The 91,199-nt window shown below is 45.0% G+C and carries 70 protein-coding genes, 2 tRNA genes and 2 pseudogenes; 25 read left to right on the plus strand and 49 right to left on the minus strand.

The annotated features are described in order from the left end of the window. Positions 1-174: 174 nt before the first annotated feature. Positions 175-645 carry an Lrp/AsnC family transcriptional regulator gene (locus HLM86_RS12385; RefSeq protein ID WP_076590358.1) on the minus strand — a complete coding sequence of 157 codons (471 nt, stop codon included), beginning with the start codon at positions 643-645 and terminating at the stop codon, positions 175-177. Between the two features lie 148 nt (positions 646-793). Between HLM86_RS12385 and HLM86_RS12390 the strand changes: the two genes are divergently transcribed. Next, positions 794-1,768, plus strand: coding sequence for a hypothetical protein (locus HLM86_RS12390; RefSeq protein ID WP_076590365.1), 975 nt, complete (start codon positions 794-796; stop codon positions 1,766-1,768). A 14-nt stretch (positions 1,769-1,782) separates the two neighbouring features. On the opposite strand, the gene HLM86_RS12395 is transcribed toward HLM86_RS12390, so the two are convergent. Next, positions 1,783-3,345, minus strand: a complete 1,563-nt coding sequence (locus HLM86_RS12395; RefSeq protein WP_170883007.1) for a methyl-accepting chemotaxis protein — start codon at positions 3,343-3,345, stop codon at positions 1,783-1,785. 181 nt (positions 3,346-3,526) lie between these two features. Between HLM86_RS12395 and HLM86_RS12400 the strand changes: the two genes are divergently transcribed. From HLM86_RS12400 to HLM86_RS12410, 3 genes are all read left to right on the plus strand, one after another. After that, positions 3,527-5,116, plus strand: a complete 1,590-nt coding sequence (locus HLM86_RS12400) for a sensor domain-containing diguanylate cyclase (protein WP_217702178.1) — start codon at positions 3,527-3,529, stop codon at positions 5,114-5,116. A gap of 321 nt (positions 5,117-5,437) precedes the next feature. Continuing rightward, positions 5,438-5,620, plus strand: coding sequence for a hypothetical protein (locus tag HLM86_RS12405; RefSeq protein ID WP_076590356.1), 183 nt, complete (start codon positions 5,438-5,440; stop codon positions 5,618-5,620). Next, positions 5,611-6,798 carry a YcaO-like family protein gene (locus HLM86_RS12410; protein WP_170883009.1) on the plus strand — a complete coding sequence of 396 codons (1,188 nt, stop codon included), beginning with the start codon at positions 5,611-5,613 and terminating at the stop codon, positions 6,796-6,798. The genes HLM86_RS12405 and HLM86_RS12410 overlap by 10 nt, the downstream gene beginning before the upstream one ends. Positions 6,799-6,827: 29 nt before the next feature. Here the strand turns inward: HLM86_RS12410 and HLM86_RS12415 are convergent, their stop codons facing one another. Both HLM86_RS12415 and HLM86_RS12420 read right to left on the minus strand, forming a co-directional pair. Beyond that, positions 6,828-7,142, minus strand: a complete 315-nt coding sequence (locus HLM86_RS12415; protein WP_076590354.1) for a YkgJ family cysteine cluster protein — start codon at positions 7,140-7,142, stop codon at positions 6,828-6,830. Positions 7,143-7,178: 36 nt separating this feature from the next. After that, on the minus strand, positions 7,179-7,586 hold the full coding sequence (locus HLM86_RS12420) for a GNAT family N-acetyltransferase (RefSeq protein ID WP_170883011.1): 408 nt from the start codon (positions 7,584-7,586) through the stop codon (positions 7,179-7,181). Between the two features lie 684 nt (positions 7,587-8,270). Between HLM86_RS12420 and ylqF the strand changes: the two genes are divergently transcribed. The 3 genes from ylqF to HLM86_RS12435 all read left to right on the plus strand — a co-directional run bounded on the left by ylqF (position 8,271) and on the right by HLM86_RS12435 (position 11,754). Then, on the plus strand, positions 8,271-9,215 hold the full coding sequence (ylqF, locus tag HLM86_RS12425; RefSeq protein WP_076590352.1) for a ribosome biogenesis GTPase YlqF: 945 nt from the start codon (positions 8,271-8,273) through the stop codon (positions 9,213-9,215). 115 nt (positions 9,216-9,330) lie between these two features. Continuing rightward, positions 9,331-10,302 (plus strand): CobW family GTP-binding protein, encoded by a 972-nt coding sequence (locus tag HLM86_RS12430; RefSeq protein ID WP_076590351.1) that lies wholly within the window; start codon positions 9,331-9,333, stop codon positions 10,300-10,302. A gap of 477 nt (positions 10,303-10,779) precedes the next feature. Continuing rightward, positions 10,780-11,754 (plus strand): TDT family transporter, encoded by a 975-nt coding sequence (locus HLM86_RS12435; RefSeq protein WP_407077023.1) that lies wholly within the window; start codon positions 10,780-10,782, stop codon positions 11,752-11,754. A gap of 81 nt (positions 11,755-11,835) precedes the next feature. Here HLM86_RS12435 and HLM86_RS12440 read toward each other — a convergent pair whose 3' ends face one another. The 3 genes from HLM86_RS12440 to HLM86_RS12450 all read right to left on the minus strand — a co-directional run bounded on the left by HLM86_RS12440 (position 11,836) and on the right by HLM86_RS12450 (position 17,235). After that, positions 11,836-14,877, minus strand: coding sequence for an AAA family ATPase (locus tag HLM86_RS12440; RefSeq protein WP_170883013.1), 3,042 nt, complete (start codon positions 14,875-14,877; stop codon positions 11,836-11,838). Positions 14,878-14,891: 14 nt separating this feature from the next. Then, entirely contained in the window at positions 14,892-16,028 is a 1,137-nt protein-coding gene (locus tag HLM86_RS12445) for an exonuclease SbcCD subunit D (RefSeq protein ID WP_170883014.1), read from the minus strand. Positions 16,029-16,143: 115 nt separating this feature from the next. Further along, a complete protein-coding gene (locus tag HLM86_RS12450) occupies positions 16,144-17,235 on the minus strand; it encodes a ketoacyl-ACP synthase III (RefSeq protein ID WP_076590363.1) in 1,092 nt (363 codons plus the stop codon). Between the two features lie 171 nt (positions 17,236-17,406). On the opposite strand from HLM86_RS12450, the pseudogene trxC reads away from it, so the two are divergent. The 4 genes and pseudogenes from trxC (at position 17,407) to HLM86_RS12470 (ending at position 22,793) form a co-directional block, all read left to right on the plus strand. Continuing rightward, positions 17,407-17,839 (plus strand): annotated as a pseudogene (trxC, locus tag HLM86_RS12455) (thioredoxin TrxC). 159 nt (positions 17,840-17,998) lie between these two features. Next, positions 17,999-18,436, plus strand: coding sequence for a DUF4174 domain-containing protein (locus HLM86_RS12460; RefSeq protein WP_076590346.1), 438 nt, complete (start codon positions 17,999-18,001; stop codon positions 18,434-18,436). A gap of 600 nt (positions 18,437-19,036) precedes the next feature. After that, positions 19,037-20,266, plus strand: coding sequence for an alpha-xenorhabdolysin family binary toxin subunit A (locus HLM86_RS12465; RefSeq protein ID WP_076590345.1), 1,230 nt, complete (start codon positions 19,037-19,039; stop codon positions 20,264-20,266). A gap of 124 nt (positions 20,267-20,390) precedes the next feature. Further along, positions 20,391-22,793 carry a hypothetical protein gene (locus HLM86_RS12470; RefSeq protein ID WP_076590362.1) on the plus strand — a complete coding sequence of 801 codons (2,403 nt, stop codon included), beginning with the start codon at positions 20,391-20,393 and terminating at the stop codon, positions 22,791-22,793. Positions 22,794-22,853: 60 nt separating this feature from the next. Here the strand turns inward: HLM86_RS12470 and HLM86_RS12475 are convergent. The 5 genes from HLM86_RS12475 to HLM86_RS12495 all read right to left on the minus strand — a co-directional run bounded on the left by HLM86_RS12475 (position 22,854) and on the right by HLM86_RS12495 (position 26,457). Further along, positions 22,854-22,927: transfer RNA gene (locus HLM86_RS12475), tRNA-Cys, on the minus strand. 20 nt (positions 22,928-22,947) lie between these two features. Continuing rightward, a tRNA-Leu gene (locus HLM86_RS12480) sits at positions 22,948-23,034 on the minus strand. 217 nt (positions 23,035-23,251) lie between these two features. After that, positions 23,252-23,626, minus strand: coding sequence for an MmcQ/YjbR family DNA-binding protein (locus HLM86_RS12485; RefSeq protein WP_076590344.1), 375 nt, complete (start codon positions 23,624-23,626; stop codon positions 23,252-23,254). Between the two features lie 38 nt (positions 23,627-23,664). Beyond that, positions 23,665-24,024, minus strand: coding sequence for a HopJ type III effector protein (locus HLM86_RS12490; RefSeq protein ID WP_170883081.1), 360 nt, complete (start codon positions 24,022-24,024; stop codon positions 23,665-23,667). Positions 24,025-24,144: 120 nt separating this feature from the next. Then, the gene (locus tag HLM86_RS12495) at positions 24,145-26,457 is read right to left on the minus strand and encodes a methyl-accepting chemotaxis protein (RefSeq protein WP_170883016.1); all 2,313 of its coding nucleotides are present in this window, start codon (positions 26,455-26,457) and stop codon (positions 24,145-24,147) included. 725 nt (positions 26,458-27,182) lie between these two features. Here HLM86_RS12495 and pdhA point away from each other — a divergent pair. From pdhA to HLM86_RS12510, 3 genes are read left to right on the plus strand one after another with little or no spacing between them, the layout of a single operon-like run. Further along, positions 27,183-28,277: a pyruvate dehydrogenase (acetyl-transferring) E1 component subunit alpha gene (gene pdhA / locus HLM86_RS12500; protein ID WP_076590342.1), complete on the plus strand. Its 1,095-nt coding sequence runs from the start codon at positions 27,183-27,185 to the stop codon at positions 28,275-28,277. Continuing rightward, complete coding sequence (locus tag HLM86_RS12505) at positions 28,270-29,253, plus strand: alpha-ketoacid dehydrogenase subunit beta (protein WP_076590341.1); 984 nt, start codon at positions 28,270-28,272, stop codon at positions 29,251-29,253. Before pdhA ends, HLM86_RS12505 begins: the two co-directional genes overlap by 8 nt. Beyond that, the gene (locus HLM86_RS12510; RefSeq protein ID WP_076590340.1) at positions 29,250-30,389 is read left to right on the plus strand and encodes a dihydrolipoamide acetyltransferase family protein; all 1,140 of its coding nucleotides are present in this window, start codon (positions 29,250-29,252) and stop codon (positions 30,387-30,389) included. The genes HLM86_RS12505 and HLM86_RS12510 overlap by 4 nt, the downstream gene beginning before the upstream one ends. Here HLM86_RS12510 and HLM86_RS12515 read toward each other — a convergent pair. From HLM86_RS12515 to HLM86_RS12525, 3 genes are all read right to left on the minus strand, one after another. After that, positions 30,386-31,573, minus strand: a complete 1,188-nt coding sequence (locus HLM86_RS12515) for a GGDEF domain-containing protein (RefSeq protein WP_076590339.1) — start codon at positions 31,571-31,573, stop codon at positions 30,386-30,388. The genes HLM86_RS12510 and HLM86_RS12515 overlap by 4 nt on opposite strands. 90 nt (positions 31,574-31,663) lie before the next feature. Beyond that, a complete protein-coding gene (locus HLM86_RS12520) occupies positions 31,664-32,602 on the minus strand; it encodes an electron transfer flavoprotein subunit alpha/FixB family protein (protein ID WP_076590338.1) in 939 nt (312 codons plus the stop codon). Between the two features lie 11 nt (positions 32,603-32,613). After that, positions 32,614-33,363, minus strand: coding sequence for an electron transfer flavoprotein subunit beta/FixA family protein (locus tag HLM86_RS12525; RefSeq protein ID WP_076590337.1), 750 nt, complete (start codon positions 33,361-33,363; stop codon positions 32,614-32,616). 192 nt (positions 33,364-33,555) lie between these two features. On the opposite strand from HLM86_RS12525, the gene HLM86_RS12530 reads away from it, so the two are divergent. Next, entirely contained in the window at positions 33,556-35,244 is a 1,689-nt protein-coding gene (locus tag HLM86_RS12530) for an electron transfer flavoprotein-ubiquinone oxidoreductase (protein WP_342745410.1), read from the plus strand. A gap of 123 nt (positions 35,245-35,367) precedes the next feature. Further along, the gene (gene azu / locus HLM86_RS12535) at positions 35,368-35,802 is read left to right on the plus strand and encodes an azurin (protein WP_170883083.1); all 435 of its coding nucleotides are present in this window, start codon (positions 35,368-35,370) and stop codon (positions 35,800-35,802) included. 45 nt (positions 35,803-35,847) lie between these two features. Here the strand turns inward: azu and HLM86_RS12540 are convergent, their stop codons facing one another. The 5 genes and pseudogenes from HLM86_RS12540 to nrdD all read right to left on the minus strand — a co-directional run. Further along, on the minus strand, positions 35,848-36,258 hold the full coding sequence (locus tag HLM86_RS12540; protein WP_076590334.1) for an NUDIX hydrolase: 411 nt from the start codon (positions 36,256-36,258) through the stop codon (positions 35,848-35,850). A 176-nt stretch (positions 36,259-36,434) separates the two neighbouring features. Continuing rightward, complete coding sequence (locus tag HLM86_RS12545) at positions 36,435-37,055, minus strand: ATP-dependent zinc protease family protein (RefSeq protein WP_076590333.1); 621 nt, start codon at positions 37,053-37,055, stop codon at positions 36,435-36,437. Between the two features lie 73 nt (positions 37,056-37,128). Then, positions 37,129-38,310, minus strand: a complete 1,182-nt coding sequence (locus tag HLM86_RS12550; protein ID WP_170883018.1) for an amino acid aminotransferase — start codon at positions 38,308-38,310, stop codon at positions 37,129-37,131. A 115-nt stretch (positions 38,311-38,425) separates the two neighbouring features. Further along, positions 38,426-38,935, minus strand: coding sequence for an anaerobic ribonucleoside-triphosphate reductase-activating protein (nrdG, locus tag HLM86_RS12555; RefSeq protein ID WP_076590332.1), 510 nt, complete (start codon positions 38,933-38,935; stop codon positions 38,426-38,428). A 6-nt stretch (positions 38,936-38,941) separates the two neighbouring features. Beyond that, a pseudogene (nrdD, locus tag HLM86_RS12560) lies at positions 38,942-40,810 on the minus strand (anaerobic ribonucleoside-triphosphate reductase); the annotation flags it as partial. Positions 40,811-41,571: 761 nt separating this feature from the next. Here nrdD and HLM86_RS12565 point away from each other — a divergent pair. The 3 genes from HLM86_RS12565 (at position 41,572) to HLM86_RS12575 (ending at position 46,278) form a co-directional block, all read left to right on the plus strand. After that, positions 41,572-41,823 (plus strand): hypothetical protein, encoded by a 252-nt coding sequence (locus HLM86_RS12565; protein ID WP_076590331.1) that lies wholly within the window; start codon positions 41,572-41,574, stop codon positions 41,821-41,823. 113 nt (positions 41,824-41,936) lie between these two features. After that, positions 41,937-44,693: an immune inhibitor A domain-containing protein gene (locus HLM86_RS12570; protein ID WP_170883022.1), complete on the plus strand. Its 2,757-nt coding sequence runs from the start codon at positions 41,937-41,939 to the stop codon at positions 44,691-44,693. Between the two features lie 376 nt (positions 44,694-45,069). Then, entirely contained in the window at positions 45,070-46,278 is a 1,209-nt protein-coding gene (locus tag HLM86_RS12575; RefSeq protein ID WP_390226015.1) for an SGNH/GDSL hydrolase family protein, read from the plus strand. An 81-nt stretch (positions 46,279-46,359) separates the two neighbouring features. Here the strand turns inward: HLM86_RS12575 and HLM86_RS12580 are convergent, their stop codons facing one another. From HLM86_RS12580 to HLM86_RS12615, 8 genes are all read right to left on the minus strand, one after another. Next, on the minus strand, positions 46,360-47,058 hold the full coding sequence (locus HLM86_RS12580) for an aspartate/glutamate racemase family protein (protein WP_170883026.1): 699 nt from the start codon (positions 47,056-47,058) through the stop codon (positions 46,360-46,362). 143 nt (positions 47,059-47,201) lie between these two features. Beyond that, on the minus strand, positions 47,202-48,986 hold the full coding sequence (gene phaC / locus HLM86_RS12585) for a class I poly(R)-hydroxyalkanoic acid synthase (RefSeq protein ID WP_170883028.1): 1,785 nt from the start codon (positions 48,984-48,986) through the stop codon (positions 47,202-47,204). A gap of 53 nt (positions 48,987-49,039) precedes the next feature. Further along, on the minus strand, positions 49,040-49,387 hold the full coding sequence (locus HLM86_RS12590; protein WP_076590327.1) for a phasin family protein: 348 nt from the start codon (positions 49,385-49,387) through the stop codon (positions 49,040-49,042). 58 nt (positions 49,388-49,445) lie between these two features. Continuing rightward, a complete protein-coding gene (locus HLM86_RS12595; RefSeq protein WP_076590326.1) occupies positions 49,446-50,654 on the minus strand; it encodes an acetyl-CoA C-acetyltransferase in 1,209 nt (402 codons plus the stop codon). Positions 50,655-50,668: 14 nt separating this feature from the next. Continuing rightward, positions 50,669-51,409 carry an SDR family oxidoreductase gene (locus HLM86_RS12600; protein ID WP_076590325.1) on the minus strand — a complete coding sequence of 247 codons (741 nt, stop codon included), beginning with the start codon at positions 51,407-51,409 and terminating at the stop codon, positions 50,669-50,671. Positions 51,410-52,038: 629 nt separating this feature from the next. Further along, the gene (locus HLM86_RS12605; protein WP_076590324.1) at positions 52,039-55,095 is read right to left on the minus strand and encodes an efflux RND transporter permease subunit; all 3,057 of its coding nucleotides are present in this window, start codon (positions 55,093-55,095) and stop codon (positions 52,039-52,041) included. Next, positions 55,092-56,147, minus strand: a complete 1,056-nt coding sequence (locus HLM86_RS12610) for an efflux RND transporter periplasmic adaptor subunit (RefSeq protein WP_170883029.1) — start codon at positions 56,145-56,147, stop codon at positions 55,092-55,094. Before HLM86_RS12610 ends, HLM86_RS12605 begins: the two co-directional genes overlap by 4 nt. 1 nt (position 56,148) lies before the next feature. After that, positions 56,149-57,192 (minus strand): efflux RND transporter periplasmic adaptor subunit, encoded by a 1,044-nt coding sequence (locus tag HLM86_RS12615; protein WP_303047988.1) that lies wholly within the window; start codon positions 57,190-57,192, stop codon positions 56,149-56,151. A 220-nt stretch (positions 57,193-57,412) separates the two neighbouring features. On the opposite strand from HLM86_RS12615, the gene HLM86_RS12620 reads away from it, so the two are divergent. Further along, positions 57,413-58,120, plus strand: a complete 708-nt coding sequence (locus HLM86_RS12620; RefSeq protein WP_076590321.1) for a TetR/AcrR family transcriptional regulator — start codon at positions 57,413-57,415, stop codon at positions 58,118-58,120. A gap of 25 nt (positions 58,121-58,145) precedes the next feature. Here the strand turns inward: HLM86_RS12620 and icmH are convergent, their stop codons facing one another. From icmH to HLM86_RS12645, 5 genes are read right to left on the minus strand one after another with little or no spacing between them, the layout of a single operon-like run. Further along, positions 58,146-58,937, minus strand: coding sequence for a type IVB secretion system protein IcmH/DotU (gene icmH, locus HLM86_RS12625; RefSeq protein WP_076590320.1), 792 nt, complete (start codon positions 58,935-58,937; stop codon positions 58,146-58,148). Beyond that, positions 58,934-60,259: a type VI secretion system baseplate subunit TssK gene (tssK, locus tag HLM86_RS12630; protein WP_076590319.1), complete on the minus strand. Its 1,326-nt coding sequence runs from the start codon at positions 60,257-60,259 to the stop codon at positions 58,934-58,936. Before tssK ends, icmH begins: the two co-directional genes overlap by 4 nt. Positions 60,260-60,270: 11 nt before the next feature. Further along, complete coding sequence (gene tssJ, locus HLM86_RS12635) at positions 60,271-60,771, minus strand: type VI secretion system lipoprotein TssJ (protein WP_170883034.1); 501 nt, start codon at positions 60,769-60,771, stop codon at positions 60,271-60,273. Then, on the minus strand, positions 60,764-62,176 hold the full coding sequence (locus HLM86_RS12640; RefSeq protein WP_170883035.1) for a type VI secretion system-associated FHA domain protein: 1,413 nt from the start codon (positions 62,174-62,176) through the stop codon (positions 60,764-60,766). Before HLM86_RS12640 ends, tssJ begins: the two co-directional genes overlap by 8 nt. A gap of 11 nt (positions 62,177-62,187) precedes the next feature. Beyond that, positions 62,188-62,790, minus strand: coding sequence for a hypothetical protein (locus HLM86_RS12645; protein ID WP_076590316.1), 603 nt, complete (start codon positions 62,788-62,790; stop codon positions 62,188-62,190). A gap of 468 nt (positions 62,791-63,258) precedes the next feature. On the opposite strand from HLM86_RS12645, the gene HLM86_RS12650 reads away from it, so the two are divergent. Genes HLM86_RS12650 through HLM86_RS12660 form a run of 3 tightly spaced genes read left to right on the plus strand, consistent with a single transcriptional unit; the run spans position 63,259 to position 68,480 of the window. Further along, positions 63,259-64,593, plus strand: coding sequence for a type VI secretion system ImpA family N-terminal domain-containing protein (locus tag HLM86_RS12650; protein WP_170883037.1), 1,335 nt, complete (start codon positions 63,259-63,261; stop codon positions 64,591-64,593). Positions 64,594-64,595: 2 nt separating this feature from the next. Then, positions 64,596-67,991 (plus strand): type VI secretion system membrane subunit TssM, encoded by a 3,396-nt coding sequence (gene tssM, locus HLM86_RS12655; RefSeq protein ID WP_170883040.1) that lies wholly within the window; start codon positions 64,596-64,598, stop codon positions 67,989-67,991. 39 nt (positions 67,992-68,030) lie between these two features. Then, positions 68,031-68,480 (plus strand): Lrp/AsnC family transcriptional regulator, encoded by a 450-nt coding sequence (locus HLM86_RS12660; RefSeq protein ID WP_076590313.1) that lies wholly within the window; start codon positions 68,031-68,033, stop codon positions 68,478-68,480. A gap of 141 nt (positions 68,481-68,621) precedes the next feature. Here HLM86_RS12660 and HLM86_RS12665 read toward each other — a convergent pair whose 3' ends face one another. From HLM86_RS12665 to HLM86_RS12735, 15 genes are all read right to left on the minus strand, one after another. Continuing rightward, complete coding sequence (locus HLM86_RS12665; protein WP_076590312.1) at positions 68,622-68,936, minus strand: cupin domain-containing protein; 315 nt, start codon at positions 68,934-68,936, stop codon at positions 68,622-68,624. Between the two features lie 442 nt (positions 68,937-69,378). After that, positions 69,379-69,888, minus strand: a complete 510-nt coding sequence (locus tag HLM86_RS12670) for a PAS domain-containing protein (RefSeq protein WP_143678291.1) — start codon at positions 69,886-69,888, stop codon at positions 69,379-69,381. Between the two features lie 175 nt (positions 69,889-70,063). Beyond that, positions 70,064-71,062, minus strand: coding sequence for a type VI secretion system baseplate subunit TssG (gene tssG, locus HLM86_RS12675; RefSeq protein ID WP_076590310.1), 999 nt, complete (start codon positions 71,060-71,062; stop codon positions 70,064-70,066). After that, positions 71,059-72,807 (minus strand): type VI secretion system baseplate subunit TssF, encoded by a 1,749-nt coding sequence (tssF, locus tag HLM86_RS12680; protein WP_076590309.1) that lies wholly within the window; start codon positions 72,805-72,807, stop codon positions 71,059-71,061. The genes tssG and tssF overlap by 4 nt, the downstream gene beginning before the upstream one ends. Before the next feature lie 18 nt (positions 72,808-72,825). Further along, positions 72,826-73,236 carry a type VI secretion system baseplate subunit TssE gene (gene tssE, locus HLM86_RS12685; protein WP_076590308.1) on the minus strand — a complete coding sequence of 137 codons (411 nt, stop codon included), beginning with the start codon at positions 73,234-73,236 and terminating at the stop codon, positions 72,826-72,828. A gap of 62 nt (positions 73,237-73,298) precedes the next feature. After that, a complete protein-coding gene (tssC, locus tag HLM86_RS12690; protein WP_076590307.1) occupies positions 73,299-74,774 on the minus strand; it encodes a type VI secretion system contractile sheath large subunit in 1,476 nt (491 codons plus the stop codon). A gap of 9 nt (positions 74,775-74,783) precedes the next feature. Further along, entirely contained in the window at positions 74,784-75,293 is a 510-nt protein-coding gene (tssB, locus tag HLM86_RS12695) for a type VI secretion system contractile sheath small subunit (RefSeq protein ID WP_076590306.1), read from the minus strand. 26 nt (positions 75,294-75,319) lie between these two features. Next, positions 75,320-76,852 carry a type VI secretion system protein TssA gene (gene tssA, locus HLM86_RS12700; RefSeq protein ID WP_076590305.1) on the minus strand — a complete coding sequence of 511 codons (1,533 nt, stop codon included), beginning with the start codon at positions 76,850-76,852 and terminating at the stop codon, positions 75,320-75,322. Beyond that, positions 76,849-78,849, minus strand: coding sequence for a serine/threonine protein kinase (locus HLM86_RS12705; RefSeq protein WP_076590304.1), 2,001 nt, complete (start codon positions 78,847-78,849; stop codon positions 76,849-76,851). The genes tssA and HLM86_RS12705 overlap by 4 nt, the downstream gene beginning before the upstream one ends. A gap of 199 nt (positions 78,850-79,048) precedes the next feature. Continuing rightward, positions 79,049-80,014, minus strand: a complete 966-nt coding sequence (locus HLM86_RS12710; RefSeq protein ID WP_170883042.1) for a hypothetical protein — start codon at positions 80,012-80,014, stop codon at positions 79,049-79,051. After that, positions 80,011-80,994: a DUF2169 family type VI secretion system accessory protein gene (locus HLM86_RS12715; RefSeq protein ID WP_076590302.1), complete on the minus strand. Its 984-nt coding sequence runs from the start codon at positions 80,992-80,994 to the stop codon at positions 80,011-80,013. The genes HLM86_RS12710 and HLM86_RS12715 overlap by 4 nt, the downstream gene beginning before the upstream one ends. Beyond that, positions 80,975-82,294: a hypothetical protein gene (locus HLM86_RS12720; RefSeq protein ID WP_170883044.1), complete on the minus strand. Its 1,320-nt coding sequence runs from the start codon at positions 82,292-82,294 to the stop codon at positions 80,975-80,977. Before HLM86_RS12720 ends, HLM86_RS12715 begins: the two co-directional genes overlap by 20 nt. Positions 82,295-82,314: 20 nt before the next feature. Beyond that, positions 82,315-82,797, minus strand: a complete 483-nt coding sequence (locus HLM86_RS12725; RefSeq protein ID WP_076590300.1) for a DUF6484 domain-containing protein — start codon at positions 82,795-82,797, stop codon at positions 82,315-82,317. Positions 82,798-82,810: 13 nt separating this feature from the next. Further along, positions 82,811-84,886 (minus strand): type VI secretion system Vgr family protein, encoded by a 2,076-nt coding sequence (locus HLM86_RS12730; protein WP_076590299.1) that lies wholly within the window; start codon positions 84,884-84,886, stop codon positions 82,811-82,813. Positions 84,887-84,956: 70 nt separating this feature from the next. Beyond that, positions 84,957-85,475, minus strand: coding sequence for an Hcp family type VI secretion system effector (locus tag HLM86_RS12735; protein WP_076590298.1), 519 nt, complete (start codon positions 85,473-85,475; stop codon positions 84,957-84,959). A 457-nt stretch (positions 85,476-85,932) separates the two neighbouring features. On the opposite strand from HLM86_RS12735, the gene tssH reads away from it, so the two are divergent. Beyond that, a complete protein-coding gene (gene tssH / locus HLM86_RS12740; RefSeq protein ID WP_170883046.1) occupies positions 85,933-88,593 on the plus strand; it encodes a type VI secretion system ATPase TssH in 2,661 nt (886 codons plus the stop codon). Continuing rightward, positions 88,580-90,205 (plus strand): sigma-54-dependent Fis family transcriptional regulator, encoded by a 1,626-nt coding sequence (locus HLM86_RS12745; protein WP_170883048.1) that lies wholly within the window; start codon positions 88,580-88,582, stop codon positions 90,203-90,205. Before tssH ends, HLM86_RS12745 begins: the two co-directional genes overlap by 14 nt. A gap of 571 nt (positions 90,206-90,776) precedes the next feature. Here HLM86_RS12745 and HLM86_RS12750 read toward each other — a convergent pair. Continuing rightward, a partial coding sequence (locus HLM86_RS12750) for a hypothetical protein (RefSeq protein WP_170883050.1) occupies positions 90,777-91,199 on the minus strand: 423 nt, incomplete at its 5' end.

Raw genomic sequence — 91,199 nt, forward strand, 5'->3', positions numbered from 1 at the left:
TGGCTTCGGTGGCAAGATCATTGGGATGACGACCTTTGGTGAGTCTGCACCTGCGGGTGAGCTGTTTGAGATGTTTGGTTTCACTACCGAGAACGTCGTCAAGACAGCCAAAACGTTATTGGCTTAACTCCCTCACAGTGACAATATCAACGCCCCGCCCTGCGCGGGGCTTTTTTATGGGAGCTCTTCGACATTCACTTGAGTACTGAACTTAACGGTTTTTGTCGAGACTGAGGTCTGAAATTTTCGAATATTCTTGTCTTGATGCAGCACGCGTTCAATAAACTTTTCGTACGAACGAATATCCGCGACACTGATCACCAACATAAAATCATAGCCCCCTGTGATTTGATAACACTGGGTCACTTCAGGGGCCTGCATTATCGATTGACGGAATACGCTATAAATATCCCCTCTATCTCGTTCCATTTCTACCGAAACAATCAAAGTAATTTTATTACCCACCAACTCAGAGTTAATAATCGATACATCACCGACGATGATGTTGGCCTCTCTCAACCTCTTAACCCGTTTAAAACAAGCAGGCGCCGATAAGCCGACTTCTGCCGCCAGATCGACATTCGCAATCCGATTATTTTCCTGTAGAAGCGTTAAAATTCGCCTGTCTAATCGGTCAATATCCATAATTTCTTAACAACCTTAAATTTAGAAATTTATTAAAAATAAACCATAAAAAAGAAATAATTCATATTATATAAACCATATTATCAATCCATATTTCTTTCAATTGCAATAGTATTCTTTGTATCATTTGACTCATTCAATGCTAAATATGAAACAACTAGCCTCTATCCTTCGCCCACTGGTTAAACAGATCTTTGAGGTGACTTGGACCCTTTACAAAATTATGATCCCTGTGCTTATCGTTATGAAATTCATTGACGAGGTTGGCGGCATTACACTACTTAGCCAGTGGATAAGCCCTGTGATGAATGTGATTGGCCTACCCGACGAAATGGGCTTGGTATGGGCAACCACACTTCTCACCAATATGTATGCGGGATTACTGATCTTTATGAGCACCAGCAGTGAACTCAGCGTCGCCCAAGTCTCGGTTTTGGGCTCACTGATGTTACTGGCTCATTCGCTTCCCATTGAGGTAGCCGTCGCCAAGCGCGCCGGAGTCAGTATTTTAATGACCTTGTTAATCAGAGTAGGCGGAGGTTTGCTATTTGCTTGGATACTTCACCTCATCTATCAATCCAACGGCCTTCTTACCGCGGAAGCTCAGATATTATGGAGTCCCGAACCCCAAATTGAACAAACCTATCTTCAATGGTTCAGCTCTCAAGTGAAGAACTTGCTTATGGTTTTCGTGATCATTGCACTGTTGCTCTCATCACTCACATTGCTAAAGCTATTGGGGATTGAAAAGCTGATGGCCGTGGCCCTTAGACCCATACTGTCGATCCTTGGGATAAGCCGAGAAGCCACCAACATGACTATTGTTGGCATCACTTTGGGCATTTCATTTGGTGGCGGTTTACTGATCAATGAAGCGGAGAAAGGGCATATTCCAGCACGTGATGTCTTTACCGCTGTGATGCTGCTTAATCTATTGCATAGCCTGATTGAAGATACGATACTGATTTTACTGATTGGTGCCGACTTTATTACAATATTTTGGGGAAGGATTTTATTCGCTTTCGCTATCGTTGCCTTAATGTCGTTATTACTCAGGTTTTGCAATGAGTCTACGTGTCAACGCTACTTCTACACCAAGGTTCACGAAAGAAAGCCCTGCTAACGCAGGGCACTTTGTTATTTTTCTTCAAATCGCTGGGCTAACTGGTAGAACTCGTTGACCTGACTACGTAACTCTTGTGAATGTTCATTCACTAAATGGGTTGCAGCTAGGTTTTGTTCAGACGCCGAGGCAATAGAATGGATGTGTTGATTCACATTACCTGAGAGTTGACGTTGTCTGTTCGCAGACTCTTCAACTTTCGCCATTAAGGTGTTCATTGATTGCATCATAGATTCAACCTCAGACAAACGTTGAGCACTTTCTTTGGCAACCTCACCACACGCGTCCGTTTGTTCTCGGTTAGTGATGATGTCTTTCTGCCAACCGACGATGGTATTCAGCATGGTTTCAATACTTTCTTTAATCTGGACCGTGGCATGGGATGTTCTCCCTGATAAGGCACGTACTTCATCGGCAACAACCGCAAATCCACGCCCTTGCTCCCCCGCTCGCGCAGCTTCGATAGCAGCATTGAGTGCCAGCAAATTGGTTTGTTCCGCGATACCACCAATTTCTTCCATCATCTGGTTAACTTTCTCAGCTTGTTCACTGAGTTGATAAGTTGTGTTGGTTGCCTGTTCGGCCTGAAGGCTCAGCTTGTCCAGATTCTCATGGGTTTGATCAATACTCTCTTTCGCCAGCAGACAAGTTTTTAGGGTAACATCGATCAAATCATGGGCTTCATGGGTACTGGACGACACTTCATTTGCCGACGCTTCAACCTCTTCTGTTGCCTCTCGAACCTGACGGATATCTCGAGTTTGCTGCTCCAACGCCTCTGTCACTTGCAACGTCGCCGCACTAAAGCCGTCAGACAGATCCTGCAGCGGTTTCGCCGAATCCGTCATGCGCCCTAACACTGTGCGGATCCTAGCCGACAATAACTTGAGATGAAAATCGGCTATAGAGAACGGACCACGACCAGAATAGATTAGACGGCTAATGCTATCGTACTTAGCGTGAAGCCTCTTGAGCTGTTTCGGCGTTGTTATCATTTCTTGATTGAACAGTAAGCCAATCGCAGCAGCCGGCATAACACTCAAGATCCAATGGTAAATGGCGGGAAGGACAAGAAGATTCGCCACCACAGGTGCACTCAATGCGGCCAACAGCAGAGCATAGCGCAAGGGATCATTGATCCCCAACGACCACTTCTGGCCGGATTTTTCTGCCTTAACTAGTGATTGATATGCTCTTTCCGCCACATTCACCCATTCTCTCTTAGGCTGAACGCGAACAGATTGATAACCTGTCATTTTACCTTGGTCATAAATAGGCGTCACATAGGCATCGACCCAATAATAACCACCCGATTTGGTTCGATTTTTGACAATGCCTCGCCAAGCCTGACCTTTTTTTAAGTGACTCCACATATCTGCAAACGCCGCTTTAGGCATCGTGTTATGCCGTACGATATTGTGGTTCTGGCCTATAAGTTCCTCTTGTGTAAACTCAGCAATTCGACAAAAAGCCTCATTGCTGTAGGTGATCACACCATGGAGATCGGTCGTCGATACCAACTGTTCATTGGTTTCAATTAGGGTTTCACGTTCTGACGAAGTTTGTATCGCTGTCATGAGGTAAGCTTTTCGTTATTGTTTAACACGGAAATATAAACAATAACTAAACATATGACAAAATATTAAACTTGTACCATGTAACATTTTTTGGATTGTTTGTATTTATTTTTGTTTTATACACAATAACTTCGGACAGATCACAGTACTAGGCCCATTTATTCGCTAGCCGAGACGAAAAATGATCTCTACAATAGTGCTCTATTTTTGTCCAATTTACTTTATTTTAGGTTATCAAACGTTAGTGTACCCGCTTAGAAACTTTAGTCTCAGACAGCTTACGATTCTCGTCTCTCTCTCGGTCGTGATGCTTTTCCTGCTTCTTTACTTCGCATTCAAGGCGCTTTGGAGCCATGATATTGCTCTCACGATATCAAAAAATCGCCAACAGTTTGAAGTCGAGCGTGTCAAAACTGTACTTAAGATGGAAGCCCTAGAGCTAAGAGCTTCACTCGAAGACTACGCGGCTTGGACAACGTTAGCGAACTACGTGGAACATCCAAATAACCGATTTATTGAAGAAAGTATTGGACCACATGCGTTTCAATCCAAGTTTGTCGACAGTATTGTGATTCTCGATAAACACTTAAATGTACAATGGGACGGCTCTCTAGATCATAGTCAAGTGACATCGAACCAGAACATTCTGTCGTTGCAAGATCCGGACGTCGTTCAACGTCTGATTTACAATGTAAAGCATTCTGCCAATTCAAGTATCAACTCCTATCTTGAGTATACCGCCGACCAAGGCAACGCTTATATGGTGACATCAGCACCTATTTGCTTAAGTGATGGCAAAAACTGTAACTTCGGGTACCTCATTTTTATCCGTAAGATACGTCAGAGCTTTATCGCTGAGATAGAGGCAGCGACTGGGGTCACCATTCATATTATACCAACGTCGGAACACGCCCACCTCGATAACGAAAACAAAGATAATGTGACCCTTATTCACAAGAACGACTTTCTCGATCAAGACAAGGTAGTCATTGAAATTATTCACAATGAACAATTGCCTAACTTTCTCACTTGCTCAGAAGCTAGCGTACTGACGTTTTTCTCGTTGATTATGTTTTTTTTAAACTTGCTGGTCGTGTCTCGGTTAATCAAACCGCTTACACAAGCCCAGCAAGAGCTGCGTCAATTTCAGAAATCTGGTGACAGGCTACCGAACGAAGCGTCTTTTATTTCCAAAGAGATGAGAAGTTTTGCCCGAGATATCAATAATTTAATTAATGAACTTGAAGAAAAACGTTCCATTTTAAAAAAGCAGTCGACCCTTGACCCCCTCACTGGCATTGCGAATAGAAGACATTTGTACGAAACCGCAAATCATTTCATTAACCAGTTAAAGTATCGCCATGTCAGCGTCGTGTTGATTGACGTTGACCACTTTAAACAGTACAACGATCATTACGGTCATATTGCGGGGGATGCCGTACTAAAACAAGTAACACAAGCACTCAGCGAGGTTGAAACTGACTACGAACACCTTGTTTGCCGTTATGGCGGCGAGGAATTCTGTATTCTCCTTGCTAGCGATGTCAAACCTGACCTCGATGACTATGTGAATCGTTTGATCCTCGCGGTGAGAGGGAAGGCCATTGAACATGCCTATTCCTCAACAAGCGATACCGTGACCATTAGTGCTGGGGCCAGTTACAAGCCAAGCGCCTCTTACGATTGCTTGTCTGGTTTGTTCCAGCTTGCCGATGAAGCGCTATATCAAGCAAAAAATAATGGCCGAGACCGTTATAATCTCGCTGTGTGACTTTGACCGCTAAGCGCTCCCCTGATTATCTAACCAGCACGGGCTTGTCCATTGTGAAGCTCCGTCTCGCTAAGAGGGCCACGTAAACGTCGTTTGTTTACACCCAATAGCCCACTGCTAACGAGCGCTTATAACTCAATGTATGTCCGCACATTTTCCGTTTCCTTCTCCTCCACCGAGGCGCCGTTTCAACATCAACGCTCATTACAGTGATATTATTTATCCATAAATTATATGGCATTTCATTTTGTTTAATATTTACCTCCGTTTCTTTCCATGCTTTCATTTGCTTCATGTTTAATCGGATTCGGAAGGTCTGAAATGCATATCCAATGCTTTGAAACAACGAAAGAAAATGATGCCCGCGCCGTAGATGTCGACGTCGGTAAGGCTTCATTCAACCAACCCCCCCTTTCAGATTCCCACTATGGAAATAGTAAAGAGCGAGAATTTCGCACCTTTCTTATCATGGGAAAATATGAAAGGGATAGCCAATGCACTTAACAGAAATAGAAAGAGAAATTAGCCATCTTGAGGCCGTCGCCAATATCAAACATTGGTTTTCACATCATGATGTGAGCAATGCGCTTTCTCCACCAGATATGACGATAAAGCCTAGACTCGACCCTGCTGAAGCGGTCGAGGATGTTCTAACTCTGTTTGCTGGTAAAGGCTCTTGGGCTGAAGCGGACGTCTACTTTGAGGTCTTCAAACATTTATTATTAGAAGCACAGTTTATCTCTTCGGACAGCACCATTCTTCCATTAAGGAGTTGGATCAAATCAGCAGAGCTACACCCTGATTGCCTTTTTAGTCAGATACTTCAGGAATATGATGACGGCCCGCTGCAATACTGGCGTTACAAATCACTGTACACCTTTGACACCTTCCTTATCCCTGAAGTTTTGGTCAACCCGTTTCACTCACCGCCTCTGATCAAGACTGAAGCCTTCGATTTCCTTGAAAATTACAATTCACACTGTGGGTGGGCGGCAGGATCAACATTCAGAGAAGCACTGTTACACGGCGCAAACCAAATTATCGAGCAGCATTATATTAGCCAAATGTACAAACAATACATCGACTTTTCAGAGTATTCTGGTGAGTTTTATATGATCGACTTACCGGATGAAACCAAATCCAACTACTTTGATTCTGTTGTAAATGTTGAATCTTTGGACGTGGTTATGTGCGAAACAACCTTCGGTTCCTATTTTTGTTTTTGTTCAGTTCAATCACCACTTAGCCCAATGACATTTCGCGCGAGTAGCGTTTCTTACGACAAACGACATGCCGTAAATAAAGCCTTGTCTCGACTCGAAAAAAAATTGGCTCATTTTGATGGCAATGCGCTCAGTCAAGATCTCAAAGCCTTAAACTTACTCACCAAACACGAACGTCTGAGGCCAATCATCACACTGGCAAGAATGGACAGGCTGCCCACCCTAAACTTTACTGATTTGGCTTACTCATCCAGTGCAAGCGAGAGTGCCACTTTTAACTCGTTTGATCGCCACTTCTATAAACTCAGAAATGGTTTAGAAAGTCATGGCTATGATCTCTTGTTCAATACGGCTTTTCAACACGGTGATCTCTGGTTAGTGTCAACCTACATACCCGGTTTAGAGAGGTTTAATCAGATTGACAAAGGAAAATGGGTTGTTCCTTTGGGTCAGCGTTAAACCCAATAACTGGGTTAACGACGCTGACACTATTTGTTTGCGTGCATTGGACGTTCTAGAAATTGCTCTCTTTGTTCTACACAATCATAAGAACCCATTTCAAATTCGCGGCAAATCCATGGTCGGTTCTCATAAATGGTACAGAGATAAGTATCTCGATCCATGGCGGAGCACCAACCATCTTCCAACCTCAGCATGGTCTCCCCACCCCATTGATCAAGAGCAATGTGTTGTTCAGGTACACCAGTATCTGAAATAATCATCACTTCGAGGCGACAGCAACATGCCTGACAGTTAGAGCAGGCCACCTCTGGAGCAGTATCCGTTTTGATTGGTATATTCATAAGAACCTATGGGCAGAGTCAATCGACCACTATACCTTAGTTCGGGTTGAATTTCTTGGTCATGCCCTGACTTGACGGTGACACCAACCGATAACCCAACTTCTGATAGAAATTGGGGACATCTGCAATCATCGACACATACGACCCTTGAAGGGTAACAGAGGACAGGTAGTGGTCAATATGCATCATCACATCTCTTCCCAAACCCTGACCTTGATAGCTAGGATCAACAGCGATATCAACGACCTCGAAGTTACAACCTCCATCGCCGACTACTCGCCCCATGGCGATTAACTGCCCTCTATCTCGAATTGAAATGGCATATAATGAATTCGGTAAGCCAATACTGGCCGCCTGTAAGGATTTGGCGGACAAGCCAGCTCTGACCCTCATATAGCAATATTCTTCAGCACTTGGCACATTGTGTTCAACCGTGTATTCCATTGTTTATCCTCTGTTTGGTATCCACAAAAGAGAATACACCAAATAACTGTATATAAAAACAGTACTCCAAGGCAGCCAAACCCATTAGGGCTTAACAGGGCCTTTCTCAAACTGTTTCAAATGATCTCTTATCTCATTCCATGGCGCTTTAGACTCCGTAACCACATGAAAAGTCGGTTCATGTGTCGGAATGTCACTAAGATCCCAGCCAAATATTATGCTGCCCAATTGGCGCTTTCTCGAAAACAAACGTGACCCACAGTTACGACAAAATGTCAGATCAGTGTCTTCACTTTTCGATAAATCAACACACATTCTTAACCGGAAATAAAACGAAAATCGGCCGAGTTTATCCCTCCCACAGAAGAATAATCAGACCCTGTAAATTGACGACATTCAGAGCAATGACCATTGCCCAGATACTCAAAATCGTCTGGGCCTCTATTTTCACTTTTTGACACAGACACGAGCCGCTCAACACTCTCATAAAAGCGCCTCTTGAGTGAATAAAGTTCTGCGCAATCGTTATGAGTTTGCGCCAGTCAATGATAAAATCCCAATCATTATAAACTTCTGTTGATGATGGCACCAAGCGGTTTAATTGACTGCTCTACAATGTAGACAGAGTGTCGTTCAACCGGTACCTCACAGAAGTAATCATGACATTAAAAGGCAATATTCTCGATGGTTAATAATACAATTCAATGGTTTCCGGGTCATATGCATAAAGCCCGTAAAGAAATCGAAGAAGCCATTCCTCAAGTTGATGTGATTATTGAAGTCCTCGATGCCCGGATTCCCTTTAGCAGTGAAAACCCGATGATTTCTGAACTGCGAGGAAATAAGCCGGTTGTCAAAGTTCTCAATAAGCGCGATTTGGCCGACCCTGAGCTGACGCAACTCTGGATAGATCATCTCGAACAAGAGAACAATGTCAAAGCGATGGCCATCACCACCTCTAATATTCAAGAGGTGAACAAAATACTGGATCTGTGCCGTAAACTTGCGCCACATCGAGAAGAAGTGGGTAAGAATATACGGACCATGATCATGGGGATACCCAATGTAGGTAAATCAACGATCATAAATACTCTAGCGGGGCGCAGTGTCGCTCAAACGGGAAATCAACCTGCCGTAACTCGCCGCCAACAACGCATTAATCTACAAAACGGCATTGTACTGTCAGACACTCCGGGCATCTTATGGCCGAAAGTAGAGAACCCTCACAGTGGATTTCGTCTCGCCGCCACGGGCGCGGTCAAAGATACCGCAATGGAATACGATGAAGTCGCCTTCTATACCGTCGAATATCTTGCACTCGCCTACCCTGAACGATTAAAGGATCGCTATCAAATTGATGAGTTGCCTACCAGTGATATTGAACTTATGGAAGAAATCGGTCGTCGTCGTGGTGCACTTCGTGCCGGCGGTCGGGTTGATTTGCACAAGTGTTCTGAGATCTTACTTCACGAACTTCGTAACGGGACACTAGGACAAATTACCTTAGAGCGTCCAGAAATGATCTCGCAGGAATTGGTCGAAGTCGAAATTGAAGCCGTGCGCAAAGCAGAGCAAAAGGTCAAGAAAAAAGAAGAGCGTCGTAAACGCTATTTGAAAAATAAACGTTAAACTGCCGCTATGGCCATCACATGCTGGTATGTGTTGGCCTCTAAGCACCATACTGTTAACCAAGCAAAGACGTTGAGTATGGCCTTGTCCTAATATCATAAAGGTGGGTATCACAATGAAAGTCCCTACGAATATCATCACGGGTTTCCTAGGAACGGGCAAAACCACGGCCATTCTCAACTTACTGAAGACCAAACCTCACAATGAAAATTGGGCTGTTCTCGTTAACGAATTCGGTGAGATAGGTATCGACGGTGCGCTGTTAAATGATCATGGCGCGCTCATTAAACAAGTCCCCGGGGGGTGCATGTGCTGCGCCGCTGGCGTCCCGCTGTCAGTCGCGGTCACCGCCTTACTTCGCACTCAACCTGATCGGTTACTTGTCGAGCCCACAGGGTTAGGTCATGCCCATAAAATGGTCGCAACATTAACATCATCACAGTTTAGTCATGTCATTGATCTCAGGGCGACTATCGGACTGGTCGACCCAAGATACCTGTCCCAGTCTAAGTACATGGACAATCAAAACTTTAACGACCAACTGGCGATTTCAGATGTTGTGGTGGGTAACAAGGTCGATCAATGTCTCGCGAGTGATATCGAAATCTTCAATGATTGGGTCGCTAACCAGCAACCCGCCAAGATTTACAGTCAGCTGGTAAAACAAGGGAAATTTCCGATAGAGCTGCTGGACAACCCGAGGCTCGCGCAAGTTCCCCTAACCCACATCGAACCCCACCATCATAAAGCCGAATCCTCACCCTTGGCGCTGGATCCAAATCAAATCATCTTGCGTAAAGAAAACAAAGGACAAGGATACTTTAGTTGTGGTTGGCTATTTAGTGCAAAGGTTATGTTTGGTTTCGATGCACTGTTTTCAATGTTGTCCGATATCACTGCCGATAGAGTAAAAGGCGTGATGAAAACGGAACGAGGTTACTATGAATTCAACCTCTGTGAGGGGGTAATGTCTGTCAACGAAATGGCCATTACGGACAGTGAAAGTCGTATTGAAGTGATTGATAAACAGCCGCTACCTTGGGATCAACTTGAAGATGTATTGAAACGCATTGCTGGTTTAGACTGACATAACAAAGGCGCACCTTTCAGTGCGCCTCATCCCTCGTACTCAATCGTGAGCTTGCGGATCACAAAGTCTGATTTTGCTGAGTGACCATTTTGCGAGGATTCAACAATGTACTATGATTCCATCCAAATTGTAGGTAAGGCTCACTGTTCTCCATTCGGTCGATTCGATCTGCCTTACTCTTTAACTATGGTTCAAAGTCACTCGAGTTCAAGTCAATAAATGTGATCTTGACCTAACATTGGAAGTTTAAATACGCATCCATCACTCAACCTCCCTTTTATGATACTGCCACCTTGATAAGACACTGATTGATCGTTATTGACAAAAATAATGATGCACAGTTAAAAAATTGAGACGACAAAACAAATGGCCTTTCGCTTGATAATTAAATGTCAATTGCGCCGCCACTCAATGACTTGCTATCATCAACCTTCAACCGGTCACAGTGGCAGGTAATCAACAAGGATGACGTACTTGAACTGGCGACGTTTTATACAATTTCAGAGTGTGCCTCCGGCCCAGTCAGCACTGGCGCTGGGTATGATAGGCTTGGGGCAGGCGTGGGCACTTTATATCCCAGAAATTGGCGTGTTATTAAGACCCTATATGGCCGCTGCTGGCGCGCTATTACTCTTTCCTGTACTGATGAGATATCTCACAAACTTCAATCGTTTTATGAGCGATATTCGCGATCCTCTGAGTGGCAGTCTAATGGCACCAATGAGCATGGCGCTCCTCATTTTATCGGATTACTTGGCCGTGGTCTCACCAATCATTGCCTACCCACTTTGGTTTGTTGCTCTGTGTTTACATCTCATTATGATGGCGATGTTTTTTTATTTTCAAATCATAAAATTTAAAATATCAAATATTGTTCCGAGTTGGTTCCTTTACCCCGTTGGCCTCATTAGCAGCTCATTGGCTGGAACCAAATTTGGCCACACAGTCTTTTCGGAAACTCTGGTCAATACCTGTATCACCATCTATTTCTTTATGTTGCCTCTGGTTCTATATCGGCTGATGTTTGAAGGCATATTGCCACGCCGCGCCCGCCCAACACTGGCGATAATGGCCGCGCCGATTAATCTGACTCTTGCCAGCTACCTAGTAAACTTTCCTCAACCAGACCCCATTTTAACTGGTGCGTTAGCCGGCATCGCCATCACGATGACGTTGCTCATCTACCTGTGTTACTTTCGGCTGCTGCGGCTTAAGTTTCAACCCTCAATTGCCGCGGTCACTTTTCCTTCTGTGATCAGTGCCATTGCGATGCACCGACTGACCGTTTTTTTTGAACACCAGTACCCTCAATGGTATTGGCTCCACAATTTCGGTTTTTTTGAGCTCAGCATTGCGACTGCCCTCGTCTTTTGGGTGTGTCTGGGCTACCTCAAAATGTACTGGCCTGAAATATTGGTTGCGCCGAAAAGTCACGATAAGAGGGGTTAGCGCCAGACGCTCTCTTGTTTATGGTTGTCACACACAGACACAAAAGAGCAAATGATCAGGCATGTTTTTTAATATCCCCGTCTACGCCGGAGTCAGCGTCACTTTGCTGCCTTGCCGACTCGGCACGACATCAATTCTTAGTGACAATTGTTCTTTGAGTTCACTGATGTGGGAGATAAGTCCAATCATTCGACCCGCTTGCTGCAAATCAATCAGCGTTTGAATCGCGAGATCGAGCGATTCCGGGTCAAGGCTGCCAAACCCTTCATCAATGAACAAGGTTTCAAGACGAATACCGCCACTGTATGACTGAACAACATCAGACAAACCTAATGCCAAAGCGAGGGCCGCCATAAAGGACTCCCCCCCAGACAGTGTCGCAACATCACGGGTTTTCCCTGTATAACCATCTTCGACACTCAGATCCAGACCTCGCCCCGCAACGCCTTTAAATCCTTCCGTCTTACGTACCAGTTGGTATCGTCCCTTGCTCATGAGCCGCAAGCGCTGTGATGCTTGAATCAAAACATCATCCAGAAGCACGCCTAAAACAAAGCGATGTAGACTCACTCTACTGCCCGTTTTCCCACTGGCTACATCATATAAGGTGCCGTAAACTTTATATTGCGCTTCGAGTTGCGTATTTTTTTGATGTAATTGTGTAATATCTTCGCGCACTTTTTCAATACGTTGGTGAAGAGAGCGAATACCGTCTAACGACGTCCGACATTGCTGATAATGTTGGTCAGCCTCATCTAACTTAACCTGCCATTGCTCGAGATCGGGAATGTGTGCATTCTTGAGCTGTTCAGTCAAATCTGACACGGTTTGTTCCAGTCTTGCTGCCATGTGCTCATACTCCGTAACCGCCTTTTGCCAATGCTCAATTTGTTGTTCGTCGGTCATGGCCGTTAAGTAATGCCGCTCTGACGAAAACTCACTGTTTTCAAGACATTGTAACCAAACATTGTGCTCGAATTGCTGCTGCTCACGCGCTTGCGTTAGGAGTTGTTTATTGGTATTGAATTGGCTTTCTAACTTGGTCATCTCCAGCGCCATTTGTTGCGCCGATTGCTGTGCATTCTCTAGAGCGAGCGTTAGTGTTTCAATTGAAGACTGAAGGTTTTTGTATTGCTGTTTAACCACACTGATGGACGAGAACTGAGGATCAATACTACGACTCAATTTTTCACACTGCTGAATATGAATGTTCAACGCCGAATCGTTGGCAGACATGGTTTCTTTCAACTGATTGATCTTTATTTCACCCATGCTGCATCGTTTATTCAGTTCAAGGACCGACTGTTCCATTTTGAGTAAATCGATCAAAGACAGCTGGTGCAATCTTTCACGCTGAACGCTTAACCTCTGCTCAACCGTCAAACAACCTTCGCTCACAGCATCACTAAGTTCATGATTTAACTCATGGATAAGCTGACGGTTCTGATCCTGTCGAATTCTGTGCTGTTCAAGTAAACTCTTGTATTGATTGTAGTCATCGAACGCCAAGCGTTCTTCCTGCCTAGCAAGCTGAACCGTATCTTTTGAGACATCATCACCAAACGTTTGTGCCGGTGAGGGGTGTTCCTGACTACCGCAAACGGGACAAGGCTGCTTATGTTTGAGTTTTTGTGCCAACACCGACGCCTGAGTATTGTGCCAGCACAATTCCAATTCATCGGCACGTTGCTGCTTGGCCTTGAGCGCTTGATGAGCCGTATCAACCTGAGTTTGCTTATCACGGATTTGGTGGTCAAGAAGAGTGGCTTCCGCTTGCAGAGCACTGAGTTTTTTCAGGTCAGATAAGAGTCGCTGATTTTTCTCTATTTCCGCCTCTAACAGCACTTTTTCAGCAAGATCTTTGCGGGCTTGCTCCAATGCGTGAGTCTCTTTTTCCGCCTCACGCACCAGATTGCCTTTGAGTTCAGTATAGTGAGTAAGCGTTGCCTGATCCTTGTCCTTCTGGACGCGTTGCGTTTGAATGGCGGCTTCTAACTCCGCTTTATCCGCCAACTGACCCTTGATTTGATCCAACTGGAACAACTGTTGGTTGAGTTGAGGACGCTGATCAGCGTTGTTTTTTGCCTTGTCCAACATCCGTTGTTGGTGGTCTAAACCCCGCCGAGTATCTTGTTTTTCAATACTGATGACGGAAAGCTTATCTTCAAACTCTTTGACCTGTGCATTCGCCGCTTGCCAGTTTTTGTAAGGTAACTCCAGTTTATTGGCCTGCAATGCGAGGTTGAGCTTATCCTTGTAGTCAATAACTTGAAACCGGTTATCCTGATGTTGTTTTAGGCACCGCTCCGCTTCGTCGAGTTTGCTAAACTGCTCAGCCAGCCTCTTTGCATTTTGAAACTCAGCCTTGATACTGTTCAGCATTTCCAACTTAATGTGTTCTTGTTCCTGAGCCACAGTGAACTCACGATTCAAGGCAACTTGCCGCTGAATCAATGCTGTTTCAGTCTCGACTTCAGCAACCTGCAGTGCCCCTCGGATTTGATGATCAAATTCCTCTTTCGCTTTGATGATCGAACCCGCTTTATCTTTCAGCGCATACTCAATTTTTTTATAGACATCCGTTTGGAATAACTGGCCAAATATCGCTTCCCGATCTTTGGAACTGGCCAATAGTAACTCTCTAAATTTACCTTGCGGGAGGACCATCACTTGCCTGAACTGGCTTTCGTTTAAGCCTAATAAAGCCGTGACCTCCGTTTTGACCTCCGCCGTTTTGCTGGTTAAAAGGCGCGCTTCTTGGGAAACATCGTACAGCGACGCGGTGTGTTTACGTGTTGTCATTCCCTCCCCTCGTGATTTCGGGGCTTGTTGTTCAGGTGAACGAATAACACGATAGCGTTTATCTTTAAGTCCAAACTCCAGTTCAACTTCCGTTAATAACTGTTCCGCCGCCTGATCACATCGCATTTGTATGCCTTGGCGTTCATTACTCGTGGTTTCTCCGTACAACGCATAACAAATGGCATCAAGAATGGACGTTTTTCCAGATCCTGTCGGACCATTAATCAGGAATAAAGGGTGACTGCCGAGAAGGGTAAAATCAATGTCTTCTTTGGTGGCAAAAGGACCAAACGCTTGCATGGTCAATTTCATCGGTTTCATGGCGTACCCTTATGCTAATCCGTTTTTTGGTGGAGTTGCTTGATAATATCGATGACGGCCTTATTCTGAGCGTCATCAAGCTCGCTCTCTTGCGCCTCCAGAAAAAAATCACGAAACATATCCACTTCACTTCTGGCCAGTTTTGTTGATGCCATCTGCTGATCAACACCAATAAGCATACCCGGCTTCTCTAGATGAAGTACATTAGGGTAAACCGAGCGCAATTTCTCCATTGGGTTAAGAATGGCGTGTTTATCCATCAAACGTACCAGAAGGTAATCTTCTTTTCGCTCATCGATTTCACCACCTTGTAGTATCTGGTCTAACGTCCCTTCAAGAATGCGCATTTGATGCGGGGCGACCAAATCAATATGGGTCGCAGATTTAAACCCTTTCTTGTCCAATTCAACCAGAGTCATGCCCTTTTTTTGATGCTGCTCCGAAAAACTGTATTTCATCAAGGATCCTGAATAGCGAATGTAATCCTCGCCCTTTTTCTGTGGTTGATGAAGGTGTCCAAGCGCAACATAATCGAAGTCCAAAAAGTGTTCGTGACTCACCCGATCAGAGCCGCCAACGGAGAGGGGGCGTTCAGAGTCGGACTCTATCGCACCATCAACGAAACAATGGCTAATGAGGACATTCTTATGCTCGGGTTTAAAGGCTTGTTTAATTTCCGATGCCAGTAGTTTATGGGCCTCATCATGCGTGGTGACATGTTGTGCAAAATGGTGACGAACAGACTCAGGATCGTTATAGGGCATACCGTAAAAAGCCACCGGCCCTATGTCACTGTCCATCACGACAGGCTGACACATATGATGAAAGCCCGACAGGATATGCAGGCCTGAACCCTTCATCTGCTCAGAACCAAAGCCTAAACGCTCAGCCCCATCGTGATTGCCAGGTATCATGATCATGGGGACCTTCAAGTCACCACATACTCGAATCACGAACTGATTCATCAACTCTATCGCTGCAGTCGGTGGCACTGAACGATCGTAAATATCCCCAGCCACCACCAGCGCATCGACCTCATTTGACGCGATATAGTCAGCGAGTTGTTTGAGTACGAGCTTTTGATCATCGATCAAAGATACATTATGGAATTGACGGCCTAAATGCCAGTCTGAGGTGTGAAGAAACTTCATGTTAGGGCTACATTGTTATCATCATTCAGTCGAATGATATTACCACTCTGGATGGCACACTATCCAGAATGGACTTAAGAATAAAAGGTTTACTGACCGCTAAAAACGGGGCGCGTTAAGAATAACGGGTGTGTTTCTGACAAAAAGCAATCGCTCGGTCAAGCAACTCTAGTGCCGACAATTCACTGGCTGGCAAAGCACGATCACTTTGTCCCAGAGGCGTGACTCGTTGACCCCACTTGATGTGCCCAGCCCCCCAAGTTAACCCCGCCCCAAAAGCCGCCAGCAGTAGGTTATCTCCCGGCTTAACAAAACCCTGTTCTAACGCTTCACAAAGCGCAATAGGAACGGTTGCTGCGGACGTATTCCCATACTTATGGATATTAACGAACGCTTTATCCTGACTGATGCCTGAGATGTCACACAAGGTCTGGATAATACGAATATTGGCTTGGTGAGGAATCACCACATCAATGTCATCAGTGGACAGTTGGCTGCGTGATAATACGCTTTGGGCCGCCGCTCCCATCCCTTTTACCGCACGCTTGAAAATCTCTTTGCCAACAAAGTCAAAGGGCCAATATCCGTTATCTGCGGCAAAGCGGTCCATTGAGGTGCCAAACTTGGGCACCGCTAGGATATCCCTTCCCTTAGAATCACAACCGATTTGTGCCTGATGCAAACCTGTCGGGTTTTCTGTTTTACTCAACACCACCGCACCGGCACCATCACCAAATAACACCGCGGTGTCACGCATTGTCCAGTCAATGAAAAACGACAGCCGTTCTGCCCCAATCACCAGCGCTTTTTGGTAATTCCCTGCCTGAATCATGCGTGTGGCAGTTTCAAGGCTATAAATAAACCCCGTACAAGCCGCATTCAAGTCAAAGGCCGTTGTTCCATCCATTTCAAGATTTTGTGATACCTTCGAAGCCGTATTGGGTATCATAGAGTCCGACGAGCAAGTGGCCACAATCAACAAATCGATGTCTTTAGCTTCAATACCTGCACACGCTAAAGCGTGCTGTGCGGCAACGGTCGCTAAGTCAGAGGTGTTGACATGACTGATCCTTCTGTTTTCAATCCCCGTGCGAGATCGGATCCAATCATCTGTGGTATCCAAAAAGGTACTTAAATCATGATTGGAAAGAGTCGTCGGTGGCAGGCATTTACCCCAACCTATAATTTCTGCATAGAATCTTGTCATTAGTTGCCTTTTTTCACTGATCGAAGACCAAAGCTCACTGGAAAGATTGTGGCTTTTTTCTGAGATAACGTCCATTTTGCTTTCTGAGTATACAGAGCGACTATCTGTGATGTCATCTCTAAGATAAAATAGCCTTCACATTTATTTATAAAACAAAGATGAGAGGCCCTTATGACCACATTTAATACGCGATGCCCATCATGCTCCGGTGTCAACCGTGTTCCTATAAAGAGAGCTTCAGAAACGCCAAAATGCGGCAAGTGCCAATCTCCGCTGCTCGATAATGGCCCCATCGAAGGCACGCTGCAGAATTTCGATGCCATTTTGGAGTAAGCAACCCGTTGTGGTCGATTTTTGGGCATCCTGGTGCAATCCATGCGTTGGTTTCGCTCCGATATTCTCTGACGTGTCCCATGAACGAAGGCATCAAATCAGATTTGTAAAAGTGGATACCGAGAACCAGCAAGCGCTCGCAGCTAAATACCAAATCAGAAGCTTACCAACCCTTATGATATTTGAAGAGGGCAAAAGAATAGATTCAGTCAGCGGAGCTTTACCCAAAGGTCAATTTGAGCAATGGCTCAATCAAGCGATAAACAAGTAACTTACGCCAACGAGAAACACCCCACAATCCTACACACCAAGTTGACCTCTTAACGGGCATCGCAACAGATGCCCTTCTCCTACTGAGCGAACCTTCTACACTTAACGTAGAACAGGCATAGACGTATTCATTTTTTACGGTGGTAACTGGAGAATAAGCATGCGCTACTTATTGCTAGTCGGACTCCTAATACAAAGCATTGGCTGGTCGTGGGGATTCCCGACTTATATGACTAATGGCACACACCGCAGCGTCATTTATTTCGCTCCGACCAATGATGAACATGTCCAACGTTTTCTTCTTGAAACACTCATCAATGAATGTGAGTTAACCGATAGAGATGTCATCACTCTTGTTGTTACTCAGGATGGCTTTACCATACCCACTTGGCTGAAACGCGAGTTCGATCTGACGCACATGTTTCACAACTATAGAATTGAACCCGACAAACATACGGCTATTTTGATTGGTAAAGATGGCGCAGAGAAACTGCGTTGGGGGAAAAAAACCAACTGGGAGTTTATTAAAGAGACGATAGATTTAATGCCAATGCGCCGAGCTGAAATGGCACAAAGAACCAGTCCTTGCTCGGCGTAAAGAAGCGTGTTTGCCCCTTTTCTTTTGTATTCCCCACCGGCCTAAAGTGGGCTTAAAAACCCTATTATCTATACGATATTGTCTCAATCAAGATTAAAAACGATCGCCACTTTAATAAAACGTTCACGTTTATCGAATACACTATTTTTCATATTGTCACTAGATTTGGTTATTAAATCAATTTAATAACCTCAACGCAATGACCTTAATTTTAATAGGGTAAAAGTGTCGTTGAAACGCCCGTTCAGATTGATAAAGCGTTGAGTATAAAGTAAAAATATATTCATCATTAAAAAGTAAAAATTACAAACTTAATCCTTAAAAAACCTTTCTAAATTAACAATTAACAGTTGATTAACATTATCTAATTTAAATATCACTAAACTAATGCGAACACAAAACGATCAGAAAGTTATCTTCATTGTGATCAGAAACACATTAATGTCAGTTTCATTGCTATAAATTCATACAAAACAACACGGGAAAATGAACACTAATTAATATTATATAACTCAAAGACAAAACGGCTTAATTAAGACAATCACCCAATAATAAATATAGTAAATCCTCTGGATTAAAAAACTATAAATAGGTAGTAGAATGAAAAACATAAAAAAACCCATCATTTTTTCAACACTTTGTCTAAGTTTACTTGCTGCAGGGGTACAGGCTTCAACGTCAAGTCAAGCACTCAACACGGCTGAACAGCAGATTGATCCCATCACTTATCAGACCATTATTGGCGAAAATAGCGCCTTTATTGACTTGGATACCAACGAGTTTATCCTCAATCAAAAAGAATGGTTTCAGATTCAAACTTATGTTGAGGGCGCTCTTTCACTGCCGACAACTGAAGCAAGCATGAAATCCGCCTTCGATATCGCTGATGATATTCCCTTCTCTAATTTCAGAGCGCTCGCTGAACAGTACACCAGCGTGCGCAACAATGCTTTTTACTGGAAAGAAGATTTGTATCCGTCTATCGTTGGATTGGCGTTATCACTGTCAAATTACAACGACATCCAAAAGTTTATGATTCAGCCGCTGAGTGACGCATTGAATACCATTTTTGCGAAAGCATTTTCGCCGCTTCCTGCCGATGTTCAAGAGGTAGAACGCGCACGCCAACTCGCCATTGCCTATCTGGGTGCGCTTAAAAACTTCTCGGTGCAAAACCAGCAGAAAGTCGAGCAAGCCAGCGAGAATTTATTGACCTTTTCAGCCACGTTGGAGGAACAAAAACTGCAACTGGATGTGCTAAAAAATACCCATAGCGGTTATCTCGAAGATGATGGCAGCGAGTTGCAACAAAGAGTCAATGATTTGAACAATCGGATTTCACAGCTTAACGAAGATTACAGTCATTATGTCACTGTTGCGGCCACTGCGGTGACCTATGCGTGGTTCCCGCTTGTCGCTGTACCCATCATGGGGATTTATGGCGACAAAGCAGAAAAAGCAAGAAAGCTAAGAAATCAACTTTCAGATGAAGCCAAAATTTTGGAAGCTCAGTTGTCTACCACACAGAAAGTCTATAACTCTTACAAACGTTCAACCGACAGCATTCACTTAATTTCCGATAAAATTGCTACGGCCATTCCCTACGTCAATAAGCTGAAACTCCATTGGCAAAAGATGAATACGGACTTTGACTCTCTCATTATTGCACTCGAAGCAGCAGAGAGCAGCGCCCAAATTCTCCAGTCCAGTACGTTCAGAGCCGCCGCCGAAGCCATGGCCAATACCGCGGTCGCCGAGCAAAACTGGCACAACATCAGCGAAAAAGCCAAAACCTTCGCCAATAACGCTTATATAGAAAAAGCTGAATAGTCCATTCAGTCAATACCGTTTCGGGGCTGTCCCCACCATGACCTTCCCTCACCCGCATCCTGTGCTGGGTGTGGGAAAGGCTACCCTAAATCTGTACTGAGTAGCCAAGAATGAGGAAATAATGATGAATAAAATACTCGCTTTGGCTGCATTAGCAGCAGGATCCAACGGTGCTTTGGCGTCAGATTGGCTTGACATCAATCAATTGCCTTCAAACCTTCAGTATCCGGTGTGGATTGATAGCCCATATACCAGCAATGACTCACTCACCCGTTCCACCTCCGATTTATACATCAACTTAAAACAGTGGATAGATGAACAAAATCTGTATCAAACCAAGCCCACTAAAGTGTATATTTTTGCCGATACACTTGAGGTCAGCGAAAATTTCAATTTGGTGCTAAACAACCAAAATATCGTTATTTTTGCTCGCCGAATCATCGGAACGGGCAGGCCGACTTTCGTGTTAGGACAACAAGGCGCCGCAGCCTCTATTACCGTCATCGCTGAAGAAATGGAAACGCCATTCAACGTTATCGCATTTAATCAGGAAGGAGGCGTAACAGCCGATACGATAGCCAACAATGAGGTCACCGGCACTTCGGTGATACTTGCGGGTGAACATTATATCAAACAACCACTGACCACAAATATCGAAGCCGATACCACTCTCGCACACACGCAATTTTCGGACATTATGAACCGGAGTTTCGATATGGCAACGAGCCTTTATGATCAAAAACCGGCAGTCAGTCTTAAGTTGCTCAGCTGGATTGAACAGAGTCTGCGTCAAGCCAAAGCAACGGTCTCTGAAGACAGTTTGTTAACCGACTTGTACCTTCAAACGATTGCGTTCAAACAATTTGTAGAGCTCAGCAGCCGTTCAGACCGCTTTGTCCCTTATCTGGATCGGACTCTGTATCAGGATAAATATCAAGCTTACCTTGAGGCGATGATCGCTTTTGAACAAAAACGCGAGTCCGTGTCCGGAAGCAAGGCCAGTGTCGAGGACAAAATTGAAAACGCCCGACTCTCTTTGGCGCATGTCGACGATGTTTTAGAATCTCAAAATTCGATCATTGCACAGTCCGAGCAAAATGTAACAACGCTCTTGAACAGTTTGAGTGATGTCGAAACTCAGTACAAAACACAGGAGTTAACCGCATTAAGCGCCCGAAGCCAATACCTCTATGGTGTGGAAGTTTGGAAAACCAAACAACAACTTGAAGCCGCGCTGGCTATCTTCAAAGCCGTAGCAGAAATTGGCAGTGCAGTCAGCGGTGTATTTACTGGTAACTTGTCAGGCATCAATGATTTAACAGAACAGCTTTCAAAAACCCCAGAAGCACTCGATAAAGCTAAAAATCTGGTGACCAACATAAAAAATGTAACGGGAATTATTGATAACATCACCAAAACCGTGACTGGAATTGGCGCACTGACTCAAGAAGTCAAATCAACCATACGGCTTCAAACCCTTTCACAAAAAGTAGAGGCATTTAATTTTGCCCTTCCTTCCCTCAATGAAAGTAATCTCGCCTGGGATTTGATGTTGGCTGAAGTCAGAAGTAACCTTCGATATGCACAATCACTAAAAATTCGGGGTGCTCGAAACTATCTCCTCGAACTTGAAAAACAGGTCCTACTCGGTAAAGCCATCAACGCATCGCAACTCAACTTAGTACAGGAACAAGCGACACAGATAGACCTCATCTTGACACGTAAAGTTACCCTCAATCAGAAGCAACGACTGAGCCAGATGATCGATAATGCCGCGCAAGATAATGAAGCTCTCAAGGCTATTGAACAAGAACTCGCAAGAGTCGCATTGCATTTCAAACGCCCGATGTTCGTCGCTCTATCAAACTATATCGCCGCATACGAATACTGGTCATTAAAAGACAGTGATATAAAACCAAGCCTGAATAAGTCCTATCTGGATTACCAATTTGATTTGGCTTCAATAGAAAACGAATATATTAATGCATTGAATCAGTTCCACCCTGCTCCTCAGGACTTCACTGTCGACAACTTTGTTATTGATGATCAAGAACAAATCGCATCGCTAGCGAAGACTGGACAGCTAAACTTTAAACTGCCACTTGAGCAAACGCAGTTTTGTGGGTTTGATCGAGTGAGGTTAGACACGATTCGCATTTTCCTTGAAGGCGCTAACTTACCCTATGGTAAACAGTTCAATCTTAGTATCTCGACTGGCGGGACCTATCAAGACCGTTACAATGGAAAGACGTTTGAATTCAGTGCAAACCCGCTACGCCGAGCTTTCTATTATCGACTGGATGATGCGACCAATAATCAGGTGAGCATTATTACGGACGGCGCATTATCCAACAAATTCGCTTACGCCTATTTTGAACCTACGCCATTCACGAGTTGGAATGCCACATTAAATAATTTTGATGTAGCAGAGCCTGAGAACAATCAATACCTAACCTCAGTTGAGCGCGTGCGCGTTGAGTTTTCAGGCAATGGTATTCCTAACGGCGGGCATTGTTCCAACGAGTAAATCGGCAAACATCAGATACAAAAAAACCAGCTAGAGCTGGCCTGAACACTTAGAAGAGAATGGAGGCGCGTCCCGGAGTCGAACCGAGGTCCACGGATTTGCAATCCGCTGCATAGCCACTCTGCCAACGCGCCTTTTAATTCTCAACAATAGATGGTGCCCCGGGCCGGACTTGAACCGGCACAGCGCGAACGCCGAGGGATTTTAAATCCCTTGTGTCTACCAATTCCACCACCAGGGCAACGCAGTCATGCGATGGTAACACCATCTCTCTCGGCTTGTGCCGTGAGAACGAGGCGTACTTTAACGGATTGAGATTTTAGGTCAACAATAAATTTTAAATAAATGATTTAAGTGGTTAAAATCCAGACCATAAGCATGAATTACAAGCAAAGAGGTTGAATTTCAACCAAAGAATCCCACCATAAGCCTAATGCTCACCGCGGAGACGCCCCTTCCTAGGGCACGTATTTAGAAGGAGCCATGGTTAGATGTGCGCGTTGAGCGCGAGTTAACGTGCCAACGACTAATTCGTAAGAACGTTCACACAAATCTTGAATCAAGCCGTATTCAACATCCCCAGGGTAATAAACCGTGACCCAGTGTTTTTTGTTCGTATGGTAACCTGGCGTCAGATCAGAAAACTGTGAAGCCAGTACTTCTCCGTCTGCGGGTTTAACTTTGACCGTCACGTATTCGCGCCCCTCTCCTTGCGACAGTATCGCAAACATTTTCCCCTGCACTTTATAGACTAAAGCTTCTGGGCCAAAGGGATAATCCTGCGTCGCACCGATAAAAGTGTCGAGGTAAGTGACCAACGTGCTTTTATTCATTTATTGCCCCAACGATAACGAGCCCCCTGATGCCTAAATCAGGATCTTGGCCATGGTCTCTCTCTCAAGGGTGAAAATTCAAATTCAATACCCGACCAACCGTGCACCATAAAACAGCGAATATTCGCATGATCTGAGCCTTGTGGATTGAGCAAGACATCGTGACGGTAAAACTGGCCAAAACAGGCCAACGTTTGCTGTTTCGACAACCCCACTTTTGTACCAAACGCAAAAATCTTACATGAGCCATTATTTTGGTCAGCCTCATTTAAGATATCGCCATTTCGAAATGGTGTTGAAGTAAACACATAGCGTGAACCGATAAAGGCTAGCGTTTCTTCAAATGTTACTTGATGAGGTGCCACCTTGAGTTTATCAATAAACGCGTCTAATTCCATTGCCATACACTGATCCTATTTGTGATTGAGATCAGTGTATGGCAACGGTGAACAAACTTAAAGTATCACCTCCACGCCTGATGAAGACATAACGTGGCTCGAACCTCATCGTCGAACGCCCTAGTATTTGAACTGGGAGACTTCACCATTGAGATGCTCAGACTGTGAGGAGAGATCTTGTAACACTTGGTCCGCATCACTAACTTGAGCTGACACCGCTGAAGAAGCGTCGGCAATTGACGTTATGCTACCACTGATTTCATCTGTTACCGCTTTCTGTTCTTCCGTGGCCGCTGCGATTTGAATATTCATCTCATTCAAATCGCCCAGCATTGTGACAATTTGTTCGAGCATCGCGGTATTTTTATCGCAAGTGTCCACCCCTTGTGAAACCGTGCGATTGGCATTTTCAATGCTGTTTGACACACTGCTCGTTTCTCTTTGTAGTGCCTCTATCTTGTTGCGAATTTCCTCGGTAGACGACTGAGTGCGCCCCGCGAGCGAACGGACTTCATCAGCCACGACGGCAAAACCCCTTCCTTGTTCTCCCGCCCGAGCGGCTTCGATTGCCGCGTTGAGGGCCAATAAATTGGTTTGCTCTGCAATTCCCTGAATCACGTCTAACACTTCTGCAATGGAATTACTCTCATTGTGTAATCGACCAATCGCATCAACCGCCGTTTTCATTTCTTCATTCAACTGGGCAATTTCGCTCCCTAAATGACGCCCAACTTTCACCCCTTCACTTCCTGTATCGTTCGCGTTTTTTACAAACTCTGCCGCTCGGCTGGCAAACTGAGCAACCTCAGCGATGGAGGCACTCATTTCATTAACCGCCGTTGCAACAGACTCCGTCCTATGATTTTGGTCGTTCACTGAATCGCGTGTACTGTTCATGTTACCGGCCATACTTTGTGTATTGCGATTTAAACCGTCAGTGGCCTCAGCAAATTTTTGAATGATGGTTTGCAATTGAACAAAAAGACCATTCAAAGATCTCGCCAAATCACTCATTTCATCATTCCCTTCCACATTTAAGCGCGCTCTCAAATCATTTTCTTGGCTAATGCACTCAATTTTTTTGCAGGCTGATACAATCGGATGAGAAATACTGCGCCCCAAAAAATAGGAGACCAGTGCCGAACCAATAACGCCAAAGGCGATACACATCAACACGGTGACAATATTAGATTGAACCAACCTATCGACATCGGCTAACGCTTCTCCTTTATTCATTTCGGTAATGATCACCCATTCCAAACCTGCAGCATCCAAAGGTGCGAAGACGGATAAAACGTCTACCCCACGATAACCCTTTATCACCAGCGCACCACTTTCTCCCTGAAAAGCCGATCGAATTGACTGATTATCTAAACGCTGTCGACCCATGGCTGAGGACTTACCTTGAATCTGAGTAAGCAAAGATTGCTCCACTCCAGATGCCTCAAGTACCGAGTAATAAACGTCTGAGTTTTCAATCAAAAGTCTCGGTTCACTGCGCAGCAGATTGTCGCTCCCGACAAGGTAAGTTTCTCCACTTTCACCGAGACCCGCATATTGCCAATCTTCACCAAACGTCATAATACTTTTGATTTCGTCAACTGGCATTTGAAAAATCAGGACACCTGAGAGTTGACCATTTGAGGTGATCGGCGTAGCAATGAACGAAGCTGCCGCTTCATAGGATGGGTAGTAGGGTGAAAAATCTTCTAGGTGGTATTCTCCCCCCTCTAAGTTCAATGCTTGTTTATACGCGCTGGCAAGACCACTACCAGCGTAAGGGCCTGACCGCAAATTAGTGGCATAATCGAGTTCTTTGAACACGGAATAAACCACATTCCCTTGGGTATCCACCAGAAAGATGTCGTAGTAACCAAACTCTTCTAAGAAGCCTTTAATACTCGGATGATATTTGGCGTGAACGAGATCATACGATGTGTCAAGCGTATCTCTCATCAGCTGGTGCTTCTCGCCGAGCGGGTTGGGGTTTACACCAATATAACGGGCCTGCAACGCTTTGCCTTTCAATGATAATTTATCTAAGCGCTGCAACGCATTTGCTGACAGGCCACCATTTGATGCCCTGTAAGTTTCCCCAAAACTAGACCGATAGTAATTCGACAGGCGAGAGACGTCCTCCTCACCTACGGCACCCACCGGATACTCTTGAAACGCATCACTAAAAGCCAACATCGCGTCTTCAATACCAATTGAGTGAGCCGCCGTTACAATCTGTCCTCTTATCTGTTGAAAATATTGCTCAATTTCGCTCTTTTTAATCTCTCTGACTGAAGTCAACTGATTGGTCGCGCGTTGAAATAACGCCTCCTCGGACAGTTGAGACGCTTTCCAACCGACAAACATCCCTGCTAAAACCACCGCAACACTACACAGCAGCGTAGATGCCAACACAATTTTTGATGCAATTTTCATAGTGAAACCTTCGCGAAAAGTATTTTTCGCGCCTTAACATTTCTCAGATGCCAGCCAACTCACTATGGATTATTGTTATTCTAGATGCATAAACGTCTCTAATATTATGCATAAATGACAAATTTATCTATTCACATTTGAATGCATTGCGCTGTCTTGCCAATACCCCTTAGCAACGGGCAATATCCAAGAGGGGCTACACCCTAACTTCTCTTAATACCGTCAATAACATAAACCCGTTCCCTCTCTCACCAAAAAACAGCTATCTCGCTGCACAAACCAACAAATAACATACATATCATTATAACTTTAATGCTTAATTTTATGTAAATTGCGCGCTTTTCATAAAATCAATACAAAAAAATCGAGATAATATTCTTACAAAATTCATCAATTCAGTAGTGAATGTTTTCAGGTTTCCCCACTTACTAGGAAAAGAACTAGTGTTTTCGTCTGTTTTTTAACGTTTGTAAGATTTACTTTACTCCACAGCAGGGGACGAATTCATGCGATATTTAACATTTTGGTTACACTTAAGTTAACGGATACATCGAGATTCATCACTGCTTAGATGGCATTTGATAGTGGTAAAAAGTGCTGACACTTAAATTCTCAGAATTCTATATTACTCAGAAGCATTCATCATAACGCAGCAAGTATCGATGTAGACCGGATGATCTTTTTCTCAATGCTGCCCAATCAGGCAGCTAAACAAGGAGCTTGAAATGAACGTTCAGGCATTACCCATGAAACGGTTTATCGACCATCATGGAGAAGTTGTTAGTGAACTCCCAGAGTGGGCTGATCCCGAAACTCTGACAAAGTTCTACTGTGATATGGTTATCGCGCGTACCTACGACAATAAAGCTGTCGCTCTGCAAAGGACAGGAAAACTTGGTACTTATCCCTCGCACCTCGGAGCAGAAGCCTTTGGTATTGCCATCGGACACGCCTTACGTGTTCAAGATGTCTTTGTCCCCTATTATCGTGACATGCCAGCGATGTGGGTTCGTGGAATTGGTATGGAAAAAAACCTTCAGTATTGGGGCGGAGATGAACGCGGCAGTGACTTCAGATCAGAAGAGAGCCCAGTTCCAAGCAAGGATTTGCCTTTCTGTGTTCCGATCGCCACCCAATGTACCCACGCCGTCGGGGTCGCCGCTGCTCTCAAAATTCAGGGGGATCACCATGCCGCTTTAGTCACTTGTGGAGACGGGGCGACCTCTAAAGGCGATTTCCTAGAATCGATTAACTGTGCAGGAGCCTGGAACATCCCGTTGGTGTTTGTCGTCAACAATAATCAGTGGGCGATTTCCGTCCCTCGTTCACTGCAATGTGCCGCCGACTTTCTCTCTGAAAAAGCCAATGGTTCTGGGATACCCGGTATTACCGTTGACGGTAATGATGTCATCGCTATGTATGACACAGTATCAAAGTCGCTTGACCGCGCGCGCAAAGGTAAAGGAGCAACACTGATAGAAGCGATCAGCTATCGTCTTAGTGATCACACCACAGCGGATGACGCCAGCCGTTACCGCAGTGCCGATGAACTCAACCAAGCCTGGCAGTATGAACCGATACTCAGATTGAAAAAATATCTGATGCAGCAAGGGTTGTGGTCAGACGAACAAGAGCAGGCCCTGTTAGTAGAAAGCAAGCAGGAAGTTGAAAAAGCGGTAGAAAGATACCTCAACCTGCCGCCACAAGCGCCAGAATCGGCGTTCGACTATTTATACGAATCCCCAGTCACTGAACTGAACAAACAACGTGATGAGCTCATCAACAAAGCGATACGAATGCAGGGAGGCAAGCATGGCTGAAATAACCTTGGTTGAAGCGGTTAACCTCGCTTTGCATCATGAGATGACCAAAGATTCTCAAGTGGTCGTGTTAGGTGAAGATGTTGGGGACAATGGCGGTGTGTTTCGTGCCACTGTTGGCCTGAAGGAAAAGTTTGGTCTCAAACGTGTCATGGATACGCCACTTGCTGAAGCTTTGATTGGTGGTGTCAGTGTTGGTATGGCGAGCCAAGGCATGAGACCTGTCGCTGAATTTCAATTCCAAGGGTTTGTTTTCCCCGCGTTAGAGCATTTGATGTGCCATGCAGCGCGAATACGTAACCGCACCCGAGGACGTCTCACCTGTCCGGCCGTTTTCCGCGCCCCTTTTGGTGGCGGCATTCACGCCCCAGAGCATCATTCGGAAAGCATCGAAGCCATGTTCGCTCATATCCCAGGCTTTCGCGTGGTGATTCCATCATCGCCTCAACGTGCCTACGGCCTTCTGCTCGCCGCGATTCGAAGTAATGATCCCGTGATGTTCTTTGAACCGAAGCGCATCTATCGCACCGTAAAATCGAACGTCGTGGATAACGGAGAAGCCCTGCCTCTCGATTGCTGCTTCACTTTACGCAAAGGCCGTGACCTCACGTTGGTCACTTGGGGCGCGTGTGTGGTCGAGTCATTACAGGCGGCACAAACCTTGTCTCAACAAGGAATTGAGGCAGAAGTCATTGACTTAGCCAGTATTAAACCTATCGATATGGACACCATTTTGAAGTCTCTGGATAAAACGGGTCGATTACTGGTCGTTCATGAAGCGAGTAAAACCTGCGGCGTGGGTGCAGAAATCATCGCCAGAACCGCTGAAAATTCGATGTGTACATTAAAAGCGCCACCAAAACGCGTAACAGGAATGGATACCATTATGCCGTATTACCGAAATGAAGACTATTTTATGATTCAGGAAGAAGACATTGTTATTGCAGCAAAAGAGCTTGTGGAGGGTTGGAAATGAAATCATTTTTACTGCCTGATCTCGGGGAAGGACTGGCCGAATCTGAAATTGTGCAATGGCATGTCAATTTGGGCGACATCGTTGAACTCGACCAAGTGATATTAACCGTTGAGACAGCAAAAGCGGTCGTTGACGTTCCAGCACCGTACAGCGGAAAAATTGTCAGCCGTCATGGTGAAGAAGGCGATGTCGTCAGTATCGGCAGCTTATTACTTGAAATTGAAGAATCGGGCGCGTCAGCGAACGCATCCAAGGAAAGACAAAAAGACGCAGCAACAGTGGTCGGAAATGTATCCAGCCATACCCATAAGGTCGATGTTGATGATTTCTGGATTGGTTCCTCGCACAATGGCCCCAGCGACGCCCCACTGACTGCGATGCCATCCGCTCGTTTACTCGCCAAAAAGCTCGGTGTCGATTTAATTCATGTCAAAGGAAGTGGTCATGGTGGAATGATTACCGACGCAGACATCTATGACGAGGCCGGCAAGCAAAAACCAGGGACGGAAGTTCTAAAAGGCGCTCGCCGCACCATGGTCGGAACCATGACCGAATCTCACCATAATGTCGCGTCGGTGACCATCACTGAGGAAGCCGTTTTAGAAAAATGGCAAAAAGGCGAAGACATTTCGGGTCGTCTCGTTCGAGCGGTGGTTAACGCGTGTGAGCAAGAGCCCGCCTTAAACGCTTGGTTCGACGCAGAAACCATGACACGTTGCGTCCACAACACCGTCAATATTGGTATTGCCGTGGACAGCAGTCATGGGTTATACGTGCCCGTGTTAAGAAACGCAAACGAAGTGAAAACGAACGATATTCGCGGTTGGCTCAATGACACAGTGAAAGGGATTCGTGATCGAAAGATAGGCCGAGAACAGCTCCAGCATGCAACAATCACTTTATCTAACTTTGGGGCAATTGCTGGCATTTATGCGACACCGGTCGTGTCTCCGCCGCAAGTGGCGATCGTCGGTGCTGGGCGCATTATTGAGAAAGTCGTGCTTCGAAACAATAAAGCCGTCGCGGTGAAGGCGATGCCCATTTCGGTGACATTTGATCATCGTGCTTGTACAGGCGGTGAAGCCGCGCGTTTCACTAAAGTGTTGGTAGAACATTTGGAAAAAGCCACAGCTTAGGCTTGTGGTTCAACAGGCCCTGGGCTTTGTTGACTAAAAACAACTTGGTTGCGACCATTTTGTTTCGCGCTATAGAGCGCCTTATCGGCCCGCTCTATAGCCGCTTTCCAATTTTCTGCTCCAGTGAACTGTGTGACCCCAAAACTGGCCGTGCATTCCTCTTCGTTACTGGGCAAAAGTTTGGCCTTCATAATCGCTTCTCTGAGTTTTTCTGCCACCGTAACGGCGGCGGCCTGATCAGTATTGGGTAATATGATTAGAAATTCTTCACCTCCATAACGAAAACTTAGGTCATCTCTACGGGTTTGAAGTATCAATAGTTTTCCTGTTGTTCTTAGCACTCTATCTCCTGCTTGGTGCCCATAAGTATCATTCACTTTCTTGAAATGATCGATATCCAAAAGCACCACAGACAACGGCTGGTTGTGTCTGATCGATCTCGCCATCTCTTTAGGCAATAACTCTTCGAGCGCTCTGCGGTTATAGAGCTGGGTTAACTCATCTTTTATTGAGGTATCGTAGATGGTCGCCACCAGCCGCCCAGTCAGCATCCATGTCACCGAGAAGCCAATAAAAATGACCATGAGCAAAGTCGTAATGAATGCTAGCTGATGCACGGTGCCAGACATCATGAAGTCGTCTATTCTGGTTTCGAACAACGTCCAGAAGAAGCGGAACAAGCTATAAATACCTTGGGTCGCCAGTCCTGCCGACAAAAGAAATTTAGAGGGAGAAATGTCAGCGCTTTTTCCTTTCCGGTTCGCTAACATCGCCAAAAAACACAAAGCAGACACGAAAGTCGACATTAAAATGACCCGTGCGTTGGTCGAGGGTACAAACAAGGTGAAATACGTCAGACCAATCACCACAATCGGAAAGCTGTAGAAGCCACAATTCGCCAGCCTTTTGTCAAAGCCTCTAAACTGGCAGACACCAAGCAACAACACGATGTAACTAAACACCATAATAGAGTTGGCGAGGATTTTTGACACCCAGTGGCTGATGTGATTGCCAAAGCTGAGCAAAATAAAGCTGGTGGACAGCAACAACAGAAAAAAAGCAATCGTACTGATGCCGTTCACTGTAGGCTGAAGTTTCTGAATCAGCACCAAGCCGATGCAATAACACATCGACAATAAGACGCAGATAATAGACAAGGTAGTTATATCTAAATGTACGGCCATAGAGCCTCCTCTTAGTAAATGATTGTAGGAGACTTGTGAGCATTTTACTTACTAAAACGCCTGCACTTTTAGCAGGCGCTTGTTAAGGGCCTAAAGAGCGTCTGTCAATTCGGGGAGGATCTCAAACAAATCGCCAACTAATCCATAGTCCGCAATTTGAAAAATCGGTGCCTCTGGGTCACTATTGATCGCCACGATCACCTTGGAGTCTTTCATGCCAGCCAAGTGTTGAATAGCGCCCGAAATCCCAATAGCGATGTAAAGGTCTGGGGCCACAATCTTGCCCGTCTGACCGACTTGAAGGTCATTGGGCACAAAGCCAGCATCAACGGCGGCTCGTGAGGCACCGATCGCTCCACCCAGTTTATCCGCCAGTTGTTCAACCATGGCAAAATTTTCTTTGCTGCCTAGACCGCGGCCACCCGACACAACGACTTTCGCCGCTGCTAACTCTGGGCGCTCACTTTGAGTCTGCTGCCGAGAAACTAAACGAGATAACTCATTACTTATCTGTATCTCTAGAGTTTGTATCTCGGCATCCGTAGAGGTCGATGACTCAGGTGCGTCAAATGCTGAACTACGAATCGTCATCACCTTAACCCGATCGGTCGATTTGACGCGAGCCAAAGCATTGCCTGCATAAATCGGCCTAACCACCGTATCGTCAGACTCAATTTTAATCACGTCCGACAATTGGCCCACATCAAGCAGCGCCGCGACTCTCGGCATTAAGTTCTTACCAAAGGTCGTTGCCGGTGCCAAAATATGGGTAAATCCCTCCCCCGCTTGTTTGACTAACAAGGCCGTATTTTCAGCAAGATGTGCCTGATAATGCTCACTGTCAGCCACCAACACCTCATTGACTGAAGTGAGTTTGGATACAGCGTTAGCCACCGATAGGCAACCACAGCCAAACACCAAAGCGGTGACCTGACCACTTAAAAAAGAAGCCGCGGACAGGGTTTTCAGCGTATCGGCGTTAAGACGCTCATTGTCATGTTCAACAACCACCAAAGTTTTTGTATTCATCTCACTTCTCCTCACCCTATCTCAGCCTGACTTTTCAGTGTTTCGACTAATTCACTCACGCTGCTGAGCATTTCTCCACCTGATCGCTCTGCAGGGGCCATGACTTCCAAGATTTGTTGAGAGAAAACAACATCAATCCCCAGATCTTCGGGCTCCAATACTTCAAGAGGTTTCTTTTTCGCTTTCATAATATTGGGTAGAGAGGCATATCTTGGTTCATTGAGCCGTAGATCGGTACTGACGATGGCGGGTAATTCGAGGGCTAAGGTTTCTAAACCGCCATCGACTTCTCTCGTGACAAGAACTTGCTCTCCCTCCAGCTCAATAATTGAGGCAAACGTTCCCTGTGGCCTACCCGTCAATGCGGCCAGCATCTGCGCAACCTGATTGTTGTCGCTGTCGATCGATTGCTTCCCGAGCAAAACTAAGCCTGGTTGCTCCTTACTCCATAGGGCAGTTAACAGCTTTGCGACTGCCAAAGGCTCAGGTATTTCTGAGGTCTTAATATGAATCGCTTTGTCAGCGCCTAACGCTAAGGCACCTCTCAAGTTTTCCTGACAACTCGCATCGCCGATGGACACCGCAATCACCTCATTGGCGTGACCCGATTCCTTCATGCGAACGGCTTCTTCTACCGCAATTTCACAAAATGGGTTCATCGACATTTTCACGTTGTTGGTTTCAACACCGCTGCCATCATGTTTCACCCTCACTTTGACATAGGGGTCTATCACTCGCTTTATGGCTACTATGACTTTCACATATCCTCCTTGGCACTAAAGCATTCCTACGACGGTAACAAATTGAGCATTCATGTCTTTTGTTGTTCAATATTGTTAAATATTACGGCTTAACATCACATTAAATACAATTTTTATCGGATTTTTGCCTCTTTTCAGCTTAGTAAAGTTTACGTTTACGTCAACTAGACTATATTAATCAATATTCATCAATTGGAAAGGCAGGTTTACACCATGGAAAGAGAATGTATGGAATTTGATGTTGTTGTAGTCGGTGCAGGGCCTGCTGGATTATCTTGTGCAATCAAGCTTGCCCAGCTTAGCGAAAGCAAACAAATCCCTCTTTCTATCTGTGTCGTGGAAAAAGGATCTGAGGTTGGTGCACATATTCTCTCCGGCGCCGTATTTGAAACCACTGCATTGAGCGAACTTTTCCCCGATTGGAAAGAACTCGGTGCCCCCGTCAATAACCCCGTCAGCACCGATGAGTTTATGTATCTTTCATCTGACCGCCGTTCGGTGAAGATCCCCAACATCCTGACACCAAAATCAATGCACAATAACAACCATAATCATGTTATTAGCTTGGCCAGTTTATGTCGATGGTTGGGTCAAAGGGCTGAAGAATTGGGCGTTGAAGTGTATCCTGGGTTTGCTGCTGCAAGTGTCAACTATGATGCATCTGGCGCAGTAACAGGGATCACCACATCAGACATGGGCATCGACAAACACAATCAGCATAAATCATCTTTTGAGGCCGGTATCGAACTCAACGCTAAATACACAATCTTTTCTGAAGGTGCGCGCGGCCATCTGGGTAAGGAGCTGATTCAAAGATTTAATCTTGATCACAAACGACAGCCGCAGCATTACGCGCTCGGTATCAAGGAAATCTGGCAATTACCCGACGATCATGCCTTTTATCAATCCGGAAAGGTGTTGCACGGAGCAGGCTGGCCTTTAAATGACAGTGATTCAAGTGGTGGTAGCTTCCTTTATCATTTAGACAACCATCAAGTCGTGGTTGGCCTCATCACAGATCTCAACTACTCCAACCCTTACCTGAGCCCTTTTGACGAATTCCAGCGTCTTAAACACCACCCTGCTTTTAGCCGCTACCTCATTGGGGGTGAGCGCATTTCTTATGGGGCCAGAGCGCTGACTAAGGGGGGATTAGATTCTTTGCCCAAACAACAGTTTCCTGGAGGCCTATTGATCGGTTGTGATGCCGGCACACTGAATTCAGGTAAGATTAAGGGCAGCCATACGGCGATGAAGTCTGGTTTACTGGCTGCACACGCCATTTTCAGCGAACTCAGCGAAAACCTCAAACAAACCGAAGCCGACTATCAATCTCTATTTGAACAATCTTGGCTTTACGACGAGCTCAAGCAATCGAGAAATTTTTCCTCCTCAATACACAAATACGGCCCTTTACTGGGCGGCGCGTTAACCACTTTAGAACAAAATGTTTGGCAGTCGATGTTTCGATCTCATGCACCTTGGAAGATTGCGGACTTGAAAGCTGACCATTTGTCATTATTGGAAACCTCACAATGTCGTCCCATTGTCTATCCTAAGCCTGATGGGCAATTAAGCTTCGACAAACCTTCGTCTCTGTTTCTGTCAGGCACGCAACATGAGGAAAACCAGCCTTGTCACCTTATTGTGGCGAGCTACACTATCCCCATTAAAAACCATCTTCCACTGTTTGATGAGCCAAGCCAACGCTATTGTCCCGCAGGCGTATACGAAATTGTCACTCACAATGACGAACCCAAATTACAGATCAATGCCGCCAATTGCCTGCACTGTAAAACCTGTGATATCAAAGATCCTTCACAAAACATTACTTGGCGACCACCTGAAGGCGGCGGAGGCCCAAATTATCAAAATATGTGACCTGTATTCGTTTGGAAATCGAGAACTTAGTGAAGGTGATCATAGTTTCATTTTTTACGTATGTGAGAATAGCTCTCAATAAATACAGTAAGGAAAAGCAGTATGATAAACCCAAGATTATCTATGATCTCAGGCCTGATTGCACTCGCCAGTTTCGGTGCTCAAGCCAACAGCGATTGTTCAGTGTCCCTTGATGCAACGGATATGATGAAATTTTCAACCGACCAGATCAGCGTGCCATCAAGCTGTAAAGAAGTCACGCTGACACTCAACCATACCGGCAAGCTCGCGGCATCAACGATGGGTCACAATGTCGTCATAACCGATACCCCCAATGTGCAGTCCGTCGCGACCGAGGGGATGACCGCTGGGATAGACAACAGCTACCTCAAAGCGAATGATCCTAGGGTCTACGCCTTCACTAAGATTATTGGCGGCGGCGAAAGCACCTCGATTACCTTTAGTACCGAAAAAATGAAAGCGGGCGGAAGCTATAGCTTTTTCTGCTCTTTCCCAGGACATTGGGCAATCATGAAGGGTAAATTTAACATCATCTAAAAGGAATATACGTCGGCCAGTTTGGATAAAACTGGCCTGTTCCAATTACGCCATTTGATGCAAATCTCTTTGCACATGTGTCACAAGCTGGTCACGAATAAATCGGCAATCTGCCGCATGGAATTTTTCTGAGGGAATTTGATCTGGCTGATACCAGTGAAAGGTTTGCTGACGAGAAACATCGGAAGCGATGGGTTCATCTGCTGTAATTTGACGCAAAAGCACATAATAAATCCGGCCACCGAATTCATTAATATCACTGTAAGTCGCAACATGTGAGACGTCATTCAAGCCCGTCTCTTCGAAAAGAACTCTTAGTGCAGCATCGGTTCCAGATTCATCATACTCGACATACCCACCAGGAAACTCTACCACCCGCCCCTGAAGACCCCTATCTCGTTCCTGAATCAGAACTTTACCCTGCCGGATAACAACAGCCATTGACAAATGCTTCATCTGAGCTCCTTAAACTCGACTTGCGTGCTTTGGGGGCATGACCTCTTTAAACAGGTCAGCACCCCGCGGCCGAAAAATACAAGAAAACCGCTTAAGACTAACTGAATGTGCAACTTGGTTCTGCTGCAACGCTCAAAAAACCGCTTTTTTTATCAAAGGTATCGTGTTGTGGTGCTTTACTTGTGTTTGTCCTGCACCCACTTTCTACTGACATCAACAATCGCCACGTCCCTAAAGAAACTGCGCCCAAGCAATAACGGGAAGGAAAGGTGTGTTCGATCTGCGAGAGTAAACTCCGTCTTTTCTTTTAAATCACCAATCTGAATCCAAGCTTCCACCACCGCACGTCTCTGCGCTTCATTTGTACTTGATTGACGGATCTTAACCCAGCGCGCGACGGGCAGGGCAATTTCCTTACTTTTCGCCCCGTCATGTTCTATCTGAAATTTAATCCAGTCCTTGCCATCGCGTTCAAACTCAACGATTTCGACCACACTGATTGAAGAGGTAGTCGCCCCTGTATCAATACGGGCCATAAAACTTTGATCGAGGCCTGGAATATACACCCACTCCTGCTCACCTAATACCAGCTTACCATCCGGTGTTTTCTTCATTTTGGGTTTGGTGGTCTGTTCGGTGGGGATCGATTCAGGTTTTGGCGGTGGACTTGGCTTAGATTGGTTATGCGCTTTAGTGTTTTTTTGCGGTGGCTTATTCGGTTTTGGGTCAGTTGTTGTACATGCTATCAATCCACCACATAACAACACTGGAAGGAGCCGTTTCCATGTTTTTTTCATGCGTTCACCTAATATTTTGCCAAAACATAGCGGGTTCAAATCAGGCCCACCCAGAGTGGGCCTGAACGCAGGATTAAGACACCTTCATTATTGCATTGGCAACCAGTGGAATGTCTTTTTCAGTTAAGCCCGCGATATTAATCCGACCATCTCCAACACCATAAATGCCATATTGTTCACGGAGTTGCATCATTTGGTCCTGCGTAAAGCCTAGCACAGTAAACATACCTTTGTGGCTTTCAATGAAATCGAAATATGAAGTTTTGTGGGTATCTCGAAACTCGTTGCACAGGGCACGGCGAAGATTAACCAAGCGCTGTTGCATTTCTTGCAGCTCTTGTTTCCAAATCTCAGTGAGTGTTTTATCTTGCAAAACAGTACGAACCAACGCCGCACCATGATCTGGCGGCATGGTATAAGTGGCACGGGCTAGCGTCAGTAATTTTCCTTTGGCATTACTGACATCATGGAGGGATTTCCCCACAACAATCGCGGCGCCTGTTCGCTCACGATACAAGCCAAAGTTCTTCGAACAAGACGTTGTGATCAACATTTCATCAATGTTGTCAGCCATGTAGCGCAAGCCCTTGGCATCTTCCTCCAAACCATCGCCAAACCCCTGATAGGCAATATCGACAAAAGGCGTGAAGCCATTTTTTTGCGCAAGAGCCGTAATCTCCTGCCACGCTGAAAAGTCGATATCGGCTCCAGTGGGGTTGTGACAACAGCCATGAAGTAGGACAACGTCCTGAGGCCCTGCATGAGAGAGTTCATCCAACATGCGTGCAGTATCAACCTGTTTGCTTTCAGGGTTAAAGTAGCTGTATTGCTGTACCTTAAGGCCCGCAGCTTCCATCACCGGACGATGATTTACATAACTCGGATTAGAGATCCATATCCGTGTTTCGGGTTGGGCTATCTTGATTAAATCCCCTAACATACGAAGGGCACCACTTGCCCCTGGAGTCTGGATAGCCGCGACTCTATCCATCGCAGAGGTACCTGAAAGAAGAAGGTCAACCATACTTTGGTTAAACGCCTCACACCCTGCTAAGCCCACGTAAGCTTTCGTCTTCTGAGTGCTAACAACAATATCTTGCGCCTTTGCGATCGCCTTCATCACAGGCGTCTCGCCTGCGCTGTTTTTATACACACCGATGCCCAAGTCAACTTTGTCCGTGCGCTCATCATTTCGATAAGCCACTGAAAGAGAAAGAATAGGATCGAGTGTTGGTGTTGGTAAATGAGAAAGCATGAAAGTCATAACCCTTTGAAATCCAAGTAACAGCGTATAACTTATCATTTAATCGAACTATGCAAAAATAATATTTTAACCTTCAAAGATATTGCAGGATAAACCTTCATTTCGTTCACACTTTTACCACGGTGTCGATCGTCGATAGCCATGTGTCAGAACGCCCAATTCTGTGTATTGTTTGGTTAGTGCTTCCTCGCCATTTCAACGACGGATCATACAAGGCCTCAACAAATTTCCCGTCAATTAGCACATCGATTAACTCCAGAATCTGACGTTGAGCTGGGTTCAGTTCTGTCAGGGTATAACCAGTCCACATCCAAATGTCTTTTTCAGGGCACGCCTCTTTCACTCTAACCACAAGTTTATATATGCTCGCAATATTTGCAGGGTGAAGCGGGTCGCCGCCAGAAAGTGATAATCCTCGCCTCTTAATGCGGGTACTCTTGAGGTCTGCAATTATCTGGTCTTCCATTGCTTGGGTAAATGGATGCCCTGAGTTAGGATTTAGCGTTGACTTGTTGTAGCAGCCTCGGCAATGGTGTTCGCACCCTGCAACAAACAGAGTGCAACGTGTACCCTCACCATTTACAACGTCAACGTGCTGATATTTATGGTAGTTCATTAGTCTCTACAGGTGTTTCACACGCCGAATGACTTCTTCTTGCTTACCAGCGTTAAATGGCCGTGCGTCAGGAGACCCCAAATATCCACAAACACGTCGTGTAACAGAGACCTTTTTAGGATCATGGCTGCCACATTTCGGACACGTGAAACCTTTGCTCAAACACTCAAACTCACCCTTAAAGCCACACTCATAGCACTCATCAATGGGAGTGTTAGTGCCGTAGTAAGGAACTCGGTCGTAGCTGTAGTCCCATACATTCTCTAGCGCTTCAATATTGCGTTGCATATTGGGGAACTCGCCATAACAGATGAAGCCACCACTTGCTAGCTCAGGATATGGCATCTCGAAATCGATCTTGTCGTAGGGATTCACGTTCTTTTGCACATCAAGGTGGAAGCTGTTCGTGTAATAACCTTTGTCCGTAATCCCATCCAGCACACCAAACGCTTTGGTATCTAGTGAGCAGAATCGTGTACACAAGTTTTCAGAAGGCGTGCTGTACAAGCTGTAGCCCCAACCACTTTGCTCTTTCCAGCCATCGACTTTGCTTTTCAGGAACCTAACGATCTCAATCGCTTTCTGGCGCAGACATTCATTATCGAAAATGTGCTCACCTTTAGCATAGAGTGCGTTGATAGTCTCGTGAATACCTATGTAGCCCATCGAGACTGACGCTCGGCCATTTTTGAAGAGCTCTAGCGCGTCATCATCTGGGTTCAGGCGAATACCTAGGGCGCCTTCTGTATAGAGAATCGGTGCCACACGAGCTTTCACACCACGAAGTCGCTCAATACGTGTCTCTAGTGCACGGCGAACAAGCTCAGTACGCTCTTCCAAGATTTCGTAAAACGTCGCCTCATCACCCTCTGCCTCAATAGCAATACGCGGCAAGTTAAGGCTCACGACGCCCAGGTTGCTGCGTCCTTCATGAACGTCATGGCCATCCTCATCGGTGTAACGACCTAAAAAGCTACGACAACCCATAGGCGCCTTAAACGAGCCTGTGACTTCTACAACTTTATCGTAGTTAAGAATGTCTGGATACATGCGTTTCGAGGCACATTCAAGGGCGAGTTCCTTGATGTCGTAGTTTGGATCGTCTTTCTTAAGGTTAACGCCATCTTTGAGAGTAAATAGCAACTTAGGGAAAACCGCTGTCTTGTGGTGTTTACCCAATCCCCGAATTCTATTGATAAAAATAGACTTCTGAATGAGTTTAGATTCCCAACTTGTACCGAGACCAAAGTTAACACTTAAGAAAGGAGTCTGGCCATTACTTGAGAATAGCGTGTTAATCTCGTACTCGAGGGATTGGAATGCATCGTGGACTTCCTTTTCGATAAGTTTACGTGCATACGCCTCAGGATTTGGTACATCCCACTCCTTTGCCCTAGCTAGGTGTTTTTCATGACTTACCGTGACATAAGGCGCGAGTGCCTCATCCAAACGGTTTAATGTTGTGCCACCGTAGGTGTGGCTAGCGACTTGCGCTACGATTTGGGCGGTCACCGCGGTTGCCGTTTGTATTGACTTCGGTGTATCAATCTCCGCGTTACCTATCCTGAAACCATGAGTCAACATGTTCTCTAGATCGACAATCATGCAGTTGAACATCGGGAAGAATGGAGAGTAATCTAAATCATGGTAATGAATTTCACCATTCTCATGTGCTTCAACGATGTCACTTGGCAGCATATGGCGCTTAGCGTAGTGTTTGGAAACAGTCCCAGCAAGGAGATCGCGCTGAGTAGGGATCACTCGCCCATCTTTGTTTGCATTCTCTTGGATAAGTTCAACATTGCTCTCTTCAAACAACCCTTGGATCGCTCTGTTCAACTCACTGAAATCTTCACGAGCGATATCTCGCTTGTGATCACTATCACTGCAAAACAGTGCTTGCCGGCCATCACCTTTGACGATTGGTTTCACTTTATCCCCTTTTTGATTTCAATATGGACCTACACCAGCCAAAAACACATTATGTAGTTGAAAATATATCAGGTAGCACAATATATGGATTAAAGTACACCCAGCTGACTTAAGTGCGTATTGATTTCGATCAACAAATTTGAGGTCGTGTCTGCAATTTCACCACTCATGAAAGTGGGTTACCGAACAAAGAAGGCGTAAGAATTTGTCTACTGATCCATGCTGATACTAAGACCACAAGCGTGACAAGAATGGCACCGGTCGAGTTTAAGTATTGATTCACTTTGGTTAGACAATAATGACTGAGGAACGGTAATCGCCAGCAATTATCTCTTATTCATAGAGTCTTGAATTTTGATGTGATGTTTTAATCAACATACCGTCGAACTATTACTGTAAACTTTAATTTTATCATTTATAAACCCATCATTAGAAATATAATAAAATACAAAACAATAGTTCGGAAAATCATAAACGTTAGACTTTTATTCTTAGTTTAAATTATTTCATCATCAATTGTAGAACGAGTTTTCATCACTCACTATAAAGGAAAGAAATGACATTCATGTTATTTTCATTTCCTCAGTGTTTACTTTATTTGTTGAACCATGAAGCAAGATCTAATCGACTAAAAACTATGCATTGCATTTGATAACAGTTAGTTATATTTTGTATCGAAGCATTAACATTCGATGAAGTAAAAAATGAGACTTGCGATCTGCCTGATGACACTTTTGGCAAGTGCGACGCTTGCTAGCACTCCTCCTGATGATGAAAAGCTGATTCAATTGTTAGTCGAGCGCGGTATTATTTGTGAGAATCAAAGCTATCAAGATGAGCAGACATCCCTCCAGATATACTTATCGAATCGATTCAGTAAAACCAAGGCTAAAACCAGCAAAGAAATTAAAGATAATCCGAGTAAGAAAGCGTGTATTGCAGCATCTTCAGATTAAATCAATGATATTGCTTCAAGGAAGAGAAATCTTGCTCGGGATATAGTTGTTCACGCAACGTTATACCCACTTTATTAAGTGGAAGTTGGCAATCAAAATAATAAGGAAATAATATGATTCCTATGAAAAAAACACTGCTAGCAACAGCAGTGATGACCTTCTTTAGTGTCAGCGGGCACGCCAAAACACCCATTGATTTAGGTGTGATGAATGAAGAAAAAATTATCGAGATGCTGGTTCGAAAAGGCACTCTTGAACAAAATGCATCAGTGACCGAACAGCAAGTCGCACTTGACCGCTATCTGAACACAAAGCTAAACAACGGCTTTAAAGGTGATGCCCAGTTTGGTAAAAAAGCGCTCGAGCAAAGAGCCAAGATCCTTAAGTCCATTGAGGTCAATAAAGGTCACCATAAAGCCCATGCGTTCGCTTTCGATTTATCACAAAAGCGCACAGATAAAGTCTTGGCGCTACTGGTTGATTTTCCTGATCTCCCATGGAATGAAAACAGGCTCACTTCTGAGCATACAGAAATGCTGTATGAAAACTACCCACCAGAGCATTATCAAAATCTCCTCTTTTCCGGTTCTGGCTACACAGGGCCTAACGGAGAAAACCTGATATCAATGCGCCAGTATTATGAGAGTGAATCAGGTAATAGCTATAGCGTCGCTGGTCAAGCCGCGGGCTGGTACAGAGCTTCAAAAAATGCGTCTTTCTATGGTGGTAATTCAGCCGATACCGATAATGACATGAACGCTCAGGAACTGGTTCGTGAAGCTCTTAATCAACTTGCACAAGACCCCAGTATCAACCTAGCCGACTATGATATCGAAGATCGCTATGACTACGATGGTGATGGAAATTTTCGTGAACCTGATGGTGTCATTGATCACCTGATGGTGTTCCACCCCTCTGTGGGTGAAGAAGCCGGTGGTGGTGTCTTAGGTGATGATGCCATTTGGTCGCATCGCTATAATCTAGGTCAGTATCATGCCTTGGAAGGCACGACAAGCACCGTACCTGGTCGCTTTGATGGTAAATATGCCGCCTTTGATTACACCATTCAACCCATTGATGCAGCGGCGGGCGTTTGTGCTCATGAATATGGCCATGATCTTGGGCTTCCCGATGAATACGATACCCAGTACACAGGTAAAGGTGAGCCCGTTTCGTATTGGTCTATCATGTCTTCGGGCAGTTGGGCAGGCAAAATCGGTGGCACACAACCTACTGCTTTCAGTTCATGGGCCAAACAGTTCTTACAAGAGTCGATCGGCGGTAAATGGATCAGTAACCAAACCATCTCACTTGATGACTTAACAACCCAAGGCACAGAAATTACTCTGCACCAAACAATCGACAACGATAAGCCAAACATGGTGCGTGTTGATTTGCCCATCAAGCGTACAGAAGGGCATAAACCGTTCGAAGGCACTTACAGTTTCCATTCAGGAAAAGGAGACGACCTCAAAAATACGATGTCCCGCCAGATAACCTTGCCTCAAGGCACTCAGGTGAACCTTGTCTTCAAAGCTTGGTATCAAATCGAAAAAGACTATGATTTTGCCCGTGTACTCATCAATGGGCAAGCCATTGCGGGCACAATTACCACCATGGACGATCCTAATAAGACCGGTTTAGTTCCCGCGATTTCAGGTGAATCAACAGGTTGGGTTGACGCGGAATTTGATCTCTCACCATGGGCTGGGCAAAGCGTAACGCTGAGTTTCGATTATGTCACTGACGGTGGCTTAGCCATGGAAGGTCTGCATGTCGATAACCTCTCGGTTGTTGCCGATGGCACGACAACATTGATAGACAACGCAGAGGGCAGCACCGAATTTACTTTCAATGGTTTCCGCCTCAATGATGGTTTTAACCAATCAGAGCACTACTATTTGCTTCAATGGCGAAGCCACAATGATGTCGATGAAGGTCTAAACAACATTAAGCGCTTTGGCCAAATGATGTCGTTTGACCCTGGCTTGATTGTTTGGTACGTCGATGATTCTCACACTGATAACTGGGTAGGCAAGCACCCAGGTGAAGGCTGGCTTGGTGTGGTCGATGCGGATCAAAATGCCATGATCTGGGCTGATTCGAAAGAGGCGGCACAGACTCGCTATCAGGTTCGTGATGCGGCATTCTCACTTAACGATCAACAAGCCATGAAATTGGAAAACAAAGACGGTGACATACTTGAAGATGTGAGCCTCATCGGCAACGCTTATTTTGCCGACAATCAAGATTACTCGAACCCACAAGCCGCAGACGCTGGCCGTCTTCTTACCGAACATGGCGTTCAAATAGAAGTCATTAATCAAAGTAGTGATAATACCTACGGTGTTATCAAGGTATCAAAGGCTGAGGCTCCAAATCAATTGCCAGTCGCCGCTTTTACTTTGTCAACAGATGGACTTAACGTTGCGGCGAAAAACACAAGTTCTGACAGTGATGGGACTATCGTCAGCTATCTTTGGGACTTTGGTAATGGCCAATCCAGTACCGATGAAGCACCTAAGTGGAGCTACCTGAATGACGGAAGCTACACCGTATCTTTGACAGTCACCGACGACCAAGGCGATCAGCACACCGCTTCCGAAAACATTGTGGTTGAAGCTGACAATATTTTACCAACCGTCTCGGCAAACTACATTCACCTAGGTCGCTGGGTCACGATGTGGTCAACCAGCTCTGATGAAGATGGCAGAATCGTTGATACGGAATGGGTATTACCCAACGGGAAGATCAAACGTGGCCGCATGTTTACTTCCATTTTCCCAAGTTACGGAAAACACGAAGTTAAACTTACCGTTATGGACAGCAATGGTGATAAAGCCACCAGCATGATTAGTGTTGATTTATAACGACCTTCCTTAACGACTCAGACGGAGTCTAAGCAGAGCGCAACAGAGGTTGCGCTCTTTTTTTTGTCCCCTAAAAACCCACCTAGCTCACCGTTTTATACCGAGACTGTTAGGTTATTCCAAACCCGCCCAAAGTCAAAACCCACAGGAAACCGATTGCTATGGTTGCATATCAATCAATTCGAACAACATTCAACCTTAATGATTAAGTGATCAATAATGTGTAAAGTTTGATTCTCATCCACTATCGGAGCATTTATTCACGGATTATTTTGACTGTGGCACGCGAACTGTGTCATCAAAGATGAGTAAATGCTCTACAGTCAAGAGGAAGTGAATAATGATAAAGATCAGATTATTTTTTGCTGGCTTAATAATGATGGTCCCTGCTTTAATACAAGCAGCCCCATTAAACATACAGGGCGTAAGCGCGAGCAACACTTCTCAAGTTCAGGCAAACCAAACCTATACCTATGTCCGATGCTGGTACAGACCGGCTCACAATCACGATGATCCTTCCACTGATTGGGAATGGGCAAAAGACGAGCATGGTGACAACTACACCATAGAAGGCTATTGGTGGTCGTCAGTTTCATTCAAGAATATGTTTTTTACTCAAACGAGCCAAAACGAAATCGAACAACGATGCATAGATACTTTAGGTGTCACTCACGCCTCAGCGGATATTCTTTATTATGCTTCGGATAACCGATTTTCGTACAACCACAGTATCTGGACGAACGACATGTCTCCTAATGCGAAGATCAACCGTATTATCGCGTTTGGTGACAGCTTGTCTGATACAGGAAACTTGTACAACGGCTCTCAATGGGTATTCCCTAACCGAGATTCATGGTTTTTGGGGCACTTTTCCAATGGATTAGTTTGGACAGAATACCTAGCCAAGAGTAAAGAGGTCCCACTGTATAATTGGTCCGTAGGCGGTGCTGCAGGCACCAATCAATACGTCGCGTTAACCGGAATATACGATCAGGTCACCTCTTTCCTAACCTATATGAAGATGGCCAAGCACTATAATCCGGACAACAGCTTAATCACATTGGAGTTCGGTTTAAATGACTTCATGAATTACCAACGAGAGGTTGCAGACGTCAAGGCCGACCTTAGCAGTGCCCTCATTCGACTGACCGAAACCGGTACCCGAAATATACTGTTATTCACGTTACCCGATGCCACTAAAGCCCCTCAATTCAAATACACAACACCTGAGACAGTGGCCACGGTTAGACAAAAAATTATTGATTTTAATGCCTTTATCGCCGAGCAAGCACTGCTGTATCAAGATAAAGGACTCAATGTTGTTCTCTACGATGCCCATGATACTTTTGAAAAAATCACCACTCATCCGCAGCAGCATGGTTTCGAGAACTCAACCGAGCCTTGTTTGAATATCAACAGAAATTCATCCATGGACTATCTCTATCGCCATGATCTTACGGATGATTGTGCCTATCACGGATCAGACAAATACGTGTTTTGGGGCGTAACTCACCCCACCACCGCGACGCATCAATACATCGCTGACCACATTATTCAAACCAAACTGGGTCAATTCAATTTTTAACAACGCGGTGAGGCCAGCAGCTGGCCTCACCGATCAATGACAGCTTCTTGATGGCCTTCAACCACCGACGTTCGCGGGTGATTACACGTCACTGAGTGCGGCTTTCGCCGCCGCCAGCGCATGAATTTTTGCCGTATCAAACAACGGCATATGGGAATCCCCTTCTCCAATCAACAACCCAATTTCTGTACACCCAAGAATGACACCTTGTGCACCTAATTCGGCCAAATCGTCAATAATCGCTTTGTAATCATCTTTAGACATGGTATTAATTTTGCCCAAACATAGCTCGTTGTATATCACATCATGCACGAGTCGACGTTGCACGCCATTTGGTACAATCACTTCAATACCAAACTTTTCTGTTAAACGTTGCTTATAAAACATCTGCTCCATAGTGAATGAGGTACCAAGCAACCCAACTTTACTGATATTATTCTCTCGCAATACCTGCCCTGTTGCGTCGGCAATATGCAGTAACGGGAGAGACGTCGCTTCTTCCACCTCATTGGCAACTTTGTGCATCGTATTGGTCGCAATCACAATAAAGTCCGCCCCTGCTCTTTCCAGTGACTTTGCCGCTTCACTCAAGATCACCGCAGTTTCTCCCCAATTGCCCTGATGTTGTAACCGCTCAATTTCGGCAAAATCGACGCTGTTTAGAATCAATTTCGCACTGTGTAATCCACCTTGAAGCTCATTGATCGTTCGGTTGATATGATGGTAATACGTTGCGGTTGATTCCCAGCTCATGCCACCAATAATGCCAATTGTTTTCATCCCTGCTCCTTTGTTCGATTCCAAATTAGCCACCGTCGCCCCATGCGCTGATGCATAGTGAACACGTCCTAGCCCAATTAATCAAAGCAATAAAAAAACCCCGAGTCAATGGCTCAGGGTCTTGTTTATTTCGCTCTTATCAATCAGTTGGTGACCGTTTCTTTCACCGGAAGTACCTGCTTAACGTAGTCACCAGGTGCGGAGCCCATTACTGTAAATTGTTCACTCCCTACCATAAACGGTTCAACTTGCTCGCTTGGGTTAAAACTCAAAAGCCAGTCATGCCAATGGACCCACCAAGAACCTTCAGTATGTTTCGCATTGCTCAACCATTCATCGGCTTTTTCATCTAGGTTATCATTGGTCCAGAAACCATATTTGTTCTTAAGCGGATGATTCACAATACCGGCAATATGCCCAGACTCACCCAGAACGAACGTTTTGTTGCCCCCAACATTGAGCGCACCACGATAAGTCCCTTGCCATAGCGCAATATGGTCTTCCTTCGTCGAAACAAAGTAGCTAGGAATTTTTATCTTATTGAGATCAATCCAAACACCACCAATTTTGACACCTTTATCTTCGATCAACTTGTTATTGAGGTATAGATCTCTCAACATAAAGTTGTGACACGCCGAACTCACATTGGTGCTGTCGCTATTCCAGTATAACAAGTCAAAATCGACAGGGCTTTTACCTTTGAGATAATTATCAACGTAATAATTCCAGTACAAACTATTTTCACGCAGCAAGCTGAACGTCACGCTGAGAGAGCGCCCATCCATATACCCTTTGGACTTATTCTGAGCTTCAATGGCGCTCACAATGGTTTCGTTGATGTAGGCCCCGACTTCGCCTGGTTGAGAAAAGTCCAATAGCGTAGTGAAAAACGTTGCACTCTTAATGCGCTTTTTCATTCGCTTTGCTGCGTAATAAGCGATGGTACTGGCCAACACGGTACCACCAATGCAGTAACCTGCTGCGTTGATTTGCTCCTGACCCGTAATGTCTTCTATCGCCGATACGGCTTTTGCCACCCCATCGGTCACATAGTCCCCAAATTCCAGCTGACTTTGCTCCTTTCCTGGGTTGCGCCACGACATCATAAAGACCGAGTGACCCTGTTCAAGCAGCCAACGAACCAATGAGTTCTTCTCACGTAGATCAAGAATATAGTATTTGTTGACAAACGGTGGCACGATCAAGAGCGGCGTCGCATTCACTTTTTCGGTCAGCGGTCGATATTGAATCAGTTCAAACAGTTCATTGCGAAAAACCACATCACCTGGCGTATTGGCAACATCAATTCCGACTCTGAACGCATTGTTGTTTGTCATGCGTATTTTAAGAATATCGGCGCTTGACTCGACATCTTCTTTTAGTTGCTCCAAACCAGCGAGAAGGTTTTCTCCATTCTGTTCCAGAGTCATCTTGAGAAGTTCAGGGTTCGTCGCAATATAGTTGCTTGGGGACATTGCATTGATTGCTTGACGAGAAAAGAAAATCAGTCTCTCTTTGGCTTTTTCGTCCAACCCCTCGATACTATCGATAGTCTCTAAATATGTTTTACTAAACAGTAAGTACGACTGTTTAATAAAATTGTAGAACACATCATTATGCCAGTCTTCATTGGTGAATCTTTTGTCACCTTTATCAGCTTCAACAACGGACTCGCTGTTTTTGGCCAACGCAACGTTTTGCCAGATTTCTAGTTGCTGCTGCCACCATTGTGCCTGAATTTTCAGCAGGGCTGCGGGCTGATTAGCCGCGCTTTCGAAGAGTTTTGTTGTGTCTTCAAAACTCACTTCTTGCATGGCTTTGTTGAGCGGAGAGTTAACGGCTTCCCTGCTTGTTTCAAGCTCTTCCCACCACTTTTGATTGGTTTCCTGAAGCTTCACAAGGTAGTCCGAAAAGAAGTGTTGGTACATTTTTCTACTCCTATGATCGGAAAAATACCGCCCGAAGGCGGCAAAAATCAGTGTTATGCCGGTGTCACTGTCTTAAGGTTTTCCGTCGTTAGATTATCAACATCATCTTTGAACTCTTTTGCAATTGATTGAAGTTTGTTGCTATCGTCCATCATTTGCTGAGAGAGTTTCGTTAACACTGACAACTGCTGACCGTTGAATGCGGTCAAAGACGTCACGTCTTTGATTTCAGTCGCCGCCTTCATCTGCGTCAAGCCCATTTCACTATAAGTACGAATCGCATTAAGTTGGAGCTCAGTTAATACTTCAACATTCTTGGTCATGAGTTTATTGAACTTCGCATAAGGTTCAAATGTCTTTTCTGTTTGATCAGTAAATGATTTGAAAAAATCAGTATACATAGGTCTTTCTCCTGGCTAGATTTTATATGACTCGCTTAATCACTTTTCACAAAAAACATTAAGCGATTGATTTAATTAATATTGCAGTGCCCATGCCACCACCAACACAAAGGGAAGCGACTCCGTAGTCGCCCTGAATTCTGTTGAGCTCATGCACGAGGGAAACGATGATGCGGTTGCCTGATGCACCCAGTGGGTGACCCAGTGCGATCGCTCCACCATTAACATTCGCTTTGTCCAAAATAGAGCTAACACCAACTTCATGATTCTCAGCAAGTTTATGGATAACGCCTAGCGCTTGCGCCGCAAAGGCTTCGTTGAGCTCATAAACATCAATATCACCCAAATTGATGCCCGCTTTGGTTACCGCCTGAGTCACGGCCTCTACTGGACCAAGTCCCATTACTTTTGGATCAATACCAGACTGCGCATAACTGACGATTTCAGCCAGAGGCTTAAGGCCATGCGCTTTAACCGCGGATTCACTGACCACAATCACTGCACTGGCACCATCGTTTATGCCGGATGCATTACCAGCGGTTACCGTACCTTCTTTTTCGAACGCTGGACGTAGCTTTTCTAAACCAGCTAGAGTGGCACTCGCTTTAGGGTATTCATCGGTATCAAATACCTTTGTTTCCTTACGTTGTTTGACTTCAACCGCGACGATTTCATCTTTGAACTTGCCCGCTTCTATGGCGGTGGCCGCCTTCATTTGACTCGACAGCGCATATTCATCTTGCTGAGCACGACTGACTCCAACCATCTGAGCGACGTTTTCCGCCGTTTTCCCCATATGGTACTGGTTATAAACATCCGTTAAGCCATCATTAATTAACAAATCGGTTAAGGACAGGTTGCCCATTTTGTGTCCATCGCGCATCGTACTAGGCACAGAAAATGGAATTTGTGACATAACCTCAACCCCAGCAGCAACCACGACCGAAGCGTCACCCGCACGTATATGGCTAACCGCATCCATCACGGTTTTCATTCCACTGCCACACACCATATTCAGGCTATAAGCCGGAACAGAATCTGGAATACCGGCGTAGAGAGAGGCTTGACGACCAACCCCCATTCCCTGACCAGCACCAATCACATTACCAACAATGACCTCGTCAACACGATCCGCGTCAAGACTGGCTTGTTCCAAGGCTGCCTTGATAGCAATAGAACCAAGAAGACCAGCGGACATATCTTTAAGAGAGCCTCCGAAAGAGCCAATAGGCGTGCGCTTTGCTGCAACGATATAAACTTTTTCCATCTCTATGATTTCCTTTAATGCATGTATAAGCCGCCGTTGACCGACAGCGTTTCACCCGTTATGTATGCACCTGCATCGCTGACCAAGAAAGACACCGACTTGGCGATTTCTTCAGGCGTTGCAAGACGCTTCATAGGAATTTGAGCTTTAATAGAATCAAGCACTTCAGGCTTCATTTGCTCAACCATTGGGGTTCCAGTATAGCCCGGTGCTACCACGTTCACCGTCACGCCGCTTCTTGCTCCCTCAGCCGCAAGAGCCTTAGAAAATCCAATCATGCCAGCTTTAGCTGCCGAATAATTGGTTTGGCCAAACTGGCCTTTAAGCCCATTGACAGAAGATATGTTGATCACTCGGCCATTGCCCTTTTCACACATGGCTGAAAACAAGGGTTGAGTCACGTTAAATACGCTGTTCAAATTGGTATCGATAACCTCTTTCCACGCGGATGATGCCATTTTCTTAAAGACACTATCCCGAGTAATTCCCGCATTATTGACAACAACATCGACTGTGCCTTCTTCTTCCAACAACTGAGATAAACGCTGCGCGCACTCATCGGTATTAGTCACATCCAACTCAAACAGACGAACTTGGTCTTCAGAGAAACCTTTCTCTCTAAACCATTCCAATGCACATTGGTAACTACCTGTGCAATACGTGGCAATAATGCGATAACCATCATCCACCAACTGGGTGGAAATTGCAGAACCGATCCCACCTTTTGACCCCGTAATCAGAGCGAGTTTTTTCATTAAGAGACTCCATCCTTAACAGCAATGTAATATTTTCATTCGTTATTATTTAGATACTATTCAAATCACCATCCAAGGTTATTAACAATATCGAAATTAGAGCTTATTCTTTCCTGCTTACTTGCCTATTAAACTAATATCTAAATATTACACTTCAAACACTTTGTTAATTTAGTTCTATAAAGTTGAACGGGATCGCATTCGGAATGAAATGTTGCTCTTTTGTTATTTTTACATATCCCTTTGTTTTTAAAGGTTTTTATGTTATTACTCGTATTATCAACAAAATATAAATCTCTGTTTTTTATCCATATTTTCAATTTATACGTATTTCATCACTCTTTGGAATCTTTGCAACCTCAGTACTTTTCCACATCTATAGGACTACTTAAGATGGAGAAATGATCTATGTGAAAATATAATCACTTAGATTACCGTATATGATACCACTAATGATTTTAACAATTAAACCCATAATCAACTGGTTATTCGAGATGCCAATTCCATTCAATTATCTGATAATAAAAAGGTAAATTCTTTGATGGACGGAAAATATAAAATTAACAAGAAAAAATAAAAGCTCGACATCAGATGCCGAGCTTTTGAGTTTTTTGTTTTAAAATGAGTGTTTAGGCTGGTGCTTGTATACGGTAAAAAGTCGCAAATAATACAGGGACAACAATCAAGGTAAGAACGGTGGCAAAGCCCAATCCTGCCATAATTGTGATTGCCATAGAGCCAAAAAAGGCATCAAAAACCAACGGAATCATACCCAGAATCGTGGTGAGTGCCGCCATACTGACAGGACGGACACGTGAGATCGCACTGTCATAGACAGCATCGTAGGGCGTTTTTCCTGCTCTAAGCTCGATGTTTATTTGATCCAATAACACGATGCCATTCTTAAGTATCATGCCACTTAAGCTCAAGAGACCTAAGAAGGCCGTAAAGCTAAAAGGCATATCGGTTAATAAAAGACCGACAGCCACACCAATAATGGATAAAGGCACTGTGCACCAAATTACTAGGGGCTTGCGGAAGGAATTAAACAAAAGCATAGTAATCACAAACATCATCAGGTAGCCCATTGGCAGTGAGCCAAAAAGCGCATTTTGGGCATCTTTAGATGACTCATATTCACCTCCCCAACTCAGCTCGTAACCATCGGGTAATGCTAATGCCTCAACGTTGGGCTGAATTCGTGAAAATAAACTCTCTGCCGTTTCTTGGCCAAGTACATCATGGTCCGCTAAAACGGTGAGTGTTCGCTTGCGATCACGGCGTTGTATCAGGGATTCCTGCCACTCTAGACTCACACCGTCAATAACCTGCTCGACTGGGATGTAAGTCTGAAGCGAAGGGCTCCAGATCCTGACATTCGCCAAAGACTCAAAATCAACCCGCTCGTCTTCAGGCAAACGGGCGATGATGGGTAATCGATGCGTACCGTCTCTCAATAAACCAATCGGCACACCACCGAACGCCATTTGCAATGTGTTCGACAAGTCTTGTTTCGAGATCCCCAGTCGGCGTGCCTTAGACTCGTTAAACTGAGGCACTAACTCTTTGGTACGTTCACGCCAATCGTGGCGCACATTACGAGCCCCCGGATCGGCCAAGAGGATATTTTCGACTTTAGTCGCAATTGCGCGAAGTACTTTCGGATCAGGCCCTGAAATTCGAGCCTCAATCTTTGAGGCGGGTGAGGGGCCAAATTCCATCAGCTTAAACTGAAACGTCGGCTGATAAAACATCGCTGGCAACGTTTTATCAAGCTGGGTGAGCAACGCAAACATCTTCTCCCTATCAGTTACGCGCACCTGAAGCTGGCTATAAGCTGAGTAGCTTTTCTGCGGTTCGTAAGTGAGCGCAAAGCGTTGCAGCCCTTGGCCTGTCGTGGTCGAGACAAACTCAACGTTTTGCTGTGAACGCACGTACTGCTCAACTTTTTTACTTTGTGCCAGCGTCGTTCTGATGTCCGTGCCCTCTGGCATCCACATGTCGATATAAAACATCGGCGTATTGGAAGGAGGAAAAAAGGATTGTTTGACCATACCAAATGCCACAACCGCCATCACCAACAGTCCGATCATGCTCATGATTGTAAACCAACGAAAACGGATCGCCACCCTAAGGCCAACGCCAAATACCGTAAAGAGAACCCCTTTGTAAGGATCTACCTCTTCACCAGCGGCAGGGGCGTCAGGTTGCTTTAGTAAGAGTTCGGCAAGGAACGGCGTTAACGTCAAGGCAGTGACCCAACTTAAGAACAACGAAAAGCAAAGAACCCAAAATAAGGACCCCATAAACTCTCCGGTGGCATCTTCAGAAAGGCCAATCGGAGCAAATGCAGTGATAGCAATGACGGTCGCCCCCAGCAAAGGCCATTGTGTTTGCCGAACAATATCAACCGCAGCCTGAGTTTTCGATTTGCCTTTTTTTAGGCCGACGAGTATCCCCTCTACCACAACAATAGCGTTATCAACCAACATACCTAGAGCAATAATCAATGCCCCTAACGAAATGCGGTGCAGCTCGACATCATACTGCTTCATTAAAATGAAGGTGCCAAGGACGGTAAGAAGTAATACGGCGCCAATAATCAGACCACTGCGCAGGCCCATAGCGAACAAAAGCACCACTATCACGATCGCAACCGCTTGAGCGAGGCTTACGATAAAGTCATCAACCGAGCGATCAACTTCCCTTGCCTGATTATAAAACTCATCAATGTCTAACCCGGCAGGTTTAATACTCTCCAATGCCGCAAGTCGTGCATCAATAGCGCGTCCAACTTCAACAACATTGACCCCTGAACCAAAGGAAATCGCGAGGTTAATGGCTGGTTTGCCGTTGTACATTAGGACATTAGACGGCGTTTCTTCAACACCCCGAGAGACAGTAGCAACATCCTTTAAGCGGATTAGGTTACCTGTATCTCTCCCATGTATGATCAGATCTTCGAGCCCTTGTTCAGTTGTCATGGTTCCGTTCGGCCGTATGATCAGTGACTGCCCATTCACCATCACTTCGCCTGAAGCCTGCACACTATTTTGCTGGCTCAGTAAAGACACTACCGTATTAAGGTCTAGATTGAACGCTGCGAGTTTCTCAAGCGACACCTCGACAAACATTTGCTCTTGCTGATCCCCCGAAATGGTCACTTTACCTACACCATCAACCAATTCGAGCTCTCGACTCAGATAGTCAGCGTATCGTTTCAGTTCGATAAAATCGTAGCCATCCCCGGTCAACATCAGCATGATGCCGTAGACATCACCGAAATCATCAAGGATCTGAAGCGAGCTGACTTCGCTCGGCAATGAGGGCCTCAGATCACTGATTTTACGCCGCATTTCATCCCAAATTTGTGGAAGTTCATCAGGCCCGTAAACCATTTCCATACTCACCATAATTTGTGACATACCAGAGGATGAAATCGACGTTATCCGGTCAATATAGGGAAGCTTACGGATTTCTTTTTCCAACGGATACGTCAATTCTTCTTCAACTTCTTGGGACGTCGCCCCCGGATAGGTTGAAATGATCATGGCATCTTTGATCGTAAAAGCAGGATCTTCGAGGCGGCCTAAATCCATAAAGGAGAAGTATCCGCCCACGGTCAGAATAACCAAAAACAACCAGCTAATCACTTTATTGCGGATAGAATATTCAGCCATATTCACTGTGGTACTCCTTCCATGTTCATCCCTTCACGTAATTGACTTAGGTGGGAGTTGACGACGATATCGCCTTCCTTAAGGCTGCCGTTAATGAGGGCACCCGAGCCATTGATTTGATTGATCATGATCGGATAACGGCGAGCCGAATTATTTTCCACTTTCCAAACGAAAAAACGTTTCGGATCCGAGCCCGTATCAATGGCGGTCATCGGCAGTTGAAAGCCTTGAACCCGATTCAGGCCTGCTTTGAACAAATCCACGGTGACTTGCACACTGGTGCCCGGCAGAATGGGCGTTTCCCGTTGAGGCATAGACAGCCAAAATTCATAAGTCTGACTTGATGGCTGACGTTCGCTGGTGTGCTCAAGATACGTCATTGCATAGCGGCCATCGTGACCAGCAAACGTTACCTCTGGCTGGTAACGGTCTAATGTCATCTCAGGTTTAAGCAACGCCAGTACTGAATCAGAGACATTCAATTTCACGTAGACATTTTGGGCCTGATACAAAGAAACGACGGTTTCTCCCGGGCTGGTATTTTCATACTTCTGCTTATCTACACTCGAAATTACGCCAGTAAAGGGGGCCTTCAACCGGGTATAGCGCACATTCAACTTAGCGGCGCTCAAGTTTGCTTTTTCCAGCTTAAAACTGGCGTCTAGCACATCTAAATCGGCCGCTGAAATCATGCTATCTGTCACCAACTCTTGGCCACGTTTATATTGTTTAAAAGCGAGATTATATTTTGCCTCCGCATCGGTTAAATTTTGCCTCGCTTTAACGTCATCCAAAAGCGCAATAACTTGCCCTTGTTTAACTCGGTCCCCTTCTCTGACCATGATCGATGAAATTTCACCTTCAAGACGAAACGCAAGCGGCGTCAATTCGGCGGGCATCACCTGACCATTAAAACTCCGAAACTGGCTAGTCACTGGGGCATCAAGTTCCAGTGTCTCAACAAGAAGTGGGTGTTTATCTCTATGCTCTAGAGATGGTTTACATCCAATAAGTGCCAGCGTCATTGCAGCAAAGACCGCAACCCCGATCCCTTTCATGTTAGATCCCCTCTTCCTTTATCCAAGCTTTGACCTGCTGCCCAGACACTAACTCGTCAACGCCCGCTTCGACAATCAGATCACCTTGTCGTAAGCCAGAGACAACCTCTCCATTTGGACTAAGCTGCACTGCCACAGTTTCAAGCAGTGTAGAAACGGGATTGAATCGAAATAAGGTGCCACTGCCAGATTGCTTCGTCACCCAGGCCGTCTCAGGTATACGAATCGTCGCTTTCGCTTGGGTATTCACCAGATGCACCTGCCCTGTCATACCGGGCAACAAGTTTAGTGTCTTTGGTCGTTGAATCATCACGCTTGCCTTGTAACTATTGGTCTCCTCATCCGCTTGCGTCGAAATTTCTTTAAACTCCGCTGAAATAAACTTATCAGGGTGACTGTCCATCGATACCTCCAGCTCAGAATCGCTAATATTGGAGAGACCCTGCTTATCGGCATAGCTGACTGGCACATTGAAGGTAACGTCGAGCACACTGTTGTCCATAAGGTTGAACACGGGCTGATTAACCGACACCACTTGGTGCTGTTTGGCAAAGATTATCGAGACAACCCCGTCAAATGGGGCTCTTATCTGGGTAAAGTTCAGTCGTGTTTGAGCCTGTTCAAACGTCGCCTTTGTTGCGATGTATTGGGCCTGTGTACGATCAAAATCGTCGGTACTGATCAACTTTTTATCATGCAGTAGCTTCGCTCGCTCAAACTCGGTGGTCGCCAAACTGTATTGTGCTTCACGTGCATCCAAATCAAGTTGATAATCATTGGGATCCAAGGCCGCCAACATATCGCCTTTCTTGACGACACTGCCCATTCTGACATTCAACTGTTCCATCTCACCCGCAACCTGAAAAGACAAACTTGCGCGATTAGCCGCTTCTATTTGGGCAATGAATGAATCTCTCTGAATCATGGTGATATCCGCCACTTCCATCAATTTCACTGGTGTGACAACCGATGTGTCCGGCTCAGAATTGGCGTTATTGCACCCGAACAAAATAATGGATAAAGCACCGACAACTAACGGTTGCATGCTCAATTTAGCCGTGAATAGGGACCTTGCCATTTGGTGACCTCACGCATTTTATATTACACATTTGTGCAGTATATTGTTTATATCATTCAAATCAATACTTATTTACCATGTGTATAGTAAAAAACTTTGATATTCTATAGTGACGGGAACGTTATAAGATGAAAAGCAAAACGATTTCTGGTAGAAATACCGCCGTCAAAATTAATTGAATGGAACAATGACAGAAAGAAAGCAAGGTCGCCGAAGTGCGCAAGATGCAGAGAAGACAAAATGTGAGATACTCAGAGTCGCGTCTGAGTTATTTTGCTCCCTCGGTTACGAGCGGGTATCTCTACGTAACATCAGCGAACAAGCTGGGGTTTCCCACAGCCTGATCAGGCACCATTTCGGCAGTAAAGAAAAAATTTGGCATGCCATTAGCGATAATTTAGATCGCTACATGGAAAACTATATGCATACGCTTATTGATAACATGCCACAAAATATCACCGCCAATGTGAAATTATACTTGTTATCCGTCCAACTTTTAGCGCATTTGCTGACCTTCAAACAACCGATACAGCTGATTGCGGACGCCGTAAGGCAGGAAGACTCTTTGTTCGATTACTTTATCGATAACTCGGGAGAGCTAGAAGCGTTGGTCAACAGCATTGCCGATGATTACAATCAGGCCTTCCCTGAATCCAAGGTGAAAATTTGGGAAATCAAATGGCAGATGATTATGTTTGCCCACGGAGCGGCAAGCCTAGCCCCTTTTATGAAAGAAACCTGGGTTGACGAAACTAGCGATGATCAGGAATGTTTACTCAAACATTGGGACATGTTTAACCAAATGATGGTCAGTCGCTTGCATGTTCCACAAGCCTTTGTATTACAGCCCAGCAGTGTGGATGAGTTAGTCTTTGAATTACCCTGTCAGGGTTAAAAAAGTCTGCGTAACGCAGACTTTTTTATTGGAAATTTTCCAGTAATGTTTGGAATTTAGTATCAATCACTAAATACGTCGCCACATACATTAAAGAGAATATTATCGCCGAGACACCCAAAATGATCCGAGGTGGGATAACTCTTTTCAAAGGTTGCTTGATATACTTCGCCTTTAGATTGACCAAAGACACCTTTTCATTTTCCGCTAACCTTTCATCCTTAATCAGACGGTACACGGTGTTAGCAATATCCGATAATTGTTCTTTACCTCGCTCTTCTCGACCATACTTGCCTTGAAAGCCCAATTGGATCAATAAATAAAGCAGTTCGATAACATAACGATAACGTCTAGGATCCGCTTTTAATCTCTCTAAAATGGTAAAGAATTTGTCGCCGCCGGATGTCTCGTTATGAAACTCGGCAAGCAAACTATTTTGGCTCCAGTTACTGTTGGCTCCCCATTCTTCGCGACATACAGATTCGTCTATCGCTGCGCACAAACAATAACGAATCACGAGGATGGAAGCTCTGTCCACTTCCATCTCATTGAGCTTGCGTTCACCTTTGCGGATCTCTCGAGCAATTTGCTCACGAAATGGCATCGGGTCTTCCAACCAAGGGATTGACGACATACAAGATAGACAAGCGATCAACCACGAAAACTGATCGACCAATGGGTTAACCCCCATCGTTTCAATCAGGGGGTCTTTAACCGCGATGTTTCTCGAAAGGTCTGGAGCGGGCATCACCTCCATTGGCTTGCCCGGCTCCGGCTGAAAGAGAACAACTGTCACATCGCTATCTATATAACTCATGTTCTAACCGCCCACAGCTGTAGAGACAGATTTGCAAAATCACCTGATACATGTACAGCGATCGCCGATGCTTTTTCCAAAGCAGACCACTCTTCACTGGAACGATCGAGTTCAAAATACGTGTATCCAGCGTGGTAAGGCAATGCGCGTGGAACAACAGGCATCGGCTTAATACCAATTCCTGGAAGCTGCAAGTTGATTAAATCACGGATATTATCCATCGCACCAATTTTCGTCTGAGTGACAAATTGTGTATGAAGAATATCAAGCGTCACATCCGCTTTCACTGCTAATATGAAGGTTGCAGATTCAACCACCTTCTTATCAGGGATCACAGCGGTGCGGATCCCAAAGTTCTGTTCTTTTAATGTCAGCGGAATAGCGCGTTGCTCTGACATAACACTCAAGGTACGTTTGGCGTTGTCTAGCGTACGTGATAGACAGTGGGTCAAATCACCGTGGTTGTATTCAATAAACTCAGGCGGTCTTCTAGAGACGGTACATAGAGTAGCCAGCTCTCCTTCAGCTTGAAGCAACAAGCGGTAAAGAGACTCAGGATGCACTCCCTCAACGCTGGCGAGATGCCAAAATAGCGGCTCATATCGATTCAGTGTTTGTAACAACATAAAATCCGAAACCGTAGACACACCTTGCTGATCAACCGTACCCAAGCGTTCAACAATCGACTCAGCTCGGTGCTTCAACATTGACGCAAATTCATTGGTAAACTTCTTGAGTACAATAGACGCGCTAATATCAAGACAGGTTGGGATATACGTTTCATCCAAGACAACACTACCGTCAGGTTTAACCTCTGAAATTTTTAAGATTGGGATGGCGGTGTAGGCACTGCGATCTTCATCTTCATACATCAGACGAAATGTGAGTTTACCGACTGCAATGTTAGCCGTATCTTCACTGTCGTAGCTCGAATCAACCGCATCCTGATGTTGAACCAAATAACGCGCACCATCTCGGTCGGAACCAAAGAGTTCTTCACGTTCAGAAGGCAGTGGGCAACACAAATAAAGAACTTTATCCGTTATCGATGGGTCGACCTCTTTGACATCCGGCACTTCCGCCAGAACGGGCAAATCAAAAGGCGTTTTATCCTGAAGAATACCGACGGCACGAGTTACGGACACTTTACCTTGAGTTAATAAATCTGTGTTGATTTCGATGCGGTTCACTCCCCAGTGGAGCGGTGAACTGCTGGAAAATAGCATAGAACTTAATTTGGTCTGGGCACGATCAAACTGCTGAAAGTGCTGTGGCTTCATGAACATGCCATCCTGCCACACTACCGGATTAAATAACGACATTGGGTTGTCCTTTAAAAATAACTTTGTTCAATTCCACGCGTAGAGTTAAACGAAAGCTCGCTTCCCTCCAGCATCAGTTTTAAATAGTATTCCGATTTTTCTTCAACCACTTGTACTTTGCGCCATGAGGAACCATTGATATCACGAAAGGCAGCAGAAAAACCAAGTGCACGCGTTCCAGGATCGAGAGTCAGTATTTCGTGGATATTTTCCCCCGGTTGCAACTGATACTCGTATCGCTTGATGTATTCATCGCCTAAAGAGGCTTTATCATTCTCAAACAGTGCAAAAAAATCCAGATTTCTGAACAACACTGGTGAACTCAATTCATGAATGCGCAGAATGACTGGTGAAGGTTGCCCACCCTCTCGCTTATTAAGCGTTGGTGAAGCCTCGATGATCAATTCAATCGAGGCCGTTTCTGGTGTAATGCCACTGGACTCTTTAAACTGATCCCACATTGAACAGCCACTCAATACTACCGTTAAAAGCACAACAATAAATTTACGCATATTTTTCTTTTAGTAACCTGTTGTAGTTTTCCTGAACAAGTTTGTTCGTCCCCAAACCGTGCACGCCCTTTAAGCTCTCCAAATAATGCAGTTTGTAGCTATCCCACAGCTTTTGTTTAGCAAGAAAACCTTTCTTTCCAGCTTTCTGCTCAAACACCATAGGATCGTAATGACCGACACTTTCTTGAACATAACGGTTTACCGCTTGTTCATAGAGAGATTGATGCTCGTTGATCTCATCGAGCATCTGTTCAACCAGCTCATTGGGCGTCAGCATACTTTGGTTATTGAGGTCTAGCATCAAACTGATTAGATCCGTATCGGGCGCAGATGATGATTGTTTGAGCGTTTCTATTTCCGTCAAGTCACTTTGAAGCTTGTTAATACATAAACGCAGACACATCCCCATTTGTTCAAATAATTTAGGATCGTGACCAAACAATTGATTCTCACTCACCCCGAGCCCTTTTTTAAAAGAAGACAGCAGGTCATCGGGTGTGCCCTCGGTAAAGGGACGCTCAGCAGGGACCTCTGAATGAGATTCCATCGTCGGTGTGGTTAGCTCTTCCCATTGTTCACTACTGGCAACGTTCGTCTGACCGTTGGACAACGATGAGGGGGCAGGTTCAGCAGACAAGTGAGAGGGTGCCAAACGCTGTGCTTTGCCCACAGAGTTAACATGGGGTGCCTCTACAGATTGAGACTCGAAAGCCGTTGCTGCTTTATCCGAACGTAGGCTGTCGGCCTCTGACATCCAGTCCTCTGGTATCAAACTAGGAACATCAAATTCGGAATACACGCTCAGGCTGTCGTCGGCGATCTGGCGTTGGGATTCACTTGAAACCACAAAATGGTCGAGCTCATCACTTTCATTACGAATCAAATGGTCATCACTTTTATCGAGCGAAAATTCAAGATGGGCAACCGGGTCTGTCGCATCAGAATCTGCCGAGCGAGTCTCCATAAATATATCTTCGAGCGCACCCTGCTCAACGTGATCTTCGTGTGCTTCGCCAAGATTCACCAGCGGGTCGGTTGTGTCTCTTTCCGGAGTAATATCATAAGCAATGTCGGCTGCATTCGTGGTGCGCTCAACGCTGATCGCCAATTCATACTGCCCCAACACGATAACGTCACCTTCATGAATTGGAATCGGTTGGTTTTTCAATAACTTGTTGCCATTGACTAAAAGTCCATTGGTACTCACATCACTGATGTAGTAGCCGTCCCCATACACACTGAGTAAGCAATGTGTGCTGGATATGTAGCGGTTATGATCGACCAAGGGCACAGAACAACCTGGGTTGCGGCCGATCGAGCCACCACTTTCCGGCAACTCGACGAATTTCGCTCCCGTGTACTCTTCAGGATGCTTTGAAATGACTATAACCAAGCGCTCTAACAAAGCTCTATCCTCTAGAAAAGAAGTGACACAGTAAGTTCGAGACCGCCCAAACCATCATTATATACAGGCAAGATGTAAGAAACCTGCGGTACTATCTGAATGTGCGCATCTGGGTCCCCCCCCAGCTTGATGACACTACCTAGGCTGACGACCGCACCCGCTTCGAACTGGTCGATTTCATCCAGTTGCTCACCGTACTTATAGCCCTTGCTATCAACAACCCAACGATTTGAATACTGGCTATAGGCGGCCGAAACACCCGCACCTATATAAGGTGTGAAAACTGACCAAGTGCCGAGTGCGTATTGAGGGACAATCCGAAACTCATAATTGGTCACTTCCTGATAAATCCCATTTGCAGGCGCATCGACAGATTCATTGAGATAATTAAACCCCAACCACCAACGCCAGCGATTATTATCTTCATCAATTGGTCGTGTATGAACAAGACCGTAACGCATAGCATTACTGGTCCCGCTGTCCCCTTGCTTATAATCAATGCTATCGATACTTAGCATGTTGATAGAACCGCCGTAGCGCTCCCCTTTCGCGTTTGCTGAAATTGGCACTGAGCAGGCAAGCACCAATAAGCCCAATCGAGTTAGCTTGGTCATCCTTTCATCCTCAAAGGGTCTAAAGTCAAATCAATAATAATGATTGAGCAAAATAGCAGGCTATTTTAAAAATACAAGTACCAAGGTAAAAAGCGGGGCAATTCTGTCTTTTCTCCTAGCCGTACCTGCTTTTCGACTATGAAAATGGGTATTTTAACTAGTGCTCAAACCTCAGATGGTCTGGTGTTTTTTTGAACTCATCTTCATCAATCGTTAATAGTACATCGACCCATTAATCAAACTAGGCATAAAAACCCCAAAATTAATTGATAGGATTATCATTTAGAGCTATAACTCTATTGTTCAAGATCACAATTATTAAACTTTAATTAGGTTTAATCATTTATTATTTACAATTCACTTTCCACCGCTTTAAAATCCCATCCGAAAATAAATAAACATAAATAAATATGCAACGTTCAGCGTTGTCCTTACATTTCTGCAATTAACGTCATTTGGATAGGCTTAATGTACTTTTCAGACTTTGCTCGTAGGCCAGTAGACGAGCTGAACCCTTGCGGGGTGAACCCAAATAATTTGGAAGAATTCGAAGAAATAAAGCGACAAATCAATAATATTAATAAGGTCACTGGGCGAGTATCTTGGAAAAAGGTACAACAGTTATCTAAAGCTATTTTAAAGTCCGAGAGTAAGGACCTACGTTGTGGTTGCTACTATACTGTTGCAGCAGCGCACAATGATGGATTAAATGGCTTCGTCGATGGGTTGAATGCCATCTATGATTTGTGTGTCGTTTACTGGTCATCCTCGTTTCCAGAAGTTTCAAAAACCAGTGCTAGAGTTGGCGCGTTTGAGTGGCTGGTCGAACATGCTGAAAAGCGTGTCAAGCAATTCAACATTTCTGCGGATGACAGAGTCGTTCTTGAAGCGGGGCACAGGATTTGTCTTCGTATCGAAGAAGAGCTTCGGCTGCATTATGGACATAAAGCCCCTTCATTAGGTGGCGTGCGTCGTTTGTTTGGCCAGTATATCGATGAATTAAAAGAACAAGAAGAACGCCAACAAGAAGCTAGCCAGCGAAAGAAAAAAGAATCCAACCCTCCGACTCAGGCAATGATGTCTGGCGGGATATCCGTCAACGTCAAACCACCCAATTCAGTAGCCCAACAGCCCAAAGCCGATCAAAGCAATGAGAAAAATTACTCTGTGTTGATAAGCGTTGCAGCTGTCACCTTACTGTTTATTTTCGCACTCAGCGCTTATTATATCGATAAGCATCAGAGACTGAACGATTACCAACAGAAAATTGAGTCAGCAGAAGCTTCGGTTCTCTTGAACGTTACCAAACTGTTGAGGTTAGAAGATAGTCAGACACTTGGCTCTCTCAAAGAGCCCTTAATCAGCACCGTTGATACGCTTGTTTCAGAACTTGAAACGTCTCCGGAAAAAATAGGTCAAATCGACAGGCTCACCCTTATCACCGCGAATCTATCTCAACTCTATCCAGATTCATCATCAATCCAAGTGCTCTCGTCTGAGATCGACCGTGTCAAAGCCAAACTTGAAACAGACTTTAATCTTGTTAGTCATAAATTTTCGAGGGCAAGAACAGCGATTGCCAATTTAAAAAGTAATGCCGAGCGCCCCAATATAGAATTGGCCTATCAATACAGCAACTCGCTATTTCCTTTATTAGGGCGAATTGAATATGCTGAAAAAACAAACAATCGAGATGAGTTAGATCGCGCATTAGTACTATTAAACGTTTATTTGTACAAGATTGAGCAGTTGAAAGCATCACAAGACAACGAATCGCCTACTAAAGAAGCTGTGGTTAAATAACTATGTTAAAAAATATATTACGCCATCCGGTATTTTTATCCACACTACTCGCGCTTGTCCTGATAGGTGGCCTGCTAACCCTACGTCTGTTTTTTCCGGACACTATTTCACAAACGATTGTGTGGATTAGTTTGGCGATCATCGCCACTGCTTATATTGCTTATCAAATCATTTTTGTCTTAAAAAAGAGAAAGAAAAACCGCGATCAGCAATTAGAAACGGAAGAAGAAGCGCTGGGTTTAGTTTTACGCCCTTTGCTCGCTCGGTCAAAAAATAAACCGATTTACCTAATGCTCGGTAATAAAGCATCAGGAAAAAAACAGTTCTTAATAAGCTCCAATGCCATTAAATCCATCGACACTTCAAGGACGAAGAAGAACGACTTTTTTGAATGGTTCGAATCAGACGAAGCAGTATATCTTAAACCTGATCAACGTCTCGTATTCCAAGAAGTCTCGGCGGCGGATAAATTACTTTGGGATACATTGATCTCTGAAGTAATAAGAAGTAGACCAAGGAAGCCTTTTGCAGGCTGCCTGTTCTTTACCGATCTGGAGTTTTTGATTATCTCTGAAGAGGAACAAATCGACTACTCCCTCACCGCATTGATCGAACGTTTAACGTCAATATGTAGCCGCACAAATACAGCGCTCCCTTTGTATGCCGTTGTGTCTAAGCTTGACAAATTGCAAGGTTTTAAAGAATACGTTCAACTCAGTCCATTAAAGAAAAACGTTGAATATTTATCCATCCCATTAAAAGACTCAAAAGGGGTCTTGGTCGATTACTATCGCGATAGCTTTAAAAATTTGGTCACCGTGATTGAAAAGAATGCCCTCGACTCAACCGCACACTCTAATGATACTAAAGAAAAACAAGCGATCCTTTCGTTTCCAAAACAACTTGAAATCTGCCAGAAAGAAATTGAGTATGTGGTGCAACGCTTAAGTGAAGTCAACCGAGGCGCTTATTTCCTTGACCTACGTGAACTGTTCTTCTCTTCATGCCTACAAGGTGGGAGAAAATACAACCTACTTGCCAAAAGCTGTAGTCACTACTTTAATCTGCCGATCATCGCCTCTGAACATACTCAACTTTCGGAAACACCCTATTTTACTCGGTTTTTGGTCGAATCTCAGATTCTTCCGGAAGCCGATGTTGCTGGGGAGAATAAAACCTATCTGAAGCGTATTTTGCGTCAAAGTCGCCTTGCGATGGCCGCCTCTGTACTCTTTTTGGCCGGTGGTGGTTACCTTCTTGGCAATACGCTGGATATGAACTTACGCGTTATTTATCAATTACTCAACATTGAAGCCAGCGAACAAACATCCGTCGATACACTGTCGCTCAACGACAAACTCGCTCGCGCGATTGCTCGCATTGAACCCATTTACGAGGCATGGGAGAAAGGCAGCTCAGCTCTCGATCAGGAAGTGATGTCGCTGAATGTTAGTCGCTTGGAGCCCGCCACCAAAATGGCGTACGAAACCATGCTGAAAGGGATCGAAAGCGATTTACTTCCCGTCATAGAGCAATCTTATCGTGTTCATTTAACCAAATATCAAGACCAGCCAATTCAGTTACTTTCAGTACTTAAAGGTTATTTGATGTTCAAAGAGCCTTCTAAGCGCGATTTGGCGTTTATGACCAACCAAACACAATCGACATTAACAAAAGTTGTCGGCGACAAAGCGCAGGTTGACAAAGCCCTGACGTTCCTTCGCGCTTACTTCAGAACAGAATTTGACCCGATCAATATCGACATGGGCATCGTTCGGGCAACGCGGAGAAATCTCCTTAGCCAATCCAATGTCGATCTGGTTTATGCTCAGCTCATTGATCAGGCCAGCTCTATCGATTTAGGGACACTCAATATCGAACGAGCCGTCGGTTTTGATTTCAACAACATCTTTAACGCGAAAGTTGACAACCAATTGCTCGATATTAACAAAGTCTACACCGCGACAGGCTTTAGCACCTTTTATCGACCTCGCATTGACCTGATGTCCAAAGATGTCATCACAAACAACTGGGTGTTGGGCTTATCCAGAAACGTGACTCCAACAAAAGAAGAGCATGAAGCGTTCAAAGACCAAATTCGTAAGAAATACACCGACGACTACATTAGTGACTGGCGGAACGCATTGAGTGAGCTTAGAGTCAAAAAGTACGATTCCATTGGTGATTTAACCAATGCCATCGACCTTGTTTCCGGACCAGCATCACCGCTGACCACCGTCCTTAAACAAGTCTATTCGAATACCCACTTTTCACCCTCTGCAGAGTCGAAACTGTCGCTTAACACCTTGCCTAAAGGAGCAGATCAAGTTATCGACAAACTGACGGATACAGCTGAAGAAGTATTGGAACCCGATTACCTGCTGATGAAACGTGTCGAACAAGCATTTTATCAGCTTAATCAGTTACAAATGAGTGAAACACCCAATTCGCCGACACCATGGGATGAAATTGTCACAGCTCTCAGCCGTTTGCGCACTTACATGAAGGACATTTCAGATTCTCCGGATCCTCAGATGGCGTCACTCATGGCCGCACGTGCACGTATGACCAGTACCGAAGCTGACCCAATCATTCGTCTGAAACAAATCGCCCAAAAATCTCCTGAACCTGTGAGAAGCTGGCTATTGGGCTTAGTTCAACAAAGCTGGTCTGTGATGATAACGGAGTCAGCCAAAGGTGTTCAGACTCAGTGGTACAGCGAGGTGTATACCAAGTTCCGTGATTTGGCGTTAAACAAGTACCCCTTCGATCTTAATGCAGAAGAAGAAATCGCATTGGAAGATTTCGAATTGCTTTTTGCAAAAGGAGGCATCTTGGATACCTTTGCTCAGGAGAACTTGGCTTCCTTTTACGACACCAACTTATGGACTGCCAAAAGTGTTGATGGTGAGAAAATGCCCTTATCACCGCAATTGCTGGTCCAGCTTAAAAACTACAACGTGATCCGCGATACCTTGATTAATAAAAGTACCAACCGGGTATACATCCCATTTAGTACAAAGATCCTCGATTTGGATTCAAGTGCCATTCGAGCGACGCTTAAAGTCGCCGATTCGCAGATGAGCTACTATCACGGGCCAAGTCGCATCAAGGAACTCGAGTGGCCACCGCAAAGTGGTGACTTCAACGTGAGTATCACGATTCAAGACGTCACGGATGAAGGCAAGCAGTATGTCCTCAGTAAAAATGGACAGTGGGCGATATACCGCCTGTTAGGGCAATCTACGCTAACAAATCAACACGATGGGAGCTTTGTTAGTGATATTACGGTTTCAGGCCGAGATCTGAAACTAAGAGTTAAACCGCTTTCACAGCGTAACCCTTTTACGCTTGCAGAGTTGTATAACTTTTCTTTACCAGAAACCATCAACTTATAAAAAGTAATCTAATAAAAACAACGCAAGGCAGGATAACTAATGTCAACAACTAACCTTCAAGAGTTAGACAAACTAGATAGAAGAATTCTTTCTAGCCTATTGTCTAACGGTCGAGAGTCCATCGCTAATCTATCACGCAGCGTAGGGTTATCGCGTACCGCCGTTGCCGAACGCATCAGTCGGCTCGAAAAAACCGGTATAATCAAAGGCTATACGGCACAACTTAGAGCCAACAATGAAGTAGCAGCCGCAGCCAGCTATTTACTGATTTCTTGTGAAAAAGGGAAGAAAAATCATGTCATTGAAGCACTCAAAGAACTGCCTGAAGTCAAGCTCACCAGTATCGTTGGAGGCACCTACGACATTATTGCGTTGATTGAAGCTCCAGATCTGCAGTCGATACACACCCTATGTAACGAAATTGAGTCATTTAAGGGAATTCATTCCTTAAACAACACCGTGGTTCTTCATCACCCTATCAGACGATAGTTTTTGCTTTACAGGGTCGTGACATCCAAAAAACCCGCTTGTTAGCGGGTTTTTTTACATGCCGATTGTACAGCGGTTGTCTATATGCAGACACGATGGCGATAAAATGTAGACACGTCGATGTCACTGTACACCATCACATCAACGTTCAGGCTTCGGTTCTATCAACATTATCTTACTTTCACCATGGGCTAACGGTTTATGCTCTACGCCTTTTGGAACGACCAACATTTCCCCCTCTTCAATCGTGACAACACGATCACGAAACTCAACCCCCATGGCCCCCTCTAAAACAACAAAGACCTTGTCAGTCTCTGGATGAACATGCCATACAAATTCACCCTCTATCTTGACGAGTTTAAATTGACAATCATTCATTTCAGCGATCAGACTTGGTGACCAACATTCCGATATTTGGCTAAATTTTTCAAGAAAATTAATAGGTTCGGCTTTCATTTTCGACTCCGTATAACATTTATATTTGTAGATAGGCAGGACGAATTGCCTAAAGACTAGGCTCCAAAACATCGCACAAAATAATATGCAACCAATTGATAATTCAGAGGTATAGTGCCAACGAATAAGTCTTATTTCAATTATTTTACAGCGCGGTAGTGATATTAAAGCGCTTTCAACCGCTAAAAAATAGGGGTGGAAATAACCGGGTAAACCCTATCGAGAATACCGTTGATAAACGGCTTCCAATGAAACCCTGATTTCATCCGAAAGTTTTCTTCATATATTGATGAGCGTGGAGACAAAGAAACTAGGTAGCATCAGGCAGGCTCGATAGAACAATAAAAAAGTGTCCCCTTTGAACTTCATGTGGGACCGCTCGCTTATCTCCACCACCTCACGAGGCTGCGTATTGTTGCACCTCGGCATTTCTGAACAGGTTCTAGCTTGTCACATGCTGATATTGTTCGTAGACATTCAGCATCATTTGACTAATATCTGGACCCTCTTGGGTGAGTTGTTCAAGGTAAGCCATCGCTGCAGAATGCCCAGAGAGCGTTTCTTTCTCAGAACAAGTTTGATACACCTCTTTTACCCAATCAATACAGGGTTGAGGCAAAGCAAAGTGAACCGCTATGTACCCTTCATGACATCCATCAAGGGACAAGTCCGGATAGCTTAGACACAACACCCAAATTTGGCTTGATGTTGTGTCTATCTGGGTGAAAAAAGCAAAGGACTGACCCTTGTCTAACGTTTCTTTAAGTAAGGTTTTGAAGCAATCAGGTATATGTTTAGCGACAACCGATTCCAGTGAAGCGCCCAGTAACCCCTGTTCCGCAGCATGATCTAACGACATGAAGCCAGCGCTAATATAAATAATATCGCCCTTGCGGTTTGTTTTCAGAACCATCGGGGAATCAGATTGCGTAGCGTGTTTCGATCTATCCATATCTTTACCCTAGTCTTTTGGCTTAAGCGTAGGATAATATGCAATAAAATCAATTATGACCCAAATTGTCGCTAGGCTGAATTCGACATCGAGGGTGGTTTTTTCCTAGAAGGCGCAACGGTAGGACAGCGGATAAAGCTCGTCTCTAAAGTCTACGGGGCCTTGAAAGCAACGCCTATAATTGTCCAATCTGCTTAATAGATACATCGCTCAAACTAGGAGCCCCAAGCCATATGGTTTGCCCCAGCAAATTCCCTTCTCCTTGTCCCAATTGGTTCTTAGGCACGGTATCAAGTCTTACTTTCATAATAAGGTCCCAAGCCAAAGGGTCTCGCAGAATAAACTGCATCAATCCGATAAGCGTTTTATAGTTGTCTCGCCCAGGCAGAAATGTCTGGTAGGTCGAAAAGTCAATGTCCTCAATACGAAGATTAAACTTCCCGACGAGATCCGGCACCGTTTTACCTAAGTGCAAATTTTGCCCAAGTACACAGTTGAGTTGGTTAAGTTTGTTTTTTTGGCTCTTATGGATTTCCACCCGACGATAGACCCACTCATCAACATAAACATGAGGTAAGGTAAAGTAATGAGCGACAATTCCAGAAATGAGTTTAGGAGAACGAGTCCGTGTAGACAGCTGGCTCACGTATGAAAGCAACTTCGCTCTATCGAGCTCACTCACTTCTGCTTCTTGCATTACCGACGATAACCCCAACAAATGGAGCATACGCCCCGAGAAAGGGTCCTTCGCTTCGCTCTGGTATTGGATGTGATAGCGATACTTCTTCCATACCCGATAAATTAATGAAATATGACGGTTATGGAAAAAATCAAAAAACTGCTTTACCGGATTGTCTTCGTCTTCTCGGCCTGCCAGTTTTTCTGTATAAGACGAGGGCAACGGTGAACTGGCACCATGCAGCCCCATAAAACTGACTTCAACCCGAGAGTAAGGGTTGCCGTCCATCTGATAATGGGATACAAAATCAATATCGCTTTTAGGGAATGCTAGGCTCGGAGATACGCTGAACCTGACATACTCTTCAGCAACATATTTGTTATGTCCAATACCAGCAAACGTGCGACCACTGATATGCTGATAATGCTTCTCAAGCAATGACACCGCCTGAAAGAAACTAAACTCATGAGTTTGCTTTTCAATCTGGTTTATCATAATACTGTTTGCTGCCCTGCCAAACTTGGCCAATGATAGTTTTCACCGGTTTTCTCATCAAAGACTTCGAGCTCAGTAAATGAATTTAAGCTCGAATACAATCGAATAAATTCATTCAGCACACTGACCAGTAAAAACATATCACCTTCATTGACAAAATAGGTAGAGTCAACCGTCAGTGAGAACTGTGTTCCTCGAATCGCCGTGCCTCTAAAAACACGGTCCGCGGGTTTCATTTGACTGTGTTTGATCCCATCGAGACGGTGAATGGAAGCGCGATGAGCCTGCCTATCGACACGAGAATGAAAATCGTAGGTCGAAAGAAGGACTTTCAATACGTCAATGTTAGCCAATGACAGATAGTTCAGTGACATGTTGGCAATAAGCTGCCATTGCAATTCTCCATTTACCTGCGGGCTGACCGACTGTGTCGGCTTAGTAATGTTGGAAAACTTAGAGTATGTCGGTGAGTTATGGGAGTTGAGGGTAATGTCCCCTACCGACAAACGTTCAGCCAAGTCACCATTACTGCAGGTCAATTTGACCAACACCGTTTCAGAGTCAAGCTCTGCGATATCACTATTGTGGGTATGAAATGAAATGTACCTTTCCAAACCGCGACCACTGACTCTTTCCGAGACTTTGGTTTTATAGAATTCACGTTTATCTCGTTGATTGACTTGATGTTCAAACGATTCAAACTCTATCAGCTTCTTGCGACTGCGTTCGTTCTTACTCCATGTTTCGACGTTACCGATTGAATAGACTTCATAATGTTCTTGATTGCTACTCTGCGGTCTGACTTTATACTCACTGCGTCGATGCTCCAATCGGATAGGATCGCCGTCTTTTTCAAATAAGTTAACGATAGGGGTACAATGCAAGCGAAAATGCTTATCCTTCAAGACCACTTCTGATGGGAGCGAGCGATGAAACACAAACGACACCTTCGCCGAAGAACGTTGAGTTACCGTACTTAACCATTCCAATCCAAACAGATCGAAAAACATGAACTTTTCTGGTAAAGCAAAATATTCCTGCAATAGACGATAACCAGAGAAGGAATTCTTTCCATAAGGAAGAATGGCTTCATCATCGGCAAAGCCAACAGGCCTAATTTTGTCTGCAGAAAGACGCTGTTTGACCCCGCCGCCAACATCAATCTCTACGTAATCTAAATAGCGAAATAACCACAAATACAGCGTACGAGTGATGTGCACTTCCCCATTCAGATAAAATCGCAACGAATCCATCTTAAATCGTGAGAGATCCTGCCCATTTTCCGCCGTAAGCGTCAATTCGACGCTAGAACTGGTTCGACTGTTTGATTGCTCGACATTGGAGATGGTCATTGGATACAAGTCCACATCATAGCAAGTACGGAACAAGCACTCTGTATCCTCAACCTTTTTGCTCGCCATCTCTACTCCACGCTTTACTGTGGTTTTCTCGGTCAAGCTGCCCAAATGAGGGGTCAGCTCCGAAATACACATAGACGGTACAGACCGCATGTAGTGAGGCCACAACAAGGTCATCAGCGATTGGGTCAACTCAGGCAATTCGTCATCGATTTTTTCACGAATACGCCCTGTTAAGAAGGCAAATCCTTCTAGTAGGCGTTCGACATCTGGGTCATAAACCCCTTCACCTAAAAAGTTGGTCAGTTTAGGGTTATATTTTGCGAACTCACTGCCCGCTTCTCGAAGGTAGGAAAGTTCATCCTGAAAATATTTGCTGTTGCTCACGAAGAATATCTCCTGACTTTAAACGTTGAATTTACCGTCAACGCCCATGAACACATTGATAGACATTGGGACCTGACCGCCGTTGTGAGACACTTCACCAGTGATGCCAAAACTCAGTTGTAAGGGATTATGGAAATCCTGACGATACGTCACTTCAATGTTATCCAACCTAGGTTCAAATTTACCTATCGTTGTATTAATATTCTGTTGAATATTACGGACCAAGTTCGATTGACTGGCGAGGACATCATTGAAGTCAGGTAGGCCATAATCATTGTCTATCATTGCATTCCCAGCATGCGTATTGAGTAAGTCTGCGAGATGAATGTGGATAGATTCAATAAGATGTTTGTGAGAAACAACTTTTTCGTAGCAATTCTTGGGTTCCCCCAATTCAATGCGCTCGAGTAAGCGATAACCTTTTTCCATACTGAACTCTAAAAGGAGCGGCCAGCGAAACCAGCCACTCGGAACATAATTAACAAACCAGATTATTGATCTAGCTTACCAACAAGAGAAAGATCGAAGCTCGCACCCATGTACTTGAAGTGCGGACGAACTGACATAGACACTTTATACCAGCCTGGATCACCCTCAACATCAGAGACTTCTACTTTCGCAGCGCGAAGCGGACGACGACCACGTACCTCTGCTGGCGGGTTTTCTTGATCAGAAACGTACTGACGGATCCACTTATTCAGTTCAATTTCAAGATCAGAACGTTCTTTCCAAGAACCAATTTGCTCGCGTTGTAATACTTTGATGTAATGAGCAAGGCGGTTGATGATGAACATGTAAGGCAACTGAGTACCCAACTTGTAGTTCATTTCAGCCGTTTTGCCTTCCGCTGTATTCGCGTATACCTTAGGTTTTTGGATCGAATTCGCCGAGAAGAACGCTGCGTTGTCAGAGCCTTTGCGCATGGTCAGTGCAATAAAGCCTTCTTCGGCCAACTCATACTCACGACGATCAGAGACCAGAATCTCCGTTGGGATCTTCGTTTCAATCTGGCCCATTGATTCATAGTTATACACAGGTAAATCAAACACCGCGCCACCACTTTGTGGGCCAATGATGTTTGGACACCAACGGTACTTGGCAAAAGACTCACTGATTTTAGACGCCATCGCGTAGGCAGAGTTACCCCACAAGAAATGGTTGTGATTATCCGTCACCATTTCATCATAATCAAACGCTTTGATCGGGTTGTCTTCAACAGAGTAAGGGTTACGCAGCATGAAACGAGACGCACAAAGCCCGAGGTAACGAGAATCTTCATGTTCACGTAAACCACGCCATTTCGTGTACTGAGGACCTTCAAATACCGATTTGAGGTCTTTCATGTTGGGTAACTCTTCGTAGCTGTCAAGTCCAAAGAACTTTGACGACGCTGACGTGATGAATGGCGCATGAGACATCGCCCCGACGTTTGCCATGTATTCCATTAGCTTAATGTCTGGGCTGGATGAAGAAAGCTGGTAGTCACAGACAACTGCAGCAACCGGCTTACCACCAAATTGACCGTACTCACGGGTATAGATCTGCTTGTAAAGTCCTGATTTCACCACTTCTGGTGCATCTTCAAAATCGTCAAGCATTTCATCTTTCTTGGCCGAGATCAGTTCAATCAGGATGTTCTCGCGAAAATCCGTGTGATCCACCAAGTATTTCAGGCCACGCCATGTTGATTCAATGGCTTGCACTTCTTCATTGTGAAGGATAGCGTCTACCTGCTTTGACAACTTTTGGTCGATTTCACTGATCATGAGATCAACCAGTGACTGCTCAACTTTTTCTGTTGCACTCTTGCTCAAAAGCTCGCCGATAAAAGCTTCGACACCGCGTTTTGCAACATCAAAACCGTCATCGCTTGGCTTTAATCGTGTTTCATTAAGAATGCTATCCAGAAGGGAGCCAGAATCCGCTAAGGATGTTTGCTGCTCTGGAGCTTGTGCTTCTGCTGTCATAATATCCTCTTATTCAGCGTTGTCTGCATCTTGGTTTTCACCAATGCTGAGTTCTTCCAGTAATTTCTTACGCGCCTCTTCATCTTGAAGAACGGAAGCGATCTTCTTCCGGAAAGCAGGTACGTTACCCAAAGGACCTTTCAGAGCAACAAGTGCTTCACGAAGTTCAAGTAGGCTGTTTAACTCTGGGACTTTCTTGGCGATAGATTCTGGCGTGAAGTCGCTCATGTTCTTGAACGTCAAATCCACACCCATTTGTGCGCCTTCTTCGTCTGTAAGACGATTTTCAACGTTAACTTTAAGGTTAGGAGCGTAACCTTCTAGTACTTCGTTAAAGTTGTCCTTGTCGATATTGATAGGCGTACGTTCTTCAATCGGCGTTTCATCAGGACGAGCCGTAAAATCGCCAACGACCATCATATTCAGCGGCAGTTCAACGTCTTCTTGCGCATCACCTGTCGCTGGAACGTAACGGATATTAATTCGCTCTTTGGGAGCTACCGAGCCATCGCGTGACATAATTAGTTCCTTATCTAATTGTGTTGTTAGTTATAGATTGACTCCCACGCCTCAAACTTTGCTGGCAACAAGTCTCTATTTGGATACAATTGCATCAAAATATGTTGGGTCAAGTCGTCAAGTTGCAAAGACAGGTGTGGTTCCCAGCTGGTCAAGCTCATTTCATCTCTTATCGACCATAACTTTTCAAGGTAAGGTAGACACAGAGGGTAAAGCTCTACAGCGTGGTAAGCTTTGACTATCTGTAAATGCAGCATAAATTGACCACGTCCGGAACTGTCGAGTTCCAGCTTCTGGGCCACTTCCGCTACGTGTTCTCCCAAGTTTTCGAGAGTAACATCTTCCATTGAAACCAAATCTTCCTGCTGCACCACCATACTCGGTAACCGCGGCTGGTTGGCAGAAGGCGATGGTTGACCCGCTTTAGCAAGCCATTCCCTCGTTGCTTCATTGGCAAATGGAATCGAATCTTTAAACGACAGCAGTTCAATACCAGGTAAAGTCTTGGCAAAGGCGTCAACTTCATCGCAAACAGCTTGCGCCGCGTCGTCAAGATTCAGATTTTTTAGCATCTGATAAACATAATAGTGACCCGTCAACCAGAATGGTGCGTCGGTCAACGTGCGTTCCAAACGCTTGATAGTATCCAGATCACTTTCTTGCTTAGCTTTGTCTTTATACTCGGCTTGCTTATCCTGAGAGACCGCCAAAATAAGAGGTGTCTGATGATTATTGCTGTCGGGCAGCTCGTTAATATCACACCAAGTCAAGTGGCGGTGAATTCGATAGGACAGCGCCAAATCAGGCTCAGCACTTAAAATCGTTTCAGCCACCCTTTTTAGACTTCGCTTTGATGCAGTAGGAGAAGAAAAGTCCGTGTCAATATCCAGAGATTGCCGTCTTTCAGGTTCATGAACCTTGACCGCGGGGGCTGTTTCAACGGGAGTCGGCGTCTTTGCCACCTCGTATGAGGGGTCAATATTTGAGGCATGATTGTCCTGTGGTGTTTCCGTAGACTCGACCGCAGCGGACTGACACAAACCGTTAAGCGCTGTACGCAGTTCGAAAAAGTCAGCTTCTGAATCCTCAAAGACTTCATCAAAATGACGTTGAACCTTCTCTACAACTTCATTGCACCGAGACAACGCTTCCCAACTTGCCTCCTGAGATTCAAGTTTCGTCAGAGAAAGCTTAAGTTGATGATTTAGCCACTCCACGGCCCCATCCCGGCCACGTTTGCGCCTTGGGTAGAGATCCTTTCCAAAATGCGTCAGAGAGTCTGACAATAGTGTCAGGCCACTCTCTACACCAGAAAGCCCCTCTGATTCAAACAAAGCCCGCGTCAGATAGCATATCGCCTTGAGATCTTTGCTGTGTTTGGTGAGCACTTCCTTCGCGTGTTTCTCAACCAAACTCCAGTCGACGGTTTCACCAAACAAAGAACCAAATTTTTTGACTTCAGCTTCCATCATTTCGAAACTAAACTCATAACGTGCATCATCGCCTGCCGGAGAAGAAGGATTAATCGCCTCTAACAAACTCGCTATATCTGTGCTCAACTTTGACTCCCACTGCGTTGCTGATAATCATTGATGGCACGCTGGACCGCAAGCGCACCTCTAGCCGGCGTAGATTTTTTATGACTTTTACGAATAGCATCATTGGCCATACCATTGAGGACTTCGGTCACTTCACTGAATTTGTTAGGTGCATTGACTTCAAGCTCATTGAGGGATGAAGTGAGCTTCGCGCGTGCAAACAGACCTTGCTCAGTCACTGTACTGAATAAAATGTATTCACTGCGAGCCACTTTTAAGGCACGCACTTTGGCATTAAGGTCAGGCGTCTTGCCAAAAAAATCCATAGCCGCTTGAGCCTGCTCGATGGCACGCGTATAGAAATGCTTTTCCGCATTGGCTTCTATCGAAGCGTAAAGACGGGTCAATAATGAATGAGGAAGTACCTGACTATAGTAATAGGACTCAGCTTGACGGTTAAGCCACGCTTCTTTCATATAATCGTCTGCGACTTGTGCCTGCCCTGATAGAATTAAATTAACGAGGTCAGAGTCTTGCTTACCGACATAATCAGCGACATTTTGTGTCTCCATGGAAAGCTGGTTTAGATTGGCCATCACTTGAGTGAATGACCGCTCTGATGAGGCAAACAGCATGCCATCGTTGTTCAAGTTAGTGTGTAAAGACACCAACTGAGAACGCAATTTATTGAGTAACACAGGCACGTTTTCAGCGACTTTTCGCCGGCTATCGAGCCGCTCTTGATGGCGTTGATATAGATCTAGAAGCTGACTCTGTTGAACATGATACGCATCGCGGTAAGGCGCCATCACCACCACATCACTCGACATATCATCGAGAACCCGCTCTATTTCCCATGGGGTCTGCGCAAGAAAGGAGGCGGTTTGAGCTGGCTTAATCGTATTGACAAGCGTTTCCGTTTGACCAAAACCAGATTTCGCAGACGGTTTCCACTCTGGCTGGAGATAATCGTAAACATACGTCCCCGTAACCAGCACCACAGAAGCCACTAAAGCAGCCTCAAGGTATTTAAAGCGGCCTAACGAAAATCTATCGGTGGCGCGATGTTGAGTTAATACCAGATCGGCATTTCTCAAATTCGTAAAGATGGGGGCACTATTGTCTGACTTAAGCGCAGCTGTATCAATTTGGGCAAGGGCCTGCGCAAACGAAATTGCAGTATAACCATGTGAACGTGGTTTGCTGAGAATAGTCTTCAATAGTCTCCAAACGTGCTTAGGTATCAGTTGACAGCGTTTTTTCTGCGCAAGGAGATCACGCCACATATCACCATACGTTGAGCCCAGAAAAAGATGTCCGGTCAACAAGGCCAGCGAATACACATCGTCTTGAGGCTGAGACACGCCTGTTTCCACATACAGAGGCGAGGCATAGCTCAGACTGACCTCTGATGGTCCTTGCAGCTCATCGCTATAACGCGCCGCACCAAAATCAATTAATTTAACACTGTCGTCTTCACCGACGAGGACATTAGCAGGCTTAACATCAAGATGGCATACGCCTCGCGTATGCATGTATTCCAGAGCACCTGCTAACTGGTAGATAAACCAAGCGATATGGTCATGGCGGAAACCTTTTTTGGCGTGTCGCTCTAACTTCTCTGCCAAGGATTCGCCATTGATCCACTGGTACATTATGTAGGGGCGATCAAACTCATTGCCGACTTTAATAAAGTCAGCAACGCTGGGATGTTGCGACATTTCAAGTTTGCTTGCTTCGCCAATCAGCATTGTATGCTCGTGCGCAGATGTCCCTTCATTCGCCACTTTGCAGCACACTTGCTTTTCTGGCTCACCTTTCTTAGCCAGATGGTACAAGGTTGTTTTGCCATTCAGGGACGGGAACGATTCCAACACATCAAATTGAGAAAACAAAACATACTCTAACTTAGGCTTATTTCTTTGCGCTTCCTGCTGCTCTAAGTGCTTTTTTCTCTCAATCGCTTTGTGTACTAATTGATTGATATAGCTGTCACTTGATCCATTTTGATCAGACACGTTTTACTCTTTTTCCAAATGATAATAATAACTAAGAGTGCATCTTAATAATTTTGAATAATGTATTTCAACCGTGTGGAAACAAAACGCTCATTATATCTATTAATTCAGTCATAATGACGGTTCAATATAGTTAAAGTGACTGTTATTTAGCAGTCAAAAAAACAATTAAATAACCAATAAATTACTCACTTAATCATTAACCGCCTATCTGGCGATAATCGAGCATTGACAGTTTCAACAGCCCTCTATCACCGTTGTTGTCAAACATCATCAATGACGCCGAGTCAGATGAACGATGTAAGTGGCTAAACGCCCCGAGGAGAGCCAGCGATGACGCCCGGCCCAATGATCCCCATAAGTTATTGATTAATATAGGATTTTCGCCATTTACAAAAGCTTCGGAACGGGCTCCAAGCGCAAATCCGTAATCTTCAGTGTGCGCTCTTGAATGAATCATGTCGCAATACACTTCTCCCATATGTTCAAAGCTTTCTGTCGCCTTACGCACCAGTGCCATCATACCGCGACGGTCTGCCGGATTCGATTGCCCAATAAAGTATTCCAGTCGCGCAATAGGTTTTAGCTTGAGAGTATCAACAATGTTCTTCTTAGTGAAAATAACACCGGCGCCACCTTCACTCGGAAGTAAACCCCACGGCTGATGATTGCTCATCACTAAGCCTTGAGAGATAAGCTCATCGATTTGCGAATATGGTGAATCTAATGAGAGGCAAATCACCGCGTCTTGTTTGTCCAGCATCGCCAAGCATTGGTGAAAAAAACCAGGTCCACCTTGATGACTAATATCAACTTTGGATACCCATTTTTCGTGCCGACTTCCTTCGAACCAATCGGTTAACACAGCCGGCTCTATAGCTTTAGGAATGGAGACAATAACAGAAACCGGTTTTAAGCTTTTCGGCAACTTATTTAACATTGAATCCATTAAGGTGTCGGTCATTTCAATCACTCTGTCCTTAATTTGATCCCCTTTGATAAATTCTGCTTTTGCATAACTAAACCGCTCAAGGCCATCTTCCGATTCCAATTGACTGAATCGAGCCAGATCGGCTTTAGCGATAGCAAGAGAAATACCCAAATTCATTCCCATCGGCGTCAACACATCGGCATCGAGCATATAACGACCATAGACATTGCTCATACCGCTTCCTTCCTTTTCGACACCCGAGATGATGTCAGTAAATGTTCTTGGGCTTGACAAGGAAAAGCCGCACTATAGCTGAGCGTCAAAATCTTTTCTTCTGTATCGATAAAAACGGTATAGAGAGACATAGGCACGTGTCGTGTATCTTCTCCAAAAAGGGCGGTTGCGATATAAGTCTCTGAAGGAAAACGAAATGACAAAACGTCGTCGTGACAAAAGCCACTCATCATCAAACGTTCTCCCCCAGTTAGAAAGCCATCGCACTGCTGATCTTCTGGTGCTGATTGGTAAAATCTGGTGTCAAAATCTTCAGGTAGAAGAGGTCGACGATGTTGCTGCCAATGTGTATCAAAACATCCAGCAAACTTTGCCCTATGTGAAAAAAACGGGGGAAGCGGACCAAAACCTGCGACTTTGAGATGCTTTGCGCTGGGCGCCCAATCCTCTCCGGGGGCAAAGACGCTCGGAACCGGTCTTTCAATCAACGTTTTATGACTTGTTGCGATTCCAGTCCCCAACCGGTTTCTTTCATCACCACCGAGTGCACGGGAATAATCCAGATTAGCTTCAACAAATGCTTTAGGGTGAGAAACGGCGACGCTCCCACCATGCTCTATCCATTGGCGCTCCCCATAGACTGCAATCGTTTTATCAATATGACCATCAATCAAAAGACGGCATTCTTGATACGTCACTGGCCGTTTCGCATAGCTGCGTGCTTTGCCAAAAACCACCACATCCGTATTCCGCTTTGACACGGCAAATTCGTGGTCAATCTTCATGGCAGAAAGGCCGGGCTCACCTTCATAAACAGGGTCATCATAAATCTCTTGAGCTGGGACTTCCGTCCATACTTTATCGACCAAGTTCCACTGGCGTTTCATGGTCATCACCCAGACTTCACCACCGTGCTGATCTCGTTGAAACCGCCCCTGAACCATCTGGTTGTCGGATGTCTCAATATCCCAGAGTTGCATTCTGATTCCTTAGGTTAAACCTCTCGATAACCGCAACTTGCTGCGGGAGCTTTGAAAACAACCATTGCTGTTGGTTTACAGGCATAGTCCAGTGCCATGGAATATACACTCGTCCATGAATACAAATTTGACGCCACAACCAAACACGATAGCGCTCTGGTATGCCAGTGTGATTCATCGCATTCAGTGTTGAGTCGAAGGTGAGGAGTTCGCCCAATCGGGTCGGGCGCGTCAAGTGATCCAAGCCTTGATCTCGCCATTGTTCGATGACGGCCAGCGCCTCCTCCCAACTGTATTCAATACCAAGTGCCTGTGGGCTGAGTGGAAAACCATCGCCGTAAATGACAAACAACGCAAAAAGCCATTCCTCACCCTCGCTTTCATCGAGGGAAACGATGTGTGCCAGTGCTGTTTGCGCCCAGTCCGGACGGCCACTGAGTGCCATCTGCACTGGGGCCATACCTGCGTCAGGATCGAAGTGTTGAAACTCCGCCAATTCGAGAAGTTTGGCGTAAGTGGATAGCGGTGCGGAGTCTAAAGCAGCTTGGTCGATGCCAAAGCGTTGCCGAAACCAAGTTGCTCGGTCATGTTTACACAACAATAATTCGAACAGATACGCCTCATCCATGTTTGCGTCTTTCACCCATTCTATGCTGGCTTCAACATCAAATCTGGCTAAGACCGGGTGAACTTGTTCTTCTGACAAGATGCCGGTCTTTAACCAATGCTTAGCCAAACCAACACTGAGAGTCTGACGCCTAGTCAGCGCGTTAAAAACGCGATCTTTGATCACTGTATTGCCTTCAATAAGCAATGCGAGGGTGATGTCGAGGTGAGTATGTTTGGCGTGAAGTAATAGCAAGCTGACCTCATCTTCAGACAAACGGTCAGTCAGGGATAATGCTGCCAAAAGGTGTTTTGGTTCGTGTTCAAATTCAGTGCTCAACATTAGCCAGATAAACATCGCTGGTTGAGTGTTTCTCAACTCATAAATCAGCCCGGAATGTAACCTAAAAAACGCAAGATAGACCATTTTAATTTCGACCATATTTCGATCGAGCAAGGCTAAGTAGGGCTGCTCAACCGAGGGGTAGCCTTTGCGATGCAGTTGCACCCATTGTCGGAAAAAAAATGTCCAGGACTCTATCGCGATATCAGACTTTTCCTGACAAAATTCGCGCCAAGCGGGCTTGATTACTTTAAGGTCAGCCACGCTTTTATCAAGAAATGCGTTGGCATCAGCGAGCGCACTCTCGTTGAGAGCACTGGTCAGCTGCTCTGGGGTAATTCTTTGTCTCATAATGACTCAGCTTGATTACTCTAATTAATCGCCACAGTTGCGCCTTGTATTTTTTGCGCTTTATCGGCTTGCGACGTCACATACTTAGCCTTTGTGGTCACCCGACCGTCACGTCCGTTTAAGCTAATTTGCGTATCACCACTGGCCAGTGTTACTTCTTGGCTCGTTTCAAAGCGCATCGATTTTGCTCGAAACACGATGTCTTGCTCTTCTTGGAGCATTGAATAGAACACGTCAGTGACGATCGGCAAGCTGATATCCCCACCCACAAAATTTATCCTGCATTGCAGTTGATTATCCAAGGCAAATTGAATCTCAGACGCCTTAAACAATCGACCCAAGCGAGCAGAAAGTGGCTGGTCAAATGGGTTGCCTTCAAAATCGACTCTTACGCTATCTAGTTTGCCATCAAACCCCACTATAGTGCCAAAACGGGACAAGCAAGCCGATTGCTCGGCTTGCTGTTGGTGTTCAAATTCGACTAAGTATTGCTCTTGTTTCATTCGGTTATCTACATTAGTTAATCGCTACGTTGCCACCCTTGATGACGACCTTATCGCTACCCTCAATCGTAATCGATGAACCCGACAATTTAATACTGCCGTCACTGTTCATTACCAGCGAAGAACCGCCAGTTTTAAGCACAATTTTATCGCCACTTACGACCTGAGTTGCAGCATCTGTTTTGTAGGAAGTGTTGCCTTTTACCGCGACCGTCAAGTTGCCACCAATCGTCAGATTGTCGTCTGCTCCGATATCATCGGATCGCGAGGCTCCGACAACGAGGTTACTGTTTTCGCCGACGTTCAAGTCGTCATCGATACCAATTTTCGTTGTCCGGTTGTCACCAATTTCTAACGTGGTGTTGTTTTTAACTTTCTGGGTTTCATTCGCGTTATAGGTGACGGTAACATCCTGCTCAACGGTCTCAGTAAACGTACTATTCACCTGTGTGGTTTTGTGACCATCGATGGTTTCTTTATGATCGCCATGCACTTCATTGGTCTGATGACGCCCTACTTTAAGAAACTCGTCCTGACCGATGTCGCGGAAACGGTTATTGAGGACCTTGGTCGACATGTCCTTTTGAGCATGAAAATATATCTCTTCTTCGTTCGCTTCGTCTTCGAAACTTAGCTCGTTGTACCCTATACCTTTGTGGGTTTGGGTTCTAAAGGTTGTCCGCGTTTTATTGTCTGGCAGTGAATACGGAGGATAATGTAATCCATTATAAACGGCTCCCGTTACTAGAGGGCGGTCTGGATCTCCTTCAAGGAAGGTCACCACCACTTCGTGGCCAATACGCGGTAGATACACTGCCCCCCAAGTTGGTGCCGCCATCGACTGGCTAACACGGATCCAACAACTGGCTTGTTCATCGTTGTTACCATATCGGTCCCAATGGAACTGAACCTTAATACGCCCCAGTTTGTCGGTGTAGATTTCCTCCCCAGCGGGCCCTACCACCACAGCAGTTTGCGGGCCATCAACGATTGGCGCTACTTTTTTCGGCGCCTTTAAGGTTACGTCACGCGGGATACAGACGAACTTATTTTCGTAGGTAGTAGGCATACCGCTCGTTTCATCTTCATGAACTTGAGGGTCTTGGCCGTGATGAAATACCGACAGCAAGGTATAGTCACGATTAATAGAGCGTCTAGGATGTTCACCAATGTTGAAACTATAGCCGGGCACCAGTCTCATGACATTTGATTCGGCCTCGATTTGCTGATTGTCGACCTCATATTGGGCAATCCACTCTGATGCGCGTACTTGCCCCATTGCAGGGTCAACGTAGCGACCAGGGTAGTCAAACAACTTAAGATCCTGATCCAAGAGACCAGCGGAAGAAGTTTCCTGAGGGATCTTGGGGTGCTCGTAGTTATAATCGGTGTAGGTAGTGCTGCCGGTACGCACACGATTCACCGCAGATAAGTCGAATATATGTTCTCTATCAGAGACACCGCCAGCGTCTGCGTGATAAACAATAGGTCCAATGTATGACGCATTTAAAGGCGTGCTCAACAACTCAGGAATGGCGTCATTGCTATCGACAATGACCATCGTGTGGGTTGATTTACTGTGCTCAAAATAATACCACATGCCGTGCTCAGCCAACATACGGTCAACAAAGTGATGATCCGTCTCGCGATACTGAAGCACATATTCTTTTGCCGGATAAATACCACTCAGTTCCAGCCGATAGTCCGACACCGATGCATCATCAAGCACTTGGGAAATGATATCAGGTGCGGTGAGATTCTGGAAAATTCGGCAGTCTTGACGCTGGGTCATAAACCACGTCTGGGGCACCAAGAGCAGCTGGTAACGGGAGAATCGACGACCTTGACCAAGGAAGCGCACTTCATTGACCATTCCATGGAATCGACGGGCCGACGTTAATCCTTGTCCGTAAAGTGTCAACACTGCAGGTTTTCGGATGAGTTCATCAAATGTAATATCAGCATCAAGTGAAAGCAATGATAGGCTGATTTGAAACGGTTTAGACAGTTCTTCTGTCACCTGAAAACTTTCAACACGAAATTCATGTCCAGTGCCCTGAACTTCAAATTTAAATTCTACGTCAGTCATACCTTTTACCTGATACAAATACTAAAATTAGGGCCAACCACTGTTGGCCCTAGCACTCGGTAAGAAATTCTTACGCTTCGCGCGGCGCACGCCAGTCATCGTTACCGCCTTTACCCATGACTTCGTGAGTCACTTCGATTGCACGGTAAGTAAAGCTCAGTACTTCTTCAGTCACGCGGTCTGAAGTCGCAGCGTCTTGACAATGAGCCATACGAGTTTGCATATCAACAAGTAGAGCATCAATCAATTTGATTGTGTAGTAATGCTCTTGCTTACCTTGTATCGATGTACGATAGAAGTTAATGCTACATTCAGGCAGTTTTTCACCAGAAACAAGTGCGTTGAATAGTAGTGGAGAACAGCAGTCTTGTGCTTTAGTAACAATAACAGGCTTGTGTACACGTTGACCTGTAGGTTGACCACTCTGTGGATCACGTGGAATAGTCAATACGTGATCAAGTTCCTGTACTAGAAACTCATCAACGTGAGCTTCTTGCCAAGAGTTACCAACTGAATCCGCTGAGTAAGCATCTTTAGTGATATCACCTTGAGTTTCGCCTTTAATAGACATATACGCTGGAGTTGGCATCTTATATTCCTTTTAAAAATTCTATTTATTTTCATTGATGGAGTCGCTGATTAGCGCGATTCCCTATACTTAATACAAACTCCGTGCCAACTTTTAAACTGATAAAAAACAGTTACTTATGATATTAATTATATTTTTAGGTCATTTACCGGATCAAAAAATTGGAAAGTTTTACGAATTATTGGAAAATCCATCCAATTTATTGTTACTCATCTAGACGAATAAAACAACGCTATAAAATCGGATTAAAAAAGACGAAATGACAGGCAAATAATGCATATTAACTAGAAGAATGTTCATAATGACAGGAATATCACTCAAATAGACCTGTAAAACATTTATGGAGCCGCAATAAACAACCATAAAACGCCTATAAAATAGTGTTCAAAAAAACAAGTTTTTTATTATTTAGTATAATCGGTGCCATTCTAAACAAACCATAAGCACGATAAAGACAATGATAAACATTAATCTCTCTTCATTAATTCAACGTCTGCACCCTATCGCTAAAGTCGCGCTAGAAGATGCCGCCGCGCTCGCCGTATCGGAAAAGGCAAACGAAGTTCAAATCGAGCACTACCTGTTAAGCTTACTTGAAAGACCGAATAGCGATTTTGATACCCTGCTAAACCATTTCGACTGCTCTGAAACCATATTACGTCAATCCATCCGTTCAACATTGGCAAGCAGTGCCGCTGGCAACGGAGGCAAACCGGTTTTCTCTGCTTTATTGATTGAGTGGCTGCAAGAAAGCTGGTTGGTCTCCTCTTTAGATCTATCACAATCCCAGATTCGCTCAGGCGCTCTTTTGTTGACTCTCGTTGGCAACCCCCTTCGTTATGGTCAGCACGGTTACGCCACCATTTTGGAAAGCATCAACCCCGATAGCCTGAAACGCAATTTCGCTGAGTTAACGAGCCAATCCTTGGAATCTCAGGAAGCCACATCGGAGAAGACTCAAGCGCGTGAAGAGGGCTCTGCACTAAGTAAGTTTACAACCGACTTTACGGGAAAGGCTCGTAAAGGTGAGATAGACCCTGTATTTTGCCGTGATCAGGAAATTCGACAAATTGTTGATATCCTTGCGCGTCGACGGAAAAACAACCCAATTGCTGTCGGGGAACCTGGTGTCGGTAAAACCGCAGTAGTCGAAGGCCTAGCGCTTAAAATTGTGCAAGGTGAAGTCCCTGACAACCTCAAAGGTGTCGAGCTTTATGGCCTAGATATGGGTCTTCTTCAAGCTGGTGCGAGCGTTAAAGGCGAGTTCGAAAAGCGCCTCAATGCCGTTCTTGATGAAGTGAAAAATTCCCCCACACCAATCATTTTGTTTATTGACGAAGCACACACTCTCGTCGGTGGCGGAAATCAAGCCGGTGGCAGCGACGCTGCCAACCTACTTAAACCAGCATTGGCACGTGGAGAAGTCAAAACCATCGCTGCGACTACCTGGTCAGAATACAAAAAGTATTTCGAAAAAGATCCCGCACTGGCCCGCCGATTCCAATTGGTCAAATTAGACGAGCCCTCTCCACAACAAGCCGCGCTCATCATTCGTGGCCTGCGCCCTGCCTACGAGAAAGCTCATAATGTCTACGTTCGTGATGATGCCATTACGTCGGCGGCCGCCTTATCGGCTCGTTATATTTCCGGTCGACAACTGCCAGATAAAGCCATCGACGTCCTAGATACGGCTTGCGCACGGGTGAATATCAGCCTTAACGCTGTACCTGCTTCTGTGGAAACACTCCAGCAGTCACTGGCCGCACAAGCGCGGGAATTGGAAGCCCTTGAGCGAGATGCCCTGCAACAAACAGGTGACAAGCACAGCCTCGCCACCATTCCCGATCTCAAGCTTGCAATGGCCGACACTCAGGCAGAACTGGAAGTACAAGAAGCCCAATGGCGCAGTGAGAAAACACAAATTGATGAAATGATTGCTTTGCGCGCCCGCTTGCATCAATGGGTTGATGGCCAAGATAACATCGATACGGACGAAGAAGATCAAAACGTGTCGCCTTATGCAGATATGGATGAACAATCCGTTCGTGTTGCAATCGCAGCATGTCAGGAACAACTCGATGTGATTCGTGCAGGCAACCCATTAGTGCACTTTGAAGTCGGCCCAGATGAAGTTAGCCATGTCATTTCTGACTGGACTGGGATTCCTATGGGCAAAATGCTTCAGGACGAAGCCGAAACCACTCTGCAACTCAAACAGAACCTGACCAACAACATCAAAGGACAAACGTTTGCCATTGATGCACTCGCAGAAGGTATCCAAACGGCAAAAGCTGGATTGGGCAACCCAGACGCACCAACGGGCGTATTCTTGCTTGTAGGCCCAAGCGGCGTAGGTAAAACAGAGACAGCACGCGCTATTGCCGACCAACTGTTTGGCGGCGAGCGCTTTATGACCACAATCAATATGTCTGAATTTCAGGAAAAACATACGGTTTCCCGCCTGATCGGTTCACCACCTGGCTATGTCGGTTTTGGTGAAGGCGGTATGCTCACTGAAGCAGTTCGCCAACGTCCTTACTCTGTCGTCCTGCTGGACGAAGTTGAAAAAGCTGACCCTGAAGTCCTTAACTTGTTTTATCAAGTGTTCGACAAAGGGACTCTTAATGACGGTGAAGGCCGCTCGATAGACTTCAAAAATACCCTCATCATTATGACGAGTAACTTAGCCACTCAGGAGATTGAATCTTTAGTACAACAATCGAGTGATATTGACGCTAGCATTATTGCTGATGCCATTCGTCCAACACTCAATCAGCATTTTAAGCCCGCCTTGTTGGCGCGAATGTCCGTATTACCCTTCGTTCCGCTGTCTGATGAAGCCATGACGGATATCATTCATCACAAGCTAGGCAAAGTCTCAGAGCGACTACAGAGCCATCACAAACTGTCTCTTCGCTACGAAGAGTCGTTGGTTGAATTTGTGTTGGGTAACTGTCGTCTCGCCGAAACAGGGGCACGAAATATTGATGCCGTGATCAATCGTCAGCTCTTGCCCAAACTATCCACACAACTATTGGTTCACGACAAGGAAGAGTCACATAGCCAAATTACGGTATCGGTCGATGAGCAAGGACTGCTTTCCTATGCGTTCAGCTAATCAGAATGATCTGAGTAATGCTTTGTTAGCGATCAGCCAATCTTTGGCTGATCGTACTCAGCTTGCGCAAACATTAGATGCCGTGCTCACCGCAGCACGGCAAATGACCTTGGCCAAACATGGAATCATCTACGTTCTCGATCAAACAGGGCAAGCGCTTATCCCCAGTATTGTCCACCAAAACGGACAAGCCATGTCTTCACATCCATGGCCTGCGTTATCCCTTGAGCGCTCTAACCAGACGGACCCGTTTAGTTATGCGATTCAAAACGGTGAAGTCGTTCTGATCAACGATCTGTATCAGTATAATGGCTACGACTGTCAGGCAATTTATCAGACGGAAGCCACACTTGGTCTGCAAAGTACCAACTTGCTTGCTTGGCCATTGGTCGACGACAGTCAAAAAACCATTGGACTGCTGTCATTGTTCGATCTAAGTATCATCGACAATGAATCGGCCCTAACCGCATTTTGTTATATCGCGGCAAACAGTATTCGACAGGCCGTTTGGCTTGAGCAATACGGTCATATGATCAAAACCCTTAATGCCGACAACGCTGCTCTATTGCGTGAAAACCAACACCTCAAGCAGCGAAAACAAACTCACTACAAAGGGCCAATAGCGGAAAGCGAGCCAATGCTTGAAGTTCTTAGCCGTCTTGAAAAAGTCCTGTCACTGCCAGTAGATGTACTGCTACGAGGCGAGACAGGTGCTGGTAAAGAAGTTATTGCCAAATACATCCATGAGAACTCAAACCGCGCCGAGCAACCACTCATTGTTCAAAACTGTGCGGCGATCCCTGAACAGCTATTGGAATCAGAGCTGTTCGGTCATAAAAAAGGGGCGTTCACTGGTGCAGACAAAGACAAAATTGGCCTGTTCGAAGCCGCTCATGGCGGGACTTTATTTCTCGATGAAATCGGCGATATGCCGCTTTTGCTTCAAGCAAAATTGCTGCGAGTGTTGCAGGAACGTAAATTTCGGCCGGTTGGAGCAAACACAGAAATTGAAGTGGATATACGTGTGGTAGCGGCAACCCATTGTCATTTGATGGAAAAGATAAACAAGGGTGAATTTCGTGCTGATTTGTTCTATCGCCTTAATGTTTTTCCGATCACTCTTCCGCCTTTGCGTGAACGTGCAGCGGATATTCTGCCACTCGCCGAGCATTTTCTTAAGCAAAGTGCCTTGAATCTGGGTTTAAGCCAAGCGCCAGGGTTAAGTGCCAATGTTCAGAGGCAGTTACAAGGGTATTCATTCCCAGGAAACGTACGAGAGTTGAAAAATATCGTTGAACGTGCCCTACTTCTCTCAGATTTTGAAACCATCAATCAGATCGAGCTAGGCGATACTTGTATACCAGAACAGGATCATTCACCAACGTTTGTGTCTACACAATCAAAGCCAGAACCTGTTACGGAACCTGATGCGAATGACACTGGAGATTATTCAAAAGGGCTCAAGGAGGCTGTGGGAGAATATGAAAAAACCGTCATTACTGATTGCCTGATTGACTGCCACTGGCACACAAAAAAAGCCGCAGAACAACTCGCACTTCCTCTGAGTACTCTCAACCATAAAATGAAAAAGTACGACATCACCCCAGCTTAATTATTGGCTGGTATTTAGGCATACTCAAAAGTGTGCCTGAACCCACTAATCACTTTTCAAATTCAGTGGTTTATTCTTTAAGCCATAAATGATGCGATGTTCTGCTCTCAAGATACTCGTTCAAAAAAGACAACCCATTTGTGATTTGCTTGAATTCTCATAGTGTGATTAGAAAATAGAATGGCCGGTGCCCAATCCGTCACTTTTCTATTTGGTTTTTGCCACCGTGATAATCATTAAGACATAAAAAAATGACGTGATTAGAGATCACGCCATTGTACCAAATATTTATGTTTCGATACGAAACAGATAGCTTTCACCACCTGTGCAGGATAGCACCATTAGGTGCTGGGCCACTATACAAGCTCTTGAAAACAATGCAACGTTGCACTATTTATAGGAATAGTTGCATTTTAACTGTCCGAAACCGATATTATGACAAGAAAATAAAGATCTGAGGTTTCGAAAAGACCGTTTCAATATTCATAATGATTATTCATTTTTCCTCCAATAAAAAAACGCCAATATAAATTGGCGTTTAAATACAAATAATGTGACGAATGTAGATATTTTAATTGATAATATTAAAATCAATCGATTTATCTAAGGCTGGGATGCGATTGGCATTCGAACCTTTAACCGTTACCGTCACTTTTCCTAATTCAAAACCAGAGACATCCAAAAGGGACGTTGTCCAGTTGCCCTCATCATCCAATGTCACACTTTTAACCAATGAATTACCTGTCGGAGGAGTCAGCGTTACGCTGATATTATTTTCGTCCACAAACCCTGTGCTCTTCCCGACTATCGTCACTGCAACATTTTCCGATACGTCGTCAACATCCAATACGGATAACGTTGGCTGCAAATTAACACTGTGCTCCGTACTCTCAACGCCAGGGTTGCCTGAGTTATCCGTGAACCCGCTCACTTTGAAAGGCAACGACAGCGCCGTGGCGTCCGCTGACTTGACCGTCACCTCTCCCGTCCACGC

The organism is Vibrio ostreicida, assembly GCF_013074385.2.
Lineage (GTDB): Bacteria > Pseudomonadota > Gammaproteobacteria > Enterobacterales > Vibrionaceae > Vibrio > Vibrio ostreicida.

Bases quoted from the DNA above. Each gene is read 5' to 3' on its own strand.
- HLM86_RS12610 (WP_170883029.1), bottom strand. From the start codon at position 56,147: ATGAAAGGGATCGGGGTTGCGGTCTTTGCTGCAATGACGCTGGCACTT.
- HLM86_RS12390 (WP_076590365.1), top strand. From the start codon at position 794: ATGAAACAACTAGCCTCTATCCTTCGCCCACTGGTTAAACAGATCTTT.
- HLM86_RS12520 (WP_076590338.1), bottom strand. From the start codon at position 32,602: ATGAATACAAAAACTTTGGTGGTTGTTGAACATGACAATGAGCGTCTT.
- HLM86_RS12735 (WP_076590298.1), bottom strand. From the start codon at position 85,475: ATGCCAACTCCAGCGTATATGTCTATTAAAGGCGAAACTCAAGGTGAT.
- HLM86_RS12615 (WP_303047988.1), bottom strand. From the start codon at position 57,192: ATGCAACCGTTAGTTGTCGGTGCTTTATCCATTATTTTGTTCGGGTGC.
- HLM86_RS12620 (WP_076590321.1), top strand. From the start codon at position 57,413: ATGACAGAAAGAAAGCAAGGTCGCCGAAGTGCGCAAGATGCAGAGAAG.
- HLM86_RS12745 (WP_170883048.1), top strand. From the start codon at position 88,580: ATGCGTTCAGCTAATCAGAATGATCTGAGTAATGCTTTGTTAGCGATC.
- HLM86_RS12400 (WP_217702178.1), top strand. From the start codon at position 3,527: ATGATCTCTACAATAGTGCTCTATTTTTGTCCAATTTACTTTATTTTA.
- HLM86_RS12490 (WP_170883081.1), bottom strand. From the start codon at position 24,024: ATGGAATTAGACGCGTTTATTGATAAACTCAAGGTGGCACCTCATCAA.
- HLM86_RS12580 (WP_170883026.1), bottom strand. From the start codon at position 47,058: ATGAAAACAATTGGCATTATTGGTGGCATGAGCTGGGAATCAACCGCA.
- HLM86_RS12385 (WP_076590358.1), bottom strand. From the start codon at position 645: ATGGATATTGACCGATTAGACAGGCGAATTTTAACGCTTCTACAGGAA.
- HLM86_RS12485 (WP_076590344.1), bottom strand. From the start codon at position 23,626: ATGAATAAAAGCACGTTGGTCACTTACCTCGACACTTTTATCGGTGCG.
- HLM86_RS12595 (WP_076590326.1), bottom strand. From the start codon at position 50,654: ATGGAAAAAGTTTATATCGTTGCAGCAAAGCGCACGCCTATTGGCTCT.
- HLM86_RS12600 (WP_076590325.1), bottom strand. From the start codon at position 51,409: ATGAAAAAACTCGCTCTGATTACGGGGTCAAAAGGTGGGATCGGTTCT.
- azu (WP_170883083.1), top strand. From the start codon at position 35,368: ATGATCTCAGGCCTGATTGCACTCGCCAGTTTCGGTGCTCAAGCCAAC.
- HLM86_RS12505 (WP_076590341.1), top strand. From the start codon at position 28,270: ATGGCTGAAATAACCTTGGTTGAAGCGGTTAACCTCGCTTTGCATCAT.
- HLM86_RS12450 (WP_076590363.1), bottom strand. From the start codon at position 17,235: ATGACAAGATTCTATGCAGAAATTATAGGTTGGGGTAAATGCCTGCCA.
- HLM86_RS12465 (WP_076590345.1), top strand. From the start codon at position 19,037: ATGAAAAACATAAAAAAACCCATCATTTTTTCAACACTTTGTCTAAGT.
- HLM86_RS12730 (WP_076590299.1), bottom strand. From the start codon at position 84,886: ATGACTGACGTAGAATTTAAATTTGAAGTTCAGGGCACTGGACATGAA.
- HLM86_RS12665 (WP_076590312.1), bottom strand. From the start codon at position 68,936: ATGAAAGCCGAACCTATTAATTTTCTTGAAAAATTTAGCCAAATATCG.
- HLM86_RS12550 (WP_170883018.1), bottom strand. From the start codon at position 38,310: ATGCTTTCTCATTTACCAACACCAACACTCGATCCTATTCTTTCTCTT.
- tssC (WP_076590307.1), bottom strand. From the start codon at position 74,774: ATGACAGCAGAAGCACAAGCTCCAGAGCAGCAAACATCCTTAGCGGAT.
- HLM86_RS12405 (WP_076590356.1), top strand. From the start codon at position 5,438: ATGCATATCCAATGCTTTGAAACAACGAAAGAAAATGATGCCCGCGCC.
- HLM86_RS12510 (WP_076590340.1), top strand. From the start codon at position 29,250: ATGAAATCATTTTTACTGCCTGATCTCGGGGAAGGACTGGCCGAATCT.
- HLM86_RS12430 (WP_076590351.1), top strand. From the start codon at position 9,331: ATGAAAGTCCCTACGAATATCATCACGGGTTTCCTAGGAACGGGCAAA.
- phaC (WP_170883028.1), bottom strand. From the start codon at position 48,986: ATGTACCAACACTTCTTTTCGGACTACCTTGTGAAGCTTCAGGAAACC.
- tssG (WP_076590310.1), bottom strand. From the start codon at position 71,062: ATGATAAACCAGATTGAAAAGCAAACTCATGAGTTTAGTTTCTTTCAG.
- ylqF (WP_076590352.1), top strand. From the start codon at position 8,271: ATGGTTAATAATACAATTCAATGGTTTCCGGGTCATATGCATAAAGCC.
- HLM86_RS12725 (WP_076590300.1), bottom strand. From the start codon at position 82,797: ATGAAACAAGAGCAATACTTAGTCGAATTTGAACACCAACAGCAAGCC.
- HLM86_RS12545 (WP_076590333.1), bottom strand. From the start codon at position 37,055: ATGAAAAAAACATGGAAACGGCTCCTTCCAGTGTTGTTATGTGGTGGA.
- tssB (WP_076590306.1), bottom strand. From the start codon at position 75,293: ATGTCACGCGATGGCTCGGTAGCTCCCAAAGAGCGAATTAATATCCGT.
- HLM86_RS12410 (WP_170883009.1), top strand. From the start codon at position 5,611: ATGCACTTAACAGAAATAGAAAGAGAAATTAGCCATCTTGAGGCCGTC.
- HLM86_RS12570 (WP_170883022.1), top strand. From the start codon at position 41,937: ATGATTCCTATGAAAAAAACACTGCTAGCAACAGCAGTGATGACCTTC.
- tssK (WP_076590319.1), bottom strand. From the start codon at position 60,259: ATGTCGTTATTTAATCCGGTAGTGTGGCAGGATGGCATGTTCATGAAG.
- HLM86_RS12590 (WP_076590327.1), bottom strand. From the start codon at position 49,387: ATGTATACTGATTTTTTCAAATCATTTACTGATCAAACAGAAAAGACA.
- pdhA (WP_076590342.1), top strand. From the start codon at position 27,183: ATGAACGTTCAGGCATTACCCATGAAACGGTTTATCGACCATCATGGA.
- HLM86_RS12440 (WP_170883013.1), bottom strand. From the start codon at position 14,877: ATGAAACCGATGAAATTGACCATGCAAGCGTTTGGTCCTTTTGCCACC.
- tssM (WP_170883040.1), top strand. From the start codon at position 64,596: ATGTTAAAAAATATATTACGCCATCCGGTATTTTTATCCACACTACTC.
- tssH (WP_170883046.1), top strand. From the start codon at position 85,933: ATGATAAACATTAATCTCTCTTCATTAATTCAACGTCTGCACCCTATC.
- HLM86_RS12660 (WP_076590313.1), top strand. From the start codon at position 68,031: ATGTCAACAACTAACCTTCAAGAGTTAGACAAACTAGATAGAAGAATT.
- HLM86_RS12565 (WP_076590331.1), top strand. From the start codon at position 41,572: ATGAGACTTGCGATCTGCCTGATGACACTTTTGGCAAGTGCGACGCTT.
- HLM86_RS12395 (WP_170883007.1), bottom strand. From the start codon at position 3,345: ATGACAGCGATACAAACTTCGTCAGAACGTGAAACCCTAATTGAAACC.
- HLM86_RS12720 (WP_170883044.1), bottom strand. From the start codon at position 82,294: ATGAGACAAAGAATTACCCCAGAGCAGCTGACCAGTGCTCTCAACGAG.
- tssE (WP_076590308.1), bottom strand. From the start codon at position 73,236: ATGGAAAAAGGTTATCGCTTACTCGAGCGCATTGAATTGGGGGAACCC.
- tssJ (WP_170883034.1), bottom strand. From the start codon at position 60,771: ATGCGTAAATTTATTGTTGTGCTTTTAACGGTAGTATTGAGTGGCTGT.
- HLM86_RS12710 (WP_170883042.1), bottom strand. From the start codon at position 80,014: ATGAGCAATGTCTATGGTCGTTATATGCTCGATGCCGATGTGTTGACG.
- HLM86_RS12470 (WP_076590362.1), top strand. From the start codon at position 20,391: ATGAATAAAATACTCGCTTTGGCTGCATTAGCAGCAGGATCCAACGGT.
- HLM86_RS12415 (WP_076590354.1), bottom strand. From the start codon at position 7,142: ATGAATATACCAATCAAAACGGATACTGCTCCAGAGGTGGCCTGCTCT.
- HLM86_RS12540 (WP_076590334.1), bottom strand. From the start codon at position 36,258: ATGAAGCATTTGTCAATGGCTGTTGTTATCCGGCAGGGTAAAGTTCTG.
- HLM86_RS12715 (WP_076590302.1), bottom strand. From the start codon at position 80,994: ATGCAACTCTGGGATATTGAGACATCCGACAACCAGATGGTTCAGGGG.
- HLM86_RS12460 (WP_076590346.1), top strand. From the start codon at position 17,999: ATGCGCTACTTATTGCTAGTCGGACTCCTAATACAAAGCATTGGCTGG.
- HLM86_RS12670 (WP_143678291.1), bottom strand. From the start codon at position 69,888: ATGGATAGATCGAAACACGCTACGCAATCTGATTCCCCGATGGTTCTG.
- nrdG (WP_076590332.1), bottom strand. From the start codon at position 38,935: ATGAACTACCATAAATATCAGCACGTTGACGTTGTAAATGGTGAGGGT.
- HLM86_RS12495 (WP_170883016.1), bottom strand. From the start codon at position 26,457: ATGAAAATTGCATCAAAAATTGTGTTGGCATCTACGCTGCTGTGTAGT.
- HLM86_RS12445 (WP_170883014.1), bottom strand. From the start codon at position 16,028: ATGAAGTTTCTTCACACCTCAGACTGGCATTTAGGCCGTCAATTCCAT.
- HLM86_RS12515 (WP_076590339.1), bottom strand. From the start codon at position 31,573: ATGGCCGTACATTTAGATATAACTACCTTGTCTATTATCTGCGTCTTA.
- HLM86_RS12650 (WP_170883037.1), top strand. From the start codon at position 63,259: ATGTACTTTTCAGACTTTGCTCGTAGGCCAGTAGACGAGCTGAACCCT.
- HLM86_RS12420 (WP_170883011.1), bottom strand. From the start codon at position 7,586: ATGGAATACACGGTTGAACACAATGTGCCAAGTGCTGAAGAATATTGC.
- HLM86_RS12645 (WP_076590316.1), bottom strand. From the start codon at position 62,790: ATGACCAAGCTAACTCGATTGGGCTTATTGGTGCTTGCCTGCTCAGTG.
- icmH (WP_076590320.1), bottom strand. From the start codon at position 58,937: ATGAGTTATATAGATAGCGATGTGACAGTTGTTCTCTTTCAGCCGGAG.
- HLM86_RS12575 (WP_390226015.1), top strand. From the start codon at position 45,070: ATGATGGTCCCTGCTTTAATACAAGCAGCCCCATTAAACATACAGGGC.